The sequence below is a fragment of the Actinomadura litoris genome (assembly GCF_009733595.1).
Taxonomy (GTDB): Bacteria; Actinomycetota; Actinomycetes; order Streptosporangiales; family Streptosporangiaceae; genus Spirillospora; species Spirillospora litoris.
This window is the reverse complement of sequence record NZ_WOFH01000010.1, coordinates 113860-227502: the sequence shown is the minus strand read 5'-3', so window position 1 is coordinate 227502 and position 113643 is coordinate 113860. Positions and strand designations below refer to the sequence as shown.

Below are 113643 nucleotides of genomic sequence, written 5' to 3'. Positions count from 1 at the left end.
CACCGCGCGTCGAACAGCGCCCGTGACGAGACTGGATGGAGAGCGACCATGGGAGCAACCGGTTTCCCGGAATTCGACCGGGAACTGAGCAAGCTCACTGAACAACTGAACCTGGCCATGGACATCCCCGAGCGGGTGGCGGCCGTCAAGGGCGAGGGCGAGTCCGCCGACCGCTTCGTCAAGGTCGTCGTCGACTCGACGGGGAAGCTGGAGAGCCTGGAGATCAACCCCCGGGCCATGCGCGGTGACTCCCAGACGCTCACGGAGTCCATCACCGCCGCCTACACCATCGCCTACGACGCGATGCAGAAGCAGATCCAGGAGATCATCGCGCCGGCGACCGAGGGCAGCGAGATGTTCGCGAAGATCGCGGAGGACCGGGCCGCCGAGGCGGGACTGGTCGACAGCCCGGAGGAGGTGGCGCGGGCGATCAGCGCCGCCCCCGACCCGGTCAGGGAGATGATGGCCCAGCTGGACAAGCTCAAGCGACTCTTCTGACCCGCTCCCCACCCACACCCCCGGAGGCCGGCATGGCAAACCTTCATTTCGACGAGAACTCGATCTACGCGGGCGCGCAGGCGATGAACGACCTGCCCCGCGCGCACATGGCCGCGGCGAAGAAGTACGTCGACAGCGACACCGAGCTCGGCATGACCGCGCTGGGCATCGTCGGCATCCCCGCGATCTCGACCTACAACGGCATGCGCCACGAGATGCAGGGCAACATCAAGAGCGGCCTCGACACGATCCAGAAGCTCGCCGACGGGCTCGCCACCGTCGCGAAGAACTACGGCAAGGCCAACGCCGCCAGCACGATCCAGGCGGGCGCCCAGGCGATCCCCTACGCCCCGGTGAAGCCGGTGGGCAGCGACGTCGGCACCCCCGAGGGCTGGGCGATGGCCGTCCCCGGCGGCCCCATGCTCGTCATCCGCGCGCTCGCCATCTACATCGGGCTCTCCAGTTGCAGCGCGGTCGACAAGCTGTGCCTCATCTCGCTCGGCATGTGGCGGCTCTTCAAGCCCGACGACGACAACCTCAACAAGGTCGCGGAGGCCTGGGTCCAGATCGAGAAGCAGCTCGGCGCGACCAAGACCACGGTGGAGACCATCACCAAGAACCAGCTGGGGCCGACGAGGTGGAAGACCGAGGGCGCCGACAACTCCAAGGCCAGCTTCGAGAACTTCATGAGCCTCACCTTCTTCAGTGAGCTGGACGAGACGAAGAGCCGCGCCGGCACCACCCACGAGAAGCTCCGCGGCATGAAGGAGGACCTCAACCTCGTCCAGAGCGTCTTCTTCGTCTACGTCATGGCCTGCCTCGCCGCGCTCATCACCGCCTTCATCGCGTCCTTCTACCCGCCCCTCAAACCCGCGGCCGAAGCGGCGAAGAAGGCCGTCGCCACCCTCCTGTCCATCGGCACCGCCGGCGCCCTGGCCGCGATCCTCGCCCTCGCCGCCAGCAAGCTGAGCGACATCGGCTCGATGTGGTTCGGCCGCGAGCAGGCCTTCCAACCGAACCGCATCAACGAGGACGGCCTCACCACGAACTTCTCCGACGTCAACAAGATGAACTGGAACTGGACCGGCGGCCAGGTCCGCCAGCCGTAGCGGCGGAGCGATCCGGTATTCGCCGAGGCGGCGAGGGCGCGTAGGCGCGGGATGGTTTCGGCCCGTCCTTCCCCATCGGACGGGCCCGATCCAAAGCGTCCTGCGCGCCTTCAAAGGCGACCGCCGCCGAAATCCCCTGCTTGTGAAATAGTGCGGTCGGCGGTGTAATGACCGCATGGGAGATCTCTTAAGATCGAAAAGCGTATTCCTGGTTGGATTCGTCGCCGTCGCGACGGGGCCGATCGAACCACCGGCGAACGCGGCCCCCTTGCCCAAATGGGCCATCGTGAACCTCGGCGTACTTCCAGGTGGCAACACCAGCCGCGCGACCGCCGTCAACGACCAAGGTGTCGTCGCCGGTTACAGCAACACGGCCAAAGGCACTTATCACGCGGTCCGCTGGAACCCCACCGGAGGCATAACCGACCTCGGTCTCCTCCCCGGCGGCACCTACAGCTACGCCCACGGAATCAACAACCGCGGCGAAATCGTCGGCTACGCGAACACCGCCAACGGCACCGACCGCGCCGTGCGCTGGGCTCCGAACGGAGCCATCACCGATCTCGGCACCCTCCCAGGCCGCTCCGGCGGCTACGCCGCGGCGATCAACGACACCGGGGCCGTGGTCGGCTACACGCCGATCCAGGCCGGGGTCTTCCACGCGGTGAGATGGAAGCCGGGAGGCCCCGTTTCCGACCTCGGTACGACCTCCCCGCTGGGCTCGACCACCGCCGCCGCGATCAACAAGAGCGGTGTCGTGGCCGGGACCACCTTCGAGGGATCTCAGGAGCGCGACTACCAGGCCGTCACCTGGGCCGCGGGAAGCACCAAGCTCGTCGCGCTTCCGCCACTGCCCGGCGGCGGCCCGCACAGCAGCGCGGAGGGCGTCAGCGACAAGGGATTGATCGTCGGCTATTCGCAGTCCGACCGCAATGTTCCCAACATCTACCCCATCCACGCGGCCCTGTGGGCCCGTGGCGCCGCCACGCCCACCGACCTCGGCACACTGACCGGCGCCGGCGGCCAAAGCCTCGCGAACGGCGTCAACGCCGCGGGCACCATCGTCGGCGCCTCGACGACGAGCACGCCCGGCGACAACCAGGCGGTCCTGTGGAAACAGGACAAGACCGGTTGGCACATAGCGCCACTGCCCCAACTGCCGCTCGGCAAGCAGAGCGAGGCGACGGCGGTCAACAACAAGGACGGGGTGGTGGGCGAGGCGTCCACCGTGACCGGTCAGAAGTTCGCGGTCCGCTGGAAGCAGTGACCCCGCACCCGGCCTCGGGACGCCCCCTCCCACCCGGCCACAGCGGACCCCCTTCCGCTCCCAAGACCGGCCTGGTCAGGCAGTTAGTCAGGCATCGAACCCGCCCACCCGAACCGACATCACGTCCCAATGACCTCGATGAGAACTATCCGCACGTCTTCAAGGGCGCCCGCAGGCGGGCGCCGGGGCGGATTCGAGTCAGCCCGGGGAGCGCCCTGAGTCGCACATGTGCAGGTGGAAGCGGCTACGATCCTCAACCGTGAAACGTGCCTTCATGCCGGTTCTGGCCGTGGCGATAACTATGTCGGGCTGTTCCAGCAGCGACGATCGCTTGTCCTCCGAGTGCGCCATGATCGACAAGACCGTCAACGTACCCGTGGATGCTGACTTCGATGAGGCCAAGTTCGCCGCGCAGCTTCGGACCCTCCGGGCGAAGCTCAAGGACAGGAATCTAGCCGATCAAGTGGGAATCATCGCCGAGAACTGGGAAGCGCATGCAAAGGTCAAACCCGGCACAACCTATAATCCCGAGAACCCCGAGCAACAAGCCCGTGACAAGCTTCGAGACCGCAGCATAGGGGCAGAAAACCAGCTCTACGCGACCTGCAACAAGACCGGCAACTGGCACGATAATCGGCCCAAGTCCTGATATGTATCGGCCTCCGGCCAGACCGGCAGGCCCCGACCATGTCGGCAAGTAGGGGGCCATAGGGTCCTCGATATGGAGTTCGCCCTCAGTCAGCCCAGTCGCTGGGAAGTCACCTGAAGAGTGGGTCAATCCTTGTGGTTTGGGCTGGCCCCTACAGTGAGGTGGCTGACGACCTCATGTTCTACAGGACCCGTCCGTGCTCCGCCTGAGGACCTGGAGGGGCATGAGATCGTGGACGACTTTTTCCGCGATCCTGCTCGGATCGCCGCCGAACTCGATCGCCGTCACGGCGCCGTCCTGGCGACGGCGACCGTCCACCGGATCCTGGTCCGCTGCGGCCTCAACCGGCTCCGCGACATCGACCCGCCGACCGGCGAGGCTCTGCGGGAGGTCGTCCGCTACGAGCACGACCGGCCTGGCGAACTGATCCATGCGGACGTGAAGAAGTTCGGGCGCATCCCCGCTGGCGGCTGGCGCGTCCACGGCGTCGGCAGCCGCGAGGCCCTCGCGTCCAAGCGCGTCGGACCGGGCACCGGGAGGGTTGGCTGCACCTACCTCCATTCGGCGGTCGACGACCATTCGCGGCTCGCCTACACCGAGACCCTGGACGACGAACGCGGCACCACCGCAGCGGCGTTCTGGCGCAGCGCGGTTGCGTTCTTCGCCAAGTACGACGTGACGGCCATCGAGCGGGTCTCACCGACAACGGCTCCTGCTATTGATCCACCATCTGTGCCGACGCGCTCGCAGCCACCGACACCCGCCACAAGCGGACCCGGCCCTACACACCGCGCACCAACGGCAAGGGCGAACGCTACAACGGCACACTCGCCCGCGAATGGGCTTACATCCCCCCTTCGCCTCCGAGGACGAACGATGCGCGGTGCCCGCCGCCTTCCTCACCCGAACCAAACTCAACCCCCGTCCAACCACCCAAAGCCCCCTCCCCAACCACCGCCGCCACCCCACCGGACCCCACCAAGAGCAGCACAAACCAGACCGGCCGCCGACGAGCCCCACCACTCATGATTCCAGCATCAAGGTCCACCAGGCCCCACACACCGAAACATCAGACCATGACCCAATACGGCCGCCCGTCGCAAAGTTGCCCGCTCGGAATGGTCTATCTCCACGAGGAGTTCCACGCCGCGACGACGAACTGCCGAGCGAAGACACCCGCCGTAAAGCAGGGAGCGAAAATTGGCCGCCCACGGGATCGCAGGACAGGACGACAAGACGACTGCATCCTGAAAAGATCATCGCCGAACGCAAGCGCGTAGCGGGGTGGAGCGGAGCATCATGCTGCTCTGCGAGGCGCCCACGGGGCAGGCCGGACAACAGTCCAGGCACTGAACTTCCATCAGTCGATCACGCTCCTCGACGCGACCGAGACCTATGGGCGCATGGGCATTCGCGCCTACGTCGTCCTGTCCCTCTCATCGGGGGCGCGCACCGAAGAAGTGGAGGCGCCGCGCTGGTCCCCCGTCGTATAACACCGAACGCGACACCTGGCTCCCCGTATGACGACCTCTCCTTCCGGACGGAAACGAGCGCCAGCCTATGAGCGTCCTGCGGGACTCCCGAAGAGCCGGGTCGCCTACGCGTGGGAGTTGCGGCACAGCCACTCGCCGCTGTCGGACATCGGGAGGTCATGGGCATCCGGGGCACTGAGATGGTGTACCGGCATCGACTCCGGCCAGTCCTGCAGGACGGCGCGACCGAGATGGACCGCATCTTTCCGGAGGAGATTGACGGATGCTAGCCAGACGGGATGAGAAAGGCCCCGGTCCGGGTTTGCGGACGGGGCCTGACCTGCGACATGGGAGCATGTTCTTGCTCCCGCGATTGGACTCGAACCAATAACCTGCCGGTTAACAGCCGGCTGCTCTGCCGATTGAGCTACGCGGGATCGTGATGCCGGGTCGGGGCGGGGCCCCGGCGGCGGGTCTAGGTTAGCGCATGTCCGGGGCTGTTCGCGCACGCGTTTCCGGGTGGGCGGGTGGAGGGGCCGATCGTGGGTAGGGGTCGGGGCACGTTACCCGCAGGAACCTGGGAGTTGACATGAAGTACACGTTCATCGCGGGCGCCGCGGTCGGCTACGTCCTCGGGACGCGGGCCGGGCGGGAGCGGTTCGAGCAGCTCAAGCGGTGGTCGCGGCAGGTGTCGGAGAACCCGAGCGTGCAGGACGCGACGGAGCGGCTGCGGTTGAAGGGCGGCGAGGTCGCCGAGGCGGCGAAGGGCAAGGCCGGGAGCATCGCCTCGTCGGCGAAGGAGCGCGTGCCGCATCAGGGCGGGCAGGATGCCGAGGAGCCCTCGGTCCGGCCCGGTTAGAGGCCGGTCTGGCGGCGCAGGTCCTCCAGGATCTGCTCGGCCTGGGCGCGCAGGCCCGGGTCGTCCGGGTCGAGGCCCGCCTCGAAGACGAAGGACCAGCGGACGTCGCCGCCGGTGGCGGGGCGGCGGCCGGCGATGCGGACCTTGCCGCCGCCGGGGAGCCGCGCCTGGTGGCTGACGGCGACGGTCGCGGTGACGCGTTCGCGGACGGTCTCGGGGACCGAGCCCGGGTCGGTCAGGCGGACGTGGTGCTCGGCGCCCCCCGAGGTCTCCTGGACGTGGAGCCAGCCGTCCTTCCAGGAGGCGTGGTCGACGCGCTCCCACGGGACGCGGGTGAAGCCGCCCTCGGGGGTCGGGACGTGCAGGGCCGTGGTGGTGGCCGCGACGTGGGAGCCGCCCCGGGTGGCGGCGGAGGCGAGGACGCGTTCGCCGCGTTCCAGGGTGACGCCGGCGGGCACCCGGCCTCGGAGTAGGCGCATGCCCCAACCGTAGGCGATCAGACGGCCTGGGGGGCGTGCCGGGCGCCGAGGAGGTCCAGGACGAGGGCGGCCGACCAGGAGTGGTCGTGGGAGCCGCGGCCGGTCCCGTCGAAGGGGTCGAAGAACTCGCGGAAGCCGGACTGGCGGACGAGGCGCATCGTCGACCCGTAGAGCAGGTCGGCGATCACCGGCAGGCCGTGGCCGAGGGAGCCGTACCACAGCAGCCAGTTCGTGCTCACCCAGGTGGGGCCGCGCCAGTAGCCGCCGCGGTCGAAGGCGGGGGCCTGGATGTCGCAGGTGGGGACGGGGTATCCGGCGGCCCCGGCGAAGCGGGCCGACAGGAGCAGGTCGACGAGGCTGCGCACGATCGGGGACGGCAGCCCCGGGTCCAGCAGGGGGCCGAACGAGCCCGCCGTGATGACGGGCAGCAGGCGGCCGTCGCGCAGGTCGCGGCCCCGGAAGCAGCCGGTCTCGGCGTCCCAGAGCCGGTCGAGGAGGGCGTCGTGGATGCGCTGCGCGCCGTCGCGGTGGGGGGCGGGGTCGGCGCCGACGAGCGCCGCGAGTTCGGCGAGGGCGTGGGTCGAGGCGAGGTAGGTGGCGTTGACCAGGGGGTCCTCGACGGCGAACGGGTGCGCGTCGCGGAGGTAGCCGGGCCGGTATCCGGCGTCGCGCATGAGGGTGACGAGGCGGACGTAGCGGTCGTGGTCCTCGCCGGTGGGGTGGGCGCGGGGGACGCGGGCGGGCGCGTAGGCGGTGGGCGGGAGCTGGAGCGCGGCGAGGGGCCGGTCCCAGGCGGGGCTGTTGTCCTGGCCCGACTCCCAGGGGTGGCAGATCGCGATGAGGCCGCCGGAGCCGAGGTCGCGGTGGCGGGCGAGGTAGCGGTGCTGGGCGACGAGCATCGGGTAGAGGCGGGCGAGGAACGCGCGGCCGGCGTCCCCGTCGGCGGCGCACTCGTACAGGCGGAGCGCGGCGAGGGCGTGCAGCGGGGGCGGGGTGAGGCCGGAGGTGTGCACGCCCCGGGGCGCGCCCGGCTGGTCCTCGCTGCGCCACAGGTCGGGCCCCGGGAAGAACGCGCGCCGGGCGAGGGTGGTGTTGAAGACGAGGTGCGGGAGCATCCCGTCCGCCCACTGGCCCCGGAACAGCGACAGCAGCTCGGCCTCGGCGCGGGCGGGGCGGTGGCGGGCCAGGCCCATGCTCACGAAGGCGGAGTCGAGGCTCCACTGGTGCGGGTAGAGGCCGGGGGACGCGGCGGTGGCGGCACCGGTCCAGTTGGCGTCCAGCACGCGGGCCGCGGCCTGCCACAGCGCGGTCTCGTCGCCGGTGAGTCGGGGGCTCATGCGCTCAGGGTGACCTCCCCGCTCGGATCCTCACCGTGATTGTGACCGGGGAAGCGGCCCACGACGAGCCCCTGGCGCCGATTGTCCTATTTGTTGTGATTATTCCGACGCGACGAGGTCGAGGAGCCGGGCGGCGATCTCCTCGCCCGCGCGGATCCCGCGGGACGCGGTGACGGCGGCGGTCGGCGACGTCCAGCCGGTGTCGTGCAGTTCGCCGTGCGCAGGACGGACGGACGCGGCGGCCGCGGCGAGCAGTTCGGCGTCCAGCAGCGAGTCCCCGGCGGCGAGCATGCGGGACGCGCCGGTGCGGCGGGCGACCTCGGCGGCGGCGGCCGACTTGGTCAGCGACGCGGGCAGGCAGTAGACCTTGCGCCCCTGGAGGGACGTGCGCCAGCCGCGTTCGGCGCACCAGCCGGTGAGGTCCTCGACCCAGCCGGCGGGGAGCGCGGCGCGGTCGACGACCAGGTAGGCGAACAGGCCGGAGGCGGTGCGGCGCTTCAGGACGAAGTCGCCGCCGACGCGGACCAGGTGGTCCTGGACCTCGGCGAGCGGCGCGCATCCGGAGCCGACCCGGGCGCGGACCTCGGCCGACCAGGACGGGTCGTCCTGGCCGTCCACGAGCAGGTGCCCGCCGTTCGCGCAGATCGCGTAGGCGGGCGGCTTCTCCAGCAGGTGGACGCGGCCGTACTGCTCGGGCGTCCGCGTCGTCGTGGGCACGAACGCGGCGGCCCTGGCGAGCGCCTCCAGGGTCTGCGCGGCCGTCTCCGTGACGTAGGAGAGCGGGGCGCCCTGGTAGAACTCGACGCAGAGCAGGCGCGGCATGGCCTCGTCGGGCCCCTCCAGGGCGAACGCGGCGGCGGAGTAGATGAGCGTGCGGTCGAGGTCCGCGCACACCAGGACGGTCACTGGACGGCTCCCTTGCCGAACTTGGGGTGGATCAGGCCCACGCACGCGTACGGGATGTCGTCCGTTTCCAGGACGGGCACGCCGCGTTCCTCCGCGAGGACGCGGATATGCGTCAGATCGGCCTCGGCGCCGGGGCGGGCGAGCACCTTCCAGGGGACGCGGCGCAGCAGCACCCGGGTGGTCTCCCCCACGCCCGGCTTGATGAGGTTGAGGTCGTCCACGCCGTGGGCGGCGCCGACCCTGCGGACCGCCTCCCACCCCGACCAGTCGGGGGCGCGGTCGGATGCGCGCAGGTCCGGGAAGTCCTTCGCGACCCGCTCGGCGACGTCCGCGAAGCGCGCGCACACGGTGTCGAGGAAATGGGCGGAGACGTCGTCGGCGGCGAGGTCCGCATAGAACTTCGCCCCGTGGAAGTCACCGGGGCCGATCAGTTCGTCGTTCAGGACCGTCCGGCTGACGAGACCGGACACGGTGGAGTTCAGGCACGCCGACGGGATCAGGAAATCGTCCCTGGTCCCGTAGAGGGGCGTGCACCGCCCCGGGTCGGCCAGGACGGCGAGGTCCGGCGAGAACCGGGCGGCGACGTCCCCGCAGGGGGCGTCCTCGGACAGCGCGGCGATGAGCTGGCGGGAGATGGCGCCCTTGCCCGTCCAGCCGTCCACGAACATGACCGCGGACGGGTCGTGGTGCTCGGCCAGGTACCGCAGCGCGACGGTGTCGACGCCCCGCCCCCGGACGATGCTGACGGCGTAGTGCGGCAGGTCGAGGCCGTGGGCGAACCGCGCCCAGCGGCGGACGAGGATCCCGACCGGCGTCCCGGCGCGGGCCAGCGAGGCGAGGACGGCGTCCGGGCCGCGCTCGGCGAGGATCGTCTCGCCGACCAGGCCCGCCGCGTAGGCGAGCCGCTCCGCCGACTCCTCCAGCGTCCGCTGGAACAGCCGCCGGTACTCGGGGCCCGGCTGGTACTCCACCGGCAGCGACTCGGCGTAGTGCGCGCGGCCCGCCTGGATCGCCGCCTCGCGTTCCTCGGTGGGCGCCTCCAGGCGCGCGTGGGACAGGTCCTTGAGCAGCCACGCGACGTCCTCCGCCGGATAGCTGCCGAAGTGCGGGCCGTAGAGCGGCGTGGGGAGGTTCACGGCGTGCTCCGGTGGGAGGGGACGGTCACCAGCAGCACCGGGGCGAGCGCTCGCAGCATCTCCAGGAGGCCCTGGGCGAGGTCGCCGGTGTCGCCGACGTCGTCCACGACGAACACGATCGTGTCGAAGGACGCGTCCACGTTGTAGGCGTAGCGCTCCCGTGTGCCGTCGGCGGGGTCGTCGTGCGCGGGGAAGGCCAGCCGGGACCTGATCGCGTAGCCCGGGTCGTCCACGGCCAGGACGGGCGACCGGCTCGTCGTCGAGTACCGGACGTCCACGCCCGGCAGCGCGTCCGCGAGCGCCTCCGCCAGCCGCAGGGGCGCGTACATCAGTTCCTCGAAGCCGAGCACGAGCACGCGGGCGGCGCCGCCGAGGTGCCCCTTGAGGGCGTCGCCCATGCGCGGCAGTTCCTTCTCCAGGTGCGCGCGGTGGGAGGGCAGGAACCCGTGCCGCCCGCCGTCCGGCAGGCCGCGCGGCCAGTGCACGGACACGCGGGTCACGTCGAAGCGGCCCGGGGCGGCCTCCGGCAAGGCCCGGGTGGACAGTTCGGCCACGAGCGCCTGCCCCGCCTCCAGAACCCCCTCCGGCAGTTCCACACGGCCGTGGGCGAGCGCCACGGCGTCTATGCGCACGCCCAGGCGGTCGGCCAGCGCCCGCATGCGGGCGCGGTCGTCCTCGCCCCTCAGGTCGACCAGCGCGGCCAGCACGTAATGGCGGCGCGGGCGGACGGCGTGCAGCGCCTCGATCGTGTTGAGGACGGTCCGCCCCGTGGACAGCTCGTCGTCCACCAGCACGGCGGGCACGTCCCGGTCCAGCGCGGACGGGTCGCCCGGCAGCAGCAGATGGCTCGTGGCGTGGCTGTGCTCCTCCTCGAACCCGCCGTAGGTGGAGAAGCCCCCGACCGGACGGCGCGTGGAGTGCAGGTAGTAGGCGCCGCCCAGAGCGTCCGCGACGGAATGCCCCAGCGCCGTCGCCGTTTCCGCGTAGCCGAGCACGAAGGCGTCCACGGGCGCGGCGGGCGTCCGCAGGGCGTCGCGGAGCCGTGCGGCCGCGCCGTCCACGCCGCGGAGCGCGCCGGTGAGGAACCTCCCGCCGCGGGGCTCCTCCGGGCGCAGCCGCGCGCGCACGAGATCGCCCAGCAGGAGCCCCGCACCGTAGACGAGGCGCGGGTCGGTCGGGACGTGCTTGCCCAGCACGGCCGACACCAGCAGATGCGCCCGGCGCGGGTTCCGCCGGACCGCGAGCCCGACCAGATCGGCCAGATCGGCCAGATCGGCCAGCCCCGCACCGGCCGCCGCCGCGCCGTCGGCCAGCCGTACGTCCAGGCGGGCCGCGACCCACTCCCCCGGCCAGGTCACCGGCTGCCCGCCGCGTCCAGCAGCTCGACGAACGTGACGTCCTCGGCCGCGACCCCGAACACCCGGGCGCGCAGCATCAGCCGCTCCGCCCACGCGCGGTGCGGCTTCGCCTCGTTCATCTTGTTCGCGTACGCGCTGGCCATGACGCCCCCTCCGGCGACGCCCAGGATGTCGGCGGCGTCGCTGTACTCCTCGTGCGTCACGACCGACAGTGCGTGCACGGCCGCCACATGGCTCGGATGGATCACGGTCTTGCCGGTGAGGCCGTTCGCCTTGTCCAGGTGCACCTCGCGGATCAGCCCGTCCAGGTCGGAGGTGATCAGCCGCTGCCGCAGCGGCGCGGCGTGCTGCCGGTCGAACGGCGACTGCCGCAGCTGCGGCTTGAACATCCGCTCGCCCGCCGAGAAGTACTCCCACACCGGGCCCGTCACGACGAACCCGCTGCCGTCCACGCGGCCGAGGACGTTGACGACGTCGCAGATCACGCTCGCGACCGGGCGGATGTCGTAGATCGTCAGGTCCGGCGGGCGGCGCAGCCCGTAGGCCGCCGACATATCGGTGGCGCCGAGCCGCACCGCGAGGATCCGCTCCCGGTGCTTGGCGAGCAGCCGCGCCACGTCGTTCAGCAGCTCGGTGCGCGTCTCGCTGTACACCGCCTCCGGGCTCTCGATCACCGGCATCGCCAGCAGCCGCAGCCCGGTGCGCGCGGACGTCTCCTCCAGCGCCTCCAGGAACGCTCCACCCGTCACGCCCGTGAACTTCGGCAGGACGAACCCGGTGACCAGCGACGCGGCCTCCCCGAGCCGGGCGATCAGGTCGCCCACCTGGCCGGGCTCGCGGATCCGGATGAACAGCAGCGGCAGCTCGGTGCCGCGGCGCCGCAGCTCCCGCAGCTGCGCCACCGCGTTGGCCTCGGCCGCCGGGACCTCGTCGTCGGCGACCGAGTCCTCCAGGCACACGACCATGCTCATCACGCCCCGCCGCGCGGCCTTCTCGATGTCGCCGGCGAGGAGGGGACGCGTCGCGGGGCAGTAGAGCGTCGCGCCCAGCGCGACCGCGAGCACCTCCGGCTCGTCGTGCCGGTCGAAGCACCGCGGATGCCGGTAGAAGAGGTGCTTGCGATGCGCGGTGTCAACGTGATCGAAATGCCGCATTCACAAAGTTCCCCTCAGGATCAGACCGCTGCGCGCGGATCGTCGGCCGCCTATCGGACCCTCCCCCGGAACCCTTCAAGAATAGACGCCGAGGGCATGCATTCACCGGTGGCACCGGGCACGGGAAGCGCGGATCGACCCCACTGGAACGGCACGTGACGATACTGTCACCGTTCGTCACAAATCCCCCGTGGGCCCCGAACCCCGCGCCCCCGCGTTCAGACCGGCGGTACGGCCGGTGTCACAGGTGCGGCGCCACGTCCGGGAGGAGGTGCTGGAACGTGCGGCCGTTCGCGGTCGCGCCGATCGCCGTCATCGACCAGCCCGCCCCGTCCCGCGACACCTTCGCCATGATCTGCGCGTTGTGCTCGCCCGCGCCGCTCAGGTCGTAGCGGGCGATCTCCTGCCCGGTGCTCTCGTCCACCAGGCGGCAGAACGCGTTCTCGATCTGCGAGAAGTCCTGGCCGGTGAAGGAGTTCACGGTGAACACCAGTTGGACGACGTTCGCGGGGACGCCCTGGAGGTCGACGTTGATGACCTCGTCGTCGCCCTCGCCCGCGCCGGTCAGGTTGTCGCCGGTGTGCAGGACCGAGCCGTCCTTGCTGCGGAGCTGGCGGAACCACACCTGGTCGGCGAGGTTGCCGCTGCCGTCGAACAGCAGGCAGGACGCGTCCAGGTCGATGGACTGGGCCTTGGACTTGCCGAACCGGCCCTTCTTGGCGACCGCGTCCCAGCCGAGGCCCATCCTGACCCGGGTGAGCGTGCCTCCGCCGGGCTTGTCCAGGGAGACCCTCTGCCCCTTCTGCAACGAGATCGACATCGTCGGCTCCTTCGGTGGTGATTCCTACGGATGAACGCGGGGTGAGAACGCTTCGGCAAGGCCCGGCTGATCAAACCCGGCTGATCAGAGCCGGCCGGACCCCGCCGCTCAGACCTTGCCCGCGTGGAGCCGTTCGTCCTCACCGGCCTCGGCGGCCGGACCGCCGCCCGCGCCCCGGTTGCGGACCACCGACGACACGAACGCGGCGATGATCAGGCCCGCGCCGAGCCCACCGGTGATCCACTCGGGGACGTGGTGGCCGATGCTGACCAGCATGCAGACGGCCAGCGCGCCGATCGCCCAGTGCGCGCCGTGCTCCAGGTAGACGTACTCGTGCAGGGTGCCCTTGCGGACGAGGAACACCGTCAGCGACCGGATGTACATGGCGCCGATGCCGAGGCCCAGCGCGATGATGATCGGGTCGGTGCTGATCGCGAACGCGCCGATGACGCCGTCGAAGCTGAACGAGGCGTCCAGGACCTCCAGGTAGAGGAACAGGAAGAACCCCGCCTTGCCGGTGGCGAGCGCCAGCGGACTCGGCCCGGACCGCCCGGACGAGCCCCGCTCGGCGCCCTCCGCGCCGTCCTCGTCCCCGTCCTCGTCGTCCTCGTCGTCGCCCGCCTCGGAGAACAGCTCGCCCAGCCCGTTGACCAGGATGTAGGTCACCATGCCGAGCACACCCGCGATCATGACGTTGCCCGGGTCGTCGGCCGACAGCCACGCCACGAACGCCAGCGAGCCGCCCGCGACGACCACCGCGAGCTGGTCCAGCTTGCCGATCCGGGCGAGCGGCTTCTCCAGCCACGGCAGCCACTTCTCGGCCCGCTCCTCGAACACGAAGTCCAGGAAGAGCATCATCAGGAACATGCCGCCGAACGCCGCGATCATCGGGTAGGCGTCGTTCATCAGCTCGTGGTACCGGTGGGAGTCGTTGAGCGCCAGGTCGACGGCCTCGACGGGGTTCAGCTTGGCGGTGATCCCCACGATGAGCAGCGGGAACACCAGCCGCATGCCGAACACGGCGATGGCGATGCCGACGGTCAGGAAGATCTTCTGCCAGAACTCGCTCATCCGGTCGAGGACCTTGGCGTTGACCACGGCGTTGTCGAACGAGAGGGAGATCTCAAGGACGGCCAGCACGGCCACCAGCGCGAGACCGGTGGCGTTGCCGTACAGCAGAGCGATCAGCAGGCCCACGACCGTGACGACGAAGGACCACCCGAAGGTGCGAAGAATCATGCGCGTATTTCTGCTAGGGAGGACGGCCCGCGACGGGCCGGCCGGCGTGCGGGGAAGGCCGGCCCTCAGCCGACGTTGACGCCGAAGTCCATCGCGATGCCGGCGAGACCCGAGGCATACCCCTGGCCGACGGCTCTGAACTTCCATTCGCCGCTGTGGCGGTAGAGCTCGCCGAACACCATGGCCGTCTCGGTGGAGGCGTCCTCGGTGAGGTCGAAGCGGGCGAGCTCGTTGCCGTCGGCGCGGTTGACGATGCGGATGAACGCGTTGCGGACCTGGCCGAAGTTCTGCTGCCGGTTGTCGGCGTCGTAGATCGACACCGGGAACACGACCCGCTCGCACTCGGCCGGGACACCGGTGAGGTCGACGTTGATCGACTCGTCGTCGCCCTCCCCCTCACCGGTCAGGTTGTCGCCGGTGTGCTCGACCGACCCGTCCGGGCTCTTCAGGTTGTTGAAGAACACGAAGTGCTGGTCGGACATGACCTTGCCGGACGCGTCGAGCATCAGCGCCGAGGCGTCGAGGTCGAAGTCGGCGCCCGTGGTGGCGCGCACGTCCCAGCCGAGGCCGACGGACACGGCGCTCAGGTTCGGGGCGGCCTTCGTCAGCGAGACGTTGCCGCCCTTGGCGAGTGAGACTCCCATTCGGGCCACTCCCTTCCCGTGGTGGGGTCCGGTGAGGACGATCGGATCGTGTTCGGTGATGGACGGGTGATGGATGGGTGCTGGACGGATGCTGGACGGATGCGAGGGGCGTCCGGGCCGGCCCGCCCGGACGCGGGCCCGGCCGGACGCGGGGTCAGAGGTTGACGCCGAAGTCGGTGGCGATCCCGGCCAGGCCCGAGGCGTAGCCCTGGCCGACGGCGCGGAACTTCCACTCCGCGCCCGACCGGTACAGCTCGCCGAAGACCATCGCGGTCTCCATCGAGGCGTCCTCGGACAGGTCGTAGCGCGCCATCTCCGCCCCGTCGCTCTGGTTCAGGACGCGGATGTAGGCGTTGCGGACCTGCCCGAAGTTCTGGCCGCGGGTGTCGGCGTCGTAGATCGACACCGCGAACGCGACCCGCTCGGCGGTGGCGGGCAGCGCGCCGAAGTTCACCTTGAGCTGCTCGTCGTCGCCCTCGCCCTCGCCGGTGGTGTTGTCGCCGGTGTGCTCGACGCCGCCGTCCGGGGTGCGCAGGTTGTTGAAGAACACGAAGTGCTGGTCGGTGAGGATCTTCCCGGCGGCGTCCAGCACCAGGGCGGAGGCGTCCAGGTCGAAGTCGGTGCCGGTCGTGGTCCGCAGGTCCCAGCCGAGGCCGACGGTCACCGCGCTCAGCCCCGGTGCCTGCTTGGTGAGCGAGACATTGCCGCCCTTGCTGAGACTGACGCCCACTGTGTTCCTCCAAGATCGCATGCCGTATCGGACGCCCCGGGCGTCACGCTATATCGACGTAGCAGTGATGCTATCCGTTCCCTACGTTGCGAAGGCATTACCTCAGGGGGGCTCGTCACACGGCCGGGGCCGGGGTACGCGAAAGCGCTCCGACTGCGCCAGACTGGGCACGAGGCGAAGGAGGGGGGCGGTCTTGCGGGGACCGGGCGACCAGCGGCGGCGTGGCCGGGGCGCGCAGGCGGCGGCCGCCGCGATCGAGGCGCGCGAGGCGGCCGCCGCCGCCTTCTACGACATGGACCAGGCGCAGAAGTACCTCGACGGCCGGGTCACCGTCTTCGAGGACCTCGACGCGGCCGCGGCGGCCCCGGCGCGGCGGGAGTTCACCGCGCTCGCCGAGTCCGCCGACGCCGCCTCGGTGGCCTACATCTCCGTCCTGGACGCCCACGACCTCGACGACCAGGAGCGGACGGCCGCCGAGTACGACGCCGCCCGGCGCGCGTTCGTCGCGTCCACCGAGCGGTTGCAGCAGGTCGCGCGCGACCTGAACGGGTTCGCCGAGCGCCTCGCGCCGGGGATGGCGCGCCTGGAGGCCGCGCTCGACCGGCTTCCGCCCCGCCTGGCCGCCGCCCGCGACGCCGTCGCCGCCGCCGAGGCCGCCGTGGCCGCCGCCAGGGAGGCCGGGATGGACGCCTCCGACCCCGAGGCGGAGCTGGCCCGCGCGAAGCAGGGCCTGGCCCGGCTCGGCGCGCAGGGGCTCGGCGGGCTCGGCCTCGACGGCGCGCTGCGCGCGGCCGAGGAGACCCGCGCGATCGCCGAGGCCGCCCGGGAGGCCGCCGCGGAGCTGCCGCGGATGGCCGGGAAGGTCCGCAACTCGCTCGCGTCCGTGCGGACCAGGGTGGACGTCGTCGCGGGCCGCATGGAGCCCGTCAGGCGGGCGATGAAGACGCTGCTGCGCGGCTACTCGCAGGCGTGCTGGCAGGACCTGCGCGGCGCGCCCGAGGCCATCGAGTCGGGGGTCACGCGGGCCCGCGAGCGGCTGAACGAGGCGTCCGCGCACGTCTCCCGCGCCGAGTGGAAGCAGGCGCAGCAGGCGCTCACCGCCGCGCGCACCGAGCTGAACGCCGCCGACCGCCGCGCCGGGCAGGTCACGGGCCGCGTCGCCGAGCTGGAGGCCGTCGCCGCCGACCCCGCGGCGCCGGTGGAGTCGGTGCGGTTCGCCGTCCGCGACGCGCAGCGCCTCGCCATGGCGCAGCCCGGCGGCGCCGCGCCGCGGCACGCCCGCGTCCTCGACTCGCTCGTCGAACGGCTGGAGCGGGCCCCCGGGACGCTCACCGGAGCCCACCCCGATTACTGGGCCTACCTGCGGGAGCTGGACGCCATCAAGACCGCCGCCGGTGACGTCGTCACCCGCATCCGCGCGGAACGAGCGGGTTCCTAGGGGCTATCCGAACAGGGTCTCGCCCCAGTAGCCGCCTTCCTTGACGCCCGGGGGGCAGGCGAAGACGCCGGAGCCCACGTGCTGGACGTACTCGTTCATCGCGTCCGTGGCCAGGGACTGCTGCACGCGGATGAACCCCGTGCGCGGGTCGCGCTGGAAGGCGATGAAGAACAGGCCCGCCTCCAGGCGTCCCAGGCCGTCGGAGCCGTCGGTGAAGGAGTAGCCGCGCCGCAGGATGCGCGTCCCGCCGTTGGAGTCGGGGTGGGCGAGGCGGACGTGCGCGTCGGGCTTCATCCGCGACAGGACGATCGCGTCGCGCTCCTTGCGCGCGCCCGCCGGGGCCCCCTCGCCCTTGCTGCGGCCGAAGATGTCCTCCTGCTCGCGCAGGGACGTGCGGTCCCATGTCTCGATGTGCATGCGGATGCGGCGCGCGACGAGGTAGGAGCCGCCCGCCATCCAGTCGGAGCCGTCGCCTCCGGACGCCCAGACGTGCTTGCCGAGCAGGGCGTCGTCGGTCCCGGCGATGTTCTCGGTGCCGTCCTTGAAGCCGAACAGGTTGCGCGGGGTCTGCGCGTCCGGCGTCGTCGAGGACGTCTTGCCGAACCCGAGCTGCGACCAGCGGACCGCGACGACCCCGAACCCGATGCGCGCCAGGTTCCGGATCGCGTGCACCGCGACCTGCGGGTCGTCCGCGCACGCCTGCACGGCGATGTCGCCGCCGCTGCGCGCGGGGTCGAGGTTGTCGCCGGGGAAGTGCGGCAGGTCGACGAGCGCGGGCGGGCGCCGCGCGCCGATCCCGAACCGGTCCTTGCCGTCCTTGGCGAACAGGGAGGGGCCGAAGCCGATCGTCAGCGTGAGCCGGGACGGCGGCAGCCCCTCGGCCTCGCCGGTGTCGTCGGGCGGCGCCACCGCGGGCCCGCCGGTCGCGCCCTGCCCGACCGGGCGGCCCGCCGTCATCGCGGCGGCGGCCGCCGTCCAGTCCTTCAGCATCCGGACGAGCTTCGCGCGGTCGCCGGTGGTCACGTCGAACGCCGCGAAGTGCAGCCGGTCCTGGACGGGGGTGGCGATGCCCGCCTGGTGGGCGCCGTGGAAGGGGACGGCGCCGCCGGCCGCCGGGTCGTCGTCCTCCTCGGCGACCGCGACCCGGTCGAGCCCGGCCCCGGCGGCGGCGCCGACGAGCAGGCTCGCGCCGCCGAACCCGAGCATCCGCCGCCGCGACATCCGCGACACCGCGGCCCCGTCCGCGGGTTCGGTCACGGGCATCGCCGCGTCCTGCCCCTCGGGACGGTCCCCGGGACCGGCGCCGGTCATTTCGCCACCGCCCCCGCGAGCTTGGAGAGCGGCTCGCCGAGCGCGTTCACGGCGTCGGCGAGCTTCTTGCGGTCGTCCTTGCCGACCTTGTCGTAGGAGACGTAGCCGTCGCCCTTCTCATACTTCTCCAACAGCGTCTCGACCGCGCCGAAGTTGTCGTCGAGGTCCTTGGCGAGCTGCGCGTCCTTCTCCTGGACGACCGGCTTGAGCAGCTCGTACACCTTCCGCGCGCCGTCCACGTTGGCCTTGAAGTCGACGAGGTCGGTGTGGCTGAAGGTCTCCTCCTCACCGGTGACCTTGCCGGTCGCGACCTCGTCCAGCAGCTCCTTGGCGCCGGCGGCCATGTCGTTGACCGGGTCGAGGGTCAGGCCGGGCAGCCGCCCCTTCAGGACGGCGAGGTCGGCCAGCAGCCGGTCGCCGTACTCCTCCTTGCCCTTGACCGAGCCGTCCTTCCAGAGCGCCTTCTCCAGCAGGTGCCAGCCGGACCAGTCCTTCTTCTCCGCCGGGCTGAGGTCGGCCTCGCGCGCGTCGACCTTCGGGTCGATGTCGCCGAACTTCTCCGCGACGGGCTCGATCGCCTCCCAGCCGACGCGGGACGGCGCGTACAGCTCCTTGGCCTTGTCCACGTCGTTCTTCTTCACCGCGTCCACGAACAGCCGCGTCTTGGCGATCGTGTCGTCGACCTGGGCGATGACGTAGGTCTTGTAGTCGGCGGCGGCCTTGGTGAGCCGCTGGTCGCCGGTCCCGTTCGCCTGGCCGCTGACCGTGATGTCCTGCGAGGGGCCCTTGCCGGTCTGCCCCGCGCTGCACAGCAGCTTGTAGGTGCCCGCCGGGAGGCTCACGACGAAGTCGACCTTGGTGCCGGGGCCGATGTTCTCGCGCTCGGCGAGGATCTTGCCGTCGGGCTTGAGCACCTCGAACTCGTTGACCTTCGACCCCTTGTTGGAGACCTTGAAGGTCGTCTTGCCCGCCGGGAGGTCCTTCTTCGCCACCTCGCAGGAGTCGTCGGTGGCGGTGACGGCGATGGAGTCGGTCGCCTCGGCCTCGCCGTCGTCACCGCCGCACGCCGAAAGGAGGGACATCGACACGGCGGCGACACCGGCGATGGCGAGCGCGGAGGCGCGGCGCGCCGGGACGCGACGTACCGGGGCACTACGCACGGGGACAGGACGCATGGGGGGCTCCAGGGCGGGCAAATTGGTTAGGCTCGCCTAAATTAGCCAAAGCTAACCTCAGTCCGTCAAGTCGCCCCCGCGACAGTGAGTCATCCCACCCCCGAGCCGATCACGGCGGGGCCGTGAGCTGGGACGCGAGGGTCAGCGGGGACGGTCGTGCAGCCCCATCGTCAGGTTGCGCGCGGCCATCGGCGGGCCGCCCGGCTGGTGCCCTTGCTGAGGAGACTGCGGGTGGCCCTGCTGGTGACCCTGCTGGTGGCCCTGCTGGTGGCCCTGGTAGGGGGGCTGCTGCTGCGGCATCTGCTGCATGTGGTCGCGGCCCTGCGCGGCGGGTTCGGCCCAGACGGCCGTCCCGTAGGCGCACACCTCGTATCCGCCGCCGACCGCGGCCGTGTCGAAGCGCATGCCGACGACCGTGTTCGCGCCCTTGCGGCGCGCCTCCTCGCCGAGCCGGTCGACCGCCTCGCGGCGCGCCGCCGCCAGCCCGGCCGACGGCTGCTCGCCCGTCACCCGGAACGTCGCGCTGCTGCCGGGCTGCCCGTGCTGCCCGTGCCCGCCCCTGCCCTGATCGGTCTGGACGGCCGTCCCCAGGACCTCGCCGAGCACGCTGCGGATCTCGTATCCGGCCACGCCGTCAGTCGTCACGATCAGCATGCGACCACGGTAATCCACCGGGCGGACAGTTGGGGCCGCGACACCCGGCCGTCACCCCCGGGCACGCGGCACCGACCGTCGTGGTCCTCCCGGCGGGCGGCCGGAAGGACCACCGTCGAGCCGGCGCCCGGCCAGGGGTTCAATCCAGGTACTCCCTGAGCATCTGCGCGCGTGAGGGGTGCCGCAGCTTCGCCAGGGTCTTCGACTCGATCTGGCGGATCCGCTCGCGCGTGACGCCGAACTCCCTGCCGACCTCCTCCAGCGTGCGGGGGTGCCCGTCGGTCAGGCCGAAGCGCAGCTGGATGATGCGCTGCTCCCGTTCCGACAGCGTGCCGAGGATGTCCTCCAGCTGGTCCTGGAGCAGGATGAACGCCGCCGCCTCGATCGGCACGACGGCGTCCGCGTCCTCGATGAAGTCGCCGAGGTCGGAGTCCTCCTCGCCGATCGGCGACTGGAGCGACACCGGCTCCTGCGCGATCCGCTGGATCTCCACGACCCGGACGGGCGAGAGCCCCATCTCCAGGCCGATCTCCTCCGGGGTCGGCTCGCGGCCGAGGTCCTGGTGGAGCTGGCGCTGCACGCGGACCAGCTTGTTGATCGTCTCCACCATGTGCACCGGGATGCGGATGGTCCGCGCCTGGTCGGCGATCGCCCGGGTGATCGCCTGCCGGATCCACCAGGTGGCGTAGGTGGAGAACTTGAACCCCTTCGTGTAGTCGAACTTCTCGACCGCACGGATCAGCCCGAGATTTCCCTCCTGGATGAGGTCGAGGAAGAGCATTCCCCGGCCCACATAGCGTTTCGCGATCGAGACCACCAGCCGCAGGTTGGCCTCGATCAGGCGTTGCTTCGCCCGCACTCCGTCGCGGGCGAGCAGTTCGAGGTCGATGCGCTCGCCCCGGGAGAGGATCGCGACCTGCGCCATCTTCTCCTCGGCGAACAGCCCCGCCTCGATCGATTTCGCGAGTTCTACTTCATCTTCTGCCGTGAGAAGCGGTACGCGACCGATCTCTCTCAGGTAGATCCGAACCAGGTCGCTGGTCGGCGCCCGCTTGCCGAGGTCTCCCTCATCCGCTCGCGCGACGTCCTCGGTCTCCTGCTGAGATTCGAGGACCTCCACCCCCTGCTCTGCGAGCATCCGGACGACCCTTTCCAGGGAGTCGTCCGGCAAGTCCGAGCGATCGAGCGCGGCAGCGACGTCATCGACGGTCACACCGCCGCGCTCTCTGCCGCGTGCGACGAGGTCCGCCACCTGATCAACCGATGGCGCCTCGCTAGGCAGCACCGAAGGGCCCACGCAGACAGTTTGCGTCAAATGCGGGCTAGATCACAGGACCTATTTTGCGGACATTTGACTTACTGTGCCCCAAGGCCCCGTTCCCGCAACACCCGTCGCTGCTGCTCACGCGCGACAAGATCGCCGAAGAGCCGGGCGTACTCCTCCGGTGCCTCGTCCGGATTCAGCCGCTGGAGTTTAGACTTCACGTCCGCGATCATTCGGGTGAGCTGGCGCTCCTGTATTCGGGCCAGCAGTTCGACGGCATAACGGTCATCCGATTCATGGGCGGACCGCACCGGCTCGACGCCCAGCATCGTGATCAGATCCTTGACCTGCGTGTTCGGGGCCTGCTCCAGCAGCAGCGCGACCCACTCGGCGACCGCGCCCGCCGCCGTCACGCCGCCCGCCGCCGCGATCACCGTCCGCACCGCCGCGTGCGGCGGCGCGAGGAACGCCTCCGCCGGGACCTCGTCGAATCCCGGTCCGAGCGCCGCCGGACGCTGCACGGCGAGCTTCAGCAACTCGCGCTCCCGCTGCACCTCGGGGTCGTTCGGGTCGTAGCCGGGACGGCCCGCCGCGCCGCCGTTCTCCTCGCCCTCGTGCCCGTTCGCGCCGCGGCCGTTTCCGGCCTGCCCCGCCGCGCCGTGGCCGTTCGCCGCCTGCCCGTTCCCGGGCCGGCCTCCTCCGGCCCGCGCTCCGCCCGCCCGGTCGTCTCCGAAGCGGGGGTCGCCGGGGCGCCCGTTCGCGGCGCGGCCGCGGCCCTGGCTCTGGCGCCGCGCCGCGAGTTCGCGGACGCGGCCGAGCACGAACTGCTCGTCCATGATCCCGAGCCAGCGGTCGAGGCTGACCGCGTACATCTGGCGGAGCGCGCGGTCCTTGATGGAGGCGACGACGGGGGCGGCGGCGTCCAGGGCGCCGAGCCGCCCCTCGGCGGTGTCGAGGTCGTGCTGCTCGATCGCGCTGCGCACCGCGAACTCAAACAGCGGCAGCCGGGAGGCGACCAGGTCGCGCACCGCCGCGTCGCCGTGCCGGATCCGCAGGTCGCAGGGGTCGAGCCCGTCCGGCTGGACGGCGACGAACGTCTGCGTGACGAACTTCTGCTCGTCGGCGAACGCGCGCAGCGCCGCCTTCTGCCCGGCCGAGTCGCCGTCGAAGGTGAAGATCACCTCACCGCGGAACTCGTCCTGGTCCATCAGGAGCCGGCGCAGGATCTTGATGTGGTCGTCGCCGAACGCCGTGCCGGACGTGGCGATCGCGGTCTTGACGCCGGCCAGGTGGCAGGCCATCACGTCGGTGTAGCCCTCGACCACCACGGCCTGCCGCCGCCGGGCGATCTCCTTCTTGGCGAGGTCGGCCCCGTACAGCACCGAGCCCTTGTGGAACAGCGGCGACTCGGGCGTGTTCAGGTACTTGGGGCCGTCATCGTCGTCGTAGAGGCGGCGCGCGCCGAAGCCGATGACGTCGCCGCTCAGGTCGCGGATCGGCCACATCAGCCGGCCGCGGAACCGGTCCATCGGGCCGCGCCTGCCCTCCTTGGCGAGCCCGCCCGCGATGACGTCGCGGTCGGCGAACCCCCGCGCGCGCAGGTGCCGGACGAGGCCCTCCCACTCGCGCGGCGCGAACCCGACGCCGAAGTGGGCCGCGTCGGCCGCCTCGAACCCCCGCTCGGACAGGAACTTGCGGCCGATCGCGCCCTCGGGCGAGGACAGGTGCTCCACGTAGTACTCGGCGGCGGCCTTGTGCGCCTCCAGCAGCCGGGCGCGCTGCCCGGTGTCCTGCCGGGGGCCGCGTCCGCCGCCGTCCTCGTAGCGGAGCTGGATGCCGGCCTGGGCCGCGAGCCGCTCGACGGCCTCGGAGAACGACAGGTGCTCGATCTCCTGGACGAACTTGATGACGTCGCCGCCGGCCTCGCAGCCGAAGCAGAAGTACAGGCCGCGCGAGGGCGTCACGTTGAACGAGGGCGACTTCTCGTCGTGGAAGGGGCACAGGCCCTTGAGGTTGCCGCCGCCCGCGCTGCGCAGCTGGAGATACTCGCCGATCACGGCGTCGATGGACGACCGCTCCCGAACGAGCGCGATGTCCTCATTGCGAATCCGGCCTGCCACGACGAAGGAGTCTACGGCGGTGCCACGACATCCGGCGCATCACACCGCGCCCGCTGCCCGCCCCGCACCCGCGCGGGCCGGATACTGGAGAGTATGAGGAGATCGCTGGTGTGGGTGAAGCCGGAGGGCGCGGAACTCGCGGAGGCCGAGCTGGGCCAGGGTCGGATGGCCGCGACCGGGACGGCCGTCGGCGGGGACCCGCTCCCCTACCGCCTGGAGTACGAGCTGACGACGGGCGACCGGTACGTGACGGCGCGGCTGGCCGTCCGGGCGACGGGCGTGGACGCCCGCACCGGCCCGTGGCGCAGATGGCTGGAACTGGTCAACCGGCCCGAGGGCGAGTGGAAGGTGACGGCCCGCGCCGAGGGGCACGTGCCGATGCCGCCGCCGGGCGGGGACGCGACCGTGCTGCGCGGCGCCCTGGACTGCGACCTCGGCCTGTCGCCGCTCACCAACACGATGCCGGTGTTGCGCGACGGCCTGCTGGACGGCGTGCCGGGCCCCGCCGCCTCGGGCGAGTACCTGATGGCGTGGGTATCGGTCCCGGACCTGGTGGTGACGCCGTCCCGGCAGAGGTACACCTTCCTCCGCCGGGACGGCGACCGGAGCGTGGTCCGCTTCTCCAGCCCGGGGTTCACCGAGGAGATCGTCTTCGACCGGGACGGCCTGGTCGTCGACTACCCCGCGATCGGCCGGGCCGTGCGGCCCTGAGCCGTACGGCCCTGAGCCGTGCGGCGGCCGCTAGCGGACCCGGAGCCGGTCGAACAGCCGGTACATGAACTCCGTGCCCTGCTGGAGCGCGGCGACGGAGATCCGCTCGTCGTTGCCGTGCATCGTGACGAGCTGGTCGTTGTCGAGGACGTAGGGGTAGACGCCGTAGCCGGGCACGCCCCGCGACGTCCACGGCCCCAGGCTCGTCCCCGCCTCGAACAGCGCGGGCGCGAACACCGCGCCCGGGTAGGTCTTCGCGGCGGCGGCGCTGATCGCGGTGTAGAGCGGCGAGTCGATGCTGGAGGGCGCCTTGGCGGACGTCGCGTCCAGCCGCTTGAGCGCGTCCTCCTCGGACTCGCCGGGGTTCCCCGCGAGCCTCACGGTCACGTCCCGGCCCGCGAGCCGCTTGCGGAACTCGGCCAGGAACTCGCGCGGACGCTGCCCGCCCGGCACGCCCCGGCAGTTGAGGCGCAGCGTGGCGGTGGAGGGGATGACGTTCTCCTTGTAGCCCGCGTCCTCGATGACGAACGCGTGCGTCGTGCGCAGCAGCGCGCTGTGCAGCCAGGGATAGGAACTGCGCTTGACGACCAGCGCCGCCGCCCGCTCCCGGGCGTGCTGCGAGCGCGCCGAGAGCAGGAGCCGCAGCGCCCGCTGGAACGGCGCGTCACGGGTCGCCTTGGCCAGCGCGGTGAAGTACTCGCGGGTGACGGGGGTCAGCGCGACCGGCGCCAGCCAGGTGTCGACGGCGGCCACCGCGCGCGAGAGCCTGGCGATGGCCGAGTCCGGGTTGGGTTTGGAGGAGTGGGTGGCGGTGCCGTTCGCGACGAGGTCGAGGTTGAAGTAGACCTTGTCCTGGCGGGTGACGGTGATCAGCATGGGCGTCCTCTGGTCCTTCTGGGCGAGGAACCAGCCGCCCTCCGTGAGGACCATGCCCGCGTTGATCTTGTCCCAGTGGTTCTGGGCGAGCCATCCGGAGCCGTACGGCCCGGACTCCTCGTCGCAGTCGGTGAGGACGATGATGTCCCGGTCGAACCGCCCGCCCTCCTTGAGGTGGCGCAGGAGCGCGGTGATGAACGCGGCGTTGGCGCCCTTCATGTCGAGCGCCCCGCGCCCGTAGACCTCGCCGTCCCTCACCACCCCGGCGAACGGGTCGACGGACCATTTGTCACGTTCCACAGGGACGACGTCGGAGTGGCCGAGCAGCAGCAGCGGGGGCGCCGCGGTGGTGCCCTTGATCCGGGCGATGAGGTGGACGTTGTCCTTCTTCGGCGTCGGGACGATCTCGGCGGAGACCCCCGCCGACTCCCAGACGGACTTCAGCATCTCCGCGTGCGGGCGGGTGACGCCGCCCTCGCCGAAGTTCTGCGTGTCGAAGGCCAGCATGCGCTTGAGCAGGGCGAGCGGGTCGAGGTCGGCCGGGGCGATCCCGGCGCTCGCGCCCGCCGCCGGCGCCGCGCGGCCGCCGGGCGAGGCGGCGGCCGTGCCGCCCGCGAGCGCGCCGCCCGCGAGCAGGACGGCGCCCGCCCCGGTGTGGTGCAGGAAGGCGCGCCGGGAGAACCTCGGGGACGCGCCGGACGGGGGGTCGTCGCTGTGGTGGGAGTCGGCCGGTGGGGAGACGGACATGGAGAGCTCCTCCTGAACCCTGGACGGGTGGCCCTGGACGGGCCGGGCGGGAACCCGGCGCCCGCGCCGAGCCGTCAGGGAGCCCCCGCGCGGTTCGCCGCCCCCGCCCTGCCACGCAGCCTCGCACGAACGGGAGATGATCTCCAGGAGGACCCGCAAGGGCGGGAACGGCCTTGACTTCGGCAAAGACCCCTAATTTCGGTCCTGGCCGAACCCGGCCTGGTTAACCGCGAGTAACTCCGGGTGGGCTATGGACAAACGCTGCGTCGCACGATGCAATGACGCACCAAAGTTCGACCCACCCCAGGCGGCGCCCATGACCGATGTTGTGCTCGACGGCGTCGAGAAGGTCTACCCCAGCGGCCACACCGCCGTGCGCAACATGCGGCTGCGCATCAACGACGGCGAGCTGTTCGTCCTCCTCGGCCCGTCCGGCTGCGGCAAGTCCACGATCCTGCGCATGATCGCCGGGCTGGAGGAGATCACCTCCGGGATCCTGTGGCTGAACGGAGCCGTCGCCAACGAGCTCCAACCCCGGGATCGGAACGTGGCAATGGTGTTCCAGGAGGGCGCGCTCTACCCGCACCGCACCGTCCGGGGCAACATGATGTTCCCGCTGGAGGTGTCGGGCGACGACCGCGCCCAGGCGACCGCGAAGGTCGTCGAGCTGGCCCGCGCGCTCGGCCTCAACACGATGATCGACCGGCTGCCGGGCACGCTGTCGGGCGGGCAGCGCCAGCGCGCCGCGATCGGGCGGGCGCTGATCCGCGAGCCGTCGCTGTTCCTGATGGACGAGCCGCTGTCCAGCCTGGACGCGGGCCTGCGCACCGAGCTGCGCGTCGAGATCGCCGCGTTGGTACGCTCCAGCGGCACCACCACCGTCTACGTCACCCACGACCAGGTCGAGGCCATGACGATGGCCGACCGCATGGCGGTGCTGCGCGACGGCGTCCTGGAGGACGTCGGCACGCCCGAGCAGGTCTACGCCGACCCCGCGACGGCGTTCGTCGCGGCGTTCCTCAGCAACCCGCCGATGAACATGTTCCAGGCGACGCTGTGGGCGGTCGAGGGCGAGGGCCTGCTGCTCGACCTCGGCCCGCAGCGCCTCAACCTCCCCTGGGACGACCCGCGCGCCGCGTCGCTGATCAGCCACCACGGGCAGTCGGTGATCGTCGGCATCCGGCCCGACACGCTGGTCCCGATCGAGGCGGGCTCCCCGGCGCGTCCCGGCACCGTCCTGTCCGGGCAGGTGCGGGCCCTTGAGTTCCACGGGCACGAGTGGCTCGCCTACGCCGAGGCGGGCATCCCGACCGTCGAGGCGAGCGAGGTCGGACGGGTCGCGCCGCCCGCCCCGCCCGAGCCCGAGCCGACCCGCCTCGTCGACCGGCTCCGCGCCCTGCTGGGCGGGCGCGCCGAGGGCGGCGGCGAGCCCGCGCCCGAGGAGCACGCCGGCCACCACCGCCGCTCCGACCTGATCTTCCGCGCCGGGCCCGGCGGCCGCCCGAACCGCGGCGACCGCGTCGCGCTGACCGTCGACCTGGACCGGATCCTGCTGTTCGGCGCCGACGGCCGCCGCGTCACACCCGTCCCGCGATGACCTCGCGCAGCCGCCCGAACCCCGCGTCGATCTCCGGCAGCGTCACGGCCCCGTAGCCGAGCACCAGGCCCGGCCCGCCCCGCCCGGTGACGGCGAACTCCGACAGCGCGAACAGCCCGATCCCCTCGGCGAGGGCGCGGCGGGCGAGCGCCGCGTCGTCCGTCCCGTCCGGGAGGGTGGCGCTGAGGTGCAGCCCCGCCACCGACGGGATGACCGTGAGCCCGCTGCCGGACGCGGCGCCGACCAGCTCCGTGATCCGCTCGTGCCGCGCCTGGTACTCGCGCCGCGACCGGCGGAGGTGGCGCGCCAGCAGGCCCTCGTCGATGAACCGGGCGAGCGCCGCCTGCGTCGGCATGTCCGCGTGCCAGGACGAGACGTAGCGCGCCATGCGGAACGCCCGGTGCAGCGACGGGGGCGCCACCAGGAACCCCAGCCGCAGCACCGGGCGCATGATCTTGGAGAACGTGCCCATGTAGAGCACCCGGCCGTCCTCGTCGAGGCTCTGCAGCGGCTCGATCGGGCGTCCCGCGTAGCGGTACTCGGTGTCGTAGTCGTCCTCGACGACCACCACGTCGCGCCGCCGCGCCCAGTCGAGCAGCGCCCGCCGCCTCGGCAGCGACATCGGCATGCCCAGCGGGAACTGGTGGGACGGCGTGACGTAGACGGCCCGCGCGTCCTCCGGGAGCGCGTCGACCCGCAGGCCCTCCGCGTCCACCGGAACGCCCCGCACCCGCATCCCCGCCGCCGTCAGCAGCAGCCGCGCGGGCGGGTACCCCGGGTCCTCGACGGCCACCACGTCCCCCGGCTCCAGCAGCACCCGCACGATCAGGTCCAGGGCCTGCTGGATCCCCGAGGTGACGACGACGTCGCCCGCCCCGGCCCGCACCGACCGCGAGACCCCGACGTGCCGGGCGATGGCCCGCCGCAGGTCGAGCAGCCCCGCGGGGTCGCCCGCCGCGGCCGGGTCGTCCAGCGCCGACGGCCGCAGCCGCCCCGCCATGATCCGCCGCCACGACTCGTAGGGGAACAGCCGCACGTCGGGGACCCCGACGCGGAAGTCCCACCGCACGCCCGGCGTCCACGCGGGCCACACCGTGATCTCGTCCCAGATCGGCCGCGGCCGCAGCGGCGACGCCTCCGGCGCCCCCCGCGACACCGGCCCGGCCTCCTGGACGAACGTCCCGGCGCCCACCCGCCCGTCGAGGAACCCCTCCGCCGTCAGCCGGTCGTAGGCGACCGCGACCGTGTTGCGGGAGATCTCCAGCCGCCGCGCCAGCTCCCGCGTCGGCGGCAGCGCCTCGCCCGCGCGCAGCCGCCCGTCCAGGATCGCCGCGCGGAGCTGCCGGTAGATCTGCCCGGCGAGGTCCTTGCGGCCCTCCAGGCTCACATGCAGATCCACGCCCCGACCCTAAATCGGCTCAGCCAATTCCTGCAATTTTGGCCCTGTACTTGGGCCTCTCCGGGTTCCTAGCGTGGGCACCATGCTTTCCGAACTACTGAACACCGACTTCCGCCCCCTGGACCGGAAGGCGTGCGACCTCTACCTCTCCGCCGTCGAGCAGGTGCGGCCCGCGCAGCTCGCACTCCCGACCCCCTGCGCCGACTGGACCCTGCACGGCCTGCTCCGCCACCAGGTCAGCCAGGACGAGGGCTTCGCCGCCGCCGCGCGCGGTGAGGGCGCCCGCCTCTCCCACTGGCGCGACGGGGACCTCGGCACCGACCACGTCGCCGCCGCGAAGACGTCCGCCGAACTCGTCACGGCCGCCTTCGCCGAGGCGTCCCTGGACCAGGAGTTCATCCTCCCCGAGGTCCGCGAGGGCGGCGGCTTCCCCGCCGCCCTGGCGATCAGCTTCCACTTCGTCGACCTGGTCGTCCACGCCTGGGACGTCGCCACCGCGATCGGCGCCCCCTGGGAGCCGTCCGAGGAGCTGCTCACCGCGTCCCTCAAGGTCGCCGCCATCGTCCCCGACGACGGCCGCGGCCCCGGCGCGAGCTTCGACAGGCCCGTCGCGTCCGCCCCGGGCGACGCCCCCGGCAGGCGCCTGCTCAGCCTCCTCGGCCGCACGCCATGAGGATCTGGAGGACCCACTGGACCCGCGGCCCCGTCGCCGCCGAGGGCACGGTCCTGGTCAGCGTCACCGACTTCACCGGCAGGGCCCGCGACTTCCCGGCGATCTACAAGGCCGGGATGGACCTCCGCCGCGCCTGGCCCGACATGGAGGGCGCCGTCGGCCTCTGGCTCTGGGCGAGCCCCGGCCGCCGCCGCACCGGCTCGGTCTCGGTCTGGCGCGGCGAGGCCGACCTGCTCCGCTTCGTCGGCTGGAAACCGCACGTCGCGATCATGCGCCGCTTCCGCGACCGGGGCACCCTCGTCTCCCACACCTGGGAGACCGACGACTTCGCCCCGCCCACGACCTGGGCCCGCGCGGAGGAACTCCTGACCGGCACGCGCCGGCCGCCGCTGACCGCGACGAGCGGGGGCCGTAGCGGTTGAACGGGGGCGGGTGGGGTCAGGCGCCCGCGTGCACGGCCTCGGCCGGAGCGGCCTCGCAGAGCGACCCCTGGTAGAAGCCGATCTTCCAGTGGATCTGCTCCTGCTGCTCGCGCAGCCGGGCGATCTGCTCCTCCACCCGCCGATCGTGGTCCCGCAGCAGCTCAAGACGCTCCTGGACGGTCCCGTCGCCGCCCCGGGCGAGCTCGGAGTAGCGCAGCATCTCCGCGATCGGCATCCCGGTCTCGCGCAGGCACCGCAACATCCTCAGCCACACCAGGTCGTCGTCGCTGAACACCCGCCGACCGGACGAGTTGCGCGCGATGTCCGCCAGCAACCCGATCTTCTCGTAGTAGCGCAACGTGTCGATGCTGAACCCGCTCTTCTCAGCGGTCTCTGCCGGGGAGTAGCTCACCCGCCCAGAATCGCACCTGGAGCACACTCCAGGTCAACCGGCCGGCGTGCCCGTCCCGCCGTCCCGCCGGGCGCCGTCGATGACGGCGTCCAGGAGCGAGCGGGAGCGCCGCAGATCCTCGATCATGCGATCGATGCGGTCCCGCTCCACCATCAACTCGCCCACCAGGGACTCGCCCGCCGGACCCTCCCCGCACAGCGAGGGCAGCAGCGTGACGATCTTCGAGCTGCACAGACCCGCGGCGTAGAGCTCCTGGATCCGCCGCACCCGGGCCACCGCCGTCTCCGCGTACTCCCGGTGCCCGCCCGGCGTCCGCTCGGCGGGCAGCAGGCCCTCCTGCTCGTAGTAGCGCAACGAGCGCCCGCTGACGCCCGTACGCCGGGCCAGCTCACCGATTCGCATGATGCAGATCACATCATTTCCCTTTGATTCTTACATCGGCGTCAACTTCTACGTTAACCGCATGACGCACGAAACGATCGCCTCCCCCCTCCTCACACCCGCCCGCCTCGGCACGCACGAGCTGGCGAACCGCCTGGTCGTCGCCCCCATGACCCGCACCCGCGCGAAGCGCGACGGCACCCCCACCCCGCTCATGGCCGAGTACTACGCCCAGCGCGCCACGGCCGGAGCGATCATCGCCGAGGCGGCCACCCCGAACGCGGCCGGCCAGACGTATCCGAACATCACCGCCCTGCACACCGACGCCCACACCGACGGATGGCGCCAGGTCACCAGGGCCGTCCGAGCCGCCGGCGGCGGCCCGATGTTCCTCCAGATCCAGCACGGCGGACGCATCGGGCACCCCGACACCAGCGGCCTCACCCCCATGGCCCCCTCACCGATCCCGCTGCCCGACCCGATCCACACCCCGTCGGGCCTCCAGCAGGCGGTCACCCCACGCGAGATGACCCCCGACGACATCAGGCAGACCATCGACGACTTCGCGCGCACCGCCCGCCGCGCCGTCGAGGCGGGCTTCGCCGGGGTCGAGGTCCACAGCGCCAACGGCTACCTGCTGCACCAGTTCCTGGCCGCCGGCACTAACCGGCGCACCGACGCCTACGGCGGAGGCATCGACAACCGCATCCGCTTCACCACCGAGGTCGTCGCCGCCGTCGCGGCCGCGATCGGCGCCGAGCGCACCGGCCTGCGCGTCTCCCCCGGCAAGGCCGTCAACGGCATCACCGAGACCGATACCGACGACCTCTACCCGGCCCTGATCGAGGCCACCGGCGAAGATCTCGCCTACCTGCACATCGCCTTCGCCGACCCGGCCCGGCCGCTCTTCGCCCGGCTGCGCGGACTCCGGACCGGCACACTGATCGCCAACCCCGTCCTGCCCGCCGAGCGGATCCCCGCCGACGGCGGCCGGGAGGCCGCCGAACGCCTCCTGGACGCCGGCGCCGACCTCATCGCCCTGGGCCGCCCCTTCCTCGCCAATCCCGACCTGGTCGACCGCATCCGCACCGGCGCCCCGGTCAACGCCGTCCGCGCCGAGTACACGATGTACACCGGCGGCCCCACCGGTTATACCGACTACCCCACCCTGAACCCCGCGGACCGGTGATGTGACCGGACCACGGGCTGGAAGGTGACGACCAACCCCGGCCGGTTCCGCGAGGGGCGATTCATGATCTGGACGGGTGGCGCGCCGCCTCCGCGGTTTGACCTGGAGTGGACTCCAGATCGCATAGTTGCCTCACGACGACCACTGGCGAGGAGCCGGAGAGGATCTTCCATGCGTATCGGGATTCAGGTTCCCAGCTTCACCTACCCCGGCGGCCCGGAACAGATCGGGCCGACGTTCGGCCGGATCGCCCGTGAGGCCGACGAGGCGGGCCTGCACTCGTTCTGGGTGATGGACCATTTCTTCCAGATCCACCAGGTGGGGCCGTCGGAGGAGCCGATGCTGGAGGCCTACTCGTCCCTCGCGTACGCGGCGGCGCTGACGGAGCGGATCACGCTCGGTGCGCTGGTCACGGGTGTCACCTACCGGCATCCCGGCATCCTGGTCAAAACCGTGACGACGCTGGACGTCCTCTCAGGCGGTCGGGCGTGGCTGGGCATAGGCGCGGCGTGGAACGACGAGGAGTCGAGAGGGCTCGGCGTCGCCTTCCCGCCGACGGCGGAGAGGTTCGAGCGGCTGGAGGAGACGCTGAAGATCGCCGGTCGGATGTGGAGGGGCGACGAATCGCCGTTCAAAGGCAGGCACTTCGAGCTGGAGCGCCCGCTGAACTCTCCACCCGCCGTCCGGCGCCCCCATCCGCCCGTCCTCATCGGCGGCGGCGGCGAGAAGAAGACGCTGCGGTTCGTCGCCAAGTACGCCGACGCGTGCAACCTCTCCGACAACGACGAGCTGCCGAGGAAGCTGGACGTGCTGCGCGAGCACTGCGACCGGGAAGGGCGCGACTACGACGAGATCGAGAAGACGACGATCACCGCCGCGGACGAGCCCTCGGTCGGTGCCGCCGTGGACACCATCGGGCGTCTGGCCGAGCGCGGCGTCGACCACGTGATCTTCAGTCAGCTCACCGGCCAGGAGTTGACCGCGATACTGGCGGAGGCCCTGCCGCAGACCGAGAAGATCACCCCGGCCGGCCGGTGAGCCGACCGGCCGGGAAGGAGCCCCGCGCGCCGTACGCCCTCGGACGAAGGCGCGCGGGGCGGCCCTAGGGCAGGATCAACGAGGGGTGGGTTCGAGCCGCAACGGCACCCCGAACAGGTTGAGCGCGTTGATCAGCGATACCAGCGCGACGAGATCACCGCGCTCGCGCGGGTCCGGGTAGTGCTTGCACAGCTCCTCCCAGAGTTCGTCACTGACCGGCTCGCGGCGGGTGACGGCCTCGGTGTAGGCGAGGGCGGCACGCTCCGCCTCGCTGTAGAGGTATGAATTGCGCCAGATGGTCGTGTGGTGCATGCGCTCCTCGGTGTCGCCCTTCGCACGGGCGTCTCTGATGTGGATGTCGACGCAGTACGCGCAGCCGTTCAGCTGCGACGCGCGGATCTTGATGAGCTCCTGCACCTTGCCGTCCAGCGGCCCCTTCCGGATGAGGCGTGCCAGGTTCATGAACCCGCTGTAGACCTCGGGTGTCGCTTCCTGCAAGAGCATGCGTGCCATGGTCGCTCCCTCGTGGACGTCGCTGTCGCCAGGGAGACGCCGCAGGCCGCTCACCTGTGACAGCGGACGAGCCAGGGAGAACGACTACCGCGAGCGGACGTGGAGCGTGGGGAGCTTGTCGGGGTTGATCACGCGGCGGTAGGCGGTGATGCGCCCGTTCTCGATCTCCACGGTGTCGATGGCCCGGACACGGTGGCCGCCCGGCCCTCCGGGACCGATGGCGCCGAGGACGAGCAGCGCCGGTTCGCCGTTGACCTCGGCCGGAGTGAAGCGCACCGACTTCTGCCGCCCGACCCGCAGCAGGATGGCGGCGACCCGTGCCGCGCCCCGGATGATCTTGCGGGCGGCGAAGACCTTGCCGCCGCCGTCCGTCGTGTAGGTCGCGTCCGGGTCGAGCAGCTCCATCAGCGCCGTCGCGTCGCCCTTCTCGTAGGCGGCGCGGAACGCGGTGAGCACCCGCTCCCGCTCGGTCCGCGACGGCGGACGGGCGGGACGCGCGGCCGCGACCTTGCGCCCGGCGCGGGAGGCGAGTTGGCGGCACGCGGCGGGCGACTTCCCGAGCACCTCGGCGATCTGCTCGTAGGGCACGTCGAACGCGCGGCGCAGGACGAAGGCGACCCGCTCGGGCGGCGACAGCTCCTCCAGGACCAGCATCATCGCGGTGCCGACGGTGTCGTCCACGAGGACCTTGTCGGCGATGTCGGGGCCGGTCAGCAGCGGTTCGGGCAGCCACGGCCCGACGTAGTCGACGCGGCGCGCGCGGGCGGTGCCGAGCACGTCGTAGGCGCGGCGCGCGGCGACGGTGACGAGCCAGGCCCGCAGGTCGCGGACGTCGTCCAGCGACTCCTGGGCGGCGGCGCGCAGCCAGACGTCCTGGACGATGTCCTCGGCGTCGGCGACGCTGCCGGTGACGCGGTAGGCGACGCCGAACACGGCGGGGCGGTGCCGGTCCCACTCGTCGTCGAGCCGGCTCGGCCGGTCCTGGAGGTTCGTGCTCATGATGTGTACGACCCCGCCGCGGCGCGGAGCATTCCCGGCCGGCTCAGGCGGTCGCGGGCGTGAAGACCCATTTCCGGTACGACCAGTAGCGGAACGCGGCGCCGAACCCGACGCCCGCCAGCAGCCCGAGGTTGTAGGACAGGCCGCCGTGCAGGCCGAGGGTGTAGTAGGTGAAGCCGGTGCAGAGGACCTGGATCAGCAGGCCGACGCCGTTGAGCGCGAAGAAGACGACGACCTCGCGGCCGGAGCCGTCGCTGTCGCGGTGCCGGAAGGTCCAGAAGCGGTTGGCGAGGTAGGAGGTGATCGTGGACACCACGGTCGGCACCACGACGCTCGTCACGGGGCTGCCGCCGAGCCAGGCGCGCATCAGGTTCGCGCCGAAGATCGTGATGAGGGTACCGACGCCTCCCACGAAGCCGAAGCTCAGCAGCTCGCGAAAGAACGTGCGGTAGGCCGAGGCGGACGCGACCGATTTGACCGGTCTTGACCGCTGCATGGTGCTCACTCGCCCAGACCTTACCCGAGCGGTACATACGCCAAGGTCACAACCCGGGCAAAAGATCAGCCGCCGGCGGTGGCGGCGGCCGGGGCCAGCAGGAATATCAGGCCGACGAGCGCGACCGGGACGGCCAGCGCCCAGCCGAGCCCGACGCCCTGCGCGACGAAGCCGATGACGGGCGGCCCGCCGAGCAGCCCGCCGTAGCCGATGGCGGTGACGCGGGAGATGCCGGTCGCGGCGGGGACGCCGGGCACGTTCCCGGCGGCGCTGAAGGTGACGGGCGCGACGACGGCGACACCGAGCCCGAACAGCGTGAACCCGGCCACGGCGGCGACCGGGTCGTGGGCGGCGAGCCCGAGGGCGAGGCCGCCGGCGGCGAGCAGCGACCCGGCGCGCATCACCCGGACGGGACCGAACCGCGCGACGACCCGGTCCCCGGTGAGCCGCCCGAGGGTCATGGCGACCGCGCAGCCGGCGAAGCCGAGCCCCGCGGTCCCGGGCCCGGTGCCGAGGTTCTCCCGCAGGTAGATCGCGCTCCAGTCGGCCATGGCGCCCTCGCCGACGAAGGAGCACAGGCCGATGATCCCGAGCGTCAGGAGCAGCCACCTGCGGGCCGGGCCGGGCGGATCACCGCCGGTCGCGGCCGGCGGTGCCTCGGGCACGAGGTCGGCGGAACGATCCAGCAGATTCCGGCAGCCGACCAGCAGGACCACCGCCAGGACGACCGTCGCCGCGGGGAGATGCGCCGCGACCGGGACGTGGGCGTGCGCCGCGGCGGAGCCCACGAGGGCGGCCACGAGGGTCCCGATGCTGAACCAGCCGTGCATGCCCGACATCAGGGGCCGCCCGTAGTCGCGTTCGACGGCGACGCCCTGGGCGTTCATGGCCACGTCCATCACGCCGAGCGCGGCCCCGAACAGCAGCAGGGCGAACAGCAGCGCGCCGAGGTTCCAGGCGAGCCCGAGCGGGATGAGCGACAGCGCCCCCGCGAACCCGCCCAGCAGCGTCGTCGTGCGGCTGCCCAGGCGGGCGACGAGCGACCCGGTGAACCGGACGGCGATGGCGACCCCGACGGGCGCGCCGAGCAGCGCGACGCCCATCGCGCCCTCGCCCAGCCCGAGGTTCTCCTTGATCTGGGGGATCCGGGGGACCCAGGTGACCCCGATCAGCCCGTGGACGGTGAACGCCACCGTCACCGCGACCCGTGCCCGGACGGGCGGCGCGATCTCCTCCGTCACCACCCGGCCGACCCTACGTGCCCCGGCTCCCGCGCGGAACCGGTCCCGGACGAAAAAGATCATCGCCTCAGGTAGAGCCCACCGGAAAGCGGAGTCCGCGGAGCCGGACCCTCGAAGAGAACTACGGGACCAGGTCGGCGAGGGGCGTTCCGGGGTCGGTCAGGCGGGCCTTGTCGACGGCCTGGCCGGAGCGGATCAGGGCCTGGACGTCGCCGGTCACGTCCCACACGTTGACGTTCATGCCGCCGACCACCCGGCCGCCCGACAGCCAGAACGCGATGAACTCGCGGCCCTCGACGTCCCCCCGGTGGACGACCTCGTCGTACTCGCCGGGCGAGGCGACCCCCGACATCTCCATGCCCAGGTCGTACTGGTCGGAGAAGAAGTAGGGGACGCGGTCGTAGCTGACGTCCCGCCCGAGCATGGCGCGCGCGGCGGCGGGGCCGCCGTTCAGCGCGTTCGCCCAGTGCTCGACCCGGACCCGGCGGCCGAGCAGCGGGTTGTAGGCGTTGGCGACGTCCCCGGCGGCGTGGACGTCGGGGTCGGACGTGCGGAGCGAGGCGTCGACGAGCACGCCGTCGGAGACCTCCAGGCCCGCCTCCTCCGCGAGCCGGGTGTTGGGCCGGACGCCGATGCCGACGATCACCACGTCCGCCGGGATCTCGGCGCCGCCCGAGGTGACGACCGCCGACACCTGCCCCGCGCCCCAGAACCCGGCGACGCCCTGGTCGAGCCGCAGGTCGACGCCGTGCTCGCGGTGCAGCGCGGCGAACATCCCGCCGATCTCGGGGCCGACGGAGGCGTGCAGCGGGGCGGGCTCCGGCTCGATCACCGTCACGTCGTTGCCGTAGGCGCGCGCCGCGGCGGCGGTCTCCAGCCCGATCCAGCCGGCCCCGGCGACGACCACGCGGCGGCCGCCGTGCGCGATCGCCTGCTTCAGCGCGGCCGAGTCGGCCATGCTGCGCAGGTAGTGGATGCCCTGGAGCCTGGCGCCGGGGACCTCCAGGCGCCGCGGGGAGGCGCCGGTCGCCAGCAGCAGCTTGTCGTAGCCCACCGGCTCCTTGGTCGACAGCCGCACCTCGTGCGCGGCCGGGTCGATGGAGGCGACCGCGACGCCGAGCCGCAGCTCGACGTCGTGCTTGTCGTACCAGTCGGCCTCGTGGACGTGGGCCTTGTCGCGCGGTTCCTTGTCGAGGAGGAAGCCCTTGGACAGCGGGGGCCGCTCGTAGGGGCGCTCGATCTCCTCGCCGACCAGCACCACCCGTCCGGCGAAGCCCTCCTCGCGGAGCGTCTCGGCCGCCTTGGCCCCGGCCAGGCCGGCGCCTGCGATGACGAACGTCCCCTCGGGCATGACGACCTCCTGTAGGTGACCCCTTCTCATCCGGACTGCCCTACTGCGTCGTCCCTACAGCGGCCTCTGAGCTGAGACGAGAGTCATCGTCCGCGTGCCGGAGCGTGCGCCCCGGCGCCTTCCACGCTAGCTCAGCGGGGTCTCGCCGCCGAGCATGGCGTGCCGGGCGACCGCCGAGAGATCGGTCAGCGAGGCGATCTGGTCGATGACGGCGCGCAGCCGGGCGGCGTCGTCGGCCGCGGCGGTGAACGCCTCCCGGAACCCGGCGTCGAGGGTCTCGGGCGCCCCGGCGACCATCATCTCGGCCAGCTCGGTGACCAGCGTCCGCTGCCGGGCCCTGACCTCCTCGTGGCTGATCCACACGTAGTGCGCCGTGATGCCCTTGAGCAGGGCGTTCTCCAGCCGCTGCGCGCGCGGGACGATCAGCTGCGCCGCGTACCGGGTGAGCGGGCGGGGGCCGTAGGCCTCCCGGGTCGCGGTCTCGGCGGCGAGGCAGAACCGCCCGATGAGCGTGCTGGTGAGGTTCTTGAGGGCGGCGAGGCTGCGCGGGGTGCCGTCGTAGCGGTCGGGCCAGTACGGCTCGGCGAGCAGCGTCGTGAACCGCTCCTCCAGCTCCGCGAGGTCGGCGTCGGCGCAGTACAGCTTGGTGGCGGTGGCGGCGACCAGGCGCCGCTCGGCGGGGTCGGCGAGCCGCGCGAAGTCGATGTGCCCGGCGACCAGCGCGTCCTCCAGGTCGTGGACGGAGTAGGCGACGTCGTCGCTCCAGTCCATGACCTGCGCCTCGAAGCACGGGCGGCCCTCGGGGGCGCCCTCCCGGACCCAGGCGGCGACGTCGCGGTCGTCGTCGTACACGCCGAACTTGCCGTTGACCGCCTCGTCCTGCGCCCACGGGTACTTCATCGCCGCGTCCAGGGCGGCGCGGGTGAGGTTGAGGCCGACGCTGCGGCCGTGCAGGGGCGGGCCGTCCGGCGCGAACGACTTGGGCTCCAGCCGGGTCAGGACGCGCAGGCTCTGCGCGTTGCCCTCGAACCCGCCGCAGTCGCGGGCGACGATGTCGAGCGCGAACTCGCCGTTGTGCCCGAACGGCGGATGCCCGATGTCGTGGGACAGGCACGCGGTCTCGACGAGGTCGGGGTCGCAGCCGAGGGACTTGCCGAGCTCCCGGCCCACCTGCGCGCACTCCAGCGAGTGGGTCAGCCGGGTGCGCAGGCTCTGCACGGTGTCGGCGCCCGCGTCGGCGCCGGGCGAGGCGACCTGGGTCTTGGCGGCGAGCCTGCGCAGCGCGGCGCTGTGCAGGACGCGGGCGCGGTCGCGCTCGAACGCGGTCCGGTCGCGGCGCTTGGCGGGCTCGGGCGCCCACCGCCGCCGGTCGCCCGCCGAGTAGCCGCGGCCGCGCTCAGCTTGGTCGGTCATACTCGTCCAGTACCCGCTTGATCGGTCATGTGCCTCAAGGATAGGACCGGGCCGTGACGGCGGGGTGGCGATCGGGAAAGGCCACCGTGTCAGGGACTCGGCGTCCCGGTGGGCGACCCGCCGGGCGACGCGGGCGCCGTCGGGTCACCGTGGATGATCTTGATGGTCTCGCTGGGCGTCTTCACGCTCTTGCCCAGCAGGACGTAGGACAGGTAGCCGCCCGTCTCCCGCACGATGTACTGGAACTGGGTGTCGCGGGTCTGGACGCTCGGGCCGCTGCGGGTGGGCGACGCGGCGGCGTGGATGCCGTTGTCCTCGGCCATCCGCTTGGAGCGCAGCCCGTGCCAGGGGTCGGTGACGATCACGCCGGACGACCAGTGCAGCCGCTCGAACTCCTTGCCGACCGCCTTGAAGCTCTCCAGCGTGTCGCGCCCGACCGGCACCGCGACGACCTTGGAGGCCGGGACGCCGCCCTTGCGGATCAGCCACTTCCGGCCGGACTCGGCCTCGGTGAAGTTGTCGCCGGGCGCCTTGCCGCCCACGGTGACGATCGCGGGCGCCACGCCGGCGCGGTAGAGGTCGAGGGCGTGCTGGAGCCGCCATTGCAGCGTCGGGGACGGGACGCCGTTGTACTGCGCGGCGCCGAGCACGATGATCGCGTCGGAGCGGGGCCGCTCGTCCTGGCGGGCCTGGTACCAGACCCGCGCGGCGACGGTCAGCGGCGTCAGCACGGCGATGGCGACGATCCCGGCGATGACGGCCAGCGGCACCGTGACCCAGAGCGGGCGCCTGCGCCGCCCGGCGGGTGCCCCGTCGCCCTCGGAACCGTGGTCGGCCTCGCCGCGCGGGCGTACGTCCTCGTCGTCCGGCTCCAGGTCCGGCAACCCCATTTCCACCGTCATCGCATCGGCCACGTTAGTGAGATGGTCCGCCGCGCGTGCGAAGTTCACAAGTCCGGCGTGTCGTCCCCGCCACATTCCGTTCCCGGCGCCGGAGGCGCACGGGGACGACACGCCCGATCGGCTAGCGGCTGTCGCCGCCCCCGGAGGCTCCGCCCGCCCCCGCGGCCGCCGCCTCGATCGCCGCGCGGCCCGCCTCCAGCCGGGCGACCGGGATGCGGAACGGCGAGCAGGACACGTAGTCCAGCCCGACCTCGTGGCAGAAGTGGACGGAGTCGGGGTCGCCGCCGTGCTCGCCGCAGATCCCGAGCTTGATCCCGGGCCGCGCCCTGCGGCCCTCCTCGGCGGCGATGCGGACGAGCCGCCCGACGCCGTCGCGGTCGAGGGTCTCGAACGGCGACACGCCGAAGATGCCGAGCTCCAGGTAGCGGGAGAAGAACGCGGCCTCGACGTCGTCGCGGGAGAAGCCCCAGGTCGTCTGCGTGAGGTCGTTGGTGCCGAAGGAGAAGAACTCGGCGGCCTCGGCGATCTGCCCGGCGGTCAGCGCGGCCCTGGGCAGCTCGATCATCGTGCCGATCAGCGCCGGGACGTCGACCCCGGTGGCGTCGCGCACCTCGTCCAAAATGGCGCGGGCCTCCTCGCGGACGGCCTCCAGCTCCTGCACGGCGCCCACGAGCGGGATCATGATCTCCGGACGGGGGTCGCCGCCCACCCGCCGCCGCGACGCCGCGGCCTCGGCTATCGCTCGAACCTGCATCGAGAACAGCCCGGGAATCGCCAAACCCAGGCGCACACCCCGCAGTCCCAACATAGGGTTCTGTTCGTGCAGTCGGTTGACTGCGTCGAGCAGTCTCCGGTCCTGCGGGTCCGCGCCGTCCCCGGCGAGGGCCACCCTGACCGACAGCTCGGTGATGTCGGGGAGGAACTCGTGCAGCGGCGGGTCGATGAGCCGGATCGTGACCGGCAGCCCGTCCATGGCCTCGAAGATGCCCTCGAAGTCCTGCCGCTGGAGCGGTTCGAGGGCGTCCAGCGCCGCCCGGCGGCCGGCGTCGTCCTCGGCGAGGATCAGCTTCTCCACGAGCCGCCGGCGGTCGCCGAGGAACATGTGCTCGGTGCGGCAGAGCCCGATCCCGGCGGCGCCGAAGCGGCGGGCGCGGGCGGAGTCCTCGGGGTTGTCGGCGTTCGCGCGGACCTTCAGCGCGGCCCGCGCGTCGGCGTGCGCCATGATCCGGTCGACGGCCTCGACCAGCTCGCCGCCGCCCGCCGCGGTCAGCCCGCCCTCGAAGTAGCGGACGACGGGAGAGTCCTCCACGGGCACCTCGCCGAGGTAGACCTCGCCGGACGAGCCGTCGATGGAGATCACCTCGCCCTCCCCCACGGTGACGCCGCCGGGCGCGGTGAAGCGCCCCGCCTTGACGTCCACGTCCAGCTCCTCGGCGCCGCAGACGCACGTCTTGCCCATGCCGCGCGCGACGACGGCGGCGTGCGAGGTCTTGCCGCCCCGGGAGGTCAGCACGCCCTTGGCCGCGACCATCCCGGCGAGGTCGTCGGGGTTGGTCTCGCGGCGGACGAGGATGACGTCCTCGCCGCGCCCGGCCAGCTCCACGGCCCGCTCGGAGGTGAACACGGCCTTGCCGACGGCGGCGCCGGGCGAGGCGTTCATGCCCTTGGTCAGCCTGGTGACGTCGCCGACCTCCTCGCCGGTGGCGAAGCGCGGGAACATGAGCTGGGCGAGCTGGCCGCCGGTGACGCGGCGGGTCGCCTCGTCCACGTCGATGAGGCCCTGGTCGAGGAGCTGGCAGGCGATGCGGAACGCGGCGCCGGCGGTGCGCTTGCCGACCCGGGTCTGGAGCATCCACAGCTTGCCGCGCTCGATCGTGAACTCGATGTCGCACATGTCGCGGTAGTGGTTCTCCAGCGTCTCCATGATCTCCAGGAGGCGGTCGTAGGAGTCCCTGTCGATGCGCTCCAGCTCGGTCAGCGGCACCGTGTTGCGGATGCCGGCGACGACGTCCTCGCCCTGCGCGTTCTGGAGGTAGTCGCCGTAGACGCCCTGCTGCCCGGTCGCGGGGTCGCGGGTGAAGGCGACGCCCGTCCCCGAGTCCGCGCCGAGGTTGCCGAAGACCATCGAGCAGATGTTCACGGCGGTGCCGAGGTCGACGGGGATGCGCTCCTGGCGGCGGTACAGGATCGCGCGGGGGGCGTTCCAGGAGTCGAACACGGCGGCGACGGCGAGGTCCATCTGCTCGCGCGGGTCAGCGGGGAACTCCCGTCCCGCCCGGTCGCGCACGATGCCCTTGAAGCGCCCGACGAGCTCGCGGTAGTCCTCCGCGAGCAGGTCGGCGTCGTCCTTGGTGCCGCGGGCCTCCTTGACGTCCTCGACCGCGTCCTCGAAGAGGTCGCCGTCGATGCCGAGGACGGTCTTGCCGAACATCTGGATCAGCCGCCGGTAGGAGTCCCACGCGAACCGCTCGTCGCCCGACTGGGCGGCGAGGCCGCGCACCGACTCGTCGTTCAGCCCGACGTTGAGGACGGTCTCCATCATCCCCGGCATGCTGAACTTGGCCCCCGACCGCACGCTGACCAGCAGCGGGTCGTCGGGGTGGCCGAGCCGCTTGCCCATCGCCCGCTCCAGCGCGGCGAGGTGCCGGTCCACCTCGTCCGCCAGCCCCTCGGGCGGCGACCCGTGCGCGAGGTAGTGCCGGCACGCCTCCGCGGTGATCGTGAATCCGGGAGGGACCGGCAGGCCGAGGTTGGTCATCTCGGCCAGGTTGGCGCCCTTGCCTCCCAGCAGATCCTTGAGGTCCTTGTTTCCCTCAGTGAAGTCGTACACGAACTTCGCCACGGGGAGCTCCTTCTCGCTCCGGTTCCACCCAGCGGCAGTGCCGGACCCCGCTCCCCCGGGGACGGCCGCCGTCGCGACTCCCCAGGCGACGGTGTCTGCGCAGGCGACGGCGTTTCCCCAGGCGGCGGACGGTCCGCTGCCCTGTTTGCCCGGACTGTACCCGCGATGTCGGGTCTTGCTCGGCGCCCCGTCCTCGGCAGCGCGTCTGCCCAGCTCAGAGGCCGGATAGTGGTCTAATCCAGTCCACCGGGACGGTTGCCGGGACGGGCGGGGAAGCCGCGGTCGGACGGCAGGACGGGCGAGGGGGCACCCCCGCCCGCCGTGGCGTACGCATCGCGCTAGAGAGGGAATGATGGATCAGGGAGGTGAGGTCGTGAGGCCGAAGGTCGCGGGTGGCCGGGCGGGAGATCCGTTCGCCCCCATCGCCGATTTCGGGTTCCTGTCCGACTGCGAGACGACCGCGCTGGTCGCCCCGAGCGGCAACATCGAGTGGATGTGCCTGCCGCGGATGGACTCGCCCAGCGTGTTCGGTTCCATCCTGGACCGGGACGCCGGGTACTTCCGGGTCGGCCCGGCCGGTGTGGAGGTTCCCGCCGCGCAGCGCTACATACCCGGCACGATGGTGATGGAGACCACGTGGTGGGTGCACGGCGGGTGGCTGGTGGTGACCGACGCCCTGCTCATGGGGCCCTGGCATCACGAGACGGAGCGCTCCCACACCCACCGCAGGGCGCCCACCGACTACGACGCCGACCACGTCCTGCTGCGGATGGTGCGGTGCGTGAACGGGCAGGTCCAGGTCCGGCTCGACTGCATGCCGGTCTTCGACTACGGGCAGACGCCCGCGCGCTGGGAGCACACCGGCTCGGGCTACCACGAGGCGGTCGCGCGCGGGAACGGGATCGGGCTGCGGCTCACCACCGACATGAACGTCGGTTTCGAGGGGTCGCTCGCCACGTCCAGGACGCTGCTCAAGCAGGGCGAGGCGCGGTTCGTGGCGCTGTCGTGGAGCGAGCACGAGGCGCCCTCCAGCTACGAGGACGCGCAGGAGCGGCTCGTCTGGACCGTCCACCACTGGCAGCACTGGCTGGACCGGGGCCGCTTCCCCGACCATCCGTGGCGCAGCCACCTGCAGCGCAGCGCGCTGACGCTGAAGGGGCTGACGTTCGCGCCGTCGGGGGCGGTGGCCGCCGCCGCGACGACGTCGCTGCCCGAGACGCCGGGCGGGGACCGGAACTGGGACTACCGCTACACCTGGATCCGCGACTCCACGATGGCGCTGTGGGCGTTCTACACGCTCGGCTACGACTGGGAGGCCAACGACTTCTTCTACTTCATCACCGACGTCGCCGAGGCGGCCGAGGGCAAGCTCCAGATCATGTACGGGCTGGACGGGCGGGAGGAGCTGCCCGAGTCGACGCTGGAGCACCTGTCCGGCTACGACAACGCCCGCCCGGTGCGCATCGGCAACGAGGCGTACATGCAGGCGCAGCACGACGTGTGGGGCGCGATCATCGGCTCCATCTACCTGTTCGTGCGCAAGCGCGACCGGCTCGACGACCGGCTCTGGAAGATCGTCGTCAAGCAGGTCGAGGACGCCCTCGCCAACTGGAGGATCCCGGACTGCGGCATGTGGGAGGTGCGCGGGGAGCCGCAGCACTTCACCTCGTCCAAGATCTTCTGCTGGGTGGCGGCCGAGCGCGGCGCGCGGCTCGCGCGGGTGCGCGGCGACCAGGACCGGGCGGTCCGCTGGCAGGACGCGGCCGATGAGATCCACGCCGACGTGCTCGCCAACGCGCTCGACGAGCGGGGCGTGTTCACCGCGCACTACGGGGCGACGACGCTGGACGCGTCGGCGCTGCTGATCCCGCTGCTGGGGTTCCTGCCCGCCGACGACAAGCGGGTGCGCGAGACCGTGCTCGCGATCGCCGACGAGCTGTCGGAGGACGACCTCGTCCTGCGGTACCGGGCGACCGAGACCGACGACGGCTTCGAGTCGGAGGAGGGCACGTTCACGATCTGCTCGTTCTGGCTGGTCAGCACGCTGGTGATGATCGGTGAGCTGGAGCGGGCGCGGGCATTGTGCGAGAAGCTGCTCTCCTACGCGAGCCCGCTGCAGCTGTACGCCGAGGAGATCGACCCGCACACCGGGCGGCACCTCGGCAACTTCCCGCAGGCGTTCACGCATCTGGCGCTGATCAACGCGGTGATGCAGGTCATCATGGCGGAGAGCGAGGAGCACCAGCCGCCGCTCGCCTGAGCGGCGGCCGGTCCGTGGCCGGGTGCGTCCCCCGGCCACGGGGATCGACTCAACCCGCGGTGACGCGGTCCAGGGGCGCGGGCTCGATGGTGCCCTTCGCCTTGAGGTAGGCGATGAACGCCTCGCGGTCGGGCAGCTCGTTGCGGTAGGCGTCCCCGAACCCGGTGAACGCGGTGTAGCCGTCCGCGCCGATCAGCGTGTAGGCGAGCGCGGCCAGCCGGTACCGGCGCGCCGGGTCGAGCGGGCGGCCGCCGACGCTGACGTCCGCGGGGTTCACGCGGTCGCCCTCCGGACGGGACGCGTCGTACCGGTACCGGACGTTCCCGGACACCGCGAACGGCGCGAACTTCCCGCCCTGCCACTGCTGCTCCAGGGCCTGGTGGATCTGCTCGCCGGTCACCGAGACGGTCAGGACCGGATTGCCGTACCCGTAGGCGTTCCACGCCTCGCCGAACGTCACGCGGCCGTCCTCGTCACCGGCGCCGGTCCCCTTGGCGTAGGGCAGGTCGCGGGAGACGGCGTTGGAGCCCGTACGCGGCCTGGTCGCGACGAGGGCGAGGTCGGCGCGGCCCTTCCGGGACCGCCCGGCCGTCCAGTACTGGACGTCGGCCGCCAGGTCGCCCATGGTGCTCTCGCCCTGGGCGTTCTGCGTCCGGGTGAAGTCGCCCTTCTGCCGGGCGACGGGCTCGGCGAACCGCTGGGCGCCGCGCGCCGTCCAGTAGTCGGCGATCCTCTTCACCTCGGGGTCGGCGGGGACGTCGCGGGTCACGGGGTGGTTGACGGCCCTGCTCTCGCCCCGCAGCACCTCGCCGCTCCGGTCGAGCCGCAGGTCGATCTCGCTGATCAGGCGGCCGTGGTTGAGGCCCTCGATCACCGGGCGGGGGGCGCCCGCCGGGTCGGGGAGCACGCAGTTGAACCCGGCGTGCCAGTGCCCGGTGAAGATCGCGTCGATCTCGGGGGACGCCTGCCTGGCGAAGTCGATGACCGGGCCCCGGGGGTTGTTGCAGCCGTTGAAGCCCGCGCCGTCCGCCGTGCCGCCGTCGTGGACGTTGGCGACGATCGCCCGCACGCCCTGCCGCCTCAGCTCCGCCGCGTACCGGTTCGCGGTCTCCAGCAGCGGGAGCGCGCGCAGGTCGGGCTGGTAGGAGGTCGAGCCGACGGGCGTGTCGGGGACGGTCAGGTTGATGAACCCGACCGGCATCCTGCGGCCGCGGTCGCCGCGCACCCACTCGATGTTGTAGGGCGGCAGGATCGGCCGGCCCGACCGGGCGCTGACGATGTTGCCGCTGAGGAAGGGGAACCGCGCGCCCCGGAACCGCTTGCCGGTCGAGTCGGTGAAGCAGCTGTCGACGTTCACCTCGCCGAAGCAGCGGCCGCGCTCCATGTGGTCCTTGAGGAACCCGGCGGACACGTCCAGCTCGTGGTTGCCGGTCGCCGAGAACCGGATGCCGAGCTTGTTGAGGACCTCGACGGTGGGCTCGTCGCGGAAGGCGTCGACCTCGAACGGCCAGCCGCTGAAGTTGTCCCCGACCGAGAACAGGATCGAGTTGCGCCGGCCCTCGCGCAGCCGCTTGAGGTGCGCGGCGTTGTACGCGGCGCCGCCCACCTTGATCTTCGTGCCGTCCGGGAGCTGCACCTCGCCGTTCGCGGCGTCGTTGTAGGGCTGGAGGTAGCCGTGGAAGTCGGTGATGGAGAGGAGCTGGACGTCGACGGGGGCCGCCTGCCCTGCGTGCGCGGCGGGGACCGCCGTGCCGGCCGCGAGCGCGACCAGGGCCGGCAGGCCCAACCATCGGGACGAACGAGACACAAGTAAACCTTCCGCAGCAATGGGACGAATCTGGAGAAGATCACCAGTGCCGGGTGTCCGGCCGGAGGAGTGGAGATCATCATCGGGTGAACGGCGACCGGCGGCGCGTCACCTGGCACGTTCCATGATCACAACTTGACTACGGACTTTGCGGACAATGCCGCTTTTGTCGGACGCCCTGGTTACCGTCCCGGACGTGATCACGCCACCGAACGACGACCCGCCCTCCGAGGAGCCCCCGCCTCACCCCGCCCCGGCCTGGGCCCCGGTGGCCCCGCCGCCCCCGGCCGACGCGACCATGCCGCCCCTGATGCCGGGAGCGGCGCGGTGGCCCGAGCCGGAGGGGCACCCCTACGGGACGGGGCTACCGCCCCTGGACCGTCCGACGAGCAAGCTGGCGATCACCACGATCGTCACCGGGGTCCTCGGGCTGGTCGTCCTCACGGTGGTGTTCGCGATCGCCGCGCTCGTCCGGATCCGGCGCACCGGCGAGCGCGGCCGGGCGCTGGTCGTCGGCGGCCTCGCCGCGGCCCTGTCCTGGGTGGTGGTCGCGGCGGTGTTCGCGGCGGTCCTGACCACGCTGGACGTGGCGGACCCGACCGCCGCCGGGGACGCGGCGCGCGTCCAGCCCTATCCCAGGGTCGGCGAGTGCTTCGACCTCCCAAGCGGCCGGGAGGTCCCCGACACCGCGATCATCGCGTGCGACCGCCCGCACGAGGCGGAGGTCGTCCTCGCCTTCGACCTGCCGGACGGCCCCTGGCCCGGCCAGGCCGAGGTGGGCGAGACCGGCCGCGCGGGCTGCGACCGGCACGTGCGGCAGCGCTTCCACACCCGCGTGCCGGTCGAGGACGGAGAGGTGATCACGCTCTCTCCGCAGCGGGACGCCTGGCCGCGCGACCGCACCGTGCGGTGCGCGGTCGCCGGGCCGCAGACCTTCCGGCTCACCGGGCCGGTGAGCGCCCTCGGCTACCGGGTGCGGATATGGGACGAACTCCGGACCGGCGACTGCTTCGACAAGCCGAAGAAGGGCGGGGAGACCCTGCGCCTCATCGACTGCGCGAAGCGGCACGACGCGCAGCTCATGGACCGCTTCTCGCTGCCGCGCGGCCGGTACCCGGGCACCAGGGCCGCCGAGCGGAAGGCCCGCCAGGGGTGCATGCGCAGGGTCCTGGACATGTTCCGCGAGCACCGGCCGCGAGTGCCGGTGGACACCTGGTTCGGCTACCCGAGCGCGGAGACGTGGGCGGCGGGCAACCGCGTGGTCGTCTGCTATGTGACGGCCGCCAAGGGCGGCAGCCGGCTGAGCGAGCCGGTCGTCCCCCCGCCCGCTCGCGCCTGAACAGGGCCGCGCCCGGGCCGGGCGGTGACGGACCAATGACTCTAGGCAATGATCACAACTTGAAGTCAACTACTGTCAATGGAGGCCGCCTCCGGCGGCGCTCGCTAGGGTCCCTCCGTGAGCATGCCACCAAATACTGACAACGTTTCGGAGAGGCCCGAACCCCCAGCGGACTGGGCTCTCCCGGGGGAGCCCTCGCCCCCGTCCTCAGGTCCGGCCGGGCCGCCTCCTCCCCCTGGCCCGGCCGGACCCCCTCCACCCCCGTTCCCCGGCTTCCCCGGCCCGGACCCCGGCGCCCCGCGGCGCAGGGACCCGCTCGCGATCGTCGCGCTCGCCACCGGGCTCTGCGGGCTGGCGCTGTTCGGCATCGGCTTCGGCATCGCCGCGCTGGTGCGGATCCGGCGGCACGGCGACAAGGGCAGGGGGCTCGCGATCGGCGGCATCGTCGCGTCCCTCACCTGGGTCGTGGTCGTGGTGGTCGTGGTCGCCGTGATGGTCGGCTCGCTGTTCTCACCCGACCGGGACGAGGCGGGGCACATCCGCGGCAGCGGCAAGGTGCTCGTCGGGACGCTGCGGGTCGGCGACTGCTTCACCGGGGTCGACAACAGCGGCCGCGACCGCCTCGTGACCGCGTTGCCGTGCACCCGTCCGCACGACGCCGAGATCGTCGCGGAGGCGCGGCTGGCCGACGGTCCCTATCCGGGCGCGCGGGAGGCGAACCTCCAGGCGTCCGAGGTGTGCCGGAAGAACCTCCGGGCGCTGCTGAAGAGCCGGTTCGCCCAGGAACTGGATCTCTACGCGATCCAGCCGGACGGCGCGGCCTGGAAGAGGGGCGAGCGGGACGTGCTGTGCGCGTACCGCTACACAGGGCGGGGTTCGCTCACGACGCCGCTCGCCCAGACGGTGGACCAGGCTCTCCGACCTCTCGGGGAGTTCGTTCTCGGCGACTGCTTCGGGAAGGTGGGCGACAGGACCACGAACCTGCGGGCCCGGTCCTGCGCTCGCCCGCACTGGACCGAGGTGTACTGGGTGCAGAACCTGCCCGCCGGCCGCTATCCCGGGGAGAAGGCGGTCGAGGACCGGGCCGAGAAGCTCTGCGACCGACGCGCGAAGCAGGCGTTCTCCCCCCGCCACTCGCCGGACCAGATCCTGTGGCTCTACCCCGAGGCGGCCCATTGGTCGACGGACATCCGCCAGGTCGCCTGCCTTGGCGCGACCGTCGGGAAGCCGACGAAGGGGTCCTTCCTCCGGAAGTGAGCGCCTAGACGACGGCACCGGAGTCCCCCGGGGCGCGCCGGGCCCGCTGCGCGCCCGCGGCCGGGCGCGGCCGGGGCGGCGGCGTCCGGGAGAACCGCTCAAGGACGACGGCCAGCGGCGTCGCGGTGAAGACGCTGGACCAGGTCCCGACGCCGATGCCGACCAGCAGCGCGATCGCGAAGTCGGTGAGGGAGTCGCCGCCGAGCACCGCGAGCGCCGCCAGGATGAACACGGCGCCCATCCCGGTGTTGACGGTGCGCGGGACGGTCTGGAGCGCGCCCAGGTTCGCGACCTGCGCGAACGGCGCGCCCGGACGCGCGCCCCACAGCTCCCGCACGCGGTCGAACACCACGACCGAGTCGTTCACCGAGTAGCCGATGATCGTGAGCAGCGCGGCGAGGAACACCCCGTCGATCGGCTTGCCCAGCCAGGCGAACACGCCGGTGACCACGAGCACGTCGTGCAGCATCGCGAGGACGGCGCCGGCGCCGAAGCTCCAGCGGAACCGGATCGTCAGGTAGGCGAGCTGGACGGCGAGCGCGACACCGAGCGCGATCATCGCCTTGACCCGCAGCTCACCGCCGAGGCTGGGCCCGATCAGCTCGTCGCGCTGCTTGGTGGCGGTGCCGCCCTTCTCGGCGAGCGCCTCCTGGACGCGCTTCTCCTGGGCGTTGTCGAGGCCCGAGGTCCGGACGGAGATGCCGTCGTCGCCGGAGGTCTGCACGACGGCGCGCGGGAACCCGGCCGAGGCGACGGCGGAGCGCGCGGTGTCGATGTCCACGTGCCGCGACGTGGAGTACTCGACGAGCCGCCCGCCGGTGAACTCCACGCCCCAGTTCAGGCCGCGCGAGAAGATCCCCGTCACGGCGAGGGCGACCGCGAGCGCGGACACCCCGAGCCAGAGCCCGCGCCGCCGCATCAGGTCCGGCCGGCGCTCCTCCAGCAGGCGGCGGATCCGCCCGGCCCCGCCGAGCCCGCCCGCCGTCGAGCGGCCGAGCCGGGGCATGCGGGCGAGGGCGGCGTCGGTGAGCACGCGGCTGAGCAGCATCGCCGACACCAGTGAGCCCAGCACGCCGATCGTCAGCGTGACCCCGAAGCCCTTCACCGGCCCGGAGGCCAGGAAGAACAGCAGCCCTCCGGCCAGCAGCGTCGTGACGGCGGAGTCGGCGATCGCCGACCAGGCCCGGTCGAAGCCGATCGCGAGCGCGGCGCGCGGCGTCCGCCCGGGCACCGCGGCGCGCTCCTCCCTGGCCCGCTCGAACGCCAGCACGTTCGCGTCGATCGCCATGCCGACGGCCAGCACGAACCCGGCCAGGCCGGGCAGCGTCAGCGTGGCGCCGACCGCGACGAGCGCGGCGTAGGAGATGAGCGCGTACCCGGCGAGCGCGACGGTCGCCAGCAGCCCGACGAGCCGGTAGACGGCGACGATGAACAGCCCGGTCAGCAGGACGCCGATCACGGCGGCGCGCGCGCTCGCGTCGATCGCCGCTTCGCCCAGCGTGGGGCCCACCACCCGCTGCTCGATGATCGTCACCGGCACGGGCAGCGCGCCGCCCTCGACCAGCGCCGCGAGGTCCTTGGCCTCCTTCGCGCCGAAGTTCCCGGTGATCTGGGTGGACCCGCCGGTGATCCCGACCCCGCAGGCGACGCTCCCGGTCACCTGCGGGGAGGAGATCACCCGTCCGTCCAGGACGATCGCGACGCGCCGCTCGTCCCCGGCCGCGCAGGCGGCCTTGGCGGTCAGCCTCTCCCAGGTGCGGCCTCCGTCGCCGCGGAAGCCGATGTCGACGGCCCAGCCGCCGAGGCCCTGCGGGTCGAGGCTCGCGGACGCCGAGCCGATGCCGTCGCCGGTGAGCGCGGCGGGCCCGATCGTGATCGGACGGCCGCTCTCGTCCTGGATCGTCCGCTCCCCCCGCTGCGGCGGCGCAGCGCTGACGGGATGGGCGGTGAGCTGTGCGGTCCTGCCGAACACCGACGCGGCGTGCGAGGGGTCCTGGACGTCGGGCAGCTCGACGATCAGCCGCCGGTCGCCGGACCGGGTGATCGAGGACTCGGCGACGCCGAGCGCGTCGATCCGGCGGTGCAGCACCTCCCGGGCGCGGTCGGTGGACTCCCGGTCGGCCTTCGCGGCCGGGGAGTCCCGCGTCTCCAGGACGATCTGGGTGCCGCCGCGCAGGTCGAGGCCGAGCTTGGCGGGTCTGGTCAGGGTGAGGAACAGCGACGAGGCGAGCACGGCGAACGCCAGTACCGCCCGCACCACGTTGGCGCGAGACAAGGGGAGGACCTCCACACGGAGCTCCGGCGCCGCCGCCGGGAGGGGCGTGCGGCACCGCGGACAGGAACGGCTAGATCCCTGTGGAGGCGGGCGGGGATCGGCCGCGCGGCGCGTCGCCGAAGGCGGCGGAGGGGCGCGAGGGCGCCCGCGCCGGACGGTCGAGCCACGCGGGCGGCGGCCCGACCTGGAGTTCGGACGCGGGCAGGGCCGCGTGCGAGACGTGCGGCGGCGCGGCGGTGGTGTGCCGCGCGGCGGCCGTGGCGGCGGCCTCGGCGGCGTTTGTGGTCTCGGCGTGCCCGTCCCGGTGGCGGTCGGCGGTCCGGCCGCGCGCCGGAGCCTTGGCCGCCGCCGAGGTGACGGAGGTGACGCTGGTGACGGAGGTCGCGGAGGCGGGTGCTCCGGCCGGGGCGGCCACGAAGCCGACCAGGCCCAGCGCGATGACGACCAGCCTCGCGAGCCGCCCGACCGGTGCCGGCGGGACGCGGAGGTCGCGCGTGTCGGCCACCCGTCCCTCCCTCGGTTCGATCGCGTGCCGTCGATGATCACGCAGAGGCGCGGACTCGGCGCCCGTCCCGCCCAACCTAGCCCAAGAACGCGGTGCTCCCCGCCTCGCTCGACGTTCGTCCAGCGCAGCCGTCAAGCCCTGGTAGGGCCACAATGATCTGGCGCCGCAGCGTCACCGCCCGGCCACGGCCCCGGCTTACCGTGACGAGGTCACAAAAGGGACAAGGAGGATCAAATGCGAAAAGTCAGACAGCGCAGGGCCGCCGCCGCGGTGTTCGGCGCGGCGGCCGTGGTCGCCCTCACCGCACCGGCCCCGCCCGCATCAGCCGCCCCAGCCGCCTCGGCCGCGTCGACGACCGTCCGGACCGGATCCGCCACCGCCGACCCCTACTCGGGCAACGTGCGGGCGCTGCTGCTCGGCAGCGCCACCATGTCCACCGCGGCGAGCAGCGGGAGCTGCACGGAGGCGACGCTGACCGGGTCGGTGCGGTCGGACGGCGGCGGCCTGTCCGTCGGCGAGGTGGTCTTCAGCACGGGCGGCGGCCCCTGCACGGGCAGCGCGCCCGCGACGATCACCGGCGCGAACCTGCCCTGGACCGGCGGCTCGATCGCCTTCGACCCCGCCCGCACCGGCGGCCGGGACGGCACCGCCACGTTCGCGGGGTTCAGCGCCAGGGTCGTCGTGAGCCTGGGCGGCGCCACGGTAACCTGCGTGTACGGCGCCGACGTCGTCGCCGACGCCTACAACCGCGACAACGCCTCCCGGCCCGTACCGGACGACGACCAGACCCAGCTCAGGTTGCGGGACGCCAAGATCCTCAAGCAGGCGGGCAGCGACCCGGGCTGCCCGCCCGACGGCACCTACAACGCCACCTACCGGCTGCTCGGCGAGAGGACGGCCGGGTCCGGGACCTTCGACCAGCCCCTCTACGTGACCGGCTGACGCTCCCCCGCAGAACCCGCTCCCGAAAAGCCTGCTCCCAGAACCGCGCGGGCCGCCCCCCAGGCGAGGGGCGGCCCGTCGAGGCGGATGATCAGCAGCCGACGAGCTGCGCGGCCAGGAACGACTCGACCTGGCTGAGCGCGATGCGCTCCTGGCTCATCGAGTCGCGCTCGCGGACGGTGACGGCATCATCGTCGAGGGTGTCGAAGTCGACGGTGACGCAGAACGGCGTGCCGATCTCGTCCTGGCGGCGGTAGCGGCGGCCGATGGCGCCCGCGTCGTCGAAGTCGACGTTCCAGTTGCGGCGGAGCTGCGCGGCAAGGTCGCGGGCCTTCGGCGACAGGTCGGTGTTGCGCGACAGCGGCAGCACCGCGACCTTGACCGGGGCGAGCCGCCGGTCGAGCCGCATGACGACGCGCTTCTCCAGCTTGCCCTTGGCGTTGGGCGCCTCGTCCTCGGCGTAGGCGTCCATCATGAACGTGAGCGTGCAGCGGTCGACGCCGGCCGCGGGCTCGATCACGTACGGGGTGAAGCGGTCCCCGGACTCCTGGTCGAAGAACGACAGGTCGGCGCCGGACGCCTTGGCGTGCGTCGTCAGGTCGAAGTCGGTGCGGTTGGCGACGCCCTCCAGCTCGCCCCACTCGGCGCCGACGAAGTCGAAGCGGTACTCGACGTCCACCGTGCGCTTGGAGTAGTGCGACAGCTTCTCGGCCGGGTGCTCGTACAGCCGCAGGTTCTCCTTGCGGACGCCGAGGTCGACGTACCACTGGAAGCGCTCGTCGATCCAGTACTGGTGCCATTCCTCGTCGCTGCCGGGCTTGACGAAGAACTCCATCTCCATCTGCTCGAACTCGCGCGTGCGGAAGATGAAGTTGCCGGGCGTGACCTCGTTGCGGAACGACTTGCCGATCTGCCCGATGCCGAAGGGCACCTTGCGGCGCGCCGACTGCTGGACGTTCAGGTAGTTGATGAAGATGCCCTGCGCCGTCTCGGGACGCAGGTAGGCCAGGCCCGACTCGTCCTCGACGACGCCGAGGTAGGTCTTGAGCAGGCCGTTGAACATCTTCGGCTCGGTGAAGGAGCCCTTCACGCCGCAGTTGGGGCAGGTGATGTCGGCCAGGCCCCCGGCGGGCGGGCGGCCGTGCTTGGCCTCGTAGGCCTCTTCGAGGTGGTCGGCGCGGAAGCGCTTGTGGCACGACTGGCACTCGGTGAGCGGGTCGACGAACGCCTGGACGTGGCCGCTGGCCTCCCACACCTCGCGCGCCAGGATGACGCAGGAGTCGAGGCCCACGACGTCGTCGCGGCCCTGCACCATGGACTTCCACCACTGGCGCTTGACGTTGTTCTTCAGCTCCACGCCGAGCGGGCCGTAGTCCCAGGAGGCGCGGAGCCCGCCGTAGATCTCACTCGACGGGTAGACCAGGCCCCGCCGTTTGGCGAGGTTGACGATCGTGTCCAGCACATCTGAGCGGCGTGCCATGAGAGGTTCTCCATCCGGCTGGCGGTCGGCGGGACAGTGCGTGCGCCCCCTGGGCCCCGCCGGGCGGCGGGCGGGTGGCGCGTGTGATCCCCGATGAACGCATCGCGACGGTCGGCCGCGATGCCGCCGTGAGGCCCGGACGTCGCCCGGCGCCTCCGGGCACCGCCCAGCTTAGGGCACGGTGGCCGGTCGGGTGTCAGTAGACGCTCCCGTCGACGATGTTGCTGTCGATGTTGAGCGTCACGCCGCCGTGCCGCTCCCGGTGGCCGCCCCGGTACTGCTTGATCCGCCGGTGCGGCGTCCACCAGTGGTCGGGCAGGTAGGGATCGCCGTACAGGCGGGCCCTGCCGTCCCAGTTGGCGAACCAGACGCAGCCGGGCCTGGCGATCCGGGCGGACCGTCCGACGTCGCGGATGCCGGAGGCGGCGCTGCTGTACAGGCACGGCTTGTAGTTCTCGCTCTTCAGCCGCTTCACCCACCCGTTGACGAAGCGCAGGACGGCCCTCCGGCACGCGGCGTTCCCCCGGTAGGCCTCCATGTCGAAGTAGATCGGCTTGTGGGGCGGGATGCCGAGCGCCCTGGCCCTGCGCGCGGCGTCCACGGCCGCCTTCCGGCCCTTGGACGCGGCGTTCCCGGCGGTGAACCGCTGGGGGCGGCTCCCGCAGGGCGCCTGGAGCCCGACGTAGGTGGGGGTGATGCGGTAGCCCATCTTCCGGACCTTCCGCACCCAGCCCGGGGTGAGGTTGGGCTGGGCGCACCCCCGGGCCGCGCCGCCGATGTAGATGTTGGTGATCTTGAACGAGGGCCGCCACGCCCGCATCGAGGAGAGCGCCGGGGCCGTGCAGGTGTCGAACCCCCTGCCCGCCGCCCACGCGCCCTCCGCCTTCGTCTCGTCGCCGCCGTCCCCCTGCTCGCCGTCCTCGCCGTCCGGGCCCGGGGGGCCGATGAAGGGCGGCATCGCGAAGGACGGGTCGTCGGTGGGGTCGGTGGGCGGATCCGGCTCCCCCGGCCGGTGGTGGCCGGGTGGCACGGCGGGCCCGGCCGGGTCCAGGCGGGTGCCGCGCAGCAGCCACTGGAGCAGGGACGGGTCCGTCCCGTACACGCCGGTGATCGCGACGCCGGCCTCGGGCAGCGCGAGGCGCGCCTCCTGGCCGGTGCTCCGCCGGACGGTGTAGGAGGCGAGCCTGCTCCCCCGCACGATCGTCCGGGACGAGGCGCCCGGGCCGCCGTCCGCCTCCGGCCGCCCGTCGAGCGGCTGCACGTGGACGGCCTCGGTGCGGCCGACCACGCGGGCCGGGCAGTCGGGCTGCGGTCCGGGGCGTCCGAGGTAGACGGCGTGCCGGTCGTAGCGGACGCAGCGGGAGGGGTCGCGGTCGAGCCGGTACACCGTCCAGCCCTCGGGGACGGGCACGCGCACGCCGTGGTAGCGGACCGTCCGCGCCCCTCCGGGGCCGTCCTCGGCCGCGCCGGTCAGCGCCGCGGCCGGCGGCCGCGCGGCGGCGGGCCACAGGCAGGCGAGGAGGGGCGCGGCGACCGCCACCCCGAGGACTCCGCTGAGCTGGACGGCATGGCGCATCACATCTCCCCCGAACCCCGACGCGCGCCCCGCCCGGCGGCCCTGTCCCCCGCGCGGCGGGCGGCATGATCGTGATGCGGCAAAGATGACCATGGACGGACGGGGTGAAACCGGGCCAGGACGCTTCTTGCCCGGCGGTTGCCCTTATCTGGACCGGCCCCGACCGGGCCCCGCCGCCCCCGGCCGATCCCGGCCGGGCCGCGGGTCGGCTCAGGCGGAGCTGACGACCTCGTAGGCGCCGGGCTCGTCCACCGCCATGGCGGCGAGCGGGATGAACTCCAGCCGCACCTCGTAGGCGCCGAGCGCGCGGCGGTAGTACCCCGCGCCGTCCCACTCGGTGACCAGCGCCCACAGGCCCGGCTCGTCGACGGTCCTGGCGAGGCGGCCGGAGCGGAAGCCGGGGCTGGCCGACAGCGTCCGCAGCAGGGCCGTCATGCGGGCGGCGAAGTCGCCCGCGCCCTCACCTGGCACGCGGTACCGGGTTATCGCGATCATCGCCCCATCCTCGCAGTACCTTGGCCCCGTGAGCACACGAGGCGGGCGGCCGGAGACCCCGGCGACGGGCATGCGGGCGACGGTCGAGCGGTGGAGCGCGGCTCCCGTGGTGTTCCTGCACCGGATGCCGAGGGCGGCGCTGCTGGCGGCGGTGTTCGTCCTGCTGGTGGTCGGCATGGTCGGGACGGGCTGGGTCGCCGCCGCCGGGCTGCTGGTCCTCGCGGTGGCGCTGGGCTGGTTCGCCTACCTCAACTGGCCCGCGCTGGACCCGCAGGGACGCGTGTTGCGGGTGGTGGCTCTGACCGTCCTGACCGGATTCGCCCTGGCCAGGGCCTTCGGACGGTTTTGACAATCATTTTCATCTTCATCCATAATCGTTCCGTGCTGACCCCCTGGAACACCGCTCCACGCTCGGACACCGCACCCACCGACACCCATCCCGCCCACACCCCGCGCAGGGCGGCCGTCGCCGTCGCCGGGCTCACCGCGCTCGCCGGGCTGGCGGGCTGCGGCGGCGCCGGCGCCGACGGCCCGTCCGGCCGCCTGGACGTCGTCGCCTCGTTCTACCCGGCCGCCTGGCTGGCGAAGGAGGTCGGCGGGCCCGACGTCGCCGTCCAGACGCTGACCAGACCGGGCGCCGAACCGCACGACCTGGAACTGACCGCCAAGCAGGTCGCCCGGATCGAGAAGGCGGGCCTCGCCGTCTACGTGAAGGGCGTCCAGCCCGCCGTGGACGACGCCGTCGCCAAGCACGCCAAGGACACCTCGCTGGACGCCGCGAGCCTCGTCAGGACGCTGCCGCCGCCCGCCGAGGACGAGGAGGACCACGAGCACGAGCACGGCGGCGGCAAGGCCCACTTCGACCCGCACATATGGCTGGACCCCAGCCGCATGGCCACCGTCGCCACCGCGCTCGGCGGCAAGCTGGCCGCCGCCGACCCCGAGCACGCCGCCGCCTACAAGGAACGTGCCAACACCGTCGCCGCCAAGCTGACCGGCCTCGACCGCCGCTACCGCGACGGGCTGAGGACCTGCGGGCGCCGGTCGATCGTCACCGCGCACGCCGCGTTCGGCTACCTCGCCGAGCGGTACGGCCTCCGGCAGGTGTCGATCGCGGGCGTGGACCCGACCAGCGAGCCGTCCCCCCGGCGGCTCGCCGAGCTGACGGGGCAGATCAAGGCGGCGGGCGCGACCACCGTGTTCACCGAGACGCTGGTCAGCCCCAAGGTCGGGGAGGCGCTCGCGCGCGAGGCGGGGGTGCGGACGGCCGTCCTCGACCCCGTGGAGGGCGTCGAGAGCGGCTCGTCCGACGACTACATGACGATCATGGAGAAGAACCTGGCCGTGCTGCGTCCCGCGCTGGGGTGCTCATGAGCGCGCCGCCCTTCGCGATGACGGCCGGGACCGTCCGGCGCGACGGCCGCGCGGTGCTCGACGCCGTCGACCTGGAGGTGGCCCCCGGCGACGTCCTCGCGGTCATGGGACCGAACGGGGCGGGCAAGTCCACCCTGGTCAAGGCGCTGCTCGGGCTCGTCCCGCTGGCGGGCGGGCGCACCGAGATCTACGGCGTGCCGCCCGGCCGGTTCCGCGACTGGCGGCGCGTCGGGTACGTGCCGCAGCGGCTGCCGATGGGCGGCGGCGTGCCCTCGACGGTCCGGGAGGTCGTCGCGTCCGGACGCGTCGCGCGGCAGTCGCGCTGGCGGCCCGCCTCGGCCGCCGACCGCGCCGCCGTCGACCGGGCGCTGGAGGCCGCCGGCCTCACCGCGCTCGCCCGCGAGTCGGCGCACCTGCTGTCGGGCGGGCAGCAGCAGCGGGTGCTGATCGCCCGCGCGCTCGCCGGGGAGCCCGACGTGTTCGTGCTGGACGAGCCGACCGCCGGGGTGGACGCGGGCAACCAGGCCGCGCTCGCGGCGACCCTGCGCGACCTGGCCGGGACCGGGCGCACCGTCGTCCTCGTCGCGCACGAGCTCGGCCCCATGGAACCGGTCGTCACGAGGACGGTCGAGCTGGAGCACGGGCGCCTCGTCCGCGACACCTCCTCGCCCGCGGACATGAGGGAAAGCGCGTGATGGGGATGCTGGAGTACGACTTCATGCGGGTCGCGCTGGTGATGGCGGTGCTGATCGGGCTGACCGCGCCCGCCGTCGGCACGTTCATCGTGCAGCGCCGGCTGTCGCTGCTCGGCGACGGCGTCGGGCACATCGCGCTCACCGGCATCGGGCTCGGCCTGCTCACCGGCACCTCGCCCGTCCTCGGCGCGCTGGTCGTGGCGGTGCTCGGCGCGGTCGCGATCGAGGTGCTGCGCGCCCGCAGCCGCAGCGGCGCCGACGTCGCGCTCGCGCTGCTGTTCTACGGCGGGCTCGCGGGCGGCGTGCTGCTGACCGACGCGGAGGGCGGCGGCGGGACGAGCCTCCAGTCCTACCTGTTCGGCTCGATCAGCAGCGTCACGGTGGACGACCTGTACGTGGTGGCCGCCCTCGCCGCCGTCGTCCTCGGGGTCGTGGCGCTGTTCGGCCGCGAGCTGTTCCTGCTGTGCCAGGACGAGGAGGTCGCGCGGGCGTCCGGGCTGCCCGTCCGGTTCCTGAGCGCGCTGGTCGCGGTCACGGCGGCGGTCACCGTCGTCATCGCGATGCGCGCGATCGGGCTGCTGCTGGTCAGCGCGCTCATGGTCGTCCCGGTCGCGGCGGCGCAGCAGCTCACCCGCGGTTTCCGCGCCACGATGCTGCTGGCGATGGCGGCCGGTGTACTGTCGGCCGTAGCGGGGCTGGCCGGCTCCTTCGAGTACGATCTTCCCCCGGGACCCTCGATCGTGCTGCTGGCGCTCACCCTGTTCGTCGCGGCAGTCCTCGGGGGGACGCTGGTGCGACGCGCACGCGCTCGGGCCGCGGCCGGGAGGAGGATTCCCGCCGTCCGGTCCGGGGTGGACGCCGAGGCGGAGGTGCTTGGGGGATGACGACGGCCCGCCGGGACGCGGTGCGGGAGATGCTGGCGGGCTGCGAGGGTTTCCGCAGCGCGCAGGACATCTACGCCGACCTGCGCGCGGACGGTTCCAAGATCGGCCTGACCACGGTCTACCGGGCGCTGCAGGCGCTCAGCGACTCCGGTGAGGTCGACGTGCTGCGCACCGACGAGGGCGAGGCCGTGTACCGCGCCTGCCGTACCGAGCAGCACCACCACCATCTCGTGTGCCGCGATTGCGGGCGCACGGTCGAGGTGGAGGGCCCGGCCGTGGAGCGCTGGGCCGACGCGATCGGCGCCGAGCACGGGTTCGTCGACATCACCCACACCGTCGAGGTCTTCGGCACCTGCGCCGACTGCGCCGCCCGCGCGTCCCGCTGAGCCGCAGCTCCTCCCCCGCCCCGGCCCGGGAGGTTCGCACGCGGGCGGTGATCGGGCCGCCGCCGCCATGGTGAAGAATCGGGGGCATGGCTACCACTCGCACCGCTAACGCACACTGGGAAGGCCCGCTCCTCCAGGGCGAGGGCACGGTTTCGCTGGACTCGTCCGGCATCGGCACGTTCGACGTCAACTGGCCCTCGCGCGCCGAGCAGGCCGACGGGCGCACCAGCCCCGAGGAGCTCATCGCCGCCGCCCACTCCACCTGCTACTCGATGGCGCTCTCGCACGGCCTCGCCGGCGCGGGCACGCCGCCGGAGAAGGTCGACACCAGGGCGGACGTCACCTTCCAGCCGGGCGAGGGGATCACCGGCATCCACCTCACCGTCCGCGCCACCGTGCCCGGCCTGTCGGCCGCCGACTTCGAGAAGGCGGCGCTGGCGGCCAAGGACGGCTGCCCGGTCAGCCAGGCGCTGAAGGGCACCACGATCACCCTGGACGCCGCCCTGGCGTGACCGTTCGGTTCTCCGTCCTGCCGGGGCCGTGGACGGCCCCGGCAGGGAACCCCCGACGAGGTCAGGTGGCCGCCGCGGGCGCCACCGGGTTCGGGAGCGCGCCCCCGTAGCGGCGGTCCCGGGAAGCGTACAGCTCGCAGGCGTGCCAGAGGTGCCGGCGGTCGAAGTCGGGCCACAGCGTGTCGAGGAAGACCATCTCCGCGTAGGCCGACTGCCAGAGCAGGAAGTTCGACGTGCGCTGCTCGCCCGACGAGCGCAGGAACAGGTCCACGTCCGGGATGCCGGGCTCGTCGAGGTAGCGCGCGAACACCTTCTCGTTGATCTTGTCGGGGTTCAGCCGCCCGTCCCGGACGTCGCGGGCGATCGCCGCCGCCGCGTCCGCGATCTCGGCGCGGCCCCCGTAGTTCACGCAGAACTGGAGGGTGAGGACGTCGTTGCCGCGCGTCATCTCCTCGGCGGTCTCCAGCTCCTTGATGACGCTGCGCCACAGCTTCGGGCGGCGCCCCGCCCACCGCACCCGGACGCCCATCGAGTCGAGCTGGTCGCGGCGGCGGCGGATCACGTCCCGGTTGAAGCCCATGAGGAAGCGCACCTCGTCGGGCGACCGCTTCCAGTTCTCGGTCGAGAACGCGTACGCCGACAGGTAGGGGACGCCCAGCTCGATCGCGCCCATGATCACGTCGAAGAGCGAGTCCTCGCCGCGTCTGTGCCCCTCGGTGCGCGGCAGCCCGCGCCCCTTGGCCCAGCGGCCGTTGCCGTCCATGACGATGGCGACGTGCCGGGGCACCAGGTCCGCGGGGATCGGGGGCGGCACGGCGCCGTCCCGATGCGGTTCCGGAGGCGAAACGGCCCTGCTCAAACTCTCTCCCGGTTGGTGTCGTCGTTGGTGTCGTCGCCGATGCTCCCGCCGGAGCCCTCCATGCCGCGCTCCACGTGGCGCAGGGAGCGGATCCCGTGCTCCAGGTGCCACTGGAGGTAGGCGGCCACCAGGCCGCTGCACTCGGCACGGTGGCGCGGGTCGCTGCCGTCGGCGTACTCCCACTCGCCGCGCAGCAGCGCCAGCATCAGCGCGAACGTCGGCGGCGCCGGGGTCGCGGCGCCGGGCTGGCGGCAGTTGGCGCACACCGCGCCGCCCGCCGCGATCGCGAACCCGCGCAGCCCGCCGCGGGTGCCGCAGCGGCAGCACTCGTCCAGCGCCGGGGCCCAGCCCGCGACCGACAGTGACCGCAGCAGGTAGGCGTCCAGGACGAGGCGCGGGTCGTGGCTGCGCTCCACCAGCGTGCGCAGCCCCCCGACCAGCAGCAGGAACTGCCGCAGCGCGGGCTCGCCCTCGTCGCCGGCGAGCCGCTCGGCCGTCTCCAGCATCGCCGTGCCCGCCGTGTAGCGGGGATAGTCGGCGACCAGGCCCTCCCCGTACGGCCGGAGCGTCTCGGCCTGGGTGATCAGGTCGAGCGAGCGCCGCTCGTACAGTTGCAGGTCCACGTGGGTGAACGGCTCCAGCCGCGCCCCGAACCTGGACTTGGTCTTGCGGACGCCCTTCGCCGCGGCGCGGATCCGGCCGGTGCGCCGGGTCAGCACCGTCACGATGCGGTCGGCCTCGCCCAGCTTCTGGGTGCGCAGGACGATGCCTTCGTCGCGGTAGAGGGTCACCCGTTCATTCTGGCGCACGTCACGGCCTGCCCCGCTGCCAGCCCGGTCATCTCCGCAGGATCTTCACAAGTCCCCCGGACGATCTCCCTCGGTTCTGTTGCCATTACGTTACGTGACCGGATTCGGCCGCCACCGTCCCGTGTGAAAACGTGGTCTGGATCACGTTGAACTGGCAGCGTTGTGGCATGAGATGCCACATCGTGCCGCCGCACATGCTGGAACGCATCGCTACCGACGCAGGTGACCCGGCACTGCGCGCCCGCGCCCGCCGGACCCTGGCCCTCACCTCCGCCCACTCCTCCGAGCGCCGTACGCTCGCGCCCACCGCGCCCGAGCCCAACGAGGACTTCGTCCCCAACCGGACGATCCACGACGCCGAGCACCGCGAGCGGCTCCCCGGCCGGACCGTCCGCGCCGAGGGGGCGCCCGCCACCGGGGACAAGGTCGTCGACCAGTCCTACGACTGGCTCGGCGTGACCTTCGACTTCTTCGAGGCCGCCTACCGCCGCAACTCCATCGACGGCGCCGGGCTGCCGCTGGTCTCCACCGTCCACTACGGCGACGATTACGACAACGCGTTCTGGAACGGCGAGCAGATGGTCTACGGGGACGGTGACGGCGTCCTGTTCACCGAGTTCACCGGCCCGCTCGACGTCACCGGCCACGAGCTCACCCACGGCATCACCCAGTACACCGCCGGCCTGGAGTACTACAGCCAGCCCGGCGCGCTCAACGAGTCGGTCTCGGACGTGTTCGGCTCGCTGATCAAGCAGTGGCACCTCGACCAGACCGCCGACCAGGCCGACTGGCTGATCGGCGCGGGCCTGCTCGCCGAGGGGGTGCGCGGGATCGCGCTCCGCTCGCTCAAGGCCCCCGGAACGGCCTACGATGATCCGCGACTCGGCAAGGATCCCCAACCAGGCCACATGGACCACTACGTCGACACCTACCGCGACAACGGCGGCGTCCACATCAACTCCGGAATCCCGAACCACGCCTTCTACCTCGCCGCGACCTCCATCGGGGGCCACGCCTGGGAGAAGGCCGGACGGGTCTGGTACGACACGCTCACCGGCGGCAGACTGGAGTCCGACAGCGACTTCAAGAGGTTCGCCGCCGCCACCATCGCGACCGCGACCGACCTGTACGGCGCGGACGGCACCGAGACCAGGGCGATACGCGAGGCGTGGAACGGGGTAGGCGTCTCACCGTGAGTGGGCCGGAACGGAAAACGCAGTGAAGGTGACAGTCGTCCGCAGCGGAGGCTTCGCCGGCATCGAGCAGCGGGCCGAGTCCGACAGCGCCCGCGATCCCGTGCTGGCAAGGCTCGTCGACCGTGTCGATCTCGAACGGGTGCCGCCGCCCGGCCGGATCCCCGACCAGTTCCTCTACGAGATCGACATCGACGGCGACCGCACCACCGTGGGCGAGGCCCAGCTGCACGGCCCGCTCCGCGAACTGGTCCACCACGTCCTCGGCCACGCCCGCTGACCGCGCACGCCGGCCGGTCGTCCGGGCGCCGAACGACAAGGCACTCGAACCGGGGGGCACTCGAACCAGGGGCACTCGAACCAGGGGCACTTGGACCACGGGGCACTCGAACCGAACGACGGGGCGCTCGAACCACGGGGCGCTCGATGGACCGGGGCGGCCCGTCCCAGCCGGGACGGGCCGCCGCACCGGCATGCCCGGCGCCCGGCGTGTCAGGCGCGGTCCACCCGGTTGACCGCCGACAGCATGGCCTTCAGCGACGCGGTCACGATGTTGCCGTCGATCCCGACGCCCCACACCGACGTGCCGTTCACGTCGCACTCGACGTAGGCGGCGGCGCGGGCGTCGCCGCCGGCGCTCATGGCGTGCTCGGCGTAGTCGAGGACGCGGACGCCGATGCCGACGGAGGCCAGCGCGTCCTCGAAGGCCGAGACGGGCCCGTTGCCGACGCCCTCGATCTCGCGAATCTCGCCGTCCAGGCGGATGTCGCAGCTCAGCGCGTCCTTCTCGGCCACCCGGGAGGTCGCGCGGTGGGCGAGCAGGCCGACGCGCGGGCCGTTGTGCAGGAACTCGGCCTGGAAGATCTCCCACATGCGCTCGGCGGTGACCTCGCCGCCCTCGCTGTCGGTGTGCCGCTGCACGATCCGGGAGAACTCGATCTGGAGGCGGCGCGGCAGCTCCAGCGAGTGCTCGGACTTCATGATGTAGGCGACGCCGCCCTTGCCCGACTGGCTGTTGACGCGGATCACGGCCTCGTAGGTGCGGCCGACGTCGTGCGGGTCGATCGGCAGGTAGGGGATCTCCCAGCGGTGCTGCTCCACCGGGGTCCCGGCGGCCCGCGCGTCCCGCCTGAGGTGGTCGAAGCCCTTGTTGATGGCGTCCTGGTGGGAGCCGGAGAACGCGGTGTAGACCAGGTCGCCGCCGTAGGGGTGCCGCTCGTGGACGGGCAGCTGGTTGCAGTACTCGACCGTCCGGCGGATCTCGTCGATGTCGGAGAAGTCGATCCGCGGGTCCACGCCCTGGGTGAACAGGTTCAGGCCGAGCGTGACCAGGCAGACGTTGCCGGTGCGCTCGCCGTTGCCGAACAGGCAGCCCTCGATGCGGTCGGCGCCCGCCTGGTAGCCGAGCTCGGCGGCGGCGACGGCGGTGCCGCGGTCGTTGTGGGGGTGCAGCGACAGGATGACGGAGTCGCGGTAGGCGAGGTTCCGGTTCATCCACTCGATCTGGTCGGCGTACACGTTCGGGGTGGCCATCTCGACGGTCGCCGGCAGGTTGACGATGACCTTGCGGTCGGGCGTCGGCCGCCACACGTCGTTGACGGCGTTGCAGATCTCGACGGCGTACTCCAGCTCGGTGCCGGTGAAGGACTCCGGCGAGTACTGGAAGTGGATCTCGGTGTCGCCCATGTCCTCGGCGAGCTTGGCGCACAGCTTGGCGCCCTCGACGGCGATCGCGGTGATCCCGTCGCGGTCCTGCCCGAACACGACGCGGCGCTGGAGCGTGCTCGTCGAGTTGTACAGGTGGACGATGGCCCGCCGGGCGCCGCGCAGCGACTCGAACGTCCGCTCGATCAGCTCGGGCCGCGCCTGCGTCAGGACCTGGATCACCACGTCCTCGGGGACGCGGTCCTCCTCGATGATCTGCCGGATGAAGTCGTAGTCGGTCTGGCTCGCGGCGGGGAACCCGACCTCGATCTCCTTGTAGCCCATCCGTACCAGCAGCTCGAACATCCTGAGCTTGCGGTCGGCGTCCATCGGGTCGATCAGGGCCTGGTTGCCGTCGCGCAGGTCCACCGCGCACCAGCGCGGCGCCTCGGTGATGACGCGGTCCGGCCAGGTGCGGTCGGCGAGCCGGACGGGCTCGACGGGGCGGTAGCGGTGGAAGGGCATGCCCGAGGGCTGTTGCTGCGGATACATCCGTGGTGGTCTCTCTGCTCAGATCCTGCGGCCGACGTCCGACACGTCAAGGCTCCGCAGCGAGGGAGCCGACCTCGTCACAGGCCCCCGCTGCGGCCGCTAAGGAGGAGCAGCACACGCGACACGCTGCAAAGTTAACAGACCGCATCCGACTTACGGAAATGACGTCCCGCATGGTGAGACGTGCGCGTCTCGCGCCCGCGGCCGGGGGACGAGCACCGACAGGCAGGTCACGCAGCCTTCGAGGGCCTCGAACTCGCTGATGTCGACGGTCGTGACGCGCAGGCCGTCGGCGGCGAGCTGGGCGGCGGTGCGCGGCGCCGCCGCCGAGATCAGGACGTGCTCGGGCCCGAGCACGACGACCTGCGCGCCCGCCGGCTCGCCCGCGACCCGCATGCACGGCAGGACGGAGGTGTCCACGAGCTCGGGCACACCGATGATCGTCCCGTCGGGCAGCGCGGTGATCGCCGACTTCAGGTGCACGCAGCCGCGCGTGTCGACGGGCACGACCCGCCGCCCGCCCAGCAGGTGGGCGAGCTGGCAGATGCCCTCCTCGTTGGTGCGGGGGCCGCGTCCGACGTAGACGGTGCCGCCCGCGTGCAGGACGTCGCCGCCGTCCAGCGTGCCGGGCTCGGTGATCCGCTCGACCCGCAGGCCGAGGTCGCGCACCGCCGCCTCGGCGCCGGGGACCTCGCCCCTGCGGCGCGTCTCGCCGGACCGGCCGAGGACCGCGAGGTCGCCGCAGACGACCACGGCGTCCTCGACGAACACGGCGTCGGGGTGGGCGTCGGCGGGCGCGACCGGGCGGACCCGCCAGCCCGCCTCGCCCAGCGCCGCGACGTAGTCCCCGTGCTGGCGCGCGGCGAGCGCGGTGTCCACCTCGCGGCGGTCGCGGTGGGTGACGATCCCGTCGGCGAGGCGCGGGCCGGGATCGCGGACGAGCGCCGTCCCGGGCCGCTCGATCACCGCGCTCCCGGTCGGCGCGCTCCCGATCACCCGGCCCCCGGTCACCGTGCCGCCCCCTCCGTCATCACGATCACGCCGAGAGCGTACGCCCGGGACATGCCGAGCAGCTCGGCGATCCGGTGCAGGGCCTGCCGCTCCCCGTCGCCGAGCGGCCCGTCCGCCAGCCCGATCCGGACGACCTGCGCGAGGAACCACTCCTTGGCCTCGACGGCGAGCTGCGCGCCCGCCCGCGCGACGTCGCGCTCCAGCAGCTCGTCCCGCAGCCGGAGGTCGGCGTCGATGTCGGCGTCGGCGTAGCCGGGCTCGCCGTAGCCGAGCACGGTGGTCGCGGCGCGGGCGCGGGCCGTCCCGTCGGAGGGGTCGCCCGAGCGCAGCACCAGCGTCGCGGCGGCGCGCATGCCCGCGGGCAGCGCCGCCGCCATCTGCTGGGCGGTCGGGATCGCCAGTGCCGACACCGGGAAGCGGCGGCGGCAGGTGCGGCACTCGGCGGCCTGGCCGAGCCGCCACAGCGGCACCAGCGGGACGAAGAACACGGTGAGCCAGCGGCGTCCGGTCCGCCTCCGGTAGGCACGGTCACCGCCGCAGTGGGGGCAGTGGAACGTGCCGTCACTGACCGTACGGAACACCGCCGTCAGTCCGAAAACGAGCAACACCGGGGCTCTCCTCCCATAACGGACGCTTTCCAAACTACCGACCCGGGAGCCCCGCCGTGGCCGTCCCGGCCAAGGCGGGCCCTCCCCTTACGCTGGGTCCATGACCGGTGACCTGGGTTCCGACGCGGACGGCACGCGGGCGCGCCCGTCCGCGCGCTCCACCGCACGGCCGGAGTTCCTGCCGCACGACGAGGGCTCCCCGGCGCCCGCCGACCCGTCCGGCGGCGCGGTGCCGCCGCCGGATCCCGTGCCGTCCCGGCGGTACGGCGCCGTCTGGGACCTCGCCATGATCGCCGCCGCGGCCACGATGCTGGTCTCGGCGTTCCTGCCGTGGGCGCGGGCGGAGGTGGTCGTCGACCTGTTCGGCCGCTCGCTCTCGCGCGACGCCGGCAGCGTGGCGGGCATCGACGCCGACGACCTGGTCGTCGCGGTCCCGGCGCTGGCCGTGGTCGCGATCGTCCTGGCCTGCTGGGACCTGCTCGGCCGGGACTCCCGGATCGGCGGGCTCGCCGCCGTCCCCGCCGTCCTGGCGCTGCTGGCCTGCGGGGTCTTCGTCCTCCGCCTGGGCGACGTGCGCGACGACCTGCCCGGCGGGGTGCCGGGCGGCGGCCTGGACGTCGGCTACCAGATCTCCGTCCGCTACGGCTGGTACCTGGCGGTCGCGGCGTCGCTGCTGCTGATCGGGTGCAGCCTGGCCCGGCCGATCAGCGACCGGATGCTCGCCCCGCGTCCCGGGCCCGCGTACGGCGACCGGCCCCACGCCTGGAATCAGGGCGAGTACGGGCAGCACCGCGAGTACGGCGAGTACGCCGTCTGGCCCCAGCCGCAGGAGCGGCCCGCGAGTGGGGACGAGACCCCGGAGGAGCCGTCGGGAAGATCCTGGCCCAGGCCCGACTGACCGCCGCTCAGTCGTAGAAGCCGAGGCGCCGGAGCTGCTTGGGGTCGCGCTGCCAGTCCTTGAGGACGCTGACGCGCAGGTCGAGGAAGACCTTGGTGCCGAGGAGCGCCTCGATCTGCCGTCGGGCGGCGGCGCCGACCTCGCGGAGCCGGGCGCCCTTGTGGCCGATGATGATCCCCTTCTGGCTGGACCGCTCGACGAACAGGTGCGCGTAGATGTCGACGAGGTCGGCGCGCCCGCCCCGGTTCTCGCGGGCGGCCATCTCGTCCACGACCACGGCGATCGAGTGCGGCAGCTCGTCGCGGACGCCCTCCAGCGCGGCCTCGCGGATCAGCTCGGCGACCAGGACCTGCTCGGGCTCGTCGGTGAGGTCGCCCTCGGGGTAGAGCGGCGGGCCCTCGGGCAGGTGGGAGATCAGCAGGTCGCCGGCGAGGTCGACCTGGAAGCCGCCGTCGGCCGAGCAGGGCACGATGTCGGCGAACTCGCCGAGCCCCCCGACGGCCAGGAGCTGCTCGGCGACCCGCTCGGGGGCGGCCAGGTCGGTCTTGGTCACGATCGCCACGACCGGCGTACCCTTCACGGCGGCCAGCTCGCGCGCGATGTACTTGTCGCCGGGGCCGACGGGCTGGTCGGCGGGCACGCAGAACCCGATCACGTCCACCTCGGTCAGCGTGGAGCGGACGAGGCTGTCGAGCCGCTCGCCGAGCAGCGTGCGGGGCTTGTGCAGGCCGGGGGTGTCGACGACGACGAGCTGCGCGCCGGGCCGGTGCACGATGCCCCGGATGGCGCGCCGGGTGGTCTGCGGGCGGCTGCTGGTGATCGCGACCTTGGTGCCGACCAGCGCGTTCATCAGCGTGGACTTGCCCACGTTCGGGCGCCCGACGAAGCAGGCGAACCCGGCGCGGTGCTCGCCCGCCGGACGTCGGTCGGTCATGTCTCCCAGCGTTGTCACCCTCCGATTGTCCCCCACGCGCCGCCCCGCCCGGTCCAACGCCGGTGCTCAGGCGGCGGGAGAGCCCAGGCAGCGGAGGGCGTCGTCGGCCTTCTCGACCCAGTGGTCGGCGCCCAGGCGGCGGGCCACCCGGGCGGCCTCGCGGTAGTGGGCGGCGGTGACGTGCGCGGGGCGCTCCAGGAACAGCGCCAGGTCGCCGAGGACGTGCGCGACGGGCCCGATGGTGGCGACGGCGGTTCCGCCGCCGGTGACGTGCTGCTCGTAGGGCAGGAGGGCCGCGTAGGCCCGCTCGGCCAGGTCGCGGTCGCCGAGCGCGATCGCGCGCAGCGCCCGGATGGCCATCGAGAGGTCGAAGAAGTAGTCGAGCCGGACGGGCCCCGTCCCGGCCACGGCGGCGCGGGCCTCGGCGGTGCGTCCGGCGGCGGCCAGCGCGAGCGCGTGGACGTCGGCGATCGGCTCGATGCCCGGCCACCGGCGGTGCAGCCAGCCGGCCTCCTCGGCCATCTCCCCGGCCCGGCCCTGGACGAGCCGCACGCAGAACGCGGCGAGGAACAGCATGCCGCGCTCGTCGAACCAGATGCTGGCCCGGCCGATGGCGCCGCCCACCTCCTCATAGGCGCGCTCGGCGGCCTCCGGGCGGGCGGTGAAGGCCTGCTGGAGGCCCGTGTACCAGGTGGCGATCTGCGCGAGCAGCGGCAGCCCGTACTGGTCGGCGAGGCGGGCGCCCTCGGCGAGCTGCCGGCTCGCGGCGGGCAGGTCCAGCGCGGAGATGGCGTTCTGCTGGAGCTGGAGGTGCGCGAGGACGAGGTAGGTGGCGAGGTCGTGCTCGCCCGCGAGGGCGAGCAGCTCGGTCGCGATCGCGCGGCGCGCGGCCAGGCCGTCCGCCGTGCGGTAGGAGTTGATGTAGCGGCCGTTGAGCGCGACGGCGATCAGCTCGGGGTCGCCGAGTTCGCGGGCGAGCGCGACCGCCTCCCCGGACGCGGTGACGCCCACGTCGCGCTGCTGCCCCTCCATCTCCAGCGCCATCGTGGTGAGCAGCCGGACGCGCAGCTCCGGCTCGCCCTCCGGCAGCCGGTCGAGCGCCTCGGCGGTGGCGTCGACGACGGCCTGGTCGAGCGTCCCGTACTCGCGGGCCGTCCACAGGGTGGGGCCGTCGAAGGCGACGATGACCCGGGCCAGCAGCCGGACGTCGCCGAGCGCGCGGGCGTCGGCGATCGCGGCCTGGCGGCGGCGCCGGGCGGCGACGACGTCCCCGGCGAGGGCGGACGCGCGGATCGCGGAGACCTCGGCCTCCAGCCGGTCGCGGGTCGCCTCGGGGCCCCGCGCGCGCAGCGTCTCGACGGCGCGGACCCACAGGTCGGCGGCGGCCGCGTGCGCGAAGCGGGCCTCGGCGGCCTCGGCGGCGAGCCGCGCGTACCGGACGGCCTTGCCGGAGTCGGTGCCGGACTCCAGGTAGTGGTGGGCGATCGCGGCGACCTCGTCGGGGCTGTGCCGCTCCAGCGCGGCGGCGACCCGGCCGTGGCCGCGGACGCGGCGGGCCCGCGAGATCCCGGTGTAGAGGGTGTCGCGGACGAGGGCGTGCGCGAACCGCATCCGGCCCGGCGCGGGCTCGGTGACCAGCCCGGACGCCAGGCCCGCCTCGACGGCGTCGAGCACGGCGTCCTCGTCGCCCGTCAGGTCGGTCAGCACGCCGAGGGGGGCGTCCCGGCCGATGACGGCGGCGTCGCGCAGGACGGCCTGCGCGGGCTCGGGCAGCCGCGCGATCCGGCGGCGCAGCACGTCGCCGACCCCGGCGGGGACGCGGCGGGTCGCGGCGGGCAGGCCCTCGGCCTCCAGGAGCCGGGCGGTCTCGCGGGTGAAGAACGGGTTCCCGGCGGTCCGCTCGGCGATCGCCGACAGCTCGGCGTCGCCGAGGCGGGCGTCGCAGGTGTCGCGGACGAGCGCGGCGACCTCGGGCACCGACAGCCCGCCGAGGTCGATCCGGTCGGGCTCGTGCCGGGCGAGCAGGGCGAGGGCGGCGGCGAGCCGCTCGGGCACCTCGGTCTGCCGGAACGTCGTCACCAGCAGGACGGGGCGGTCCCTGAGCCGCTCGGCGAGGCGCGTCAGCAGCGCGAGCGTCTCCTCGTCGGCCCAGTGGAGGTCGTCCAGGACGAGCAGCAGCGGCGCGTGGCCCGCGACCTCGTCGAGGTAGTCGCCCACGGCCAGATGGAGCCGGAACCGGCCGGTGCCCGCGTCGGCCCCCGAGGCGCCCGAAGGCCCGGCCGCCGCGTCGTCCAGGAGCGGGCCGAGGCGGGCGGCGAGGGCGGGCTCGGGCGGGACGGCGGCGGTCAGCTCGTGCAGCAGCTCGGCCCAGGGCCAGGCCGCCGGGGCGCCGCCGGTCTCGGGGGCGCGGCCCCAGGCGCGGGTCCAGCCGCGGTCGCCGAGCGTGCGCGCGAACCGTTCGACCAGGGCGGTCTTGCCCATGCCCGCGTCGCCGCCGACGATGACGACGCCGCGCCGTCCCGCCGCGGCGGCGCGCGCGGCCTCCTCAAGCCGCGCCAGCTCGCTCTCGCGTCCGACGAACGCCGTCCCCCGGGTCACCGGCGCGGCGCTCTCCGGGGGCGCGGCGGCGAGGCGCAGCACCGGGCGCGGGGCGTCCGCCGGAGCGCCGACCGCCGGGTCCAGGGACGGCGCCTGGGCGAGGATGTCGGACTCCAGGCGGCGCAGGGCGGGACCCGGGTCGACGCCCAGCTCCTCGGTGAGCGCCGCGCGGGCGCGGCGGAGCGCGGCGAGGGCGTCGCCCTGGCGCCCGGCGCGGTAGAGGGCGAGCGCGAGCAGCCGCCAGCCCTCCTCGCGCAGCGGGTTGGCGGCGGTGTGGGCCTCCAGGTCGGGGACGGCCTCGGGCGCCGCGCCGAGCCGCAGCGTCGCCTCGGCCCGCCGCTCGACCGCGAGGCGGCGCCGCTCCTCCAGCCGGGCGGCCTCGGCGGCGGCCCAGGGCAGCCCGGCGAACTCGGCGTAGGCGGGTCCGCGCCAGCGCCCGAGCGCGTCCTGCGCCCGCCGCCGCGCCCGCGCGGGATCGCCCGCCTCCAGCAGCGCGGCGGCCTCGTCGATCAGCGCGTCGAACGCCCAGGCGTCGACGCCGTCCGCGGGCAGCCGCAGCGCGTACCCGGGCGGCTCGGTGAGCAGGACGCGCGCCGGGGTGCGGGGCGGGCGGCCCGGCTCCAGCGCCCGACGCAGGTGCGAGACGAACGACTGGAGCCCGGCGGCGGCGCGCGGCGGCGCCGCCTCGCCCCACAGGTCCTCGACGAGCCGGTCGGCCGGGACCATCCGGCCCTGCGCGACGACCAGGCGCGCGAGCACCGAGCGCTGGCGGGGGCCGCCGAGGTCCACCGGCGTGCCGTCCACCGCCGCGCCGAAGGATCCGAGCACGCGCACAGCAGTCGTCATGTCCCGGTCAGCCTAAACCGGGACATGACGACCAGCCGTCCGGGCCCCCGCTACACAGCGATCACCGGGCGGTCACGCGGGCTGGTGCTCGCGCTCGGCGTCCCCGGCGGGGGTGGCGCCGTGCAGGTCGATGTTCGGCAGGACGCGGGCCAGCGGCTTCGGCAGCCACCAGTTCGCCCGTCCGAGCAGCGCCATCGTGGCGGGCACCAGCACCAGCCGGACGATCGTCGCGTCCAGCGCCACCGCCGCCGCGAGCCCGACGCCCATCTGCTTGATGATCACGCCTGGGTCCATCGCGAACCCGAGGAACACCGCCACCATGATCAGCGCCGCGCTGGTGATCACCCGGCCGGTCGCGGCGAGCCCGGTGGACACCGAGCCGTGCGCGTCGCCGCTGCGCAGCCATTCCTCCCGGACCCGCGAGAGCAGGAACACCTCGTAGTCCATCGAGACGCCGAACAGCACGGCGAACATCAGCAGCAGGATGAAGCTGGACACCGGGACGCTGTGCGGGAGCCCGAGCAGCTCGGCGCCCCACCCCCACTGGAACACGGCGGTCAGCACCCCGTAGGCGGCGCCGATCGACAGCAGGTTCATCGCGGCGGCCTTGAGCGGCGCCAGCACCGACCTGAAGACGATCATCAGCATGATGAACGAGGTCGCGACGACGACGCCGATCACCGGCCACAGCCGCTCCGACAGCACCCGGGACAGGTCGACATACGTCGCGGTCAACCCGGTGATCTCCGTGCCCGGCGGCAGGACGTCGGCGCGGATGCGGTCGACGAGCCCGGTCACCGCCTCGTCCTGCGGCCCGTACTCCGGGGTGACGATGATCACGGCGGCGGTCCGGTCGGGCGACAGCTGCGCCGGCGCGACCGCGACCACCCCGTCGACCCGGGAGAGCTTCTGCCCGAGGCCGGGCAGCGCCGAGGCGTCCACCTTCTCCAGGTCGGCGGCGACGAGGAACGTGCCGTTGGCGCCGGGCCCGTAGGCGTCCGCGACGAGGTCGTAGGACTGCCGGACGGTGTTGGAGGTCGGCTCGCTGCTGGCGTCGCTCGGCCAGGTGCGCATGCCGAGCATCGGCGCCGCCAGCGCGAGCATCAGCAGCAGCGCGGCGACCAGCCACGGCCACGGGTGCCGGCCGACGTGCTCGGCCCACCGGCGGACCCTCGGCGACTCCGCCGAGATCGTCGCGCCGGCCGCGCGGTCGCGGCGGCGCAGCACCCGGCGGCCCGACAGGCCGAGGACGGCGGGCAGCAGCGTGACCGCGCTCAGCACCGTCGCCGCCACGACGAGCCCGGTCGCGAAGCCCATCGTCATGAACGACGGGATCCGCGACAGCACCAGCCCGCACAGCGCCAGCAGCACCGTGAACCCGGCGAAGATCACCGACATGCCGGCCGTGGCGATGGCGCGCCCCACCGACTCGGGGACGTCCAGGCCCCCCGCGAGCCCCTCGCGGTGCCGGGTGAGGATGAACAGCGCGTAGTCGATCCCCACGCCGAGCCCGACCATCGAGGCCAGCGTCGGCGACGTCGTCGCCACGTTGGTGAACAGCGCGAGCAGTGTGATCCCCGACACCCCGACGCCGAGCCCCGCCAGCGCGACGGCCAGCGGGAGCCCCGCCGCCACGACCGACCCGAACGCCAGCAGCAGGATCACCAGCGCCGCGACGATCCCGACCGCCTCGGCGACGCCCCCCGGCGCCGTCACGTTCTCGGGCACCTGCCCCCCGAACTCGACCTGGTATCCGGCCTTGTCGAGGTTGCCGGTGGCGTCCCGCAGCAACTCCAGCGTCGGCTTGGGCGCGAGGTCGGTCACCGGCACCGAGTACCGGACGGTCATCAGCGCGGTCGCGCCGTCCTTGGACGGCTGCGGCGGATCCACCGCGCTCACGTGCGGCAGCTTGCGCAGCTCCGCGCTCGCCGTGCCGAGCGCCGCCTGGTCCACCGTGCCCGACTTCGCGTGCACCACGACCCGCGCGTCCGCGCCCGACAGCGCGGGGAACCGGTCCTCCAGCAGGTCGCGGGCCTCCTGCGACCCGGTCCCCGACAGCGTGTAGTTGTCATGCAGCGTGCCGCCCGCGACCCCGGCGATCCCGGCCATCGCCCCGATGAGCACCAGCCACACGACGATGAACCGCCACGGCCGCAGCGCGGCGGCTCTCCCGAGGCGGTACAGCAGACGGGACATCACAACTCCCCCAGACAATCTCCATTGACCTCCCGAGGGTCGCGCCGTCCCCTTGCCGCCCACTTGGCACCCACTTGGGATCCCGGCCGGGGGCACTTGCGGCCACTTGCGGGAAGCCGAGGGCCGCCCGCCCCGTACGCTGGGGGGCGTGAGCGAGCTGAACTCCGAGGACGCGAAGATCATCACCCTGGCGCGGTCGTCCAGGGCCCGCACGGGAGCCGCCGAGGGCGCCGCCGTCCGGGACGAGACCGGCCGGACCTACGCCGCGACCGGCGTCGACCTGCCGTCGCTGAAGCTGTCGGCCCTCCAGGTCGCCGTCGCGATGGCGGTGTCGAGCGGCGCCGAGAGCCTGGAGGCCGCCGCCCTGGTCAGCACCGCCGACGCGGCGACCGCCTCCGACGTCACGACCGTCCGCGAGCTCGGCCCCGAGGCGACCGTCCTGCTGGCCGCCCCCGACGGCACCCTCCGCGCCGCCCTGGAGGCCTGACCGGGCATCGTGGTCGCACTCATCGCCGTCAGACCCGGCACGGTCGGACCCATCACGGTCAGTCCCGACACGGTCAGACCCTGCTGACCAGCACCGTCCCCACGCGGTTGCGGCGGCCCGCGATCGTCTCGGCCTTCAGGGAGAGCGCGGCGCCGTTGTGGGCGGAGCCGACCTCGGCGGTGGAGCCCTCGATGGGGACGCGGCCGAGCGCGTGGGCGAGCAGGCCGCCGACCGTGTCGACCTCCTCGACGTCGATCTCGGTGTCGAACAGCTCGGCGAGGTCCTCGACGGGCAGCCGGGCGGTGACGCGGGCGACGTCGTCCGACAGCCAGGTCACCGGCGGGGTCTCGCGGTCGTACTCGTCGGTGATCTCGCCGACGATCTCCTCCAGGATGTCCTCGATGGTGACGAGCCCGGCGGTTCCGCCGTACTCGTCGATCACGATCGCGAGGTGGATCTGGCGGGCCTGCATCTCGCGCAGCAGCTCGTCGATCGGCTTGCTGTCGGGGACGTAGGTCGCCTCCCGCATGACCGAGTCGACGGTCTCGACGCCCTCGCGCTCGCGGTTCTCCTGGCCGCGGCGGACGACGTCCTTGAGGTAGGCGATGCCGACGACGTCGTCCTCGTTCTCGCCGACGACGGGGATGCGGGAGAAGCCGCTGCGCAGCGCCAGCGACATCGCCTGGCGCAGCGTCTTGTCGCGCTCCACGAACACGATGTCGGTGCGCGGCACCATCACCTCGCGGACGAGCGTGTCGCCCAGCTCGAACACCGAGTGGATCATCTCGCGCTCGTCCGGCTCGATGAGGCTGCGCTGCTCGGCGAGGTCGACGAGGTCGCGCAGCTCCGCCTCGGAGGCGAACGGGCCCTCCCGGAAGCCCTTGCCGGGCGTCAGCGCGTTGCCGAGCAGGATCAGCAGCCGGGGCAGCGGGCCGAACACCCGCGTCACCGGGTGGATCACGGCGGCGCCGGCGAGGGCGATCCGGTCGGCGTGCTGGATGCCGAGCGTGCGGGGGCCGACGCCGATCACGACGTAGCTGACCACGATCATGATCGCGGCGGCGACGACGTAGGCGCGCCAGGTCTCATCCAGCCAGGTCACGCACAGGTCGGCGACGATCACGGTGGCGACCAGCTCGCAGCCGATGCGCAGCAGCAGCACCATGTTGACGTAGCGGGCCGGGTCGGCGACGACCTCGGCGAGGCGGCGGGAGCCGCGGCGGCCCTCGCGGACGCTGTCCTCGACGGTGACGCGCGAGACCCGGGCGAGCGCGGTCTCGGTGCCGGCCAGCAGGCCCGCGGCGAAGACCAGGACCACCGCCAGGGCGGACAGCCATCCCTGCGTCGTGCTCATGACCCGGCCGCGGCGGTCATGACCGGCCGCGTTTCTCCTGCCAGGAGGTGAGCAGCTCCGCCTGGAGGCCGAACATCTCCCTGTGCTCCTCCGGCTCGGCGTGGTCGTAGCCGAGCAGGTGCAGGATGCCGTGCGCGCACAGCAGCTCCAGCTCGGCCGCGGTGCCGTGGCCGGCCTCGCGGCCCTGCCGCTCGGCCACCGCCGGGCACAGCACGACGTCGCCGAGCAGCCCGGGGTCGGCCTCGCCGTCCTCGTCGGCGCCGCCCGACAGGTGGCCGGGGCGCAGCTCGTCCATCGGGAAGGACAGCACGTCGGTCGGGCCGGGCTCGTCCATCCACTTCACGTGCAGCTCGGTCATCGCCGCCTCGTCGACCAGCAGCACCGACAGCTCGGCGAGCGGGTGCACGCGCAGGGCGTCCAGGACGTGGCGGGCCAGGTCGGCGATGTCCTTCTCGGCGACCTGGACGCCGGACTCGTTCACCACGTCGATCGTCACTACCGCCCCCGCTTGCGCGGCCCGCCGCGGCCCGCCGCGGGCTGCTTGAACTGCGGCACGCGCGCCTCGTCGTAGCGGTTGTAGGCGTCGACGATGTCGGTGACCAGCTTGTGCCGGACCACGTCGCGGCTGTCGAGCCGGGAGAAGTGGATGTCCTCGACGCCGCCGAGGATGTCCTGGACGACGCGGAGCCCGCTGAGGTGCCCGTTCGGCAGGTCGACCTGGGTGACGTCGCCGGTCACCACGACCTTGGAGCCGAAGCCGAGCCGGGTGAGGAACATCTTCATCTGCTCGGGCGAGGTGTTCTGCGCCTCGTCCAGGATGATGAAGGAGTCGTTCAGCGTGCGGCCGCGCATGTACGCCAGCGGGGCGACCTCGATGGTGCCGGCGGCCATCAGGCGGGGGATCGAGTCGGGGTCGACCATGTCGTGCAGCGCGTCGTACAGCGGCCGCAGGTAGGGGTCGATCTTCTCGTAGAGCGTTCCCGGCAGGAAGCCGAGCCGCTCGCCCGCCTCGACCGCCGGGCGGGTCAGGATGATCCGGTTGACCTGCTTGTCCTGGAGGGCGCGGACCGCCTTGGCCATGGCCAGGTAGGTCTTGCCGGTGCCCGCCGGGCCGATGCCGAACACGATCGTGTGCCGGTCGATCGCGTCGACGTAGCGGCGCTGGTTCAGCGTCTTCGGGCGGATCGTGCGGCCCCGGCTGGACAGCACGTCCAGCGTGAGGACCTCGGCCGGGCGCTCGCCGCCCTCGCCGCGCAGCATCGCCAGGCTCCGCTCGATGGCGTCGGGGGTGAGCTGCGCGCCGCCCTTCAGCAGGTCGAACATCTCGGTGAACAGCCGGGAGACCAGGTCGGTCTCGTCCCCGGGGCCGGTCACGGTGATCTCGTTGCCGCGGACGTGGATGTCGAGGTCGCTGCCGAACGCCTGCTCTATCGCGTGGAGCAGTTCGTCCCGGGAGCCCAGCAGGCTCACCATCGAATGGTCGTCCGGCACCACGATCTTGATCTGGGTGCGCGAGCCTGCTCGGCCGTCGCGCCTCGCGTGAGTTGATTCGACCATCAGCCGGGCCTTACGGCCTCTCGGACCTGCTTTCTGTCTGCTCCGGTGTCCAGCGTGTGTCGCATCCATGGTACTGGCCGCCCACGACGGAACGCCGCCCCATTTACGGGCCCCGGAGCGCCCGCGCGGGGCGCGGGGTCAGCCGGGCGGCCAGTTCAGGCCACGCCCGCCGAGGACGTGCGCGTGCACGTGGAAGACGGTCTGGCCGGCCTGGGAGCCGGTGTTGAACACGAGCCGGTAGCCGGTGCCGTCGACGCCCTCGTCCCGCGCGACCTGGTGAGCCTCGCCGACCACCTCGGCGAGCAGCGCCGGGTCGGCGGCGGCCAGCTCCGCGACCGTGGGGTGGTGGTCCCTGGGGATGACCAGCACGTGGGTGGGGGCCTGCGGGTTGATGTCGCGGAACGCGACCACCCGCTCGCCCTCGCGGACGATGGTCGCGGGCACCTCACCCGAAACGATCTTGCAGAAAAGGCAGTCGGACATCGCTCTCCTCCCCCTCGCTCTCCCGCACGGCCCGGTCCGCGCGGGCTGTCCCGCACGACCGGTCCCGTGCACCCGGCCGCCCGGAATCCTATCGAGGCGGAAAGGGCCCCCGGCGCACCGCGCCGCGCCGCCGATCGCTTTACGGCCACAAGATCGCCACGGATGGGACCCGCTGATCGTTTCTCCGTCCGTCGCCCGCATTTCGCGCGGCCTCTTCGTTAGGGTGGTCAATCCAAGGCGTACCCCCCGGTCCGCAGGCTTCGGCGCGCCTCGCCCGTGCTGCCGCGCCCGTTCGACGGCGCCCGCCCGGGCGTCCGTCCGAATGGACGGCCGGGGGACGGCAAAGGCGGCGGATAGGTGACCGAGGCAGACCGAGAGATGCCCTTTCGTAAACCCGGTGACGAGGGTGCGCGTCCCACTGACGTGACCGAGACCCTCGTGGCCAGGGGCACGGCGGCCGTGGCCGTCGCCTGGGACGCCGACCAGGCGGTGACCGCGCTCTACAGCGCCAACTACCGCTCCCTCGTCCGGCTCGCCGCCATGCTCGTCCGCGACGCGGGGACGGCCGAGGAGGTCGTCCAGGACGCGTTCGTCGCGATGCACGGCGGCTGGCGGCGGCTGCGCGACCCCGACAAGGCCCTGTCGTACCTGCGCCAGTCGGTGGTCAACCGGTCGCGGTCGGTGCTGCGGCACCGCGCCGTCGTGGAGAAGTACGCCCCCAAGGGGCTGCCCGACGCGCCGAGCGCGGAGGCCGGGGCGATCGGGGAGCTTGAGCGCTCCGCCGTGATCGACGCGCTGTCGGGGCTGCCCGCACGGCAGCGCGAGGCGCTCGTCCTGCGCTACTACGCCGATCTGTCCGAAGCGGAGATCGCCAACGCGATGGGGATCTCCCGCGGCGCCGTGAAGAGCCATACGGCGCGTGGAATGACCGCGCTACGCAACGTCCTGGAGCAGTTCTCATGACACCCGACCCCCACGACGAGCACGGCGAAATACTCCGCCGCGCCCTGAACGCGGAGGCGGACGCGGTCAGCCCCGCGGGCGATGGGCTGGAGCGCATCCGGGCCCGGATCGCGGACGGCGGTGGTCGCCGCCGGTTCGGCCTCGAACGGTTCGGCGGGGCGTGGCTCGGGCCGAACCGGTTCGCGGTGAACTGGACGCGCCCCGTCCTCGCCGTCGCCGCGGCCGTCGCGGTCGCCGGGATCGGCGTGACGGCCCCCCAGACGATCGACCTGATCCAGCACTCGGTGGGCAGTGACGGGCCCTCAGCCGGGACCGGCACCGACAACGACGGCGACCGCACCGACGCTCAGGGCAGACCGATCCCGCCCGGCTCCCCGACGCCGGACGGGCCGAGCGCGGCCGGCTCCCTGACGCCGTCAGGGTCGCCCTCCACCACGGGCTCGCCCGGCATGTCGGCCTGCGTCATCTCGCCGCCGCCCACGCCGACGCCGAGCGCCTCGCCGTCGAAGAAGGGCGAGGAGGCCGACGCGAAGCCGCCCGCGGCCAAGCCGTGCCCCGGCGGCGGCCCGCCCGCCACCTCGGCGCCGCCCACGCCGGCGCCGCCGACCACGATCAAGCCGACCGACCCGCCGCCGACCGACAAGCCGACGCAGCCCACCTCGACCGAGCCCTCCACCACCTCCGAGCAGGCCCCCGCCGCCACCACGCCCTGACCGGGCGCCACGCCTCCCGCTCCCCCGCTCCCGAACCGAAAGCTCCCCGCTCCCCCTCCCGGCAGCCTCCGGCCGCAAGCGCGGCCCAGCGGCGCTACCAGCGTCCCGTGGCCGCCAGCAGCACGGCCGCCGCCGCGACGCCCGCCGTCGAGGTGCGCAGCACCGTCGGGCCGAGCCGGGTGGGCCGCCCGCCCGCCGCGCCCAGCGCCTCCAGCTCCTCGCCGGTGATGCCGCCCTCGGGGCCGACGACGAGGACGATCTCGCCGTCCGCCGGCGGCCGCACGGCGCTGAGCGGCGCGTCGGCCTCCTCGTGCAGGACGAGCGCCAGCGACGCCGCCGCGAGCCGCGCCGCGACCTGCTCGGTCGAGGCGAGGTCGGCGACGTCGGGGAACCGGGGGCGGCGGGCCTGCTTGCCCGCCTCGCGCGCGGTGCCGCGCCAGCGGGCCAGGGCCTTCTCGCGGCGCTCGGGCCGCCACCGCGTGACGCAGCGCGCCGCCGACCAGGGGACGATCTCGTCCACGCCGGCCTCGGTCATCGTCTCGACCGCCAGCTCGCCCCGGTCGCCCTTCGGCAGCGCCTGGACGACGACGAGGCGGGGCGCGGGCGGCGGCTCGCGGTGCCGCGCCACGACGTCCAGCGTGAGGGACGCGCGGTCGGCGGCGGCGACGACGCACTCGGCCAGCAGGCCCGCGCCGTCGGTCAGGTCGACGCGCTCGCCGGGCCGCAGCCGCCGGACGGTCGCGGCGTGCCGCCCCTCCGGCCCGTCCAGCAGGACCCGGTCGCCCTCCAGCGCCGCGGACGCGGCGAGGAACACCGGCGGACTCATCGCGCTCCCCCCGAATCGCCGTGGCGGCCCTCGTGGTAGGCCGCCACGGCGGCGCTTCAATGCTGGTTGAACACGTCCCTGATGCGGGAGAACATGCCGCGCTGCCCGGGGGCGAACTTGCCGGGCGGGCGCTCCTCGCCGCGGAGCTTGGCGAGCCGCCGCAGCAGCTCCTCCTGCTCCTCGTCGAGCCGGCCGGGGGTCTCCACGTTCACGTGGATCATCAGGTCGCCGCGGCCGCTCTCGTTCAGGTGCCGGACGCCGCGCCCGTACAGCGTGATGACCTGCCCGGACTGCGTGCCCGGCTTGATGTCGACGCCCTCGGCGGCGTCCAGCGTCTCGACCGTGACGCTGGTGCCGAGCGCGGCGGCCGTCATCGGGATCTCGACCGTGCAGTGCAGGTCGTCGCCCTCCCGCTCGAAGATCGGGTGGGCCTTCTCCACGATCTCCAGGAACAGGTCGCCGGGCGGGCCGCCGCCGGGGCCGACCTCGCCCTCCCCCGCGAGCTGGATGTGGATGCCGTTCTCGACGCCCGCCGGGATCTTCACCTTGACCGTGCGGCGGGTGCGGACCCGGCCGTCGCCCGAGCACTCGGCGCACGGGTTGCGGATCACCGAGCCGAAGCCGCCGCAGGCCGGGCAGGGCCGGGCCGTCATGACCTGGCCGAGGAACGAGCGCTGCACCTGCTGCACCTCGCCCCGGCCGTGGCACGTCTCGCACGACTCGGGGTGGGTGCCCGGCGCGCAGCCGGAGCCCTCGCAGGCCGTGCAGGCGACCGCGGTGTCGATCGACAGCTCGCGGGTCGTGCCGAACGCCGTCTCCGCGAGGTCGAGCTCGACCCGCAGCGTGGCGTTGCGCCCGCGCCTGGCCCGCGACCGGGGGCCGCGCGAGGCGGCGGTGCCGAAGAAGGCGTCCATGATGTCGCTGAAGGGGAACCCGGCGCCGCCGAAGCCGCCCGCGCCCGCGCCGGCCCCGCCGGACGCGAACGGGTCCGCGCCGAGGTCGTACATCTCGCGCTTCTTCGGGTCGGAGAGCACCTCGTAGGCCTGGGTGATCTCCTTGAACCTCTCCTGCGTCTCCGGGTCCGGGTTGACGTCCGGGTGGAGCTCGCGCGCGAGGCGGCGGTAGGCCTTCTTGACCTCGTCGGCGCTGGCGTCGCGGCGGACGCCCAGGGTCGCGTAGTAGTCGTTGGCCACTTACGACCCCGCCAGGATCTGACCCACGTAGCGTGCCACTGCCCGTACCGCTCCCATCGTGCCGGGGTAATCCATGCGTGTCGGCCCGAGCACTCCGAGCCGGGCCAAGGTGAGGTCGCCCACGCCGTAGTCGGCGGCGACGACCGAGGTCGATCGGAGCCCCTCGTCGGGGTTCTCGGTGCCGATCCGCACCGTAAGGGTAGAGGAGTCGCCGGTCTCGCCGAGCAGCCGCATGAGGACCACCTGCTCCTCCAGCGCCACCAGCACGTCCCGCAGGCTCTGCGAGAAGTCCACGGCGGCGAGGTTCGCCGCGCCCGCGAAGACGATCTTCTCCTCGTGCTTGTCGACGAGCGTCTCCAGCAGCACCGACAGCACCGACGCCGCCAGCGGCCGGTCGTCGGCGCCCACCTTGTCGGGGAGGTCCGCGATCGCGGTGGGCACGTCGCCGAGCCCGAGGCCGTCCAGGCACGTGTTGAGCAACGCCCGCAGGTGGCCGATCGATTCCTCGGAGACCCCGCCGTGGGTCTCGATGACCCGCTGCTCCACCCGTCCCGTGTTGGTGATCAGGACGAGCAGCAGCCGCCCCTCGGCGACCGGGACCAGCTCCACGTGCCGCACCGACGAGCGGGTCAGCGACGGGTACTGCACGACCGCGACCTGCCGGGTGAGCTGCGCGAGGAGCCGCACCGTCCGGCCGACGACGTCGTCGAGGTCGTAGGCGCCCGACAGGAACGTCTCGATCGCGCGGCGCTCGGCGACCGACAGCGGCTTGATCGTCGACAGCCGGTCGACGAACAGCCGGTAGCCCTTGTCGGTCGGGACGCGGCCCGCGCTCGTGTGCGGCTGGGCTATGTACCCCTGCTCCTCCAGCACGGCCATGTCGTTGCGGATGGTGGCCGAGGACACGCCGAGGTTGTGCCGGTCCACCAGGGCCTTGGAGCCCACCGGCTCGTTCGTGGAGACGTAGTCCTCGACTATGGCGCGCAGGACCGCGAGTTTCCGGTCGTCCAACACCTGGTCACCTCCTTCATCCCCTGCCGCGCTCCCCGCCGCGGGCCCCATTCGTCACTCGCCACCGGCCTGCACCGCTGGCACTCCGTACTTCCGAGTGCCAAGTGTACGGCCCGGAGGCGCCGGACTGCAGAGGCCGCGGCCCCCGCGCCCCCCGCGACTTCCCCCGCCGTGCCCCTGCGGCGGGCCGGGGAAGGAGCGGCGGCACGCTTCCGGACGGCTGCGCGATCTTATCCTTCCGGTTAATGTGCGGAACCGTGCGGAGTAAGAACTACGGAAACGACGTGCTGTCCGGCGACTGGCGACGGCCCCGCAAAGGCCAGATACCCGAGATTCCGGCCGAACCCGGCCTCGTGGCCGAGGATCCCGGCAGCGGTTTCTGCGGCGCGGTCGTCGGCTGCGACAAGTTCGGCGTCACGCTGGAGGACCGGTTCGGCAAGCGGCGGGTGTTCCCGCTCACCAAGTCGGGGTTCCTCATCGACGGGAAGCCGGTGACGCTCGTCCGTCCCGCCGCCCCGGAGGCGGGGGCGGCGGGGCCCGCCCGGTCGGCGTCCGGGTCGATCGCGGTGCGCGGGGCGCGGGCCAAGGTGGCCAAGGAGAGCCGCATCTACGTGGAGGGCGTCCACGACGCGGAGCTGGTGGAGAAGATCTGGGGGCACGACCTCCGGGTCGAGGGCGTCGTCGTGGAGTACCTGGAGGGCGTGGACGACCTGCCCGCCATCGTCGAGGAGTTCGCCCCGGGCGAGGGGCGGCGGCTCGGCGTCCTCGTCGACCATCTCGTCGAGGGGTCCAAGGAGAGCCGGATCGCCGCGCGGGTCACCTCCCCGCACGTCCTCGTCACCGGGCACCCCTTCATCGACGTCTGGGAGGCCGTCAAGCCCGCCGCCGTGGGCATTTCCGCCTGGCCGCGCATCCCTCGCGGCGTACCCTGGAAGGAAGGGGTTCTCGCCGAGCTCGGCTGGGGGGACGACGTGGGTGCCGGTTGGAAGCGGATACTCCGCTCGGTCGACACCTACACCGACCTCGAACCGGCCCTGCTCGGACGCGTAGAGGAACTCATCGACTTCGTGACCGCCTTCTGACCACGGCCCGTCCGACGGGCGGTGCCGGTAAGGAGCACCGCGATGACGCACGGGCAACCCGAGCAGCCGGGCGGCCAGGGGCACCAGCCTCCGCAGGGGCCGCCGGGCTGGGACACCCAGCCCGGAGCCGGGCAGCAGGACTACGGCCAATCCGGGTACGGCCAATCCGGGTACGGGCAGCAGGACTACGGGCAGCAGGGCTACGGCCAGCAGGGGTACCAGCAGCAGCCCGGGTACGGGCAACCGGGCTACGGGGCACCGTCCCAGGGATACGGGCAGCAGCCCGGCTACGGCCAGGCCGGGTACGGGCAGCAGCCGGGCTACGGCGGGCAGGTCCAGCCGTACGGGCCTCCCGGCGCGCCCGGGACGACGACCTCCGACGAGCGGACGTGGGCGCTGATGACCCACATCGGCCAGTTCCTGCTGGGCTTCATCGCCCCGCTGCTGGTCTTCCTGATCAAGAAGGACACCTCGCCGTTCCTGCGGCACCACGGCGCGCAGGGCCTCAACTTCGCGATCACCCAGTTCGTCTACCTCATGATCAACTTCGTGCTGATGTTCGTGCTGATCGGGTTTGTCACGATCTTCGTGCAGGCCGTCGCGGAGATCATCTTCCTGATCCTGGCGGGCGTCGCGGGCAACCGGGGCGAGTGGTACCGCTACCCCTCGTTCATGGCCTGGCCGATGGTCACCTGAGGCGTTCGCGCGGTTGCCCGAGAGTCAGGTCAGGTCAGGTCGCGGACGACGGCGTCGGCGAGCAGGCGGCCGCGCAGGGTCAGGACGGCGCGGCCGCCATCGAAGGGCGCGGGCTCCAGCAGGCCGTCCGCGACGGCGCGACGGGCGGCCCGCTCGTCCAGCAGGTCCACCGGGCAGCCCTCCGCGAGCCGTAGCTCCAGCATGATCCGCTCGATGCGGCGGTCGGCCGCGCCCAGCACCTCGCGCGCGTGCGCCGGGGTCGTCCCCTCGGCGAGGCGGGCGGCGTGCGCGGCGGGGTGCTTGACGTTCCACCAGCGCGTGCCGCCGACGTGGCTGTGCGCGCCGGGGCCGACGCCCCACCAGTCCGCCCCCGTCCAGTACAGGAGGTTGTGGCGGCACGCCGCCTCCGGGCCGGTGGCCCAGTTGGAGATCTCGTACCAGCGCAGCCCGTGCGCGCCGAGCAGTTCGTCGGCGATGAGGTAGCGGTCGGCCATGGCGTCGTCGTCGGGCGGGGTCAGCTCGCCGCGGCGCACCTGGGCGGCCAGGCGCGTGCCGTCCTCGACGATCAGCGCGTAGGCGGAGACGTGGTCGGGCTCGGCCTCCAGCGCCGCCTCCAGGGACGCGCGCCAGTCGTCGTCGGTCTCCCCCGGCGTCCCGTAGATGAGATCCAGGTTGATGTGCTCGAAGCCGGCCTCGCGCGTCCAGCCGACGACCTCGGGGACGCGTCCGGGGGTGTGGCTCCGCTCCAGCACGGCCAGGACGTGCTCGCGCGCGCTCTGCATGCCGTAGGAGACGCGCGTGAACCCGGCCTCGCGCAGCTTCGCCACGTACGCCTCGTCCACCGACTCGGGGTTCGCCTCGGTGGTGACCTCCGCGCCGGGCGCGAGGCCGAACTCGGCGTCGACGGCGGCCAGGACGCGGCCGAGGTCGCCCGGCGGGAGGAGGGTGGGCGTGCCGCCGCCCACGAACACGGTCTCGACCGGGAGGTCGGCGTCGCCGAGCACCCGCCGCGCCATCCGCACCTCGGCGATGGCGGTGTCGGCGTAGCTCTCGCGGCTCGCGCCCGGCCCGAGCTCCGTCGCCGTGTAGGTGTTGAAGTCGCAGTAGCCGCAGCGGGTCACGCAGAACGGGACGTGGATGTAGAAGGCGAACGGCCGCGTCCCGAGGCCCTCCAGGGCGCCGGCGGGCAGCGCGCCGTCGGCGGGTACGGGGTCACCGTCGGGCAGGGTAGCGGGCACCCCTCAAGTCTGCCCCCATCCGAGCGGTGCCCGGGTCACGCCTCGTCGAGCTTCGCGCGGAGCCAGCCGGGGATGTGCTCCTCCGCGCGCGGGAAGCGGTCGAGGTCGAGCGCGTAGGCGGACGGCGTCAGCGGCGGGGTGAACTCGGGCTCGCCGTCGTAGTCGAACTCCGCGCTGAACCGGCCGGACCGCTCCACCTCCAGGCGCGCGGTGAACCAGGCGCCCTTGCCGCGCCGGTACATGACGCGGCGCAACTCGTCCATCCGCCCGACGGCCTGGCCGGGCGGCATCGCCTTGCGGCGCCCGCCGCCCTCGTCCTCGACCTCGAAGGAGGCGCTGTCGATGCCGACGGTGGCGCGGAACTCGAAGCCGAGCCGCCGCCAGCCCTCGGGCGCGGCCGACCGCAGCGCGCGGACGGCGCCGTTCACCGCCTCCCGCTCGGCCGGCGAGCGCAGGACCTGCTCGGAGTGGGTCACGCGCGAACCTCCGGAGGTCGATCGGATCGGGTCTGATCCGGTCGGATCGGACGTCGTTCAGGCGGGTCGGGACGATCGCGCGGATCGGGCGCACGGGCCGTGGACGGGCTGCCCGCACGCCGCCGCGGCGCGACCGCTGACCCCCGACCGTACCGACATCTCCGGCCAGGCCAAACAGCGACCGCCGTGTCGCGGCGAAACCGGCAGGCCGGGACGGGTCGCACGCGGGACGATCTTGGTCGAGCCGGGCGCGGGATCCCCGGGTTCGCCGGGGCGCGCCGGGACAGGCCCGAATGGAGCGTGCTGTGCCGCTTGGCCGGATAGGGTCGTCCGAATGCGGAATGAGGAGGCGGACGGGGGGCGGGTGCCCGCGCGTGTCCTGCTGCGCGGCGAGCCGGACGGCTGGCACTGCGTGGTCGTGACCGGCTCGGGGGCCGAGCGGCGCTGGAATCTCGCCGGGGCCGGGACCCGCTGGCAGACGCACGAGGGCGGGCACGAGGGCGGGCGCGGCGGCGCGCGCGAGGGCTACGGCCCCGAGCCGCCGTGGTGGCGCCGCCGCCTGTGCGAGACCGCCGACGCGCTCCGCGAGGCCGTCGCCGAACGGCTGACCGACGCGACGTTCCGCGAGCTGGGCGCGGAGGCCGCGATCACCTGGTTCGCGCTGGAGGAGCCCGTCGAGTGGGAGGGCCTGGTCACCCTCCAGGAGCCCGACCCCGCGCGCTTCCCCGGCCGCGTCCCGCCGTTCGTGATCACCCTCGACCCCGGCCGCGGCGCCCTGCTGCCGGACGCCGACCTGCTGTTCTCCACCCACGCCCCCGACGCCTGGGCCACGCTGACCGCCCTCGCCGAGCGGTGCGGCGCGCCGCCGCCGAAGTCCTCGTTCCTGTGCGGCTGGGCCGGGCACCGCAGCGTCCGGGTCGGGCGCGGGCGGCTCGCGCTGTCCAGCGAGCGCGGCGAGGACGGCGCCGAGCGGCTCGCCGAGATCTTCGGCACGCGCCGCCCCGGCTGGAGCGGCAACCCCGAGCTGCGGCTGCGGCTGGACGGCATCGACCTGCTCGACGAGCCCGCGAACGACGTCGTCACGCTGCTCGGCGGCCTCGGCCACGAGATCGTCCGGCGCGGCCGGACCGTGCGGCTGCCCGCGATCGGCCTGACCCTCTACGAGCCCGAGCGCGACCCCGTTCCCGGGTCGCCCGACGCCTTCCAGGCGGAGGACGGCACGGAGCGGTTCGCCGGGGTGGCGCTCCGGCTCCCGAGCGCGCTCGCGGCCGTCCGCACCCTCGCCTGAACGCCGCGCGCCCCACCACCGCGCCCCACCACCGCGCCCCTCGCCCGACCACCGGGTCCTCGTCTGACGGCCACGGTCCCGACACGCGCGGGGGTCCGGCCCGTCACCCGGTCGCAACCCCGCCGTCCTAGCTTCGCCGATCATGAGAAGCCGCGCGCGTCACGCCGCCCTCGAACCGACCGGCCGCGTCCTGATCGGCACCGCCCTGACCGGCACGGCCCTGACCGCCGCCGCCCTGCTGGCCGCCCCGCTCACGGCCGTCCCCGCCCACGCCGCGTCCGCGCCGGGCACCCTCACGCTGCACCGGGGCGGTCCCGCCCGGACGCTGCACTACACCGCCCGCCGCGACGGGGAGGCCGTGATCGGCTTCACCGCGTCCGCGCCCGGCGTCTCCTGGGCGCGCAGGGGCGCCGAGTCGGCCGTGGTGTCCATCGCGGTGGACGGGCGGCACGTGACCGACCTCGTCGTCCCCTCCTCCGACCCGACGCCGCGCAGCCTCGGCCTCGGGCACCTGCGGCGCGGCGGGCACCGGGTGACGCTGCGCTTCGCCCGCGGCAGCGCCCCCGCCGCGCGCCGCGTCACGCTCGCGCGGCCCCGCGTCCGGACGCCCCACGCCGACCAGGACGTCCTGCGGCACGCGCCCGTCGTCATCGGGCGGACGAACGGCCCGCTCGCCGACCCCTACCAGAACGCCACCACCGACGCCCCGCTGATCGCCTGGCACGAGACCAGGCCCGCCGCCGCGGCGGGCCACCGGATCATCGAGTACTCGGTCGTGTGGAGCAATGAGGACGGCGGCACCGACTCGCCCGCGCTCATGGCCCGCTGGGGGCGCACGACCGACATCGAGTGGATCTACCGGGTCGAGGTCGACGCGTCCGGCCGGCGCGTGGACGGCACCGGCGTCTACCAGGCGCCCGAGCACGCCACGCTCAAGTTCACCGGACGCTACGAGGACGACCACCCACTGCTCCAGACGTGCACGCAGAACAACAACATGTGCGACGTCGTCACCAAGGACGCGGCGCTGCGCTTCCTCCCGGACGTCACCGCGACCCGTCCGGACGGGCGCACCCGGGAGGTCGTGATGGACCGTGAGCCGTGGACCTACCGCGTCATGGCGCAGGAGATGATCCGCGAGGGGAAGATCGAGAAGCCGTCCGACCCGTCCACGACGGCGGTCGGCGACCAGCGGACCTACCTGTTCGCCGAGTTCGCCAAGACGACCGGCAAGCCCACCGGGACCGGCTCCGCGCCGGGCGTCGCGCTCGGCGTGCGGCTGAGGTCCGACCCGTCCCGGCTCTACCGGTCCGACCACGACCAGCCGACCTGGTCGATCGAGCGGGACGGCGCCGCGGCCACGACCGTCGAACTGCCGGAGGGGACGACGGTGGCCGACATCGCGAGCGTCGAGGCGCTCCGCCGCCCGGTCGGCGCCGGCGACAACGGCGCGCCCGCGACCGTCACCGCCGTCAGCCGCGGCTTCTTCCTGGACGGGTCGTACCTGCCCCGCCCGTCCGGCATCACCTGGACGGGCTCGGTCACGGTCACGCGGGAGCAGCCGTCCGCCGTCCTGTGGAGGCCGTGACCCAGAACATCTCCCCAAGCGACCTCGGCCGTCGCGGGGGCGCGTGGCTGAGCGGTGGGGCCGACGCCGGAGGCGGGGCCCCACCACTCAGATCGCGAAGCGATGCCGCGCCCGCCGAGGGGCGTGGGCGAGGGCCCGACAGACAGAACGGGAACCCGCGCGAACTCCGCGTGCGTCCAAGGAGTCGTACACTTCGCCAATAGTTGGCAAGCTTCGCTCAGCGAAATCGGAGGGCACCCGCCATGGCCTACGGGCCTCCCCCGTCGCCCGGCCAGGGTCAGCAGCCCGGATGGCAGCAGCCGCAGCCGCCCCAGCAGCCGCAGTCGCCGTGGCAGCAACCACAGCAGCAGCCGCAAGGGTCCCCGTGGCAGCAGCAGCCCGGGTCCCAGTGGCAGCAGCCCCAGCAGGGGCCGTCCGCCTGGCAGCAACCGCAGCAGCCGCAGCAGCCGGGTCCGGGATGGCAGCAGCCGGGGCAGGGGCAGGGCGGCACCTCGCCGTTCACCGGCCACGAGGGCCCCGTCAGCGACGACGACAAGACGTGGTCGCTCATGGCCTACCTGGGCCAGTTCCTCGTCGGCGCGATCGCGCCGGCGATCGTCTACTTCGGCAAGGCGCGGTCGCCCTACGTGCGCCGGCACGCCGCGCAAGGCCTCAACATGGGGCTCGCGGCCATCGCCGTGTGGTTCGTCGGCGGGCTGCTCTCGATGGCGGTCGAGGTGCTGATCTGGGCGCCGCTGCTGTTCACCGCCGTGGTGATCTTCTTCCTCGTCTACGCGGCGCGGGCGGCGAACCGGGGCGAGTTCCGCAAGGTGCCGTCCGTGGTGGCCTGGCCCATCCTCAAGTAGCCGCGTCCGTCCCCCCGGCCGCCTGCGGCGCCGGCTCCGGCGCGGGGAGGACGGTCATCGTGCCCGGCTCCCCCGGCGCCTGGTCGAGCCTGACCACGCGGCCCGGGTAGACGCTCTGGGCGGCCCGCACGTCCCGCTCGTCCCAGATGCCGTAGAAGACCGGGCAGCCGTCCCACAGCTCGGTCTTCTCCGCCCCGGTCGGCCAGCGGCGGTCGAAGACGTCGAGCAGGACCGGCTCCCCGGCGGGCGGCAGGTCGGGGCCGTTCTCCTGGGCGATGACGTCGGGCATGGCGGCTCTCCTTCTCGGGGTGACGCGGCGCGGCGGCCGGAAGATCTCCTGCGGCGCGAGGTCGATCGCGAACGGCCGGGTCAGCCGCAGCGAGCCGCCCCACGGCACCCGCTCGGCCGCGTAGCGCCCGTCGGCGGACAGCGCGTGGACGACCAGCTCCGGCTCGGCGGCGTCATCGGCGTCCACCACCCAGTACGCCGGGACCCCGGCTCGCGCGTACAGGTCCCGCTTGGCCCCGAGGTCGGCGGCGCGCGAGACCGGCGAGACGACCTCGACCGCCAGCACCGGCGCGCCCGCGATGCAGGGGAGGTCGCCCTCCACCTGCTCCTTGCGGAACACGATCAGATCGGGGGCCAGCCGGGTGGCGTCGCCGAGGCGCGCCCCGAACCGGGTCAGGCACTCCTGGCCCGGCTCCTGCGCCAGCCCGACGGGCACCACGAGGTCCGACACGAGGAACTGGTGCAGCATCGCATGGCTCACGACACCCAGTGTCCATGCGAATGCGCTACGTCACCACCGGTTCGGTGGGATTAGAGGCTACTTCTTGCCCTTGTCCGTGGACTCCCCGCCACCGGTGGACAGCGCGGCGACGAAGGCCTCCTGCGGGACGTCCACCCGGCCGATGGTCTTCATCCGCTTCTTGCCCTCCTTCTGCTTCTCCAGCAGCTTGCGCTTGCGGGAGATGTCGCCGCCGTAGCACTTGGCGAGGACGTCCTTGCGGATGGCGCGGATGTTCTCGCGCGCGATGATGCGCGCGCCGATCGCCGCCTGGATCGGCACCTCGTACTGCTGGCGCGGGATCAGCTCCTTGAGCTTCGCGGTCATCATCAGCCCGTACTCGCGCGACTTGTCGCGGTGGACGATCTGGCTGAAGGCGTCGACCGACTCGCCCTGGAGCAGGATGTCGACCTTCACGAGGTCGGACTCCTGCTCGCCGCTCGGCTCGTAGTCGAGCGAGGCGTACCCGCGTGTCCGCGACTTCAGCTGGTCGAAGAAGTCGAAGATGATCTCGGCGAGGGGCAGCGTGTAGCGGATCTCGACGCGGTCCTCCGAGAGGTAGTCCATGCCGAGCAGCATCCCGCGCCGGCCCTGGCACAGCTCCATGATCGCGCCGATGTGGTCGGACGGGGACAGCAGCGTCGCCTTGACGATCGGCTCGTACACGTCGCCGATCTTGCCCTCGGGGAACTCGCTGGGGTTGGTGACGGTGTGCTCCGTCCCGTCCTCCATGACGACGCGGTAGACGACGTTCGGCGCGGTCGAGATCAGCGAGAGGTCGAACTCGCGCTCCAGCCGCTCCCGGACGATCTCCATGTGCAGCAGCCCGAGGAACCCGCAGCGGAACCCGAACCCGAGCGCCGCCGAGGTCTCCGGCTCGTAGATCAGCGCGGCGTCGTTCAGCCGCAGCTTGTCGAGCGCGTCGCGCAGCTCGGGGTACTGGTCGCCGTCCACCGGGTACAGGCCGGAGAACACCATGGGCTTCGGGTCCTGGTAGCCGCCGAGCGCCTGCGGCGCGACCCGGCTCGCCCCGGTGACGGTGTCGCCCACCCGGGCCTGCCGGACGTCCTTCACCCCGGTGATCAGGTAGCCGACCTCGCCGACCCCGAGCCCCTGGACGGGCTTGGGCTCCGGGGAGATCACGCCGACCTCCAGCGTCTCGTGCGCGGCGCCCGTCGACATCATCAGGCTCTTCTCGCGCCGCGACAGCCGCCCGTCGATGATCCGGACATAGGTGACCACGCCCCGGTAGGTGTCGTACACCGAGTCGAAGATCAGCGCCCGCGCCGGGCCGTCGGGGTCGCCGACCGGAGCCGGGACCTCCTGGACGATCTTGTCGAGCAGCTCCCGGACGCCCTCGCCGGTCTTGCCCGACACCCGCAGCACGTCGGAGGGGTCGCAGCCGATGATCCCGGCCAGCTCCTCGGCGTACTTGTCGGGCTGCGCCGCGGGCAGGTCGATCTTGTTGAGCACCGGGATCAGGTGCAGGTCGGCCTCCAGCGCCAGGTACAGGTTCGCCAGCGTCTGCGCCTCGATGCCCTGCGCCGCGTCCACCAGCAGCACCGCGCCCTCGCACGCCGCCAGCGACCGCGACACCTCGTAGGAGAAGTCGACGTGGCCGGGCGTGTCGATCAGGTTGAGCACGTGGTCGACGCCGTCGGCCGTCCAGGGCAGCCGGACGGCCTGGCTCTTGATCGTGATGCCGCGCTCGCGCTCGATGTCCATGCGGTCGAGGTACTGGGCGCGCATCTGGCGCTCCTCGACCACCCCCGTCAACTGGAGCATCCGGTCGGCGAGCGTCGACTTGCCATGGTCGATGTGCGCGATGATGCAGAAGTTGCGGATGATCGCGGGATCGGTCGTGTCAGGCGCTGGCACCGGGGTCCGTTTCGAAACTCACAGGTGGACATGGATCTGTAGCCTCCATGGTCCCATGCCGGACGCGATGCTCCGTGCACGTCCCGGTTTGGGGAGGGGCCGCGCGCTTGGTAGGCTGTGCGACTGCGTGTGGCGTAGCGTCGTGCCCCGGGGCACCGTCCGCCCCCGTCAGACATTCGTCGGAGCCCGCATCGAGCGACTGCGGGCCAGGATCGCAACCAAGGCTGAGGCACTACGACGTGGCTAACATCAAGTCCCAGATCAAGCGCAACAAGCAGAACGAGAAGGCCCGCCTGCGCAACAAGGCCGTCAAGTCCGAGCTGAAGACGGCGATCCGCAAGTTCCGCGAGGCCGCCGAGGCCGGCGACGTCGACCAGGCCAACGCCGCCCAGCGGCACGCGGCCCGCAAGCTCGACAAGGCCGCCAGCAAGGGCGTCATCCACAAGAACCAGGCCGCCAACCGCAAGTCGGCGATCGCCCGGCAGGCCGCCGCCCTCCAGGCCAAGTAGGGCCGCACGTCCCGGGGCCGGCCGCACGCGCCGGCCCCGACGCACGTCATGGACGAGCGACGGCTGGTGAGGATCTCCAAGTACCTCGCCAAACACCTCAGGCACGACCCCGGGCGGATCGGCCTCACCCTCGACCCGGCGGGCTGGGCCGACGTCCCCGCCCTCCTCGCGGCCGCCGCCCGGCACGGCTTCCCGTTCACCCGCGCCGAGCTGGAACACGTCGTGGCCGCCAACGACAAACGGCGCTACGCCCTCGACGGCGACCGGATCCGCGCCGTCCAGGGCCACTCGATCGGCGTGGACCTCGCGCACCCCTCGGCCACTCCCCCGGAGTTCCTCTACCACGGCACCGTGGCCCGCTTCCTCCCCGCGATCCACCGCGAGGGCCTGCGCCCCATGAACCGCCATGCCGTCCACCTCTCCCCGGACCGCGAGACGGCCCGATCGGTGGGGTCCCGCCGGGGCGAGCCGGTCGTCCTGGCCGTCCGGTCCGGCCGCATGGCCGCCGCCGGGCACACCTTCCAGCTCAGCCCGAACGGCGTATGGCTGACCTCCCACGTCCCACCCGAGTACCTGGCCTGACCCCGGGCGCCGCGTCCGCGTCCGCGAACAGCCTTCCCGAGCCCGTGCCAGGCGGTGATCATGGGGATCGCCGGGCAGGACTCCCGTCTGACCGACGTCGGCGCGGGCGGCGCGGGCGCTGGTGACCTCGCGACGCGCGTTCCCGGCACGGATCGAACGACCCGGGAGACCTGCGCGGGACCCCATCGCGACGGTGCTCCAGCGCGGGCGCCCTCCCCGCCCGGCCTCTGAAAGGGATCGCTCTTACGGTCGGTCGCGGGCGGCGAGGGCCCGGACGGCGTCGGCGATCGCGGGCCTGAGCGCGTCCAGCGAGTGGTCGGGGCCGAGGAGCATGCGCCTGAGCTGCGGCATCGCCAGCGGCCAGGCCACCAGGCCCAGGGTGAGGAGCATCAGCGTGGCCGGGTCGCCCGCCACCTTGCCGGCGGCGCGGCTCTTGTCCTGGTAGTGGGCGGTACGGCGGGCCTCGTCGGGAACGGGGCCGTCGCCGAGTTCGAGCGCCTCCCAGAGAAGCAGGCGCAGGGCCTCGGGGTGGTCGCGATGGTAGTCGAACAGCCGCTCCGCGTAGTCGCCGAGATCGTCGCCGTCCAGCGGGACGGCGGCGGCGAGGTCGGTCATGAGGCGTTCGAGGACGGCGGCGAACAGCCTGTCCTTGTCGCCGAAGTAGTCGTAGATGGCCCGCTTGTTGGCCTCGGCGCTCGCGGCGATGCGGTCCACCCGGGCACCGGCGACCCCGTGCTCGGCGAACTCGGCGGACGCCGCCGCGAGGATGCGCTCCCTGGTCGCCGCTGAGTCATAGGCCATGTCCAGCATTGTAACGAACCGGTTCGTTTGACATCACCGGAGACCGTGCCGCACAATTCGAACCAACTAGTTCGTTCGATTGGAGGACACGATGGTCGCGGTGCGGGCCCCGGCGGCACGACCGGTGCTGTTCACGGCGATGGCGGTGTGCAGCGGCGCCACGGTCGCCAACGTCTACCTGTCACAGCCCCTGCTGGATCTGTTCGCGCGCGGGCTCGGCGTCTCCCCGGCGGCGGCCGGGAGCGTCGTCACCTGTGCCCAGTTCGGCTACGCGGCCGGCATCCTCTTCCTCGTCCCGCTGGGCGACGCACGGCGGCGAAGGCCGCTGCTGACCGGGATGCTGGCCGCCACCGTGGTGATGCTGCTGGTCGCCGCGGCCGCGCCCGGCCTCGGCCTCCTCGCCGCCGCGGCCGCCCTGGCCTGCGGGGCGACGGTGGTGCCGCAGGTGCTGGTCCCGCTGGCCGCCGAGCTGGCGCCGCCCGAACGGCGCGCGAGCGTGGTCGCCAACATCCAGATCGGCCTGATGACCGGCATCATCGGCGCCCGCGTCGTCGGCGGCGTGGTCGGCGAGGCGATGGGGTGGCGGGCCGTCTACCTCCTGGCGGCCGCGCTGACCGGCCTGACGGGCCTGGTCACGGTAAACCTGCTGCCCGCCGAGGAAAAGCGCGACGGGGTCCCCTACCTACGGCTCCTGGCGTCACTGCCCGGCGTGTGGCGCCGGGAGCCCGTCCTGCGGCACGCGTGCCTGGTGCACGGTGCCCTGTTCGGCGCCTACAACGCCACGTGGACGACGCTGGTCCTCGTCCTGACGCATGACCCCTACGACTACGGCAGCGCGAAAGCCGGACTGTTCGGGCTCCTCGGCCTGTCGGGCGCCGTCGCCGCGCCGTGGGCGGGCCGGTTCGTCGACCGGCGCGGCGCGGCCCCGATCCTGACGGCCGCGGCGGTGCTGACGCTCGTCGCGGCGGGCGCCTATGCCGCCGGACGCTCCGTCCTCGCCTGCATGGTCGCGGCCATCCTGCTGGGCAACCTCGCCGTGCAGTGGAGCCAGATCGCCAACCAGGCGCGCATCTTCACCCACGTCCCCCACGCCCGCAGCCGCGCCAACACCGTGTACATGGTCGCGGCGTTCCTGAGCGGCGCCCTGTCCGCGGCGCTGGCCAGCGCCGTCTACGGCACCTGCGGTTGGGGCGGCGTCTGCGCCGTCCAAGCACTCCTCGCCCTTGCCGGGCTGGCGGTCATCCCCGCCGTCCGGCGCCACGACACGAAAGGCACATGATGACCTTCCCAGCCATGCCCCCGGCCGTCCTCCGCTTCTTCGCCGCCTCCCAGGAGGGCGACGCCACCGCGTGGGCGGCGACCTTCGCCGCGGACGGCGTGTTCCACGACCCCGTCGGACAGCCGCCCCTCATCGGCCGGGACGCCATCGCCGACTTCATCGCCTCGGTGCTGCCGCGCTTCCGCCCCTTCCTCGGCCTGACCCCGATGGAGGCCCACACGGTCGGCGGGTTCACCGCCGTCTCCTGGCGAGGCGCGGCCGTCTCCCTGTCGGGCACGCCCGTGAACTGGTCAGGCATCAACGTCTACGAGCTGGACGGCGCGGGCCTGATCCGCGAGGCCCGAGCCTATTTCGACCAGAGAATCTTCCAGGCCCAACTCACCTGACAAGAGACGGGCGCCGCCCGCTCCAGGGCGGCGCCGCCCGCACGCCGACGCTCGCGCCGCGCCTTCCTCCGCACCTCCAGGCCCGTGCGTGTGGTTCACCGAGCCCTGCCCGGCGAGCGGAAAGCGCTGAACGCGGGGCGGACGAGGACGAGTGACTAGCCTCGGGCGGCGACGATGTCGGCGATCGTCTTCTCCAGCGCATACGCGGGATCGGCCGCGCCTCCCTTGACCTGGGCGTCGGCCTCGGCGACCGCGGCCAGGGCGCGGGCGACCCCGTCGGCCGACCAGGCGCGCAGTTGCTTCTGGACACGCTCGATCTTCCACGGCGGCATGCCCAGGTCCTTCGCGAGCGCCGCTCCGCGCGCGCCGCGAGGGGCGCCGCCGACCTTGGCCAGCCCGCGGACTCCCTGGGCGAGCGCGCTGACGATCAGAACCGGCGCCACACCCGTCGCGAGCGCCCACCGGAGTTGCTCCAGGGCGTCGGCGAGGCGGCCCTCGATCGCCTTGTCAGCCACCGTGAACCCGCTGACCTCGGCACGGCCCCGGTAGTACTGCGCGACCGCCGCGTCATCGACCTTTCCGCCGGTGTCGGCGACCAGCTGGCTGCACGCGGCGGCGAGTTCCCGCAGGTCGTTCCCGACGGCGTCCAGCAGGGCGCGCGCGCCGTCCGGCGAGACCTTCCCGCCTGCCTTGCGGATCTCCGCGCGCACGAAGTCGACGCGCTCCCCCATCTTGCTGATCTTGGGGCATGAGATCTTGCGCGCCTTGAGCTTCGTCAGCCCGTCCACGAGCGCCTTGCCCTTGGCACCGCCGTGGTGGACGGCGACGAGGACGACATCCTCCGCCGGTGTCCTCGCGTAGTTGAGCACCTCGGCGGTGAGGTCCTTCCCCAGGTCCTGGGCCGACCGCAGCACAAGGACCTTTCCGCCCCCGAAGAGCGAGGGGGAGGTCATCTCCGCGAGCCGCCCCGGTTCCAGCCCGCCGGGGCCCAGGTCGGTCACCTCGGTCTCGGGGTCCTCCCCCCGCACGGCCGCGACGATGTCGCCGACCGCCCGGTCCACCAGGAGTTCCTCGTCGCCCACGATCAGGATGATGGCCTCAACTGACACCCCAGCAGCATGCCACGCCCACCCTCCCGTCCGTGCCACCCCTCCAAAGTCACAAGGCCCCCAGCCCCAACGCCAGACCGAACTCCGACGATCGCCGACGCGCAACGGAGCACCGCCCGGACGCACTGACGACCGGCCGTCAACAACCCGACGCCCCGGAAGGCCCGCCCCCCAGCGAAAGAGTCCATCCATACCGCCCCAGGCTCCGCCGCTCCCCGACGTCGGCACCAGGGCACTCACCGCAAGTCACCGCCGCCACGTTAGGACTCACCCTCCCCGGCGCCGTTCCCGCTGGGTGACCTTCAGGTCAGCAGACGCGCGCTGACAGGGGCGACACAGTGCCCGCGCCCCACGAGGGGAGCTGTCCCGGCGAGACAGCCCAGGACGGGATGACGGAGGCCTGGTAGCCGTAGGCGCGAGTGCAGTAGGCGCGAGCGCGGTAGCCGCAGGCGCGGGCACAGTAGCCGCAGGCGCGGTAGCCGCAGGCGCGGGCACGGTAGCCGCAGGCGCGGGCACAGTAGCCGCAGGCGCGGGCACAGTAGGCGCAGGCACGGTAGCCGCAGGCGCGGGCGTCGTAGCCGTAGACGCGGGCGTCGTAGGCGCAGGCGCGGGCGCGGTAGGCGTAGGCGCGGTAGGCGTAGGCGCGGTAGGCGTAGGCGCGGGCACAGTAGCCGCAGGCGCGGTAGGCGTAGGCGCGGGCACAGTAGGCGTAGGCGCGGGCGTTTGGGTGGAGGCGACGCGGCTTAGGCGAGACAACACCGGATGGGCTGGCGGAGGCGAAGGGGCGGAGGCGGCTCCGATCGCTGTCCTCTGGTGTTGGACGGGGTGGGATGGGCTTCTCCACTTCAGTGGCGAGGTACGGCCGCTACGCCGCTGGCGGTGCGGATCACGGCGATGTCGCCCTCCCTGTCGGTGCGGTGGACCTGGGTATGGAGACCTTTCAGTAGGTCGAGGGCGAAGGCGGACGGGTGACCGTAGTCGTTCTGCGCGCCGACCGAGATGAGGGAGATCGAGGCGTGGGCGGCCGCCAGGAAGGCTGGGAGTTGGCTCCGGGAACCGTGGTGCGGAACCTTCAGGACCTGCACGTGCGGGACGTCCCCCAGCAGGGCCCGCTGGGCTTCGGTCTCGACGTCGCCGGCCAGGAGGGCGCTGAAGCCGGGCCTTCGCGCGACCAGGACGACGCTGGCGTTGTTGATGGTCGTGCCGTCGTCGCCCGGTATGAGAGCGGGGGCGGCGGCCCGGGGGCCGAGGATCGAGAGCGTGAGGTCACCGACCGTCCATTGCTGACCGGCGAGAGCGGAGCGAGGGGCGAGGCCGGACACGAGACGTGCCTCGCGGCCGGATGTGCGCGGGGTCGTCAGGATCTCGCGGACGGCGCGGCCGTGACGGACGCCGGACGTGCCGTTGATGTGGTCGGCATGCGGGTGGGTCAGGATGAGCAACGGAACGTCCCGGACGCCGAGGCGCCGCAGACAGGCGTCGACCGGGGCGGGGTCCGGACCGGTGTCCACGACGACGGCCTGCCCTGGACCGGCGGCCAAGGCCAGGGCGTCGCCCTGACCGATGTCGCACGCGACCATCTGCCAGCCTGGCGGCGGCCAGGCCGGAGCCAGGACGCGGAGGGCGACGACGGCGACCAGTACCCCGGCCATGGCCGCGGCCGCGATGAGGCGGAGCCGACGGCTGCGCAGGATCAGGACGGCGACACCGCCGGCGAGCAGCACGGTGATGGCGCCGAAGCCGCCGGGCGTCCAGGGGATCGTGGCGTAGGGGAGGTGAGCGGCCGTTCTGGCGATCCAGGCGATCCAGCCGACGGCGAGGCCGGCGGGCCACACCAGGACGCGGGCGAGCGGCAGCGAGATGAGCGCGGTGACCGCCGCGAGGGCGCCGAGGAGCGTGGCGGGGGCCACGGCGGGTGCGGCCAGCAGGTTCGCGAACACTGATACGACGCCCAGCTCTCCGGAGAGCATCACCAGCACCGGAGCCACCGCCACTTCCGCGGCGGCCGTGACGGCGAGCGCGTCCGCGAGGGGACCGGGCAGCCGACGTGCGAGCCGTTCCCGCCAGGCGGGAGCCAGGACGAGCAGACCGGCGGTCGCCAGGACCGAGAGCGCGAACCCATACGACCGCGCAAGCACAGGGTCGATCAGGACCAGCAGCAGGACGGCCGCGCCGAGGGCGGGCAGGCCATGGCGCTGCCGGCCGGTGAGCAGCGCGAGCAGGCCGATCAGCCCCATGACGGTCGCGCGCAGCACGCTCGGCTCCGGCCGTGCGACAACGACGAACGCGAACACCGCGAGCGCCGCGAGGGGCGGCGCCCGCCGCCCTCCGAGGCCCGCGAGACGGCAGAGGCCGAGCACCGCGCCGATGACGATGGCCAGGTTCGCACCGGACACCACCAGCAGATGTGTGAGACCGGCGGTCCTGAATTCCTCGGCGAGCCCCGGGTCCAGCCGGGAGGTGTCGCCGACGACCATGCCGGGCAGCACGCCGCGCTGGTCGGCGGGCAGCCGATCGACCGCCGCTCGGAGTCTGGCCCGGACATGCTCGGCGGCGCGCTGCGGAGCGGACGGCCTCCCGAGAACGGTGGGCGGGCCTCCGACGATCACAACCGCCGCAAGCAACTCGGCCCTGCGCGGTGTTCGGAATCCGCCATGGAACCGCACGCGCTGGCTGGGGAGAAGGCGGAGCCAGCTGGGATCACCCGCGATCAGCAGCACCGGAACCCGCACTCTTGCGCGCGCCACCACTTCCACACGCGCCCGCAAGATGATGACGGGTCGGCGTTTGCCCGGTTTCGCGTTCGGGTCGCCCGTGATGACGGCGTCGGCCGTCGCCGAGCGTCCCGACCGGGCCAGGTCCCGAACCGGCCCCGTCTCGACGGCGCTCGACCGCAGCGCCACCCCGGCGGCGGAGGCCGCCGCGCACACGAGGGCCACCCCCACCAGCACCCGACGCGCCCGCAGCTCCCGCCAAGCGGGCAGCACCGCCAAGCGCCAGTCGAGCAGACGTCTGCGCCGTAGCGTTGGTTCGGCGGCGGTGCGGCCGCCCTCGTCCGCCATATGGCGCCCCGAAGGCGGCCTGGGAACACGCCGACCCGGCCGCTGTCCGTTCCCCCCTCCCCCACTCGCGGCCTCCGGCGCGTAGGGGCTGCCCGGCACGTGAAGGCTCTCCGGCGGGGGCGGGCTCCAAGAGTCGCCCAACTCTTCCAACGGGCCCGCCGAAGACCGCTCCGCCGACCGGCGTGCGTCGGCCCCGTCCGGTCGCTCTTCGCCCTCCACACCCCCGCTCGCGGTCTCCGGGCCGGGAGGAGTCTCCTGCGAAGGCGGGCACCAGGAGGGGTCACTCGACCCTTCCAGCGGGCCCCCGGGATACCGCCCCGCCGACCCACCTGCGTCGTACCCGCCCCTCCGCTCCTCGCTCCCCGCACCCCCGCTCGCGGCCTCCGGGCCGAGAGGAAACTCCGGCGGGGGCGGGCTCCAAGAGGTGCCCGGCTCTTCCAGCGAACCCGCCGAAGACCGCCCCGCCGACCCACCTGCGACGGACCCGGCCGGTCGCTCTTCGCTCTCCGCTGCCTCGCTCGGGGCCTCCGGGTGGAAGGGGGTGTCCGGTGGGGGTGAATGCCAGGGGTCGTCTGGACCCTGTATGGCGGCTGGTTCGTCAGTGTGGTGGGGCTGTGGTGGGACGTGCTCGGGAGGGGGTGGGGCGAGGCGGGACGGCGGTGCGGCCGAGGGGGTTGTTGAGGGGCGGGCGGGGAGTGTGGGTTCTTGCTGGGTGGTGGTTGGTGCCGGGTGCTGGGGTGAGTGGGTTTGGCGGGGGTCGTGGGTGGCCAGGAGGTAGATGGCCGCGAGAGCCGCCAGGGCCGCCAGCGTGTAGATGAGCGCCGGAGGAAGGCCGATGGTGAGGGTGGCCGTGAGCCAGGTGGCCAGGGCCGGGGCGATCAGGCGGAGGTCGGCGGTCCTCATACGCGGACCATCGCTTTGAGGTCGGCGAAGCGGCGGGCTCCGATGCCGTTGACCTCCTGGAGCTGATCGACGGAGCGGAAGCCGCCCTGCTGCGTCCGGTAGGCGATGATGCGCTGCGCCAGGACGGGGCCGACGCCGGGTAGCTGGTCGAGTTGTTCGACGGTCGCGGTGTTGAGGTCGATGGGCGTGCTCCCCGGCGTGCCGGGAGAGGTCGTGGGGACCGATGGGGCGGCCTCGGGGGTGGTCGTGCGGATGCCGACCGGGATCTGCTCCCCGTCGACGACCTTGCGGGCGAGGTTGAGCGAACCCGTTCCCGCGCCCGGCCGGACCCCGCCCGCAGCCTTGATCGCCTCGGCGACGCGGGAGCCGGAGGGCAACGTGATCACGCCGGGATGGCGGACCTTGCCGAGGACGTGGACGGTCACCGTGGAGGGCGCCGTCCCTGCCACCGGGGTGGTCGGGGGTTCGGTCACGGCGGTGGGCGCGGACGGGGCGCCCGACAGGGAGGCCGTCGCCATCGAGGACGCGGAGGCGGCCTGCGGGCGCGGGCGGGCCAGCCAGAGGTAGCCGACGGCGACGAGGGCCGCGACCACCGCGACGACGACGATGACGCGGATGTGGGAGCGCTCGGGGCCGGCTCGTAACCGGGCGGCGGGCGGGTCGTCCGGCGGGTCGGCGGCGATCTTCAAACGCTCGCGGGGGGACCGTTGACGGTCCTGATCACTGGCTCTCATGCGTCCGACGCTAGGGGCGGGCCCGAGGGGCTTGGAAGAGCGGCGGGGAATTGTGGATAACTCTCCGCGACCGCTTGGATCGGCACCGTCGTCGATGTCCGCCGCTACGGCAGGGACCGGTGCCCACGTTGTCGAGGGCCGCGGGGAGGCGCCGGGTCGCGGGTGCTCGTCAGTGCGACGGGTGGGTCAGGGCTGGACGGGGGTGCCGCCTCGCCAGACGCGGAGGGCTCGGAGGCCGAAGGCCCAGGCGAACGCGCCCTCGTGGTCGGCGTCCCACAGGACGATGTCGGCGAGCATGCCCGGGGCCAGGGAGCCGCGGTCGCCGACGCGCAGGGCGGCGGCTCCGCCGAGGGTGGCGGCGCGGAGGGCCTCGGTGACGCTGAGGCCGAACATGGCGACGGACAGGCCGATGACGAGCGGCATGGAGGTGATGCCGCACTGGCCCGGGTTGTGGTCGGTGCCGAGGGCGACGGTGACGCCGCGGTCGATCATCTGCCGGACGGGTGCCGGGGCGCGGCTGCTGTTGAGGGCGCTGCCGGGGCAGACGGTGGCGGTGACGCCGGCGTGGGCGAGGGCCTTGATGTCGTCGTCGTTGGCCTGGGTGAGCAGGTCGGCGGAGGCGCAGCCGACCTCGGCGGCGACCTGTGCGGCGCCGACGCGCTCGTTGGCGCAGGCGTGCATGCGGGCCTTGAGGCCGGCGCGCTTGCCGGTGAGCAGCAGGGCGCGGGCCTCCTCGGCGGTGAAGTGGCCCTCGTCGCAGTAGACGTCGATGCTGTCGGCGCCCGCGACGGCGGCGTCGCCCGCCCAGAGGCGGACGGCTTCGATGTAGTCGCGGCGGCGGCCGAAGAACTCGGGCGGCAGGATGTGCGCGGCGAGGAAGGTCGCGTGGATGCGCGGCATGGACGGCTCGCCCTCAAGGGAGCGCAGCATCCGGATGTCGGCGAGTTCGCCGTCGCGGGTGAGGTGGTAGCCGGTCTTGGCCTCGACGGTGGTGGTTCCGGCGAGGATCCACTGGCGGAGGCGCTCGCGGACGCCGTTGCACAGCGTCCAGGGGTCGGTGCCCCTGGTCACGGTGACGGTGGAGTTGACGCCGCCGCCCGCCGCCGCGATGGCGGAGTGGGACGAGCCGCTGGTGCGCATGGCGAGTTCGGCCCAGCGGTTGCCCGCGTAGACCGGGTGGGAGTGCGCGTCGATGAGGCCGGGGGTGACCAGGCCGCCGCCGAGGTTCTCCACATGGTCGACGTCGACGATGTCGTCGATGACGCCGGGGACGCTCTGCGGCAGTTCGGACGCGGGGCCCGCCCAGACGATGTGGTCGTCGTGGATGAGCACGGCGGCGTTGCTGCAGACGTCGGTGCCCGTCCAGAGCCTGCCGATGTTCGTCAACAGCCGTACCGTCATCGGGTCACCGACCTGGGTGGAGCGAGGCGCCGCGGGGCGCTGTGGCGGACGCCGCGGAAGGGCGTCCCGGGTGGCCGTCGGGGCCCGCAGCCCGGGTGGGGCGCGGTGCGCCGCTTGCTCTCGTGCCGGTGCGGGGACGTGCCATGGAGTGGGCCACCTGCTCTCGATCCGAAACGCCGACTGGGTGCCGGCGAATCACCGCTGGAGGGTCGGGTGGTCGGGGGACCACCGCTGGCAACGAGACCGGAGATATCGGTTTCGTCACGGTAGTGCACTGAAGGCCCGTCCGACAACCTCTGGTCGTACCGCATCGACAGCCATCACCCCAGCCCCTTAGCTCTACGACCGTACGGAATCCAACGGCACCGTCAAGCCAAATGGAGAAGCTGTCACCGTTCAGCGACCAGGACGAGGCGTCGACCCGCTTTCGGACGCGTCCGAAAGCGGGTTACGGTCCTTTGGTCTGACCTGGGGCGACCGTCAGACGGTCGGAGCCAGAACCTCGTAGGGGGACAGCTCCCCGGCGAGGTCGCCCGGCACCCGGGCATGCAGCATAGTGCCCTCGGCGACATGTTCCTGCTTCAACACCTCGCCGCGCTCGTGCACCTGCGCGACGAGGGCGCCGCGGTCGTAGGGCACCAGCGCGTGGAGCTCGCTCTCCAGGCCGGGCAGGGCGGCCTCCACCGCCGCGCGCAGCTCCTCGATGCCGAGGCCGGTGCGGGCGGAGATGACGACGCTGTGCGGCTCGCGGCGCTGGAGGCGGGCGAGGGCCAGCTCGTCGGCGGCGTCGGCCTTGTTGATGACGACCAGCTCGGGGATGTCGGCGGCGCCGATCTCGCGCAGCACCTCGCGGACCGCGTCGAGCTGCGCCTCGGGGTCGGGGTCGGAGCCGTCCACGACGTGCAGGACGAGCCCGGCGTCGGTGACCTCCTCCAGCGTCGAGCGGAACGCCTCGACGAGCTGGTGCGGCAGGTGCCGGACGAACCCGACCGTGTCGGCGAGCGTGTAGGCGCGGCCGCCGGGCGTCTCGGCGCGCCGGACGGTGGGGTCGAGGGTGGCGAACAGCGCGTTCTCCACCAGGACCCCGGCACCGGTGAGCCGGTTGAGCAGGGACGACTTGCCGGCGTTGGTGTAGCCGGCGATGGCGACGGCGGGCACGGCGTTGCGGCGGCGCTCGCCGCGCTTGGTGTCGCGCGCCTTGGACATCTCGGCGATCTGGCGGCGCAGCTTGGCCATCCGGGTGCGGATCCGGCGCCGGTCCAGCTCGATCTTGGTCTCGCCGGGGCCGCGGCCGCCGATGCCGACGCCGCCCGCGGCGCGCCCGCCGACCTGCCGGGACAGGTTCCCGCCCCAGCCGCGCAGGCGCGGCAGGAGGTAGTTGAGCTGGGCGAGCTCCACCTGGGCCTTGCCCTCGCGGCTCTTGGCGTGCTGGGCGAAGATGTCGAGGATCAGCGCGGTCCGGTCGATGACCTTGACCTGGACGGTCTCCTCCAGGTGCCGGAGCTGGCTCGGCGCCAGCTCGCCGTCGCAGATGACGGTGTCGGCGCCGGTGGAGATGACGATGTCGCGCAGTTCGGCCGCCTTGCCGGAGCCGATGTAGGTCGCGGGGTCGGGACGGGACCGGCGCTGGACGAGGCCCTCCAGGACCTCCGAGCCCGCGGTCTCGGCGAGGAGCGCGAGTTCGCGCAGGGAGTTCTCGGCCGTCTCGGCCGTGCCCTCGGTCCACACGCCGACCAGGACGACCCGCTCCAGCCGCAGCGCGCGGTACTCGACCTCGGTGACGTCGGTCAGCTCGGTGGACAGCCCGGCGACGCGTCGCAGGGCCTTCCGGTCCTCAAGGTCGAGTTCGCCCGTCATGGGCTCGAAGTCGATCTCGTCCGGTGTCTGGTCTGCAGAAAAAGGTTGAGTCATATGTCCTCGGTTGAACGCCGCGGCGCGGCTTTATCTTCCCCGCGATCGTCTCACGGCCCGCAGGGGCGGTCACGCGAATATCACCCCGGGTTGACGCGGGCGCGCACGGGCAGGCCATGCGGGCGGGACGGGCACGACAGGAGTGCGGCCCCGCGTGGACCCGCCCCGACGTGGACGCGTAGCATTCTCCACAAGACAGAAGTCGAATTTCGCTAGACGAAAGGTCGCGCCGATGGCTGGACTGGAAGGCATCGAGGTGACCGGGCCCTTCGGGGACCGGTACGAGGAGATCCTGACGCCCGAGGCGCTCGGCCTGCTCGCCCTCCTGCAGCGCGAGTTCGGCGCGCGGCGCGCGGAGCTGCTCGCGGCCCGGGCCGAGCGGCAGCGCGGGCTGTCCGAGGGCGGGACGCTGGACTTCCTGCCCGAGACCGCGCCCGTGCGGGAGGACGACTCCTGGCGTGTCGCCGAGCCCGCGCCGGGCCTGGTGGACCGCCGCGTCGAGATCACCGGCCCGACCGACCGGAAGATGACCATCAACGCGCTCAACTCGGGCGCGAAGGTGTGGCTGGCCGACTTCGAGGACGCCAACACCCCGCTCTGGACCAACATGGTCGAGGGCCAGCTCAACCTCAGGGACGCCCTGGACCGCACCCTCGACTTCACCGACGCGCGGACCGGCAGGTCCTACGCGCTCAAGGACGACGCGGAGCTCGCGACCATCGTCGTCCGGCCGCGCGGGTGGCACATGGAGGAGAAGCACGTCCTCGTGGACGGCGAGCCCGTGTCCGGGTCGCTCTTCGACTTCGGCCTGTACTTCTTCCACAGCGCGCGCAGGCAGATCGCCAAGGGGAAGGGCCCCTACTTCTACCTGCCGAAGATGGAGGGCCACCTGGAGGCGCGGCTCTGGAACGACGTCTTCGACCTCGCGCAGGACACGCTGGGGATCCCGCGCGGGACGATCCGCGCGACGGTGCTCATCGAGACGATCCCGGCCGCGTTCGAGATGGAGGAGATCCTCTACGAGCTGCGCGACCACTCGGCGGGCCTGAACGCGGGCCGCTGGGACTACCTATTCTCGGTGATCAAGAAGTTCCGGGACCGGGGCGCCGGGTTCGTGCTGCCGGAGCGGAACGCGATCACGATGACGGCGCCGTTCATGCGCGCCTACACCGAGCTGCTCGTCCGGACGTGCCACAAACGCGGCGCGCACGCGATCGGCGGCATGGCGGCGTTCATCCCGTCCCGGCGGGACGAGGAGGTCAACAAGGTCGCGCTGGAGAAGGTGCGGGCGGACAAGACCCGCGAGTCCGGCGACGGCTTCGACGGGTCGTGGGTCGCCCACCCCGACCTCGTGCCGGTGTGCCGGGAGGTGTTCGACGGCGTGCTCGGCGACCGGCCGAACCAGCGCGACCGGCTCCGCGAGGACGTGCGGGTCGCCGCGTCCGACCTGCTGAACGTCGCGGCGACCCCCGGCGACATCACCGAGGCGGGCCTGCGCAACAACATCGACGTGGCGCTGCGGTACCTCGCGACGTGGCTGGACGGCGCGGGCGCGGTCGCCATCCACAACCTGATGGAGGACGCGGCGACGGCCGAGATCTCCCGTTCGCAGGTGTGGCAGTGGATCTACAACGGGATCTCGCTGAAGGACGGCCCGAAGGTCACCAAGGAGCTGGTGGGGCGGATCCTGGAGGAGGAGCTGGCCGGTATCCGCGCCGAACTCGGCGAGGCGTTCAACGAGCCCCGCTACAACCAGGCCGTGGCCCTGTTCAAGGAAGTGACCCTGGCCGATGAGTACGCGGAGTTCCTCACCACCCCCGCCTACGAGCGCATGGAGTGACCCAGGGAATGAGGTGGCTCCTGTGGGGCGTGACTTCCGAGGGCCTTCCTGTAGGTGAGACGGACCTTGCGGGCGTTCCAGGCTCGGGAGGAAGGTGAAAGCGATGGAAACGGAACTCCAGGCGCTCGCCCTGCGCCTTGAAGCGCTGCTCGGGCCGGGCCAGGTCATCACCGACCCGGTGCGGTTGCGGACGTATGAGTGCGACGGGCTGACCAACCATCGCGCGTCCCCCGGGATCGTGGTCCTGCCCGACACGGCCGAGCAGATCGCCGCGATCGTGCGGGAGTGCGCGTCCGAGGGCGTTCCCTATGTGGCGCGGGGCTCGGGGACGGGCCTGTCCGGAGGCGCCCTGCCGCGCGCGGACGGCGTCCTCATCGTGACCTCCAGGATGCGCAGGATCCTGGAGGTCGACGTGGCGAACCAGCGCGCGGTGGTCGAGCCCGGCGTCATCAACCTGGACGTCACCCGCGCGGCCCGTCCGCAGGGGTACTACTTCGCGCCGGACCCGTCGAGCCAGCAGATCTGCTCGGTCGGCGGGAACGTCGCGGAGAACTCGGGCGGCGCGCACTGCCTGAAGTACGGTTTCACCGCGCACCACGTGCTCGCCTGCGAGGTCGTCACCCCGGACGGCGAGCTGGTGGAGCTCTGCGCGGACGACCCCGGATACGACCTGCTGGGCGTGTTCGTCGGGGCGGAGGGCACGCTCGGCATCACCACCAAGATCACGGTGCGGCTGACGCGGGTGCCCGAGACCGTCGAGACGCTGCTGGCCGCGTTCGACTCGATCGAGGCGGGCGGCGCGGCGGTGTCGGCGATCATCGCGGCGGGGGTGGTCCCGGCGGCGATCGAGATGATGGACGCGCTGTCGATCGAGGCGGCCGAGGCGGCGGTGCGCTGCGAGTACCCGCCCGGCGCGGGCGCGGTGCTGATCGTCGAGCTGGACGGCCCCGAGCCGGAGGTCGCGGCCCAGTTCGCCGAGGTGGAGCGGCTGTGCCGGGACGCGGGCGCGTTCGAGATCCGGATCGCGGCGGGCGAGGCCGAGCGGGCGCTGATCTGGAAGGGCCGCAAGTCGGCGTTCGCGGCGGTGGGGCGGATCAGCCCGGCCTACATCGTCCAGGACGGCGTGATCCCCCGTACGTCGCTGCCCCGGGTCCTCGCCCGGATCGACGCGCTGTCGGCGGAGTCCGGCGTGCGGGTGGCGAACGTCTTCCACGCGGGCGACGGCAACCTGCACCCGCTGGTGCTGTTCGACGACGCCGAACCCGGCGCGGAGGAACGCGCGGAAGCGGTGTCCGGCGCGATCCTCGACCTGTGCATCGAGCACGGCGGTTCCATCACGGGCGAGCACGGCGTCGGCGTGGACAAGGCCCGGTACATGCCGCGCATGTTCACCGACACCGACCTGGACACCATGCAGATGGTCCGCTGCGGCTTCGACCCCGCGGGGCTGTGCAACCCGGGCAAGGTCTTCCCCACCCCGCGCATGTGCGGGGAGGTCCCGGGTGTGCGCAAGGGCCCGCACCCGTACGAGGGAAAGGCGGACATCTTCTGATGCGGCCTCTGGACGCCTTGGCGAAGGTCTGCGGCGACGTCCGTCCGGGCGAGCCCGCGGAGGGTGTGCTCGGGGTGGAGCCCGCGCTGGTCGCGGCGCCCAAGGACGTCGCCGAGGCGGCCGACGTCATGCGCGTCGCGGCGGAGGCGGGGCTCGCCGTCGTCCCGCGCGGCGCGGAGACCCGCCTGGACTGGGGGGCGCCCCCCGAACGGTGCGATCTGCTGGTCGACACCCACCGGCTGGACGCCGTGGTGGAGCACGTGTCCGGTGACCTGGTGGTGAAGGCGCAGGCGGGGCTGCCCATGGAACGGCTCGGCGAGGTGCTGGCGGAGAAGGGCCAGCGGCTGGCGCTGGACGTGCCGCTCCCCGGCTCAACGGTCGGCGGCACGATCGCCACGGGCGCCGCCGGGCCGCTCCGGTTCCAGTACGGGACGCCGCGGGACCTGGTCATCGGGCTCACGGTCGTCCGGGCGGACGGCCGGGTCGCGCGTTCGGGCGGCAAGGTCGTCAAGAACGTCGCGGGCTACGACCTGGGACGGTTGTTCTGCGGCTCCTACGGGACGCTGGGGCTGATCGTGGACGCGACGTTCCGCCTGCATCCCGTGCCGACCGCGCGTGCCTGGGTGTCGTCCCCCGTCGGAGACGCGGGAGAGGCGTACGAGGCCGTCCAGAGCGTCCTGCGTTCCGCCGTGGCACCGGCGGCCGTCGAGTACACCGGCCCTGGGACGGTCACCGTCCTCCTGGAAGGCGTCCCGGACGGGGTCGCCGCGCGCGTGGGGCAGACCGTCGCCCTGCTCGGCGACGGAACCCAGGTGTCGGAGGTCGCTCCAGACGGATGGGGCCTCTACCCGGAGGGGAACACCCTCATCGACGTGACCGCCCCGCCCACCGCACTCCCCCACCTGCTCACCGCCGCGGACGGGCCGACCGTGACGTGGAGCGGCAGGGGACACGGCCACGTCGGGCTCCCCGGTGACATGTCCCCTAGCGGCGTGGCCGAATTCCTGCGCGCCCTCCGCGCGGCCCTGACCCCGCACAAGGGCACCGCCGTCGTCCGCTATGCGCCGCGTGAGGTTCGCGGTGACATCGACTTCTGGGGCCCGCTCCCGGCCCTCGCGCTCATGCGGCGCGTCAAGGACCAGTTCGATCCCGATCACCGGCTGTCCCCCGGCCGGTTCGTGGGAGGTATCTGATGAGTGCCGACAACGACCTCCCGAAGCTGCTCGACGACTGCGTGCACTGCGGCTTCTGCCTGCCGACGTGCCCGACGTACGTGCTGTGGGGCGAGGAGATGGACTCCCCCAGGGGCCGGATCCACCTCATGGCGCAGCACGAGGAGGGCGCGCCCCTCAGCGGACCGATGGTCGAGCACTTCGACCGGTGCCTGGGGTGCATGGCGTGCGTGACGGCCTGCCCGTCCGGCGTGCAGTACGACCGGCTCATCGAGATGACCCGCGCGGAGGTGGAGCGCGAGCATCCCCGGCCGTTCCAGGAGCGGGTCATACGCGAGGCGATTTTCCGGCTGTTCCCCTACCGGCGGCGGCTCCGCGCGCTGCGCGGGCCGCTGCGCGCGTACCAGAGGACCGGGCTGGACCGGCTCGTCCGCCGCACGGGCCTCCTGGAACGGCTCTCACCGTCGCTGGCGGCGATGGAGCGGCTCGCCCCGCCCCTCGGCAGGGCCCCCCGGCTCCCGGAGCGCGTCGGGGCGCGTGGAGGGCGCCGCGCCACGGTCGGGATGCTGACCGGCTGCGTGCAGAGCGAGTTCTTCCCGGGCGTCAACGCGGCCACGGCGCGCGTGCTCGCGCTGGAGGGCTGCGACGTGGTGATCCCCAGGGCGCAGGGCTGCTGCGGCGCCCTGTCGCTGCACGCGGGCCGCGAGGAGGAGGCGCGCGCGTTCGCCCGCCGGACGGTCGCGACGTTCGAGCACGTCGACGTCATCGTGGTGAACGCGGCGGGCTGCGGGTCGGCGATGAAGGAGTACGAGGCGCTGCTCGCCGCCGACCCGGCCTGGTCGCGGCGCGCGGCGGCGCTCGCCGGCCGGACCCGGGACCTGGCGGAGTTCCTCGTCGAGCTGGGCCCGCGCGCCGAGCGCCATCCGCTGCCGGTCACGCTCGCCTACCACGACGCCTGCCACCTCTCGCACGCCCAGGGCATCCGCAGCCAGCCCCGCGCGCTGCTGGCAGCCGTCCCGGAGCTGAAGGTCCGGGAGATCGCCGACCCCGAGATCTGCTGCGGCTCGGCGGGAACCTACAACCTGCTGCAACCGGAGGCCGCCGCCGAGCTGGGCGAGCGCAAGGCGGTGAACGTGGACGCGACCGGAGCCGAACTACTGGTGGCGGCCAACCCCGGCTGCTCCATGCAGATCGCCACCGCACTGCGGCGGCGCGGCACGGACATCGCGGTCGCGCACACCGCCCAGGTGCTCGACGCGTCCCTGCGCGGGCTCGGCCGCGAGGCCCTCGTGAAGCACGGTTCGTAGGGGGCTGACCGGCCTGTTCAGCCGTATCCCGGTCGGTGGGCGCCCTCCGGCCACCGATCCGGTCGTCGGGTAGGGTGGCTGGCTCCGGCGGAGGCCCTGCTCAACGGACGGACGGCGGACGCTGGCCGAGCCCGCCGAAAAGGCCCGAGGAACACGGAACGACCATGCACGACGACCAGCGGCCCCGGCACGGGCGACCGCCGACCGGCCCCTACCACCACGACCACCCCCACGACCGAACGCCCTACGGACACCGGTCGCATCGCCCTCGCTCGCACCGGCGCCGCAGGAGCGGCGGCGTGGGGCGGCTCGGCCTCGCCGGGGCCGTGACGGGGGCCGTGACGGGGGCCGTGGGCATCGCCGCCGTCGCCGCCGGGATCGTCCTCCTCCGGCCGGACTCCGGCTCCGGCGGCCCGTCCGGCGAACCGTCGCTCGCCGGTGAGGGCGGTTCGGGCGTCCGGATCGCCGCGGTGCCCGCGCCCGAGGCCGGGCCTCCGCTGAACGTCACCACTCCGGAGGGGTACGGCTACAGCCTCGCGGCCATCAGGGCGGGGACGGACCGGCAGCCGCTGGGCGCCACCCAGGCCCCGCCCTCCGGGACGACCTACGCCTACGCCGACTACGTGCTGACCAACAACGGGCGGCGTCCCGTCCTGCTGGACTTCCCCGTGGACCTGTTCATGCCGAAGGCCGGGATTCCCGCGTCCGCGCGGGAGCGGTGCATGCCGCAGGCCGGGATTCCGGACGACATGTGCACGCTCCCCAACCACAGCAAGGTGACGGGACGGATCAACGGCGCCAAGCCGCCGGTGGAGGACGAGGGCACCACGATGGTCCCGGCGGGCGCCTCCTACGTCGTGCGGATCGCCTCCGACCTGCCCGTCGAGGACGGCGTGTCCTCCGGCGATCTGCGGCTCTACGTGTGGAGCGCCCGGTTCACGAGCGACCGCAAGGGCATCGGCCTCGCCTTCCCCTGACCGCCGTCAACGGTCCCGCCGCCGACCCGTGAAACCGATGTCCTCGTACGCCGGTTCGGCGAATCCGCCGGCCCCCAGATTGGCGAGGTCCGCGCGCGCGGCGACGATCTGCGGGCGCTGGTACAGCGGCAGGACGTAGGCCTCGTGCCAGATCAGCCGGTCGGCCGCGTTCACCAGCGCGTAGGCCCGCGCCGGGTCGACCTCGGCCACCGCGCGGTCCATGGCGGCGTCGATGGCCGCCGTTCCCGCGCGCGAGTAGTTCTGCTGTATGCGGTCGCCGTGCGGGCGCGCGAACACCGATTTCATGGGTGAGACGGGGAACGAGGTCCCGAGCCAGGAGAACGGCACGATGTCGAAGCGCCCCGGCGTCACGTACCGGTCGAAGACGTCGTCGTCGGGGACGAGTTGGATGTCCACCCGGACGCCGACGCGTTCGAGCAGCGCGCGCGTCAACTCCCCTTCCTGCTTCCCGCCCGGCACCCCGGACGGGACGACGAAACGCAGCGCCAGGACCCGGCCGCCCTTGGCCCGGTATTTGCCGTGGGATCGCCAGCCCGCCTGTTCCAGGAGGCTTTCGGCACGCGCTGGGTCGTAGCCGCCGAGTTCGCCGGAGTTGTCCTGGTAGCCGTCCTGGGTGTTGACGTAGAAATGGTTTCCGAGCGTCTGGAGCGGCACGCCCAGCCCGGAGAGGTCGGAACGCGCGATGGCGCGCCGGTCGATGCCCAGCATCACCGCGCGGCGCACATTCGGATCGGAGAGGATCGGCCCCGCCGCGTTGAACGTGAAATGCCGCCAGTCGGGCCCGCCCGCACGGCGCACGGCCGCGCCCGGCACCTGCTCGGCCCGGCGCAGCGCGCCCGGATCCAGGCCGATGTCCATCAGGTCGATCTCGTCGTT

At 72.9% G+C, this 113643-nt stretch carries 103 protein-coding genes and 1 tRNA gene (2 of these 104 cut by a window edge); 43 read left to right on the top strand and 61 right to left on the bottom strand.

All coding sequences use genetic code 11. The annotated features are described in order from the left end of the window. The 5 genes from GNZ18_RS26990 to GNZ18_RS26970 all read left to right on the top strand — a co-directional run. Positions 1 to 26: the 3' end of a hypothetical protein gene (locus tag GNZ18_RS26990; protein WP_156219345.1), read on the top strand. It extends 514 nt beyond the left edge of the window; only the last 26 of its 540 coding nucleotides appear in the window; its start codon lies beyond the left edge, outside the window; it ends in the stop codon at positions 24 to 26. Between the two features lie 22 nt (positions 27 to 48). Beyond that, positions 49 to 498, top strand: coding sequence for a YbaB/EbfC family nucleoid-associated protein (locus GNZ18_RS26985; RefSeq protein ID WP_156219344.1), 450 nt, complete (start codon positions 49 to 51; stop codon positions 496 to 498). Between the two features lie 32 nt (positions 499 to 530). Beyond that, positions 531 to 1607, top strand: a complete 1077-nt coding sequence (locus tag GNZ18_RS26980; protein WP_156219343.1) for a hypothetical protein — start codon at positions 531 to 533, stop codon at positions 1605 to 1607. Between the two features lie 175 nt (positions 1608 to 1782). Then, entirely contained in the window at positions 1783 to 2874 is a 1092-nt protein-coding gene (locus GNZ18_RS26975) for a hypothetical protein (protein WP_156219342.1), read from the top strand. Between the two features lie 259 nt (positions 2875 to 3133). Continuing rightward, a complete protein-coding gene (locus tag GNZ18_RS26970) occupies positions 3134 to 3523 on the top strand; it encodes a hypothetical protein (RefSeq protein WP_156219341.1) in 390 nt (129 codons plus the stop codon). Positions 3524 to 3697: 174 nt separating this feature from the next. Here the strand turns inward: GNZ18_RS26970 and GNZ18_RS44090 are convergent, their stop codons facing one another. Both GNZ18_RS44090 and GNZ18_RS26960 read right to left on the bottom strand, forming a co-directional pair. Further along, positions 3698 to 4102 carry a hypothetical protein gene (locus GNZ18_RS44090; protein WP_376766286.1) on the bottom strand — a complete coding sequence of 135 codons (405 nt, stop codon included), beginning with the start codon at positions 4100 to 4102 and terminating at the stop codon, positions 3698 to 3700. Positions 4103 to 5359: 1257 nt separating this feature from the next. Continuing rightward, positions 5360 to 5432, bottom strand: a tRNA-Asn gene (locus GNZ18_RS26960). 152 nt (positions 5433 to 5584) lie between these two features. On the opposite strand from GNZ18_RS26960, the gene GNZ18_RS26955 reads away from it, so the two are divergent. Next, positions 5585 to 5854: a YtxH domain-containing protein gene (locus GNZ18_RS26955; protein WP_156219339.1), complete on the top strand. Its 270-nt coding sequence runs from the start codon at positions 5585 to 5587 to the stop codon at positions 5852 to 5854. Here GNZ18_RS26955 and GNZ18_RS26950 read toward each other — a convergent pair. The 10 genes from GNZ18_RS26950 to GNZ18_RS26910 form a co-directional block, all read right to left on the bottom strand. Next, positions 5851 to 6333, bottom strand: a complete 483-nt coding sequence (locus GNZ18_RS26950) for a hypothetical protein (RefSeq protein ID WP_156219338.1) — start codon at positions 6331 to 6333, stop codon at positions 5851 to 5853. The genes GNZ18_RS26955 and GNZ18_RS26950 overlap by 4 nt on opposite strands. Before the next feature lie 17 nt (positions 6334 to 6350). Then, positions 6351 to 7670: an MGH1-like glycoside hydrolase domain-containing protein gene (locus GNZ18_RS26945; RefSeq protein WP_156219337.1), complete on the bottom strand. Its 1320-nt coding sequence runs from the start codon at positions 7668 to 7670 to the stop codon at positions 6351 to 6353. A 99-nt stretch (positions 7671 to 7769) separates the two neighbouring features. After that, on the bottom strand, positions 7770 to 8576 hold the full coding sequence (locus tag GNZ18_RS26940; RefSeq protein WP_214617651.1) for an HAD family hydrolase: 807 nt from the start codon (positions 8574 to 8576) through the stop codon (positions 7770 to 7772). After that, complete coding sequence (locus GNZ18_RS43795) at positions 8573 to 9712, bottom strand: cysteine protease StiP family protein (RefSeq protein WP_173390888.1); 1140 nt, start codon at positions 9710 to 9712, stop codon at positions 8573 to 8575. The genes GNZ18_RS26940 and GNZ18_RS43795 overlap by 4 nt, the downstream gene beginning before the upstream one ends. Continuing rightward, complete coding sequence (locus tag GNZ18_RS40900) at positions 9709 to 11070, bottom strand: phosphoribosyltransferase family protein (RefSeq protein WP_312874761.1); 1362 nt, start codon at positions 11068 to 11070, stop codon at positions 9709 to 9711. Before GNZ18_RS40900 ends, GNZ18_RS43795 begins: the two co-directional genes overlap by 4 nt. Further along, complete coding sequence (locus GNZ18_RS26930; protein WP_156219336.1) at positions 11067 to 12224, bottom strand: HpcH/HpaI aldolase/citrate lyase family protein; 1158 nt, start codon at positions 12222 to 12224, stop codon at positions 11067 to 11069. The genes GNZ18_RS40900 and GNZ18_RS26930 overlap by 4 nt, the downstream gene beginning before the upstream one ends. Positions 12225 to 12465: 241 nt before the next feature. Beyond that, a complete protein-coding gene (locus GNZ18_RS26925) occupies positions 12466 to 13044 on the bottom strand; it encodes a TerD family protein (protein ID WP_156219335.1) in 579 nt (192 codons plus the stop codon). Between the two features lie 108 nt (positions 13045 to 13152). Beyond that, the gene (locus tag GNZ18_RS26920) at positions 13153 to 14283 is read right to left on the bottom strand and encodes a DUF475 domain-containing protein (RefSeq protein ID WP_156219334.1); all 1131 of its coding nucleotides are present in this window, start codon (positions 14281 to 14283) and stop codon (positions 13153 to 13155) included. Positions 14284 to 14348: 65 nt separating this feature from the next. Beyond that, complete coding sequence (locus GNZ18_RS26915) at positions 14349 to 14927, bottom strand: TerD family protein (protein WP_156219333.1); 579 nt, start codon at positions 14925 to 14927, stop codon at positions 14349 to 14351. 154 nt (positions 14928 to 15081) lie between these two features. Next, positions 15082 to 15657, bottom strand: a complete 576-nt coding sequence (locus GNZ18_RS26910) for a TerD family protein (protein WP_214617648.1) — start codon at positions 15655 to 15657, stop codon at positions 15082 to 15084. 193 nt (positions 15658 to 15850) lie between these two features. Between GNZ18_RS26910 and GNZ18_RS26905 the strand changes: the two genes are divergently transcribed. Beyond that, positions 15851 to 17095 carry a molecular chaperone DnaJ gene (locus GNZ18_RS26905; protein WP_156219331.1) on the top strand — a complete coding sequence of 415 codons (1245 nt, stop codon included), beginning with the start codon at positions 15851 to 15853 and terminating at the stop codon, positions 17093 to 17095. A gap of 3 nt (positions 17096 to 17098) precedes the next feature. Here the strand turns inward: GNZ18_RS26905 and efeB are convergent, their stop codons facing one another. The 5 genes from efeB to dnaG form a co-directional block, all read right to left on the bottom strand. Beyond that, a complete protein-coding gene (gene efeB / locus GNZ18_RS26900; RefSeq protein WP_246250463.1) occupies positions 17099 to 18406 on the bottom strand; it encodes an iron uptake transporter deferrochelatase/peroxidase subunit in 1308 nt (435 codons plus the stop codon). Continuing rightward, complete coding sequence (gene efeO, locus GNZ18_RS26895) at positions 18403 to 19566, bottom strand: iron uptake system protein EfeO (protein ID WP_216651457.1); 1164 nt, start codon at positions 19564 to 19566, stop codon at positions 18403 to 18405. Before efeO ends, efeB begins: the two co-directional genes overlap by 4 nt. 156 nt (positions 19567 to 19722) lie before the next feature. After that, a complete protein-coding gene (locus tag GNZ18_RS26890) occupies positions 19723 to 20235 on the bottom strand; it encodes a YbjQ family protein (protein ID WP_156219329.1) in 513 nt (170 codons plus the stop codon). 139 nt (positions 20236 to 20374) lie between these two features. Continuing rightward, entirely contained in the window at positions 20375 to 21520 is a 1146-nt protein-coding gene (rpoD, locus tag GNZ18_RS26885) for an RNA polymerase sigma factor RpoD (protein WP_214618073.1), read from the bottom strand. 71 nt (positions 21521 to 21591) lie between these two features. Then, positions 21592 to 23619 (bottom strand): DNA primase, encoded by a 2028-nt coding sequence (dnaG, locus tag GNZ18_RS26880; RefSeq protein ID WP_214617645.1) that lies wholly within the window; start codon positions 23617 to 23619, stop codon positions 21592 to 21594. 93 nt (positions 23620 to 23712) lie between these two features. Between dnaG and GNZ18_RS26875 the strand changes: the two genes are divergently transcribed. Then, a complete protein-coding gene (locus GNZ18_RS26875; RefSeq protein WP_156219327.1) occupies positions 23713 to 24330 on the top strand; it encodes a putative glycolipid-binding domain-containing protein in 618 nt (205 codons plus the stop codon). Positions 24331 to 24360: 30 nt separating this feature from the next. Here GNZ18_RS26875 and GNZ18_RS26870 read toward each other — a convergent pair whose 3' ends face one another. Continuing rightward, positions 24361 to 25953 carry a M20/M25/M40 family metallo-hydrolase gene (locus tag GNZ18_RS26870; RefSeq protein ID WP_156219326.1) on the bottom strand — a complete coding sequence of 531 codons (1593 nt, stop codon included), beginning with the start codon at positions 25951 to 25953 and terminating at the stop codon, positions 24361 to 24363. 316 nt (positions 25954 to 26269) lie between these two features. On the opposite strand from GNZ18_RS26870, the gene GNZ18_RS26865 reads away from it, so the two are divergent. Next, complete coding sequence (locus GNZ18_RS26865; protein ID WP_156219325.1) at positions 26270 to 27550, top strand: ABC transporter ATP-binding protein; 1281 nt, start codon at positions 26270 to 26272, stop codon at positions 27548 to 27550. Here GNZ18_RS26865 and pdxR read toward each other — a convergent pair. Beyond that, a complete protein-coding gene (pdxR, locus tag GNZ18_RS26860) occupies positions 27531 to 28949 on the bottom strand; it encodes a MocR-like pyridoxine biosynthesis transcription factor PdxR (protein ID WP_214617642.1) in 1419 nt (472 codons plus the stop codon). The genes GNZ18_RS26865 and pdxR overlap by 20 nt on opposite strands. A gap of 82 nt (positions 28950 to 29031) precedes the next feature. On the opposite strand from pdxR, the gene GNZ18_RS26855 reads away from it, so the two are divergent. Beyond that, complete coding sequence (locus GNZ18_RS26855; protein ID WP_156219324.1) at positions 29032 to 29622, top strand: TIGR03086 family metal-binding protein; 591 nt, start codon at positions 29032 to 29034, stop codon at positions 29620 to 29622. After that, entirely contained in the window at positions 29619 to 30044 is a 426-nt protein-coding gene (locus tag GNZ18_RS26850) for a hypothetical protein (protein WP_156219323.1), read from the top strand. Before GNZ18_RS26855 ends, GNZ18_RS26850 begins: the two co-directional genes overlap by 4 nt. Positions 30045 to 30060: 16 nt before the next feature. Here the strand turns inward: GNZ18_RS26850 and GNZ18_RS26845 are convergent, their stop codons facing one another. Both GNZ18_RS26845 and GNZ18_RS26840 read right to left on the bottom strand, forming a co-directional pair. Further along, a complete protein-coding gene (locus tag GNZ18_RS26845) occupies positions 30061 to 30456 on the bottom strand; it encodes a MerR family transcriptional regulator (RefSeq protein ID WP_312874760.1) in 396 nt (131 codons plus the stop codon). 33 nt (positions 30457 to 30489) lie between these two features. Beyond that, the gene (locus GNZ18_RS26840; RefSeq protein ID WP_156219322.1) at positions 30490 to 30858 is read right to left on the bottom strand and encodes a MerR family transcriptional regulator; all 369 of its coding nucleotides are present in this window, start codon (positions 30856 to 30858) and stop codon (positions 30490 to 30492) included. 61 nt (positions 30859 to 30919) lie between these two features. On the opposite strand from GNZ18_RS26840, the gene GNZ18_RS26835 reads away from it, so the two are divergent. Then, positions 30920 to 32026, top strand: coding sequence for an alkene reductase (locus GNZ18_RS26835; protein WP_156219321.1), 1107 nt, complete (start codon positions 30920 to 30922; stop codon positions 32024 to 32026). 171 nt (positions 32027 to 32197) lie between these two features. Beyond that, positions 32198 to 33064: an LLM class F420-dependent oxidoreductase gene (locus GNZ18_RS26830; RefSeq protein WP_156219320.1), complete on the top strand. Its 867-nt coding sequence runs from the start codon at positions 32198 to 32200 to the stop codon at positions 33062 to 33064. Positions 33065 to 33139: 75 nt separating this feature from the next. Here GNZ18_RS26830 and GNZ18_RS26825 read toward each other — a convergent pair whose 3' ends face one another. The 8 genes from GNZ18_RS26825 to ppdK all read right to left on the bottom strand — a co-directional run bounded on the left by GNZ18_RS26825 (position 33140) and on the right by ppdK (position 42821). Next, positions 33140 to 33568, bottom strand: coding sequence for a carboxymuconolactone decarboxylase family protein (locus GNZ18_RS26825; RefSeq protein ID WP_216651456.1), 429 nt, complete (start codon positions 33566 to 33568; stop codon positions 33140 to 33142). Positions 33569 to 33661: 93 nt separating this feature from the next. Continuing rightward, positions 33662 to 34576: an RNA polymerase sigma factor SigJ gene (gene sigJ, locus GNZ18_RS26820; RefSeq protein ID WP_156219318.1), complete on the bottom strand. Its 915-nt coding sequence runs from the start codon at positions 34574 to 34576 to the stop codon at positions 33662 to 33664. A gap of 43 nt (positions 34577 to 34619) precedes the next feature. Beyond that, entirely contained in the window at positions 34620 to 35072 is a 453-nt protein-coding gene (locus GNZ18_RS26815; protein WP_156219475.1) for a GtrA family protein, read from the bottom strand. 65 nt (positions 35073 to 35137) lie between these two features. Further along, entirely contained in the window at positions 35138 to 36316 is a 1179-nt protein-coding gene (locus tag GNZ18_RS26810) for an MFS transporter (protein ID WP_312874759.1), read from the bottom strand. 118 nt (positions 36317 to 36434) lie between these two features. Beyond that, positions 36435 to 37664: an NAD(P)/FAD-dependent oxidoreductase gene (locus GNZ18_RS26805; RefSeq protein ID WP_156219316.1), complete on the bottom strand. Its 1230-nt coding sequence runs from the start codon at positions 37662 to 37664 to the stop codon at positions 36435 to 36437. A 126-nt stretch (positions 37665 to 37790) separates the two neighbouring features. Next, positions 37791 to 39077: a deoxyguanosinetriphosphate triphosphohydrolase gene (locus GNZ18_RS26800; RefSeq protein ID WP_156219315.1), complete on the bottom strand. Its 1287-nt coding sequence runs from the start codon at positions 39075 to 39077 to the stop codon at positions 37791 to 37793. Positions 39078 to 39166: 89 nt separating this feature from the next. Continuing rightward, positions 39167 to 39967, bottom strand: coding sequence for a YdcF family protein (locus GNZ18_RS26795; RefSeq protein ID WP_246250461.1), 801 nt, complete (start codon positions 39965 to 39967; stop codon positions 39167 to 39169). 133 nt (positions 39968 to 40100) lie between these two features. Then, positions 40101 to 42821 (bottom strand): pyruvate, phosphate dikinase, encoded by a 2721-nt coding sequence (gene ppdK / locus GNZ18_RS26790; RefSeq protein ID WP_312874758.1) that lies wholly within the window; start codon positions 42819 to 42821, stop codon positions 40101 to 40103. A gap of 373 nt (positions 42822 to 43194) precedes the next feature. Between ppdK and GNZ18_RS26785 the strand changes: the two genes are divergently transcribed. Further along, positions 43195 to 45081 carry a glycoside hydrolase family 15 protein gene (locus tag GNZ18_RS26785; protein ID WP_308166020.1) on the top strand — a complete coding sequence of 629 codons (1887 nt, stop codon included), beginning with the start codon at positions 43195 to 43197 and terminating at the stop codon, positions 45079 to 45081. Between the two features lie 49 nt (positions 45082 to 45130). Here the strand turns inward: GNZ18_RS26785 and GNZ18_RS43285 are convergent, their stop codons facing one another. Further along, positions 45131 to 46888, bottom strand: a complete 1758-nt coding sequence (locus GNZ18_RS43285; RefSeq protein ID WP_214617632.1) for a bifunctional metallophosphatase/5'-nucleotidase — start codon at positions 46886 to 46888, stop codon at positions 45131 to 45133. A 196-nt stretch (positions 46889 to 47084) separates the two neighbouring features. Here GNZ18_RS43285 and GNZ18_RS26775 point away from each other — a divergent pair, with 196 nt between their 5' ends. Then, positions 47085 to 48227, top strand: a complete 1143-nt coding sequence (locus GNZ18_RS26775) for a DUF4190 domain-containing protein (protein ID WP_156219312.1) — start codon at positions 47085 to 47087, stop codon at positions 48225 to 48227. Positions 48228 to 48350: 123 nt separating this feature from the next. Further along, complete coding sequence (locus GNZ18_RS26770; RefSeq protein ID WP_246250503.1) at positions 48351 to 49484, top strand: DUF4190 domain-containing protein; 1134 nt, start codon at positions 48351 to 48353, stop codon at positions 49482 to 49484. 4 nt (positions 49485 to 49488) lie between these two features. Here the strand turns inward: GNZ18_RS26770 and secD are convergent, their stop codons facing one another. Then, positions 49489 to 51759, bottom strand: a complete 2271-nt coding sequence (secD, locus tag GNZ18_RS26765; protein ID WP_156219310.1) for a protein translocase subunit SecD — start codon at positions 51757 to 51759, stop codon at positions 49489 to 49491. A gap of 70 nt (positions 51760 to 51829) precedes the next feature. Continuing rightward, positions 51830 to 52264, bottom strand: a complete 435-nt coding sequence (locus GNZ18_RS26760) for a hypothetical protein (RefSeq protein WP_156219309.1) — start codon at positions 52262 to 52264, stop codon at positions 51830 to 51832. A gap of 234 nt (positions 52265 to 52498) precedes the next feature. On the opposite strand from GNZ18_RS26760, the gene GNZ18_RS26755 reads away from it, so the two are divergent. After that, positions 52499 to 53206: a hypothetical protein gene (locus GNZ18_RS26755; RefSeq protein ID WP_156219308.1), complete on the top strand. Its 708-nt coding sequence runs from the start codon at positions 52499 to 52501 to the stop codon at positions 53204 to 53206. Positions 53207 to 53297: 91 nt separating this feature from the next. Here the strand turns inward: GNZ18_RS26755 and GNZ18_RS26750 are convergent, their stop codons facing one another. From GNZ18_RS26750 to GNZ18_RS26740, 3 genes are all read right to left on the bottom strand, one after another. Beyond that, positions 53298 to 54686 carry a glycine--tRNA ligase gene (locus GNZ18_RS26750; RefSeq protein WP_156219307.1) on the bottom strand — a complete coding sequence of 463 codons (1389 nt, stop codon included), beginning with the start codon at positions 54684 to 54686 and terminating at the stop codon, positions 53298 to 53300. A 196-nt stretch (positions 54687 to 54882) separates the two neighbouring features. After that, positions 54883 to 56262 (bottom strand): DUF1906 domain-containing protein, encoded by a 1380-nt coding sequence (locus GNZ18_RS26745; protein ID WP_156219306.1) that lies wholly within the window; start codon positions 56260 to 56262, stop codon positions 54883 to 54885. A gap of 210 nt (positions 56263 to 56472) precedes the next feature. Then, positions 56473 to 56757, bottom strand: coding sequence for an antibiotic biosynthesis monooxygenase family protein (locus GNZ18_RS26740; protein WP_156219305.1), 285 nt, complete (start codon positions 56755 to 56757; stop codon positions 56473 to 56475). 28 nt (positions 56758 to 56785) lie between these two features. Between GNZ18_RS26740 and GNZ18_RS26735 the strand changes: the two genes are divergently transcribed. From GNZ18_RS26735 to GNZ18_RS26710, 6 genes are all read left to right on the top strand, one after another. Then, positions 56786 to 57106, top strand: coding sequence for a DUF6703 family protein (locus GNZ18_RS26735; RefSeq protein WP_156219304.1), 321 nt, complete (start codon positions 56786 to 56788; stop codon positions 57104 to 57106). A 32-nt stretch (positions 57107 to 57138) separates the two neighbouring features. Beyond that, positions 57139 to 58131, top strand: coding sequence for a metal ABC transporter substrate-binding protein (locus GNZ18_RS26730; RefSeq protein ID WP_312874757.1), 993 nt, complete (start codon positions 57139 to 57141; stop codon positions 58129 to 58131). Beyond that, on the top strand, positions 58128 to 58826 hold the full coding sequence (locus GNZ18_RS26725; protein WP_156219303.1) for a metal ABC transporter ATP-binding protein: 699 nt from the start codon (positions 58128 to 58130) through the stop codon (positions 58824 to 58826). The genes GNZ18_RS26730 and GNZ18_RS26725 overlap by 4 nt, the downstream gene beginning before the upstream one ends. After that, positions 58823 to 59710 (top strand): metal ABC transporter permease, encoded by an 888-nt coding sequence (locus tag GNZ18_RS26720; protein ID WP_214617625.1) that lies wholly within the window; start codon positions 58823 to 58825, stop codon positions 59708 to 59710. Before GNZ18_RS26725 ends, GNZ18_RS26720 begins: the two co-directional genes overlap by 4 nt. Continuing rightward, positions 59707 to 60096, top strand: a complete 390-nt coding sequence (locus tag GNZ18_RS26715) for a Fur family transcriptional regulator (protein WP_156219301.1) — start codon at positions 59707 to 59709, stop codon at positions 60094 to 60096. Before GNZ18_RS26720 ends, GNZ18_RS26715 begins: the two co-directional genes overlap by 4 nt. A gap of 86 nt (positions 60097 to 60182) precedes the next feature. Beyond that, a complete protein-coding gene (locus GNZ18_RS26710) occupies positions 60183 to 60608 on the top strand; it encodes an OsmC family protein (protein ID WP_156219300.1) in 426 nt (141 codons plus the stop codon). Positions 60609 to 60669: 61 nt separating this feature from the next. Here the strand turns inward: GNZ18_RS26710 and GNZ18_RS26705 are convergent, their stop codons facing one another. Both GNZ18_RS26705 and recO read right to left on the bottom strand, forming a co-directional pair. Continuing rightward, positions 60670 to 61467 carry an isoprenyl transferase gene (locus tag GNZ18_RS26705; RefSeq protein WP_156219299.1) on the bottom strand — a complete coding sequence of 266 codons (798 nt, stop codon included), beginning with the start codon at positions 61465 to 61467 and terminating at the stop codon, positions 60670 to 60672. Continuing rightward, positions 61464 to 62258 carry a DNA repair protein RecO gene (recO, locus tag GNZ18_RS26700; protein ID WP_312874756.1) on the bottom strand — a complete coding sequence of 265 codons (795 nt, stop codon included), beginning with the start codon at positions 62256 to 62258 and terminating at the stop codon, positions 61464 to 61466. Before recO ends, GNZ18_RS26705 begins: the two co-directional genes overlap by 4 nt. 185 nt (positions 62259 to 62443) lie before the next feature. Between recO and GNZ18_RS26695 the strand changes: the two genes are divergently transcribed. After that, entirely contained in the window at positions 62444 to 63472 is a 1029-nt protein-coding gene (locus GNZ18_RS26695) for a M4 family metallopeptidase (RefSeq protein ID WP_156219298.1), read from the top strand. Positions 63473 to 63494: 22 nt separating this feature from the next. After that, complete coding sequence (locus tag GNZ18_RS26690) at positions 63495 to 63749, top strand: protealysin inhibitor emfourin (protein WP_214617623.1); 255 nt, start codon at positions 63495 to 63497, stop codon at positions 63747 to 63749. A 212-nt stretch (positions 63750 to 63961) separates the two neighbouring features. Here the strand turns inward: GNZ18_RS26690 and leuA are convergent, their stop codons facing one another. The 3 genes from leuA to GNZ18_RS42520 all read right to left on the bottom strand — a co-directional run bounded on the left by leuA (position 63962) and on the right by GNZ18_RS42520 (position 67284). Then, positions 63962 to 65665 (bottom strand): 2-isopropylmalate synthase, encoded by a 1704-nt coding sequence (gene leuA, locus GNZ18_RS26685; RefSeq protein ID WP_156219297.1) that lies wholly within the window; start codon positions 65663 to 65665, stop codon positions 63962 to 63964. Between the two features lie 153 nt (positions 65666 to 65818). Then, a complete protein-coding gene (gene ddaH, locus GNZ18_RS42525; protein ID WP_312874755.1) occupies positions 65819 to 66676 on the bottom strand; it encodes a dimethylargininase in 858 nt (285 codons plus the stop codon). Continuing rightward, complete coding sequence (locus GNZ18_RS42520) at positions 66673 to 67284, bottom strand: zinc ribbon domain-containing protein (RefSeq protein WP_173390892.1); 612 nt, start codon at positions 67282 to 67284, stop codon at positions 66673 to 66675. Before GNZ18_RS42520 ends, ddaH begins: the two co-directional genes overlap by 4 nt. 100 nt (positions 67285 to 67384) lie before the next feature. On the opposite strand from GNZ18_RS42520, the gene GNZ18_RS26675 reads away from it, so the two are divergent. Further along, a complete protein-coding gene (locus tag GNZ18_RS26675; protein WP_156219296.1) occupies positions 67385 to 68182 on the top strand; it encodes a hypothetical protein in 798 nt (265 codons plus the stop codon). A 7-nt stretch (positions 68183 to 68189) separates the two neighbouring features. Here GNZ18_RS26675 and era read toward each other — a convergent pair whose 3' ends face one another. From era to GNZ18_RS26660, 3 genes are all read right to left on the bottom strand, one after another. Continuing rightward, a complete protein-coding gene (era, locus tag GNZ18_RS26670) occupies positions 68190 to 69116 on the bottom strand; it encodes a GTPase Era (protein ID WP_156219295.1) in 927 nt (308 codons plus the stop codon). A gap of 66 nt (positions 69117 to 69182) precedes the next feature. Beyond that, the gene (locus GNZ18_RS26665) at positions 69183 to 72560 is read right to left on the bottom strand and encodes an ATP-binding protein (RefSeq protein ID WP_156219294.1); all 3378 of its coding nucleotides are present in this window, start codon (positions 72558 to 72560) and stop codon (positions 69183 to 69185) included. Between the two features lie 72 nt (positions 72561 to 72632). Further along, entirely contained in the window at positions 72633 to 74756 is a 2124-nt protein-coding gene (locus GNZ18_RS26660; protein WP_156219293.1) for an MMPL family transporter, read from the bottom strand. A gap of 148 nt (positions 74757 to 74904) precedes the next feature. Between GNZ18_RS26660 and GNZ18_RS26655 the strand changes: the two genes are divergently transcribed. Beyond that, the gene (locus GNZ18_RS26655; protein WP_214617619.1) at positions 74905 to 75243 is read left to right on the top strand and encodes a cytidine deaminase-like protein; all 339 of its coding nucleotides are present in this window, start codon (positions 74905 to 74907) and stop codon (positions 75241 to 75243) included. A 73-nt stretch (positions 75244 to 75316) separates the two neighbouring features. Here GNZ18_RS26655 and GNZ18_RS26650 read toward each other — a convergent pair whose 3' ends face one another. The 4 genes from GNZ18_RS26650 to GNZ18_RS26635 form a co-directional block, all read right to left on the bottom strand. Next, complete coding sequence (locus GNZ18_RS26650; protein WP_156219292.1) at positions 75317 to 76597, bottom strand: hemolysin family protein; 1281 nt, start codon at positions 76595 to 76597, stop codon at positions 75317 to 75319. Positions 76598 to 76613: 16 nt separating this feature from the next. Beyond that, positions 76614 to 77093 carry an rRNA maturation RNase YbeY gene (gene ybeY / locus GNZ18_RS26645; RefSeq protein ID WP_214617618.1) on the bottom strand — a complete coding sequence of 160 codons (480 nt, stop codon included), beginning with the start codon at positions 77091 to 77093 and terminating at the stop codon, positions 76614 to 76616. Continuing rightward, on the bottom strand, positions 77093 to 78154 hold the full coding sequence (locus tag GNZ18_RS26640; protein WP_156219291.1) for a PhoH family protein: 1062 nt from the start codon (positions 78152 to 78154) through the stop codon (positions 77093 to 77095). Before GNZ18_RS26640 ends, ybeY begins: the two co-directional genes overlap by 1 nt. Positions 78155 to 78292: 138 nt before the next feature. After that, positions 78293 to 78637, bottom strand: coding sequence for a histidine triad nucleotide-binding protein (locus GNZ18_RS26635; protein ID WP_156219290.1), 345 nt, complete (start codon positions 78635 to 78637; stop codon positions 78293 to 78295). A 378-nt stretch (positions 78638 to 79015) separates the two neighbouring features. On the opposite strand from GNZ18_RS26635, the gene GNZ18_RS26630 reads away from it, so the two are divergent. Both GNZ18_RS26630 and GNZ18_RS26625 read left to right on the top strand, forming a co-directional pair. After that, a complete protein-coding gene (locus GNZ18_RS26630; RefSeq protein WP_156219289.1) occupies positions 79016 to 79600 on the top strand; it encodes a SigE family RNA polymerase sigma factor in 585 nt (194 codons plus the stop codon). Continuing rightward, positions 79597 to 80313 (top strand): hypothetical protein, encoded by a 717-nt coding sequence (locus GNZ18_RS26625; RefSeq protein ID WP_156219288.1) that lies wholly within the window; start codon positions 79597 to 79599, stop codon positions 80311 to 80313. The genes GNZ18_RS26630 and GNZ18_RS26625 overlap by 4 nt, the downstream gene beginning before the upstream one ends. Positions 80314 to 80407: 94 nt before the next feature. Here the strand turns inward: GNZ18_RS26625 and GNZ18_RS26620 are convergent, their stop codons facing one another. Genes GNZ18_RS26620 through hrcA form a run of 3 tightly spaced genes read right to left on the bottom strand, consistent with a single transcriptional unit; the run spans position 80408 to position 83346 of the window. Next, a complete protein-coding gene (locus GNZ18_RS26620) occupies positions 80408 to 81139 on the bottom strand; it encodes a 16S rRNA (uracil(1498)-N(3))-methyltransferase (protein ID WP_156219287.1) in 732 nt (243 codons plus the stop codon). A gap of 56 nt (positions 81140 to 81195) precedes the next feature. Then, positions 81196 to 82332, bottom strand: coding sequence for a molecular chaperone DnaJ (gene dnaJ, locus GNZ18_RS26615; protein WP_214617616.1), 1137 nt, complete (start codon positions 82330 to 82332; stop codon positions 81196 to 81198). After that, on the bottom strand, positions 82333 to 83346 hold the full coding sequence (hrcA, locus tag GNZ18_RS26610) for a heat-inducible transcriptional repressor HrcA (RefSeq protein WP_214617615.1): 1014 nt from the start codon (positions 83344 to 83346) through the stop codon (positions 82333 to 82335). It lies immediately after the preceding gene. A gap of 254 nt (positions 83347 to 83600) precedes the next feature. On the opposite strand from hrcA, the gene GNZ18_RS26605 reads away from it, so the two are divergent. Continuing rightward, positions 83601 to 84425, top strand: a complete 825-nt coding sequence (locus GNZ18_RS26605; protein ID WP_308166017.1) for a DUF3097 domain-containing protein — start codon at positions 83601 to 83603, stop codon at positions 84423 to 84425. Positions 84426 to 84467: 42 nt separating this feature from the next. Beyond that, entirely contained in the window at positions 84468 to 85121 is a 654-nt protein-coding gene (locus GNZ18_RS26600) for a DUF4870 domain-containing protein (RefSeq protein ID WP_156219284.1), read from the top strand. Positions 85122 to 85150: 29 nt separating this feature from the next. Here the strand turns inward: GNZ18_RS26600 and hemW are convergent, their stop codons facing one another. Together hemW and GNZ18_RS26590 are read right to left on the bottom strand one after the other, a co-directional pair. Next, on the bottom strand, positions 85151 to 86359 hold the full coding sequence (gene hemW, locus GNZ18_RS26595; protein WP_312874754.1) for a radical SAM family heme chaperone HemW: 1209 nt from the start codon (positions 86357 to 86359) through the stop codon (positions 85151 to 85153). Positions 86360 to 86394: 35 nt separating this feature from the next. Next, a complete protein-coding gene (locus GNZ18_RS26590; protein ID WP_214617612.1) occupies positions 86395 to 86835 on the bottom strand; it encodes an antitoxin YezG family protein in 441 nt (146 codons plus the stop codon). A gap of 334 nt (positions 86836 to 87169) precedes the next feature. Between GNZ18_RS26590 and GNZ18_RS26585 the strand changes: the two genes are divergently transcribed. The 3 genes from GNZ18_RS26585 to GNZ18_RS26575 all read left to right on the top strand — a co-directional run bounded on the left by GNZ18_RS26585 (position 87170) and on the right by GNZ18_RS26575 (position 90556). Continuing rightward, the gene (locus GNZ18_RS26585; protein WP_156219283.1) at positions 87170 to 88123 is read left to right on the top strand and encodes a hypothetical protein; all 954 of its coding nucleotides are present in this window, start codon (positions 87170 to 87172) and stop codon (positions 88121 to 88123) included. Positions 88124 to 88265: 142 nt separating this feature from the next. Beyond that, complete coding sequence (locus GNZ18_RS26580) at positions 88266 to 89711, top strand: hypothetical protein (RefSeq protein WP_156219282.1); 1446 nt, start codon at positions 88266 to 88268, stop codon at positions 89709 to 89711. Positions 89712 to 89953: 242 nt separating this feature from the next. Further along, positions 89954 to 90556 carry a DUF4870 domain-containing protein gene (locus GNZ18_RS26575; protein WP_156219281.1) on the top strand — a complete coding sequence of 201 codons (603 nt, stop codon included), beginning with the start codon at positions 89954 to 89956 and terminating at the stop codon, positions 90554 to 90556. Here GNZ18_RS26575 and GNZ18_RS26570 read toward each other — a convergent pair. Continuing rightward, entirely contained in the window at positions 90549 to 91325 is a 777-nt protein-coding gene (locus GNZ18_RS26570) for a Uma2 family endonuclease (protein ID WP_156219280.1), read from the bottom strand. The two genes, GNZ18_RS26575 and GNZ18_RS26570, sit on opposite strands and share 8 nt — an antisense overlap. 57 nt (positions 91326 to 91382) lie before the next feature. Next, positions 91383 to 93221, bottom strand: a complete 1839-nt coding sequence (lepA, locus tag GNZ18_RS26565; RefSeq protein ID WP_214617607.1) for a translation elongation factor 4 — start codon at positions 93219 to 93221, stop codon at positions 91383 to 91385. Between the two features lie 239 nt (positions 93222 to 93460). On the opposite strand from lepA, the gene rpsT reads away from it, so the two are divergent. Together rpsT and GNZ18_RS26555 are read left to right on the top strand one after the other, a co-directional pair. Continuing rightward, positions 93461 to 93730 carry a 30S ribosomal protein S20 gene (gene rpsT / locus GNZ18_RS26560; RefSeq protein WP_214617606.1) on the top strand — a complete coding sequence of 90 codons (270 nt, stop codon included), beginning with the start codon at positions 93461 to 93463 and terminating at the stop codon, positions 93728 to 93730. A 48-nt stretch (positions 93731 to 93778) separates the two neighbouring features. Next, positions 93779 to 94312: an RNA 2'-phosphotransferase gene (locus GNZ18_RS26555; RefSeq protein WP_156219279.1), complete on the top strand. Its 534-nt coding sequence runs from the start codon at positions 93779 to 93781 to the stop codon at positions 94310 to 94312. A 243-nt stretch (positions 94313 to 94555) separates the two neighbouring features. Here the strand turns inward: GNZ18_RS26555 and GNZ18_RS26550 are convergent, their stop codons facing one another. After that, positions 94556 to 95113: a TetR/AcrR family transcriptional regulator gene (locus GNZ18_RS26550; RefSeq protein WP_156219278.1), complete on the bottom strand. Its 558-nt coding sequence runs from the start codon at positions 95111 to 95113 to the stop codon at positions 94556 to 94558. A gap of 91 nt (positions 95114 to 95204) precedes the next feature. On the opposite strand from GNZ18_RS26550, the gene GNZ18_RS26545 reads away from it, so the two are divergent. Next, a complete protein-coding gene (locus GNZ18_RS26545; RefSeq protein WP_156219277.1) occupies positions 95205 to 96392 on the top strand; it encodes an MFS transporter in 1188 nt (395 codons plus the stop codon). Positions 96393 to 96406: 14 nt separating this feature from the next. Then, the gene (locus tag GNZ18_RS26540) at positions 96407 to 96778 is read left to right on the top strand and encodes a nuclear transport factor 2 family protein (protein WP_173390891.1); all 372 of its coding nucleotides are present in this window, start codon (positions 96407 to 96409) and stop codon (positions 96776 to 96778) included. Between the two features lie 155 nt (positions 96779 to 96933). Here GNZ18_RS26540 and holA read toward each other — a convergent pair whose 3' ends face one another. From holA to hflX, 5 genes are all read right to left on the bottom strand, one after another. Further along, positions 96934 to 97887, bottom strand: coding sequence for a DNA polymerase III subunit delta (gene holA / locus GNZ18_RS26535; RefSeq protein ID WP_312874753.1), 954 nt, complete (start codon positions 97885 to 97887; stop codon positions 96934 to 96936). An 845-nt stretch (positions 97888 to 98732) separates the two neighbouring features. Then, positions 98733 to 100949, bottom strand: a complete 2217-nt coding sequence (locus GNZ18_RS26530; RefSeq protein WP_156219275.1) for a ComEC/Rec2 family competence protein — start codon at positions 100947 to 100949, stop codon at positions 98733 to 98735. 899 nt (positions 100950 to 101848) lie between these two features. Further along, positions 101849 to 102586, bottom strand: coding sequence for a ComEA family DNA-binding protein (locus GNZ18_RS26525; RefSeq protein WP_173390890.1), 738 nt, complete (start codon positions 102584 to 102586; stop codon positions 101849 to 101851). 186 nt (positions 102587 to 102772) lie between these two features. Then, entirely contained in the window at positions 102773 to 103987 is a 1215-nt protein-coding gene (gene hutI, locus GNZ18_RS26520) for an imidazolonepropionase (RefSeq protein WP_156219274.1), read from the bottom strand. A 480-nt stretch (positions 103988 to 104467) separates the two neighbouring features. Further along, positions 104468 to 105898, bottom strand: coding sequence for a GTPase HflX (hflX, locus tag GNZ18_RS26515; protein ID WP_156219273.1), 1431 nt, complete (start codon positions 105896 to 105898; stop codon positions 104468 to 104470). 232 nt (positions 105899 to 106130) lie between these two features. On the opposite strand from hflX, the gene aceB reads away from it, so the two are divergent. From aceB to GNZ18_RS26490, 5 genes are all read left to right on the top strand, one after another. After that, the gene (gene aceB, locus GNZ18_RS26510) at positions 106131 to 107738 is read left to right on the top strand and encodes a malate synthase A (RefSeq protein WP_156219272.1); all 1608 of its coding nucleotides are present in this window, start codon (positions 106131 to 106133) and stop codon (positions 107736 to 107738) included. Positions 107739 to 107841: 103 nt separating this feature from the next. Continuing rightward, positions 107842 to 109290 carry an FAD-linked oxidase C-terminal domain-containing protein gene (locus tag GNZ18_RS26505; RefSeq protein WP_156219271.1) on the top strand — a complete coding sequence of 483 codons (1449 nt, stop codon included), beginning with the start codon at positions 107842 to 107844 and terminating at the stop codon, positions 109288 to 109290. Next, positions 109290 to 110483, top strand: a complete 1194-nt coding sequence (locus tag GNZ18_RS26500) for an FAD-binding oxidoreductase (protein ID WP_156219270.1) — start codon at positions 109290 to 109292, stop codon at positions 110481 to 110483. Before GNZ18_RS26505 ends, GNZ18_RS26500 begins: the two co-directional genes overlap by 1 nt. Beyond that, a complete protein-coding gene (locus GNZ18_RS26495) occupies positions 110483 to 111769 on the top strand; it encodes a (Fe-S)-binding protein (RefSeq protein ID WP_156219269.1) in 1287 nt (428 codons plus the stop codon). Before GNZ18_RS26500 ends, GNZ18_RS26495 begins: the two co-directional genes overlap by 1 nt. 299 nt (positions 111770 to 112068) lie before the next feature. Then, positions 112069 to 112746 carry a hypothetical protein gene (locus GNZ18_RS26490; protein WP_216651455.1) on the top strand — a complete coding sequence of 226 codons (678 nt, stop codon included), beginning with the start codon at positions 112069 to 112071 and terminating at the stop codon, positions 112744 to 112746. A 6-nt stretch (positions 112747 to 112752) separates the two neighbouring features. On the opposite strand, the gene GNZ18_RS26485 is transcribed toward GNZ18_RS26490, so the two are convergent. Then, on the bottom strand, positions 112753 to 113643 hold the 3' portion of the coding sequence (locus GNZ18_RS26485) for an ABC transporter family substrate-binding protein (RefSeq protein WP_312874752.1). 813 nt of this gene lie beyond the right edge of the window; only the last 891 of its 1704 coding nucleotides appear in the window; its start codon lies beyond the right edge, outside the window — the gene reads right to left on this strand; its stop codon occupies positions 112753 to 112755.

Bases quoted from the DNA above. Each gene is read 5' to 3' on its own strand.
- GNZ18_RS26985 (WP_156219344.1), top strand. From the start codon at position 49: ATGGGAGCAACCGGTTTCCCGGAATTCGACCGGGAACTGAGCAAGCTC.
- GNZ18_RS26980 (WP_156219343.1), top strand. From the start codon at position 531: ATGGCAAACCTTCATTTCGACGAGAACTCGATCTACGCGGGCGCGCAG.
- GNZ18_RS26975 (WP_156219342.1), top strand. From the start codon at position 1,783: ATGGGAGATCTCTTAAGATCGAAAAGCGTATTCCTGGTTGGATTCGTC.
- GNZ18_RS44090 (WP_376766286.1), bottom strand. From the start codon at position 4,102: ATGGTCGTCGACCGCCGAATGGAGGTAGGTGCAGCCAACCCTCCCGGT.
- GNZ18_RS26955 (WP_156219339.1), top strand. From the start codon at position 5,585: ATGAAGTACACGTTCATCGCGGGCGCCGCGGTCGGCTACGTCCTCGGG.
- GNZ18_RS26950 (WP_156219338.1), bottom strand. From the start codon at position 6,333: ATGCGCCTACTCCGAGGCCGGGTGCCCGCCGGCGTCACCCTGGAACGC.
- GNZ18_RS26945 (WP_156219337.1), bottom strand. From the start codon at position 7,670: ATGAGCCCCCGACTCACCGGCGACGAGACCGCGCTGTGGCAGGCCGCG.
- GNZ18_RS26930 (WP_156219336.1), bottom strand. From the start codon at position 12,224: ATGCGGCATTTCGATCACGTTGACACCGCGCATCGCAAGCACCTCTTC.
- GNZ18_RS26925 (WP_156219335.1), bottom strand. From the start codon at position 13,044: ATGTCGATCTCGTTGCAGAAGGGGCAGAGGGTCTCCCTGGACAAGCCC.
- GNZ18_RS26920 (WP_156219334.1), bottom strand. From the start codon at position 14,283: ATGATTCTTCGCACCTTCGGGTGGTCCTTCGTCGTCACGGTCGTGGGC.
- GNZ18_RS26915 (WP_156219333.1), bottom strand. From the start codon at position 14,927: ATGGGAGTCTCACTCGCCAAGGGCGGCAACGTCTCGCTGACGAAGGCC.
- efeB (WP_246250463.1), bottom strand. From the start codon at position 18,406: ATGACCGGCGCCGGTCCCGGGGACCGTCCCGAGGGGCAGGACGCGGCG.
- GNZ18_RS26890 (WP_156219329.1), bottom strand. From the start codon at position 20,235: ATGCTGATCGTGACGACTGACGGCGTGGCCGGATACGAGATCCGCAGC.
- GNZ18_RS26875 (WP_156219327.1), top strand. From the start codon at position 23,713: ATGAGGAGATCGCTGGTGTGGGTGAAGCCGGAGGGCGCGGAACTCGCG.
- GNZ18_RS26870 (WP_156219326.1), bottom strand. From the start codon at position 25,953: ATGTCCGTCTCCCCACCGGCCGACTCCCACCACAGCGACGACCCCCCG.
- GNZ18_RS26865 (WP_156219325.1), top strand. From the start codon at position 26,270: ATGACCGATGTTGTGCTCGACGGCGTCGAGAAGGTCTACCCCAGCGGC.
- GNZ18_RS26855 (WP_156219324.1), top strand. From the start codon at position 29,032: ATGCTTTCCGAACTACTGAACACCGACTTCCGCCCCCTGGACCGGAAG.
- GNZ18_RS26850 (WP_156219323.1), top strand. From the start codon at position 29,619: ATGAGGATCTGGAGGACCCACTGGACCCGCGGCCCCGTCGCCGCCGAG.
- GNZ18_RS26840 (WP_156219322.1), bottom strand. From the start codon at position 30,858: ATGCGAATCGGTGAGCTGGCCCGGCGTACGGGCGTCAGCGGGCGCTCG.
- GNZ18_RS26835 (WP_156219321.1), top strand. From the start codon at position 30,920: ATGACGCACGAAACGATCGCCTCCCCCCTCCTCACACCCGCCCGCCTC.
- GNZ18_RS26830 (WP_156219320.1), top strand. From the start codon at position 32,198: ATGCGTATCGGGATTCAGGTTCCCAGCTTCACCTACCCCGGCGGCCCG.
- GNZ18_RS26825 (WP_216651456.1), bottom strand. From the start codon at position 33,568: ATGCTCTTGCAGGAAGCGACACCCGAGGTCTACAGCGGGTTCATGAAC.
- sigJ (WP_156219318.1), bottom strand. From the start codon at position 34,576: ATGAGCACGAACCTCCAGGACCGGCCGAGCCGGCTCGACGACGAGTGG.
- GNZ18_RS26815 (WP_156219475.1), bottom strand. From the start codon at position 35,072: ATGCAGCGGTCAAGACCGGTCAAATCGGTCGCGTCCGCCTCGGCCTAC.
- GNZ18_RS26805 (WP_156219316.1), bottom strand. From the start codon at position 37,664: ATGCCCGAGGGGACGTTCGTCATCGCAGGCGCCGGCCTGGCCGGGGCC.
- GNZ18_RS26800 (WP_156219315.1), bottom strand. From the start codon at position 39,077: ATGACCGACCAAGCTGAGCGCGGCCGCGGCTACTCGGCGGGCGACCGG.
- GNZ18_RS26795 (WP_246250461.1), bottom strand. From the start codon at position 39,967: ATGGGGTTGCCGGACCTGGAGCCGGACGACGAGGACGTACGCCCGCGC.
- GNZ18_RS26770 (WP_246250503.1), top strand. From the start codon at position 48,351: ATGCCACCAAATACTGACAACGTTTCGGAGAGGCCCGAACCCCCAGCG.
- GNZ18_RS26755 (WP_156219308.1), top strand. From the start codon at position 52,499: ATGCGAAAAGTCAGACAGCGCAGGGCCGCCGCCGCGGTGTTCGGCGCG.
- GNZ18_RS26750 (WP_156219307.1), bottom strand. From the start codon at position 54,686: ATGGCACGCCGCTCAGATGTGCTGGACACGATCGTCAACCTCGCCAAA.
- GNZ18_RS26745 (WP_156219306.1), bottom strand. From the start codon at position 56,262: ATGCGCCATGCCGTCCAGCTCAGCGGAGTCCTCGGGGTGGCGGTCGCC.
- GNZ18_RS26740 (WP_156219305.1), bottom strand. From the start codon at position 56,757: ATGATCGCGATAACCCGGTACCGCGTGCCAGGTGAGGGCGCGGGCGAC.
- GNZ18_RS26725 (WP_156219303.1), top strand. From the start codon at position 58,128: ATGAGCGCGCCGCCCTTCGCGATGACGGCCGGGACCGTCCGGCGCGAC.
- GNZ18_RS26715 (WP_156219301.1), top strand. From the start codon at position 59,707: ATGACGACGGCCCGCCGGGACGCGGTGCGGGAGATGCTGGCGGGCTGC.
- GNZ18_RS26710 (WP_156219300.1), top strand. From the start codon at position 60,183: ATGGCTACCACTCGCACCGCTAACGCACACTGGGAAGGCCCGCTCCTC.
- GNZ18_RS26695 (WP_156219298.1), top strand. From the start codon at position 62,444: ATGAGATGCCACATCGTGCCGCCGCACATGCTGGAACGCATCGCTACC.
- leuA (WP_156219297.1), bottom strand. From the start codon at position 65,665: ATGTATCCGCAGCAACAGCCCTCGGGCATGCCCTTCCACCGCTACCGC.
- GNZ18_RS26675 (WP_156219296.1), top strand. From the start codon at position 67,385: ATGACCGGTGACCTGGGTTCCGACGCGGACGGCACGCGGGCGCGCCCG.
- era (WP_156219295.1), bottom strand. From the start codon at position 69,116: ATGACCGACCGACGTCCGGCGGGCGAGCACCGCGCCGGGTTCGCCTGC.
- GNZ18_RS26665 (WP_156219294.1), bottom strand. From the start codon at position 72,560: ATGACGACTGCTGTGCGCGTGCTCGGATCCTTCGGCGCGGCGGTGGAC.
- GNZ18_RS26660 (WP_156219293.1), bottom strand. From the start codon at position 74,756: ATGTCCCGTCTGCTGTACCGCCTCGGGAGAGCCGCCGCGCTGCGGCCG.
- GNZ18_RS26650 (WP_156219292.1), bottom strand. From the start codon at position 76,597: ATGAGCACGACGCAGGGATGGCTGTCCGCCCTGGCGGTGGTCCTGGTC.
- GNZ18_RS26640 (WP_156219291.1), bottom strand. From the start codon at position 78,154: ATGGTCGAATCAACTCACGCGAGGCGCGACGGCCGAGCAGGCTCGCGC.
- GNZ18_RS26635 (WP_156219290.1), bottom strand. From the start codon at position 78,637: ATGTCCGACTGCCTTTTCTGCAAGATCGTTTCGGGTGAGGTGCCCGCG.
- GNZ18_RS26630 (WP_156219289.1), top strand. From the start codon at position 79,016: ATGCCCTTTCGTAAACCCGGTGACGAGGGTGCGCGTCCCACTGACGTG.
- GNZ18_RS26625 (WP_156219288.1), top strand. From the start codon at position 79,597: ATGACACCCGACCCCCACGACGAGCACGGCGAAATACTCCGCCGCGCC.
- GNZ18_RS26620 (WP_156219287.1), bottom strand. From the start codon at position 81,139: ATGAGTCCGCCGGTGTTCCTCGCCGCGTCCGCGGCGCTGGAGGGCGAC.
- GNZ18_RS26600 (WP_156219284.1), top strand. From the start codon at position 84,468: ATGACGCACGGGCAACCCGAGCAGCCGGGCGGCCAGGGGCACCAGCCT.
- GNZ18_RS26585 (WP_156219283.1), top strand. From the start codon at position 87,170: ATGCGGAATGAGGAGGCGGACGGGGGGCGGGTGCCCGCGCGTGTCCTG.
- GNZ18_RS26580 (WP_156219282.1), top strand. From the start codon at position 88,266: ATGAGAAGCCGCGCGCGTCACGCCGCCCTCGAACCGACCGGCCGCGTC.
- GNZ18_RS26575 (WP_156219281.1), top strand. From the start codon at position 89,954: ATGGCCTACGGGCCTCCCCCGTCGCCCGGCCAGGGTCAGCAGCCCGGA.
- GNZ18_RS26555 (WP_156219279.1), top strand. From the start codon at position 93,779: ATGGACGAGCGACGGCTGGTGAGGATCTCCAAGTACCTCGCCAAACAC.
- GNZ18_RS26550 (WP_156219278.1), bottom strand. From the start codon at position 95,113: ATGGCCTATGACTCAGCGGCGACCAGGGAGCGCATCCTCGCGGCGGCG.
- GNZ18_RS26545 (WP_156219277.1), top strand. From the start codon at position 95,205: ATGGTCGCGGTGCGGGCCCCGGCGGCACGACCGGTGCTGTTCACGGCG.
- GNZ18_RS26540 (WP_173390891.1), top strand. From the start codon at position 96,407: ATGCCCCCGGCCGTCCTCCGCTTCTTCGCCGCCTCCCAGGAGGGCGAC.
- GNZ18_RS26530 (WP_156219275.1), bottom strand. From the start codon at position 100,949: ATGGCGGACGAGGGCGGCCGCACCGCCGCCGAACCAACGCTACGGCGC.
- GNZ18_RS26525 (WP_173390890.1), bottom strand. From the start codon at position 102,586: ATGAGAGCCAGTGATCAGGACCGTCAACGGTCCCCCCGCGAGCGTTTG.
- hutI (WP_156219274.1), bottom strand. From the start codon at position 103,987: ATGACGGTACGGCTGTTGACGAACATCGGCAGGCTCTGGACGGGCACC.
- hflX (WP_156219273.1), bottom strand. From the start codon at position 105,898: ATGACTCAACCTTTTTCTGCAGACCAGACACCGGACGAGATCGACTTC.
- aceB (WP_156219272.1), top strand. From the start codon at position 106,131: ATGGCTGGACTGGAAGGCATCGAGGTGACCGGGCCCTTCGGGGACCGG.
- GNZ18_RS26505 (WP_156219271.1), top strand. From the start codon at position 107,842: ATGGAAACGGAACTCCAGGCGCTCGCCCTGCGCCTTGAAGCGCTGCTC.
- GNZ18_RS26500 (WP_156219270.1), top strand. From the start codon at position 109,290: ATGCGGCCTCTGGACGCCTTGGCGAAGGTCTGCGGCGACGTCCGTCCG.
- GNZ18_RS26495 (WP_156219269.1), top strand. From the start codon at position 110,483: ATGAGTGCCGACAACGACCTCCCGAAGCTGCTCGACGACTGCGTGCAC.